At 68.3% G+C, this 109,909-nt stretch carries 102 protein-coding genes and 2 pseudogenes (2 of these 104 cut by a window edge); 47 read left to right on the forward strand and 57 right to left on the reverse strand.

The features are described from left to right. A protein-coding gene (locus tag AC3A6Y_RS13755; RefSeq protein WP_487868774.1) for a long-chain fatty acid--CoA ligase crosses the window boundary here: on the reverse strand, positions 1-1,461 show its 5' portion. It extends 231 nt beyond the left edge of the window; the window shows 1,461 of its 1,692 coding nt (coding positions 1-1,461); it begins with the start codon at positions 1,459-1,461; the stop codon falls past the left edge of the window. 188 nt (positions 1,462-1,649) lie between these two features. Here AC3A6Y_RS13755 and AC3A6Y_RS13760 point away from each other — a divergent pair, with 188 nt between their 5' ends. From AC3A6Y_RS13760 to AC3A6Y_RS13800, 9 genes and pseudogenes are all read left to right on the forward strand, one after another. Continuing rightward, positions 1,650-2,090 (forward strand): OsmC family protein, encoded by a 441-nt coding sequence (locus AC3A6Y_RS13760; protein ID WP_487868775.1) that lies wholly within the window; start codon positions 1,650-1,652, stop codon positions 2,088-2,090. 33 nt (positions 2,091-2,123) lie between these two features. Next, positions 2,124-2,246, forward strand: a pseudogene (locus AC3A6Y_RS13765) (tripartite tricarboxylate transporter substrate binding protein); the annotation flags it as partial. A 78-nt stretch (positions 2,247-2,324) separates the two neighbouring features. Continuing rightward, on the forward strand, positions 2,325-3,113 hold the full coding sequence (locus AC3A6Y_RS13770; RefSeq protein WP_487868776.1) for a GntR family transcriptional regulator: 789 nt from the start codon (positions 2,325-2,327) through the stop codon (positions 3,111-3,113). Then, positions 3,110-3,901 carry a transporter substrate-binding domain-containing protein gene (locus AC3A6Y_RS13775; protein ID WP_487868777.1) on the forward strand — a complete coding sequence of 264 codons (792 nt, stop codon included), beginning with the start codon at positions 3,110-3,112 and terminating at the stop codon, positions 3,899-3,901. The genes AC3A6Y_RS13770 and AC3A6Y_RS13775 overlap by 4 nt, the downstream gene beginning before the upstream one ends. 12 nt (positions 3,902-3,913) lie before the next feature. Continuing rightward, entirely contained in the window at positions 3,914-4,576 is a 663-nt protein-coding gene (locus AC3A6Y_RS13780; RefSeq protein ID WP_487868778.1) for an amino acid ABC transporter permease, read from the forward strand. Between the two features lie 90 nt (positions 4,577-4,666). Next, complete coding sequence (locus tag AC3A6Y_RS13785) at positions 4,667-5,320, forward strand: amino acid ABC transporter permease (RefSeq protein ID WP_487868779.1); 654 nt, start codon at positions 4,667-4,669, stop codon at positions 5,318-5,320. Then, positions 5,304-6,089, forward strand: a complete 786-nt coding sequence (locus tag AC3A6Y_RS13790) for an amino acid ABC transporter ATP-binding protein (RefSeq protein ID WP_487868780.1) — start codon at positions 5,304-5,306, stop codon at positions 6,087-6,089. The genes AC3A6Y_RS13785 and AC3A6Y_RS13790 overlap by 17 nt, the downstream gene beginning before the upstream one ends. Before the next feature lie 30 nt (positions 6,090-6,119). Continuing rightward, positions 6,120-6,698 carry a YceB family lipoprotein gene (locus AC3A6Y_RS13795; RefSeq protein ID WP_487868781.1) on the forward strand — a complete coding sequence of 193 codons (579 nt, stop codon included), beginning with the start codon at positions 6,120-6,122 and terminating at the stop codon, positions 6,696-6,698. Next, positions 6,695-7,684 carry a glycerophosphodiester phosphodiesterase gene (locus AC3A6Y_RS13800; RefSeq protein WP_487868782.1) on the forward strand — a complete coding sequence of 330 codons (990 nt, stop codon included), beginning with the start codon at positions 6,695-6,697 and terminating at the stop codon, positions 7,682-7,684. Before AC3A6Y_RS13795 ends, AC3A6Y_RS13800 begins: the two co-directional genes overlap by 4 nt. A gap of 20 nt (positions 7,685-7,704) precedes the next feature. Here AC3A6Y_RS13800 and AC3A6Y_RS13805 read toward each other — a convergent pair whose 3' ends face one another. After that, on the reverse strand, positions 7,705-8,178 hold the full coding sequence (locus tag AC3A6Y_RS13805; RefSeq protein ID WP_487868783.1) for a Cd(II)/Pb(II)-responsive transcriptional regulator: 474 nt from the start codon (positions 8,176-8,178) through the stop codon (positions 7,705-7,707). 55 nt (positions 8,179-8,233) lie between these two features. Here AC3A6Y_RS13805 and AC3A6Y_RS13810 point away from each other — a divergent pair, with 55 nt between their 5' ends. Both AC3A6Y_RS13810 and AC3A6Y_RS13815 read left to right on the forward strand, forming a co-directional pair. Beyond that, positions 8,234-8,884, forward strand: coding sequence for a cation efflux transmembrane domain-containing protein (locus tag AC3A6Y_RS13810; RefSeq protein ID WP_487868784.1), 651 nt, complete (start codon positions 8,234-8,236; stop codon positions 8,882-8,884). 34 nt (positions 8,885-8,918) lie between these two features. After that, entirely contained in the window at positions 8,919-9,947 is a 1,029-nt protein-coding gene (locus tag AC3A6Y_RS13815) for a P1 family peptidase (RefSeq protein ID WP_487868785.1), read from the forward strand. Here the strand turns inward: AC3A6Y_RS13815 and AC3A6Y_RS13820 are convergent. The 9 genes from AC3A6Y_RS13820 to AC3A6Y_RS13860 all read right to left on the reverse strand — a co-directional run bounded on the left by AC3A6Y_RS13820 (position 9,944) and on the right by AC3A6Y_RS13860 (position 17,783). Continuing rightward, positions 9,944-10,465 (reverse strand): N-acetyltransferase family protein, encoded by a 522-nt coding sequence (locus AC3A6Y_RS13820; protein WP_487868786.1) that lies wholly within the window; start codon positions 10,463-10,465, stop codon positions 9,944-9,946. The two genes, AC3A6Y_RS13815 and AC3A6Y_RS13820, sit on opposite strands and share 4 nt — an antisense overlap. 1 nt (position 10,466) lies before the next feature. Beyond that, positions 10,467-11,339, reverse strand: a complete 873-nt coding sequence (locus AC3A6Y_RS13825; protein ID WP_487868787.1) for an alpha/beta hydrolase family protein — start codon at positions 11,337-11,339, stop codon at positions 10,467-10,469. A gap of 44 nt (positions 11,340-11,383) precedes the next feature. Further along, the gene (locus tag AC3A6Y_RS13830; RefSeq protein ID WP_487868788.1) at positions 11,384-11,641 is read right to left on the reverse strand and encodes a hypothetical protein; all 258 of its coding nucleotides are present in this window, start codon (positions 11,639-11,641) and stop codon (positions 11,384-11,386) included. Between the two features lie 39 nt (positions 11,642-11,680). Next, the gene (locus tag AC3A6Y_RS13835; RefSeq protein WP_487868789.1) at positions 11,681-12,451 is read right to left on the reverse strand and encodes a LuxR C-terminal-related transcriptional regulator; all 771 of its coding nucleotides are present in this window, start codon (positions 12,449-12,451) and stop codon (positions 11,681-11,683) included. 21 nt (positions 12,452-12,472) lie between these two features. Further along, a complete protein-coding gene (locus AC3A6Y_RS13840) occupies positions 12,473-14,572 on the reverse strand; it encodes a peptidase domain-containing ABC transporter (protein WP_487868790.1) in 2,100 nt (699 codons plus the stop codon). A gap of 7 nt (positions 14,573-14,579) precedes the next feature. Next, positions 14,580-15,857, reverse strand: a complete 1,278-nt coding sequence (locus AC3A6Y_RS13845) for an HlyD family secretion protein (protein ID WP_487868791.1) — start codon at positions 15,855-15,857, stop codon at positions 14,580-14,582. 280 nt (positions 15,858-16,137) lie between these two features. Then, positions 16,138-16,563, reverse strand: a complete 426-nt coding sequence (locus AC3A6Y_RS13850; RefSeq protein ID WP_487868792.1) for a hypothetical protein — start codon at positions 16,561-16,563, stop codon at positions 16,138-16,140. A 120-nt stretch (positions 16,564-16,683) separates the two neighbouring features. Beyond that, the gene (locus tag AC3A6Y_RS13855) at positions 16,684-16,908 is read right to left on the reverse strand and encodes a hypothetical protein (RefSeq protein WP_487868793.1); all 225 of its coding nucleotides are present in this window, start codon (positions 16,906-16,908) and stop codon (positions 16,684-16,686) included. A gap of 74 nt (positions 16,909-16,982) precedes the next feature. Next, positions 16,983-17,783, reverse strand: a complete 801-nt coding sequence (locus tag AC3A6Y_RS13860; protein WP_487868794.1) for a helix-turn-helix domain-containing protein — start codon at positions 17,781-17,783, stop codon at positions 16,983-16,985. A 136-nt stretch (positions 17,784-17,919) separates the two neighbouring features. Here AC3A6Y_RS13860 and AC3A6Y_RS13865 point away from each other — a divergent pair, with 136 nt between their 5' ends. Next, entirely contained in the window at positions 17,920-19,263 is a 1,344-nt protein-coding gene (locus AC3A6Y_RS13865) for a TAXI family TRAP transporter solute-binding subunit (protein WP_487868795.1), read from the forward strand. Between the two features lie 93 nt (positions 19,264-19,356). Here the strand turns inward: AC3A6Y_RS13865 and AC3A6Y_RS13870 are convergent, their stop codons facing one another. Continuing rightward, complete coding sequence (locus AC3A6Y_RS13870) at positions 19,357-20,460, reverse strand: PQQ-dependent sugar dehydrogenase (RefSeq protein WP_487868796.1); 1,104 nt, start codon at positions 20,458-20,460, stop codon at positions 19,357-19,359. 295 nt (positions 20,461-20,755) lie between these two features. Continuing rightward, positions 20,756-22,417 (reverse strand): energy-dependent translational throttle protein EttA, encoded by a 1,662-nt coding sequence (ettA, locus tag AC3A6Y_RS13875; RefSeq protein ID WP_487868797.1) that lies wholly within the window; start codon positions 22,415-22,417, stop codon positions 20,756-20,758. A 243-nt stretch (positions 22,418-22,660) separates the two neighbouring features. On the opposite strand from ettA, the gene AC3A6Y_RS13880 reads away from it, so the two are divergent. From AC3A6Y_RS13880 to AC3A6Y_RS13890, 3 genes are all read left to right on the forward strand, one after another. Further along, a complete protein-coding gene (locus tag AC3A6Y_RS13880) occupies positions 22,661-23,881 on the forward strand; it encodes a methyltransferase domain-containing protein (RefSeq protein WP_487868798.1) in 1,221 nt (406 codons plus the stop codon). 225 nt (positions 23,882-24,106) lie between these two features. Then, complete coding sequence (locus AC3A6Y_RS13885) at positions 24,107-25,885, forward strand: DEAD/DEAH box helicase (protein WP_487868799.1); 1,779 nt, start codon at positions 24,107-24,109, stop codon at positions 25,883-25,885. A 127-nt stretch (positions 25,886-26,012) separates the two neighbouring features. After that, positions 26,013-27,812, forward strand: coding sequence for a bifunctional metallophosphatase/5'-nucleotidase (locus AC3A6Y_RS13890; RefSeq protein WP_487868800.1), 1,800 nt, complete (start codon positions 26,013-26,015; stop codon positions 27,810-27,812). 34 nt (positions 27,813-27,846) lie between these two features. Here AC3A6Y_RS13890 and AC3A6Y_RS13895 read toward each other — a convergent pair whose 3' ends face one another. The 6 genes from AC3A6Y_RS13895 to AC3A6Y_RS13920 form a co-directional block, all read right to left on the reverse strand. Beyond that, the gene (locus tag AC3A6Y_RS13895) at positions 27,847-28,917 is read right to left on the reverse strand and encodes an ABC transporter ATP-binding protein (RefSeq protein ID WP_487868801.1); all 1,071 of its coding nucleotides are present in this window, start codon (positions 28,915-28,917) and stop codon (positions 27,847-27,849) included. 25 nt (positions 28,918-28,942) lie between these two features. Then, the gene (locus AC3A6Y_RS13900; RefSeq protein ID WP_487868802.1) at positions 28,943-29,794 is read right to left on the reverse strand and encodes a carbohydrate ABC transporter permease; all 852 of its coding nucleotides are present in this window, start codon (positions 29,792-29,794) and stop codon (positions 28,943-28,945) included. 82 nt (positions 29,795-29,876) lie between these two features. Beyond that, positions 29,877-30,755: a carbohydrate ABC transporter permease gene (locus tag AC3A6Y_RS13905; protein ID WP_487868803.1), complete on the reverse strand. Its 879-nt coding sequence runs from the start codon at positions 30,753-30,755 to the stop codon at positions 29,877-29,879. A 16-nt stretch (positions 30,756-30,771) separates the two neighbouring features. After that, complete coding sequence (locus AC3A6Y_RS13910; protein WP_487868804.1) at positions 30,772-32,148, reverse strand: ABC transporter substrate-binding protein; 1,377 nt, start codon at positions 32,146-32,148, stop codon at positions 30,772-30,774. A 62-nt stretch (positions 32,149-32,210) separates the two neighbouring features. Continuing rightward, complete coding sequence (locus AC3A6Y_RS13915; protein ID WP_487868805.1) at positions 32,211-32,957, reverse strand: FadR/GntR family transcriptional regulator; 747 nt, start codon at positions 32,955-32,957, stop codon at positions 32,211-32,213. A gap of 4 nt (positions 32,958-32,961) precedes the next feature. Then, positions 32,962-33,921: a 2-hydroxyacid dehydrogenase gene (locus tag AC3A6Y_RS13920; protein ID WP_487868806.1), complete on the reverse strand. Its 960-nt coding sequence runs from the start codon at positions 33,919-33,921 to the stop codon at positions 32,962-32,964. 165 nt (positions 33,922-34,086) lie between these two features. Between AC3A6Y_RS13920 and AC3A6Y_RS13925 the strand changes: the two genes are divergently transcribed. The 5 genes from AC3A6Y_RS13925 to AC3A6Y_RS13945 all read left to right on the forward strand — a co-directional run bounded on the left by AC3A6Y_RS13925 (position 34,087) and on the right by AC3A6Y_RS13945 (position 39,940). Next, a complete protein-coding gene (locus AC3A6Y_RS13925) occupies positions 34,087-35,826 on the forward strand; it encodes an IlvD/Edd family dehydratase (RefSeq protein ID WP_487868807.1) in 1,740 nt (579 codons plus the stop codon). Positions 35,827-35,854: 28 nt separating this feature from the next. Beyond that, positions 35,855-36,748, forward strand: a complete 894-nt coding sequence (locus AC3A6Y_RS13930) for a 2-dehydro-3-deoxygalactonokinase (RefSeq protein ID WP_487868808.1) — start codon at positions 35,855-35,857, stop codon at positions 36,746-36,748. Further along, entirely contained in the window at positions 36,745-37,386 is a 642-nt protein-coding gene (locus AC3A6Y_RS13935; RefSeq protein ID WP_487868809.1) for a 2-dehydro-3-deoxy-6-phosphogalactonate aldolase, read from the forward strand. Before AC3A6Y_RS13930 ends, AC3A6Y_RS13935 begins: the two co-directional genes overlap by 4 nt. Positions 37,387-37,417: 31 nt before the next feature. Then, entirely contained in the window at positions 37,418-38,185 is a 768-nt protein-coding gene (locus tag AC3A6Y_RS13940; RefSeq protein ID WP_487868810.1) for an aldolase, read from the forward strand. Between the two features lie 324 nt (positions 38,186-38,509). Further along, positions 38,510-39,940 carry an NEL-type E3 ubiquitin ligase domain-containing protein gene (locus AC3A6Y_RS13945; protein ID WP_487868811.1) on the forward strand — a complete coding sequence of 477 codons (1,431 nt, stop codon included), beginning with the start codon at positions 38,510-38,512 and terminating at the stop codon, positions 39,938-39,940. A gap of 263 nt (positions 39,941-40,203) precedes the next feature. Here AC3A6Y_RS13945 and AC3A6Y_RS13950 read toward each other — a convergent pair whose 3' ends face one another. From AC3A6Y_RS13950 to AC3A6Y_RS13960, 3 genes are read right to left on the reverse strand one after another with little or no spacing between them, the layout of a single operon-like run. Then, the gene (locus tag AC3A6Y_RS13950; protein WP_487868812.1) at positions 40,204-41,607 is read right to left on the reverse strand and encodes an MATE family efflux transporter; all 1,404 of its coding nucleotides are present in this window, start codon (positions 41,605-41,607) and stop codon (positions 40,204-40,206) included. A 13-nt stretch (positions 41,608-41,620) separates the two neighbouring features. Beyond that, positions 41,621-42,880, reverse strand: a complete 1,260-nt coding sequence (locus AC3A6Y_RS13955; RefSeq protein WP_487868813.1) for an MFS transporter — start codon at positions 42,878-42,880, stop codon at positions 41,621-41,623. Then, positions 42,873-43,337 carry a MarR family winged helix-turn-helix transcriptional regulator gene (locus AC3A6Y_RS13960; RefSeq protein WP_487868814.1) on the reverse strand — a complete coding sequence of 155 codons (465 nt, stop codon included), beginning with the start codon at positions 43,335-43,337 and terminating at the stop codon, positions 42,873-42,875. The genes AC3A6Y_RS13955 and AC3A6Y_RS13960 overlap by 8 nt, the downstream gene beginning before the upstream one ends. Positions 43,338-43,395: 58 nt before the next feature. On the opposite strand from AC3A6Y_RS13960, the gene AC3A6Y_RS13965 reads away from it, so the two are divergent. Further along, complete coding sequence (locus AC3A6Y_RS13965; RefSeq protein ID WP_487868815.1) at positions 43,396-43,935, forward strand: PaaI family thioesterase; 540 nt, start codon at positions 43,396-43,398, stop codon at positions 43,933-43,935. Positions 43,936-43,941: 6 nt separating this feature from the next. On the opposite strand, the gene AC3A6Y_RS13970 is transcribed toward AC3A6Y_RS13965, so the two are convergent. Then, entirely contained in the window at positions 43,942-45,144 is a 1,203-nt protein-coding gene (locus AC3A6Y_RS13970) for an iron-containing alcohol dehydrogenase (protein ID WP_487868816.1), read from the reverse strand. A 145-nt stretch (positions 45,145-45,289) separates the two neighbouring features. On the opposite strand from AC3A6Y_RS13970, the gene AC3A6Y_RS13975 reads away from it, so the two are divergent. Continuing rightward, complete coding sequence (locus AC3A6Y_RS13975; RefSeq protein ID WP_487868817.1) at positions 45,290-46,105, forward strand: IclR family transcriptional regulator; 816 nt, start codon at positions 45,290-45,292, stop codon at positions 46,103-46,105. A 7-nt stretch (positions 46,106-46,112) separates the two neighbouring features. Here AC3A6Y_RS13975 and AC3A6Y_RS13980 read toward each other — a convergent pair whose 3' ends face one another. The 5 genes from AC3A6Y_RS13980 to AC3A6Y_RS14000 all read right to left on the reverse strand — a co-directional run bounded on the left by AC3A6Y_RS13980 (position 46,113) and on the right by AC3A6Y_RS14000 (position 51,112). Beyond that, positions 46,113-47,102: a Bug family tripartite tricarboxylate transporter substrate binding protein gene (locus AC3A6Y_RS13980; RefSeq protein ID WP_487868818.1), complete on the reverse strand. Its 990-nt coding sequence runs from the start codon at positions 47,100-47,102 to the stop codon at positions 46,113-46,115. Between the two features lie 81 nt (positions 47,103-47,183). Continuing rightward, entirely contained in the window at positions 47,184-47,798 is a 615-nt protein-coding gene (locus tag AC3A6Y_RS13985; RefSeq protein WP_487868819.1) for a DsbA family protein, read from the reverse strand. A 23-nt stretch (positions 47,799-47,821) separates the two neighbouring features. Continuing rightward, positions 47,822-48,550: an SDR family oxidoreductase gene (locus AC3A6Y_RS13990; RefSeq protein ID WP_487868820.1), complete on the reverse strand. Its 729-nt coding sequence runs from the start codon at positions 48,548-48,550 to the stop codon at positions 47,822-47,824. A 37-nt stretch (positions 48,551-48,587) separates the two neighbouring features. Continuing rightward, positions 48,588-49,541, reverse strand: a complete 954-nt coding sequence (locus AC3A6Y_RS13995) for an NAD(P)H-dependent flavin oxidoreductase (protein WP_487868821.1) — start codon at positions 49,539-49,541, stop codon at positions 48,588-48,590. A gap of 14 nt (positions 49,542-49,555) precedes the next feature. Further along, positions 49,556-51,112, reverse strand: a complete 1,557-nt coding sequence (locus AC3A6Y_RS14000) for a class I adenylate-forming enzyme family protein (protein WP_487868822.1) — start codon at positions 51,110-51,112, stop codon at positions 49,556-49,558. A gap of 294 nt (positions 51,113-51,406) precedes the next feature. On the opposite strand from AC3A6Y_RS14000, the gene AC3A6Y_RS14005 reads away from it, so the two are divergent. From AC3A6Y_RS14005 to gloA, 5 genes are all read left to right on the forward strand, one after another. Continuing rightward, the gene (locus tag AC3A6Y_RS14005) at positions 51,407-52,459 is read left to right on the forward strand and encodes a Fe(3+) ABC transporter substrate-binding protein (protein ID WP_487868823.1); all 1,053 of its coding nucleotides are present in this window, start codon (positions 51,407-51,409) and stop codon (positions 52,457-52,459) included. A 74-nt stretch (positions 52,460-52,533) separates the two neighbouring features. Then, positions 52,534-54,189: an ABC transporter permease gene (locus AC3A6Y_RS14010; protein WP_487868824.1), complete on the forward strand. Its 1,656-nt coding sequence runs from the start codon at positions 52,534-52,536 to the stop codon at positions 54,187-54,189. Beyond that, positions 54,186-54,860, forward strand: a complete 675-nt coding sequence (locus AC3A6Y_RS14015; protein ID WP_487868825.1) for an ABC transporter ATP-binding protein — start codon at positions 54,186-54,188, stop codon at positions 54,858-54,860. The genes AC3A6Y_RS14010 and AC3A6Y_RS14015 overlap by 4 nt, the downstream gene beginning before the upstream one ends. A gap of 197 nt (positions 54,861-55,057) precedes the next feature. Continuing rightward, positions 55,058-55,747, forward strand: a complete 690-nt coding sequence (locus AC3A6Y_RS14020; protein ID WP_487868826.1) for a glutathione S-transferase family protein — start codon at positions 55,058-55,060, stop codon at positions 55,745-55,747. Positions 55,748-55,789: 42 nt separating this feature from the next. Next, positions 55,790-56,200: a lactoylglutathione lyase gene (gene gloA, locus AC3A6Y_RS14025; protein WP_487868827.1), complete on the forward strand. Its 411-nt coding sequence runs from the start codon at positions 55,790-55,792 to the stop codon at positions 56,198-56,200. Positions 56,201-56,215: 15 nt separating this feature from the next. On the opposite strand, the gene AC3A6Y_RS14030 is transcribed toward gloA, so the two are convergent. From AC3A6Y_RS14030 to AC3A6Y_RS14045, 4 genes are all read right to left on the reverse strand, one after another. Further along, the gene (locus AC3A6Y_RS14030) at positions 56,216-56,941 is read right to left on the reverse strand and encodes a haloacid dehalogenase type II (protein ID WP_487868828.1); all 726 of its coding nucleotides are present in this window, start codon (positions 56,939-56,941) and stop codon (positions 56,216-56,218) included. After that, the gene (gene eda / locus AC3A6Y_RS14035) at positions 56,938-57,582 is read right to left on the reverse strand and encodes a bifunctional 4-hydroxy-2-oxoglutarate aldolase/2-dehydro-3-deoxy-phosphogluconate aldolase (protein ID WP_487868829.1); all 645 of its coding nucleotides are present in this window, start codon (positions 57,580-57,582) and stop codon (positions 56,938-56,940) included. The genes AC3A6Y_RS14030 and eda overlap by 4 nt, the downstream gene beginning before the upstream one ends. Beyond that, on the reverse strand, positions 57,573-59,411 hold the full coding sequence (gene edd, locus AC3A6Y_RS14040) for a phosphogluconate dehydratase (protein ID WP_487868830.1): 1,839 nt from the start codon (positions 59,409-59,411) through the stop codon (positions 57,573-57,575). The genes eda and edd overlap by 10 nt, the downstream gene beginning before the upstream one ends. A 115-nt stretch (positions 59,412-59,526) precedes the next feature. Beyond that, on the reverse strand, positions 59,527-60,060 hold the full coding sequence (locus AC3A6Y_RS14045) for an OmpA family protein (protein WP_487868831.1): 534 nt from the start codon (positions 60,058-60,060) through the stop codon (positions 59,527-59,529). Between the two features lie 123 nt (positions 60,061-60,183). Between AC3A6Y_RS14045 and AC3A6Y_RS14050 the strand changes: the two genes are divergently transcribed. Both AC3A6Y_RS14050 and AC3A6Y_RS14055 read left to right on the forward strand, forming a co-directional pair. Further along, positions 60,184-60,846 (forward strand): gamma-glutamylcyclotransferase, encoded by a 663-nt coding sequence (locus tag AC3A6Y_RS14050; RefSeq protein ID WP_487868832.1) that lies wholly within the window; start codon positions 60,184-60,186, stop codon positions 60,844-60,846. A 2-nt stretch (positions 60,847-60,848) separates the two neighbouring features. Continuing rightward, on the forward strand, positions 60,849-61,388 hold the full coding sequence (locus AC3A6Y_RS14055; protein WP_487868833.1) for a superoxide dismutase family protein: 540 nt from the start codon (positions 60,849-60,851) through the stop codon (positions 61,386-61,388). Between the two features lie 40 nt (positions 61,389-61,428). Here the strand turns inward: AC3A6Y_RS14055 and AC3A6Y_RS14060 are convergent, their stop codons facing one another. After that, positions 61,429-61,980, reverse strand: coding sequence for a nucleotidyltransferase family protein (locus AC3A6Y_RS14060; protein ID WP_487868834.1), 552 nt, complete (start codon positions 61,978-61,980; stop codon positions 61,429-61,431). Positions 61,981-62,013: 33 nt separating this feature from the next. Between AC3A6Y_RS14060 and pdxH the strand changes: the two genes are divergently transcribed. Then, positions 62,014-62,670 (forward strand): pyridoxamine 5'-phosphate oxidase, encoded by a 657-nt coding sequence (pdxH, locus tag AC3A6Y_RS14065; RefSeq protein WP_487868835.1) that lies wholly within the window; start codon positions 62,014-62,016, stop codon positions 62,668-62,670. A gap of 10 nt (positions 62,671-62,680) precedes the next feature. Here pdxH and AC3A6Y_RS14070 read toward each other — a convergent pair whose 3' ends face one another. Next, positions 62,681-63,628, reverse strand: coding sequence for an AEC family transporter (locus tag AC3A6Y_RS14070; protein ID WP_487868836.1), 948 nt, complete (start codon positions 63,626-63,628; stop codon positions 62,681-62,683). A gap of 119 nt (positions 63,629-63,747) precedes the next feature. Here AC3A6Y_RS14070 and AC3A6Y_RS14075 point away from each other — a divergent pair, with 119 nt between their 5' ends. Next, complete coding sequence (locus AC3A6Y_RS14075) at positions 63,748-64,758, forward strand: aldo/keto reductase (RefSeq protein ID WP_487868837.1); 1,011 nt, start codon at positions 63,748-63,750, stop codon at positions 64,756-64,758. Between the two features lie 30 nt (positions 64,759-64,788). Here AC3A6Y_RS14075 and AC3A6Y_RS14080 read toward each other — a convergent pair whose 3' ends face one another. The 3 genes from AC3A6Y_RS14080 to msrA form a co-directional block, all read right to left on the reverse strand. Further along, positions 64,789-66,894 carry a TonB-dependent receptor gene (locus AC3A6Y_RS14080; protein WP_487868838.1) on the reverse strand — a complete coding sequence of 702 codons (2,106 nt, stop codon included), beginning with the start codon at positions 66,892-66,894 and terminating at the stop codon, positions 64,789-64,791. A 78-nt stretch (positions 66,895-66,972) separates the two neighbouring features. Beyond that, positions 66,973-67,356: a hypothetical protein gene (locus AC3A6Y_RS14085; protein WP_487868839.1), complete on the reverse strand. Its 384-nt coding sequence runs from the start codon at positions 67,354-67,356 to the stop codon at positions 66,973-66,975. Positions 67,357-67,376: 20 nt separating this feature from the next. After that, positions 67,377-67,931 (reverse strand): peptide-methionine (S)-S-oxide reductase MsrA, encoded by a 555-nt coding sequence (msrA, locus tag AC3A6Y_RS14090; RefSeq protein WP_487868840.1) that lies wholly within the window; start codon positions 67,929-67,931, stop codon positions 67,377-67,379. Positions 67,932-68,037: 106 nt separating this feature from the next. Here msrA and AC3A6Y_RS14095 point away from each other — a divergent pair, with 106 nt between their 5' ends. From AC3A6Y_RS14095 to AC3A6Y_RS14120, 6 genes are read left to right on the forward strand one after another with little or no spacing between them, the layout of a single operon-like run. Next, positions 68,038-68,715, forward strand: coding sequence for a TetR/AcrR family transcriptional regulator (locus tag AC3A6Y_RS14095; protein ID WP_487868841.1), 678 nt, complete (start codon positions 68,038-68,040; stop codon positions 68,713-68,715). Beyond that, positions 68,712-69,863, forward strand: coding sequence for an efflux RND transporter periplasmic adaptor subunit (locus AC3A6Y_RS14100; protein ID WP_487868842.1), 1,152 nt, complete (start codon positions 68,712-68,714; stop codon positions 69,861-69,863). Before AC3A6Y_RS14095 ends, AC3A6Y_RS14100 begins: the two co-directional genes overlap by 4 nt. Before the next feature lie 12 nt (positions 69,864-69,875). Continuing rightward, complete coding sequence (locus AC3A6Y_RS14105) at positions 69,876-73,121, forward strand: efflux RND transporter permease subunit (protein WP_487868843.1); 3,246 nt, start codon at positions 69,876-69,878, stop codon at positions 73,119-73,121. Between the two features lie 52 nt (positions 73,122-73,173). Beyond that, positions 73,174-73,857, forward strand: a complete 684-nt coding sequence (locus tag AC3A6Y_RS14110; RefSeq protein ID WP_487868844.1) for a protein-L-isoaspartate O-methyltransferase family protein — start codon at positions 73,174-73,176, stop codon at positions 73,855-73,857. A gap of 11 nt (positions 73,858-73,868) precedes the next feature. Then, a complete protein-coding gene (locus AC3A6Y_RS14115) occupies positions 73,869-74,207 on the forward strand; it encodes a rhodanese-like domain-containing protein (RefSeq protein WP_487868845.1) in 339 nt (112 codons plus the stop codon). 22 nt (positions 74,208-74,229) lie between these two features. Continuing rightward, positions 74,230-75,753 carry a TolC family outer membrane protein gene (locus AC3A6Y_RS14120; RefSeq protein ID WP_487868846.1) on the forward strand — a complete coding sequence of 508 codons (1,524 nt, stop codon included), beginning with the start codon at positions 74,230-74,232 and terminating at the stop codon, positions 75,751-75,753. Between the two features lie 330 nt (positions 75,754-76,083). Here the strand turns inward: AC3A6Y_RS14120 and AC3A6Y_RS14125 are convergent, their stop codons facing one another. After that, entirely contained in the window at positions 76,084-77,202 is a 1,119-nt protein-coding gene (locus AC3A6Y_RS14125; RefSeq protein WP_487868847.1) for a protein kinase domain-containing protein, read from the reverse strand. 321 nt (positions 77,203-77,523) lie between these two features. On the opposite strand from AC3A6Y_RS14125, the gene AC3A6Y_RS14130 reads away from it, so the two are divergent. Continuing rightward, on the forward strand, positions 77,524-78,255 hold the full coding sequence (locus AC3A6Y_RS14130) for an oxygen-binding di-iron domain-containing protein (protein ID WP_487868848.1): 732 nt from the start codon (positions 77,524-77,526) through the stop codon (positions 78,253-78,255). Between the two features lie 23 nt (positions 78,256-78,278). Here AC3A6Y_RS14130 and AC3A6Y_RS14135 read toward each other — a convergent pair whose 3' ends face one another. Next, positions 78,279-78,920 (reverse strand): hypothetical protein, encoded by a 642-nt coding sequence (locus tag AC3A6Y_RS14135; RefSeq protein WP_487868849.1) that lies wholly within the window; start codon positions 78,918-78,920, stop codon positions 78,279-78,281. Between the two features lie 181 nt (positions 78,921-79,101). On the opposite strand from AC3A6Y_RS14135, the gene AC3A6Y_RS14140 reads away from it, so the two are divergent. Genes AC3A6Y_RS14140 through AC3A6Y_RS14155 form a run of 4 tightly spaced genes read left to right on the forward strand, consistent with a single transcriptional unit; the run spans position 79,102 to position 82,947 of the window. Continuing rightward, positions 79,102-79,593: a thermonuclease family protein gene (locus AC3A6Y_RS14140; protein ID WP_487868850.1), complete on the forward strand. Its 492-nt coding sequence runs from the start codon at positions 79,102-79,104 to the stop codon at positions 79,591-79,593. A gap of 31 nt (positions 79,594-79,624) precedes the next feature. Continuing rightward, positions 79,625-80,590, forward strand: coding sequence for a protein kinase family protein (locus tag AC3A6Y_RS14145; protein ID WP_487868851.1), 966 nt, complete (start codon positions 79,625-79,627; stop codon positions 80,588-80,590). Between the two features lie 28 nt (positions 80,591-80,618). Beyond that, positions 80,619-81,596, forward strand: coding sequence for a VWA domain-containing protein (locus tag AC3A6Y_RS14150; RefSeq protein WP_487868852.1), 978 nt, complete (start codon positions 80,619-80,621; stop codon positions 81,594-81,596). Positions 81,597-81,606: 10 nt separating this feature from the next. Then, positions 81,607-82,947: an adenylosuccinate synthetase gene (locus tag AC3A6Y_RS14155; protein WP_487868853.1), complete on the forward strand. Its 1,341-nt coding sequence runs from the start codon at positions 81,607-81,609 to the stop codon at positions 82,945-82,947. Positions 82,948-82,949: 2 nt separating this feature from the next. Here the strand turns inward: AC3A6Y_RS14155 and AC3A6Y_RS14160 are convergent, their stop codons facing one another. Continuing rightward, the gene (locus AC3A6Y_RS14160; RefSeq protein ID WP_487868854.1) at positions 82,950-84,266 is read right to left on the reverse strand and encodes a hemolysin family protein; all 1,317 of its coding nucleotides are present in this window, start codon (positions 84,264-84,266) and stop codon (positions 82,950-82,952) included. Between the two features lie 26 nt (positions 84,267-84,292). Between AC3A6Y_RS14160 and AC3A6Y_RS14165 the strand changes: the two genes are divergently transcribed. Beyond that, positions 84,293-85,135 carry a symmetrical bis(5'-nucleosyl)-tetraphosphatase gene (locus tag AC3A6Y_RS14165; RefSeq protein ID WP_487868855.1) on the forward strand — a complete coding sequence of 281 codons (843 nt, stop codon included), beginning with the start codon at positions 84,293-84,295 and terminating at the stop codon, positions 85,133-85,135. A 10-nt stretch (positions 85,136-85,145) separates the two neighbouring features. Here the strand turns inward: AC3A6Y_RS14165 and AC3A6Y_RS14170 are convergent, their stop codons facing one another. The 4 genes from AC3A6Y_RS14170 to guaD form a co-directional block, all read right to left on the reverse strand. Further along, positions 85,146-86,612 carry a DEAD/DEAH box helicase gene (locus tag AC3A6Y_RS14170; protein WP_487868856.1) on the reverse strand — a complete coding sequence of 489 codons (1,467 nt, stop codon included), beginning with the start codon at positions 86,610-86,612 and terminating at the stop codon, positions 85,146-85,148. 121 nt (positions 86,613-86,733) lie between these two features. Then, entirely contained in the window at positions 86,734-87,612 is an 879-nt protein-coding gene (gene ypfJ / locus AC3A6Y_RS14175) for a KPN_02809 family neutral zinc metallopeptidase (RefSeq protein WP_487868857.1), read from the reverse strand. 219 nt (positions 87,613-87,831) lie between these two features. Next, a complete protein-coding gene (gene dcd / locus AC3A6Y_RS14180; protein ID WP_106555705.1) occupies positions 87,832-88,398 on the reverse strand; it encodes a dCTP deaminase in 567 nt (188 codons plus the stop codon). A 57-nt stretch (positions 88,399-88,455) separates the two neighbouring features. Next, positions 88,456-89,745, reverse strand: a complete 1,290-nt coding sequence (gene guaD, locus AC3A6Y_RS14185) for a guanine deaminase (protein ID WP_487868858.1) — start codon at positions 89,743-89,745, stop codon at positions 88,456-88,458. Positions 89,746-89,931: 186 nt separating this feature from the next. Here guaD and AC3A6Y_RS14190 point away from each other — a divergent pair, with 186 nt between their 5' ends. After that, complete coding sequence (locus tag AC3A6Y_RS14190; RefSeq protein WP_487868859.1) at positions 89,932-91,077, forward strand: glycosyltransferase family 4 protein; 1,146 nt, start codon at positions 89,932-89,934, stop codon at positions 91,075-91,077. Beyond that, a complete protein-coding gene (locus tag AC3A6Y_RS14195) occupies positions 91,074-91,736 on the forward strand; it encodes an acyltransferase (RefSeq protein ID WP_487868860.1) in 663 nt (220 codons plus the stop codon). Before AC3A6Y_RS14190 ends, AC3A6Y_RS14195 begins: the two co-directional genes overlap by 4 nt. Positions 91,737-91,746: 10 nt before the next feature. On the opposite strand, the gene AC3A6Y_RS14200 is transcribed toward AC3A6Y_RS14195, so the two are convergent. The 3 genes from AC3A6Y_RS14200 to AC3A6Y_RS14210 form a co-directional block, all read right to left on the reverse strand. After that, on the reverse strand, positions 91,747-92,835 hold the full coding sequence (locus AC3A6Y_RS14200; protein ID WP_487868861.1) for a BMP family ABC transporter substrate-binding protein: 1,089 nt from the start codon (positions 92,833-92,835) through the stop codon (positions 91,747-91,749). Between the two features lie 126 nt (positions 92,836-92,961). Continuing rightward, a complete protein-coding gene (locus tag AC3A6Y_RS14205; RefSeq protein WP_487868862.1) occupies positions 92,962-94,842 on the reverse strand; it encodes a GspE/PulE family protein in 1,881 nt (626 codons plus the stop codon). Positions 94,843-94,956: 114 nt separating this feature from the next. Next, a complete protein-coding gene (locus tag AC3A6Y_RS14210; protein ID WP_487868863.1) occupies positions 94,957-98,064 on the reverse strand; it encodes a sensor domain-containing diguanylate cyclase in 3,108 nt (1,035 codons plus the stop codon). Between the two features lie 428 nt (positions 98,065-98,492). Here AC3A6Y_RS14210 and AC3A6Y_RS14215 point away from each other — a divergent pair, with 428 nt between their 5' ends. Together AC3A6Y_RS14215 and AC3A6Y_RS14220 are read left to right on the forward strand one after the other, a co-directional pair. Next, complete coding sequence (locus AC3A6Y_RS14215) at positions 98,493-98,879, forward strand: hypothetical protein (protein WP_487868864.1); 387 nt, start codon at positions 98,493-98,495, stop codon at positions 98,877-98,879. Positions 98,880-98,966: 87 nt separating this feature from the next. Further along, a pseudogene (locus tag AC3A6Y_RS14220) lies at positions 98,967-99,419 on the forward strand (MFS transporter); the annotation flags it as partial. Here the strand turns inward: AC3A6Y_RS14220 and AC3A6Y_RS14225 are convergent. The 10 genes from AC3A6Y_RS14225 to AC3A6Y_RS14270 all read right to left on the reverse strand — a co-directional run. After that, complete coding sequence (locus tag AC3A6Y_RS14225; protein WP_487868865.1) at positions 99,420-100,430, reverse strand: GSU2403 family nucleotidyltransferase fold protein; 1,011 nt, start codon at positions 100,428-100,430, stop codon at positions 99,420-99,422. It abuts the pseudogene before it with no gap. A gap of 92 nt (positions 100,431-100,522) precedes the next feature. Further along, a complete protein-coding gene (locus AC3A6Y_RS14230; RefSeq protein WP_487868866.1) occupies positions 100,523-101,581 on the reverse strand; it encodes an adenosine deaminase in 1,059 nt (352 codons plus the stop codon). A gap of 99 nt (positions 101,582-101,680) precedes the next feature. After that, positions 101,681-102,160: a hypothetical protein gene (locus AC3A6Y_RS14235; protein ID WP_487868867.1), complete on the reverse strand. Its 480-nt coding sequence runs from the start codon at positions 102,158-102,160 to the stop codon at positions 101,681-101,683. Between the two features lie 9 nt (positions 102,161-102,169). Further along, positions 102,170-102,655 carry a hypothetical protein gene (locus AC3A6Y_RS14240; protein ID WP_487868868.1) on the reverse strand — a complete coding sequence of 162 codons (486 nt, stop codon included), beginning with the start codon at positions 102,653-102,655 and terminating at the stop codon, positions 102,170-102,172. Between the two features lie 226 nt (positions 102,656-102,881). Then, on the reverse strand, positions 102,882-103,871 hold the full coding sequence (locus AC3A6Y_RS14245) for a Rieske 2Fe-2S domain-containing protein (protein ID WP_487868869.1): 990 nt from the start codon (positions 103,869-103,871) through the stop codon (positions 102,882-102,884). Positions 103,872-103,933: 62 nt separating this feature from the next. Beyond that, the gene (locus AC3A6Y_RS14250) at positions 103,934-105,103 is read right to left on the reverse strand and encodes a BMP family ABC transporter substrate-binding protein (RefSeq protein ID WP_487868870.1); all 1,170 of its coding nucleotides are present in this window, start codon (positions 105,101-105,103) and stop codon (positions 103,934-103,936) included. A 49-nt stretch (positions 105,104-105,152) separates the two neighbouring features. Next, the gene (locus AC3A6Y_RS14255) at positions 105,153-106,073 is read right to left on the reverse strand and encodes an ABC transporter permease (RefSeq protein ID WP_487868871.1); all 921 of its coding nucleotides are present in this window, start codon (positions 106,071-106,073) and stop codon (positions 105,153-105,155) included. Then, entirely contained in the window at positions 106,073-107,227 is a 1,155-nt protein-coding gene (locus AC3A6Y_RS14260) for an ABC transporter permease (RefSeq protein ID WP_487868872.1), read from the reverse strand. Before AC3A6Y_RS14260 ends, AC3A6Y_RS14255 begins: the two co-directional genes overlap by 1 nt. Next, complete coding sequence (locus AC3A6Y_RS14265) at positions 107,220-108,758, reverse strand: ABC transporter ATP-binding protein (RefSeq protein ID WP_487868873.1); 1,539 nt, start codon at positions 108,756-108,758, stop codon at positions 107,220-107,222. The genes AC3A6Y_RS14260 and AC3A6Y_RS14265 overlap by 8 nt, the downstream gene beginning before the upstream one ends. An 83-nt stretch (positions 108,759-108,841) precedes the next feature. Beyond that, positions 108,842-109,909: the 3' portion of an NCS2 family permease gene (locus AC3A6Y_RS14270; protein ID WP_487869055.1), read on the reverse strand. It continues 279 nt past the right edge of the window; only the last 1,068 of its 1,347 coding nucleotides appear in the window; its start codon lies off the right edge, out of view; its stop codon occupies positions 108,842-108,844.

Below are 109,909 nucleotides of genomic sequence, written 5' to 3' on the forward strand. Positions count from 1 at the left end.
CTCCTGGATCGCGGGGTGGCGGAACATCAGCAGCTCGACCTCGGCCGGCCAGACCTTGAAGCCGCTGGCGTTGATCATGCGCTTCAGGCGGTCGGTCATGAAGAAGTAGCCGTCTTCGTCCATGCGGCCCATGTCGCCGGATCGAAAGAAGCGCTTGCCCTCGAACTCGACGAAGGCCGCCGCGGTCGCATCGGGACGCTTCCAGTAGCCCTGGAACACCTCGGGCCCATGGATGATGATCTCGCCCGATTCGCCGATGGGCATCTCCTTCAGGGTGTCGGGATCGACCACGCGCGCGTCGGTGCTCATGAAAGGAATGCCCAGGCATTGCTGCTTGGGATTCTCGAACGGGTTGGTGTGCGAAGGCGCCGCGGTCTCGGTGAGCCCGTAGCCCTCCTGGTACTTGAGCCCGTACTGCTCGTACAGGCGCTGCGCCACCGCCTGCGGCATGGCGGCGCCGCCGCCGCCGATGTGGACCAGGCTCGTGAGGTCGAAGCTCGCGAAGTTGGGGCTGCCCAGCAGGTCGATCACCATGGTGGGGATGTTGGTCCAGCTCGTGACCTTGCGGCGCGAGATCAGCCGGCCCGCCACCTCGCGGTCCCAGCGCGGCATGATGACCAGTGTGCCCGCGCTGATGATCATGGTGTGCAGCACGCTCACCGTGCCCGTGATGTGGAACATCGGCACCACCGCCAGCACCACGGTCTCGGACGAAGCCATGCCCCAGAGTTGGCAGGCATACGCGTTGTGCATCAGGCTGCTGTGATGGTGGACGCAGCCCTTGGGCAGGCCGGTGGTGCCGCTGGTATAGGGCAGCAGCGCCATGTCGTTCGCGCCCACGACGTGGGCGGGCGGCGCGTGGCCGGCGGCCAGCGCATCGGTCCAGGCCATGACCTCGCCGCCCGCGAGCGCAGGCAGCGGATGGCGCCCGAGCAGCCAGTCGCGCCACGCCGGCGGCGGCGACTCGTCGCCCTGCGCCTCGGGGTCGAAGGCATCGGTGAACTGCGTGACGATCAGGTGCGCCAGGCGCTCGTCGGGGGCCAGTGCGTCGCTGGCCCTGGCGAGCTCGGGCGCCAGGTCGCCTGTGGTGATCGCGACCTTGGCATCCGGATCGGTGATGTAGTGCTTGAGCTCCTCGGCCCGGTTCATCGGATTGACCGGCACCACCACCGCGTTGGCGCGCAGGATCGCGAAATGCGCGATCACCAGTTGCGGGCAGTTCTGCATGTCCAGCACCACGCGGTCGCCGCGCTTCACGCCCAGCGCATGCAGCGTGCCCGCCAGCCGCTCGGCCTGCGCCGCCAGCTCGCGGTAAGTGGTCTCGCGGCCGAAGAAGACCAGCGCCGTCTTGTCGGGAAAGCGCTCGGCGGCGGTGGCGAGGTTGTGCCACAGCGAGGTGGCGGGAATGGTGAGCGAGCGAGGCAGGCGCTGCGGCCAGAACTTGAAGTGCGGACGATCCATACGGGCTCCAATGGGACGGGCAAGCCTACGATGCCGCATGCTCGGGCCGCATCGGGGAAGCCCCGACGGCGTCACATCCGCGACTCCCGCCGAAAGATGCCTTTCCGGGCCTGCCGACAGACAGCCGGCCCGTTCTGCCGTACAACGGCGGATCGTTTTCTTCATCCCCCCACCACCGAGGAGCTCACATGGCAGCAGACAAGCGCGCAAGTGTTCACTGGGAAGGCGCCGGCAAGACCGGCAAGGGCCAGATCAGCACCGAGACCGGTGCGCTCAAGAACTACCCCTACGGCTTCAAGAGCCGCTTCGAGGACGACCGCACCGGCACCAACCCCGAGGAGATCCTCGGCGCTGCGCATGCGGGCTGCCTCACGATGGCGCTGGCCTTCGCACTCGAGGGCGCGGGCTTCACCGCCACGCGCATCGACACCCAGGCCGCGGTGCGCCTGGCCAAGGATGGCCCGGGCTTCAAGATCGACCGCATCCAGCTCGAACTCGAAGCGGAGATTCCCGGCATCGACGAGGCCAAGTTCCAGGAACTGGCGGCCGGCGCCAAGGCCGGCTGCCCGCTGTCGAAGGCGCTGGCCAGCGTTCCCGAGATCACGTTGAAGGCCACGCTGAAAACCTGAGCAGGCGCTGTTCATGATCGTCCGCCCCAACGACGCATGACCAGCCAGGGCGCCGATCCGGCCTACCTCGGCAGCGAGGATTTCGCCCGCTTCCTCGCCGCGGAGACCCCGCGCTGGGAAAAGCCCGTCAAGGCCTCGGGCGCCAGGATGGACTGATGTGGGGCATTCGGTGCGCCTGATTGGTGCACAGATCTTGCATACAAGCAGGCACGAAACCTGCTGGTATGCAGGAACATGTCCATCACCGCTCCCGAAATCAGTGCACGCATCGTCGAGGCGGTGATGGCGCAGAAGCTCGCCCCGGGCGCGCGCCTGGGCGAGCAGCAGCTCGCGATGCTGTTTGACTGCAGCCGCACCATCGTGCGGGAGGCGCTCACGCGCCTGGCGGCGCGCGGCATCGTCACGGTGAGCGCGCGGCGCGGCTGGTACGTGATCGAGCCCTCGCAGGACGAGGCGCGCGAGGCCTTCGAGGCGCGCCGCGTGATCGAGGCCGGCCTGATCCGCAGCGCCGGCCGCATCGGCAAGGACGCGCTGCGCTCGCTCAAGGCGCACCTGCAGCGCGAGAAGGCCGCGCTCAAGGGCAGCGACGTCGGCACGCGCAGCTACCTGCTGGGCGACTTCCACGTGTGCCTGGCCGAGTGCCTGGGCAACTCGCTGCTGGCCGACACGCTGCGCGACTTCACCGCGCGCACCACGCTGATCGCGATGCTCTACCAGTCATCCCACGACGCCGCGCAGTCCTGCGAGGACCATGTGCGCATCGTCGCGGCGCTGGAGCGCGGCGACACCGCCGGCGCCGAGGCGCTGATGGTCGAGCACATCGGCACCGTTCAATCGGCCCTGCGTGTGCAGGCCCAGGCCGACCCATTGGCCCAGCTGCGCGATGCGCTCGCACCGCTTCAGGGCACGCCGCCCGGCGCCAAGGCCAAGGCACAGCTCTTGCGTGGCCGGGGCAAGACCCAGGCCTCCGGCGCCATCCCCTCACCCGACGATTCTTCGACTTACCTAGGAGCCCTGCTATGAAGATCTCGAAGCGCCAGTTCGCGCTGACCCTCGCCTCGGCCGCCCTGCTCGCCACCGGCGCCGCCCACGCCCAGAGCGCGCTCGACAACGTGCTGAAGTCCAAGACCCTCAAGGTCGCCATTCCCACCGACTACCCGCCCTACGGCTTCGTCGGCCCCGACATGGCGCCCCAGGGCCTCGACGTCGAGATGGCCAGGCTGATAGCGGCCAAGCTGGGCGTGAAGGCCGAGCTGGTGCCCGTCACCAGCGCCAACCGCATCCCCTACCTGCAGACCAGGAAGGCCGACCTCGTGATCTCCACGCTGGGCAAGAACGCCGAGCGCGAGAAGGTGATCGACTTCAGCGCCGCCTACGCGCCCTTCTTCCAGGCCGTGTATGCGTCCAAGAGCGTCAGCATCAAGAGCTTTGCCGACATGGCCGGCAAGAGCGTCGCCGTGACCCGCGGCGCGATGGAAGACCAGGAACTCGCCAAGGTGGCGCCGGCCAACGTCGACTACAAGCGCTTCGAGGACAACAACGCCACCATCGCCGCCTTCGTCGCCGGCCAGACGCAGACCATCGCCACCAGCGCCGCGGTCGCCGGCAACATGATGCAGAAGAACCCGCAGCTGGGCGCCGAGTACAAGCTGCTGCTGAAGGACAGCCCCTGCTTCGTCGGCATCGCCAAGGGCGAGGACGCGCTGAAGGCCAAGGTCAACGAGATCATCGCGGCCGCCAAGAAAGACGGCACGCTCGATGCCATGTCGAAGAAGTTCCTCGGCAAGGAAGCCGGCGACCTGCCCCTCTGACGCCGCACCGCCATGGGCATCGAGTTCGACTTCGGGGCCGTGCTCGGCCAATGGCCGCTGCTGGTCAGGGGCATCCTGTGGACGCTCGGCCTCACGCTCGTCGCCACGCTGATCGGCATGGCGGTGGGCATCGCCTGCGCCTGGGCGCGGGCGAGCGGACCGGCCTGGCTGCGCTGGATCGTCGGCAGCTACGTGGAGCTGATCCGCAACACGCCCTTCATCGTGCAACTGTTCTTCATCTTCTTCGGACTGCCGGCGGCGGGCTTCAAGCTCTCGCCCGAGGTGGCCTCGGTGATCGCCATGGTGATGAACCTCGGCGCCTACGCCACCGAGATCATCCGCGCCGGCATCGAGGCCACGCCGCGCGGGCAGATCGAGGCCGCCGTGAGCCTGGCGCTGAACAAGGTGCAGGTCTTCACGCGCGTGGTGTTGCCGCCGGCGCTGAAGAAGGTCTGGCCCGCGATGGTGAGCCAGATCATCATCGTGATGCTCGGCTCGGCCGTGTGCAGCCAGATCTCGACCGAGGAGCTGAGCTACGCGGCCAACCTGATCCAGAGCCGCAACTTCCGCGCCTTCGAGGCTTTCATCGTCGCGACCGTCATCTACCTGGCGCTGTCGGTGGCCGCACGGCGACTGCTCAACTGGGCGGGGCCGAAGTTCTTCTTCGGCAAATGATATGAGCCCCCACGCTCGTCACTTCGTGTACTCGCTGCCCCCCGAGGGGGCGCAGGCCTCCCTTGGGGCGGCCCGGCGGGAGGCCTGACCATGATCGAGTTCTCCCTCTGGGACATCCTGCGCAACCTGCTGCTGGCCTTGCGCTGGACCGTGGCGCTGTCGCTCATCGCCTTCGTCGGCGGCGGCGTGGTGGGCGGCCTGCTGCTGTTCCTGCGCCTGTCGGGCGGCCGCATCGCCGAACGGCTCATCGGCCTCTATGTACAGCTGTTCCAGGGCACCCCGCTGCTGATGCAACTGTTCCTGGCCTACTTCGGCATCGCGCTCTTCGGCATCGAGGTCTCGGCCTGGACCGCGGCCTCGGTGGCGCTCACGCTCTACACCAGCGCGTTCCTCACCGAGATCTGGCGCGGCTGCGTGGCCGCCATCCCCAGGGGCCAGTGGGAGGCCTCGGGCAGCCTGGCCATGAGCTTCGGCGAGCAGATGCGCCACGTGATCCTGCCGCAGGCCACGCGCATCGCCATCGCGCCCACCGTGGGCTTCCTGGTGCAGGTGATCAAGGGCACGGCGCTGGCCTCGGTGATCGGCTTCGTCGAGCTGACCAAGGCCGGCAGCATGATCTCCAACGCCACCTTCAAGCCTTTCGTGGTCTTCAGCTGCGTGGCCCTGCTCTATTTCGCGCTGTGCTTCCCCGTGAGCCTGTACGCTAAGAACCTCGAAAGGAAGATCCATGGCGCTCGTCGCTGAAGCTCCCGCCGCTGCTGCAGACACCGCGGGTGGCCCGCCCATCGTCCGCATCACCGCGCTGCGCAAGGCCTACGGCAGCAACGAGGTGCTCAAGGGCATCGACCTCGAGGTCCAGCGCGGCGAGGTGATCGCCATCATCGGCAAGAGCGGCTCGGGCAAGAGCACGCTGCTTCGCTGCATCAACGGCCTCGAGGCGTTCCACGAAGGCTCGCTCACGGTCGATGGCAAGCCGCTGCTGCACGAGAGCGCGATGGCGATGCGCGAACTGCGGCAGCACGTGGGCATGATCTTCCAGAGCTTCAACCTGTTCCCGCATCTCTCGGTGGGCCGCAACGTGATGCTGGCGCCGACGCTGGTGAAGAAGCGCAGCCACGCGGAAGCCGCGCAGCAGGCGCGCAAGCTGCTCACCCGCGTGGGCCTGGAGCAGAAGTTCGACGCCATGCCCGACCAGCTCTCGGGCGGCCAGCAGCAGCGCGTGGCCATCGCACGCGCCCTGGCGATGGAGCCGGCCGTGCTGCTGTGCGACGAGATCACCTCGGCGCTCGACCCGGAGCTCGTGGGCGAGGTGCTGCGCGTGGTCGAGTCGCTGGCCGACGAGGGCATGACGCTGCTGATGGTGACGCACGAGATGAGCTTCGCGCGCAAGGTCAGCGACCGCGTGATCTTCATGCACCAGGGGCGCGTGCACGAGATGGGGCCGCCGGCCGAGCTGTTCGGCAATCCGCAGACCGCCGAGCTGAAACAGTTCCTTTCGTCGCTTCACGATTGAACCATCGGGCTGTGGCAAGCTCGCAGCGGTATGCAGTACCGCTCCTTCTTGCCGCCGTCCCGCCGCCTCGTTCTGCGCGCCTTGCTCGGTGCTGGCGCGTGCGCCCCCATCGCAGCGCTGGCGGGCTTCAACTTCTTCACCAGCGAATACACCGCGAGCCGCGAAGAGCTGCAGGCGCAGATCGCCAAGCGCTTCCCGGTGCAGCAGCGCTATGCCGAGATCTTCACCGTCGCACTGCGCGATCCGCAGCTGGGGCTGGACGCCCGCGCCAATCGGGCCGCGATCACGGCCCTGCTGAGCATCGCGAGCCCGCTGCTGCGGCCCTCGACGGTCGAGGGCGTGGTCTCGGTCAGCAGTGCGCTCAGGTACGACGCACCGGCCCGCGCGCTGCGGCTCGACCAGCCCAAGGCCGAGCGGCTCGAGCTGCAGGGCGTGACCGGGCGCGATGCCGAGCGCCTGCAGCAGATCGGCGCCGTGGTCGCGCAGGAGCTGCTGCGCGACCAGCCGCTGCGCACCTTCACCGCCGAGGAGCTGACCGTGGGGCGCAAGACCTACGAGATCGGTGACATCACGGTGCAACAGGACGGCATCAAGGTCCAGCTGAAATGAAGCTCACCCGCTGCACACCCTGGCTGCTCGCTGCATGGCTGCTCGCTGCCTGCTCGGCGACCGCGCCCACGCCGAAGCGCGACTTCGACCTCCAGGCCCACCGCGGCGGGCGCGCGCTCGCGCCGGAGAACACGCTGGCCGCCTTCGACAACGCCATGGAGATGGGCGTGACCACGCTCGAGCTCGACATCGGACTCACCGCCGACGGCGTGGTGGTGATCTCGCACGACACCGTGCTCAACCCCGAGCACACACGCGATGCGAACGGCGCCTTTCTCACTGCCAAGGGCCCGGCGATCCGCGCGCTGACGCTGGCGCAGCTGCAGGCCTACGACGTCGGCCGCATCGATCCGGCGAGCAACTACGGCAAGCAGTTCGCCCTGCAGGTGCCGCGCGACGGCGAGCGCATCCCGACGCTGGCCGCGCTCTTCGAGCGGGTACGCGCACGCGGCGCGGCGCAGCTGCGCTTCAACATCGAAACCAAGCTGGACCCCAGCCGGCCCGAGGAGACCGCGGCACCGGAACAGATGGTGCGCGCGCTCCTGGCCGAGATCGACAAGGCCGGCATGGGCTCGCGCGTGACCGTGCAGAGCTTCGACTGGCGCACGCTGGCCCTCGTCGGCCAGTGGGCGCCGCAGCTGCAGCGCGCCTATCTCACGAGCGCCCGCACGCTCAGGGACCCGCGCTGGACCTCCGGCCTGCGGCTCGAGGACTTCGGCTCGGCACCGCGCCTGGTGAAGGCCGCCGTCGGCAACAGCCCGGGCCCGGTGATCTGGTCGCCGGCCTTTGCCGAGCTCACGGCCGCGCAGGTCCGGGAGGCGCAGGCGCTGGGCTTCCAGGTCGTGCCCTGGACGGTGAACCAGCGCGCCGACATGGCGAGGCTGATGGACTGGAAGGTCGACGGCCTCATCACCGACGACCCGGCGCTGCTGCGCGACCTGATGCGCGAGCGCCGCATGCCGCTGCCGGCGCCTGCGAAGCCCTGAGCGTCCTTGCGGCAGCGACGCTAGACGTGGCGCGTGGCGCGCGTTCCGCGCGACTCGCCCGAGGGCTGCGCATCGGCGCGCGCATGCAGCGTCTCGATGATGTGGCATTGCGCATCGCTGCCGTCGCAGCAGTCGCGCAACGCGATCAGCTCCTTCTCGAGCGAGCGCAACTCACGCAGGCGCTCGCGCACATGGCCCAGGTGCGTGTCGAGCGCCACGTTGGCGGCGGCGCAGTCGTCCTTGCTGCGCAGGTCCAGCCCGAGCAGCGCGCGCACCTCGTCCAGCGACATGTCCATGGCCCGGCACAGGCGGATGAAGCGCAGCCGGTGCACGTCGGCATCGGTGTAATGCCGGTAGCTGTTGTCGCCGCGGGCCTGTGGTGCGACCAGGCCCTCTTTCTCGTAATAGCGGATGTTGGTGGCGCTCAGGCCGCTTCGGGCCGCGGCATCTCCGATGCGGTAACCCTGTTCGACGGGCGGGTTTGCGACAGGCATGGCTTGACCTTCCAGTGACTTCAACCTTTCCAATGCTGCCATCACTGGAGAAACCATGTCTGCAAGCTGCTGCGAACACGATCACGACCACGAACACCTCACGGCCTCCGACACCCCGCGCTACCGGCGCGTGCTGTGGGTGGCGCTGGCCCTCAATGCGGCGATGTTCGCGGTCGAGATCGGCGCCGGCTTCCGATCGGGCTCGGTCTCGCTGCTGGCCGATGCGATCGACTTCTTCGGCGATGCGGCGAATTACGGCGTGACCCTCGCCGTGCTCTCGATGGGCCTGGCGTGGCGCGCCCGCGCGGCCGTGCTCAAGGGCTTCAGCATGCTGGGCTTCGGCCTCTTCGTGGCCGGCAGGACGCTGTGGTCGGCCACCCAAGGCCTGCCGCCCGAGGCGCTGACGATGGGGCTGGTGGGCGCGCTGGCCCTCGGGGTGAACGTGGCGGTCGCTCTCATGCTCTACGCCTTTCGCGAGGGCGATGCCAACATGCGCAGCGTCTGGCTGTGCTCGCGCAACGATGCCATCGGCAACGTGGCGGTGATGCTCGCGGCCCTCGGCGTCTTCGGCACCGGCACGGCCTGGCCCGACCTGGCGGTGGCCGCGGTGATGGCGGCGCTGGCGCTCAGCGGCGGCTGGGCGGTGCTGCGGCAGGCGCGCGGCGAGCTCGGCCGTGCCGGCGCGCGCCGGGCGAAGCGCGCCTGAGCCGCCGGGGCGCGCGGTTCCATAATCGTCGGCGATGTCCCATCAGCCCTCTTCTCCACCTTCTTCCCCGACGCAGCACCCGGGCGCCATCACCGACGTCGCCGGCATCGAGGTCGGCCATTTCAGCGACCCGCGCCGGCCCACCGGCTGCACCGTGATCCTGGCGCGCGAAGGCGCCGTGGCCGGCGTCGACGTGCGCGGCGCCGCACCCGGCACGCGCGAGACCGACCTGCTCGCGCCCGGCAACTTCGTCCAGCAGGTGCATGCCGTGATGCTCGCGGGCGGCAGCGCCTGGGGCCTTGCGGCGGCCGAGGGCGCGATGCGCTGGCTGGAGGAGCGCGGCATCGGCCTCGACGTGCGCTTCGGCACGCTGCCGATCGTGCCGGCGGCCGTGCTCTTCGACCTGCCGCTCGGCGACGCGCGCGTCCGGCCCGATGCCGCGGCCGGCTATGCCGCCTGCGAGGCCGCATCGACGGCTGCGCCGGCCGAGGGCAACGTCGGCGCAGGCAGCGGCGCCCTGGTGGGCAAGCTCTTCGGCGTGCACCGCGCGATGAAGGGCGGCATCGGCACCGCCTCGGTCACCGTCAATGGCGTGACGGTCGGCGCCCTGATCGCCTGCAACGCGCTGGGCGATGTGCTCGACCCCGACACTGCGCAGGTGGTCGCCGGCGCCCGCACCGAGGACGGCAGCGCGCTGCTGGACACCCGCCGTGCCTTGCTGCGCGGCGAGCTGCCGCAGCTGCTGCTGGCGGGCACCAACACCACGCTGGGCGTGGTCGCCACCGACGCCCGGCTCACCAAGGTGCAGGCCAATCGCCTGGCGGCCGTGGCCCACGACGGCCTGGCGCGCGCGATCAATCCGGTGCATACCATGAGCGACGGGGACACCCTCTTCGCGCTCGCCACCGGGCGCGTGCCGCTCGAGGGCGACGCGCCGGGGATGACGGTGCTGGGCACGATGGCGGCGGAGGTCGTGGCACGGGCGACGCTGCGGGCGGTGAGAGCCGCGCGCACGGTGCGCGTCGATGGGGGCTTCTTTCCGAGTGCGTCGGAGTTCGGTTAAACGCGCTCGATGGCCGACATCAGGTACTCATCCACATAGCATCCCTCGAGGGCCAGCGAGGCGCGGCGCAGCCCTTCGACCTGGAAGCCGGCGCGAAGGCACAGCGCGATGGCGCGCAGGTTGATCGTCGGCACCGTCAGTTCCAGCCGTCGGATGCCCTGCTCGCGGCTCCACGCCACGGCGGTTTCGATCAGGCGCGAACCGATGCCGCAGCCCCAGTGCGTTTGCGCCACACCGAGCGCGAGCGCAGCGGCATGACGAAGCCGCTGCAGATCGTCGCCGATGGCTGCCAGGGTGCCGACCAGCACCCGCCCTTGCTCGGCCACCAGGATCAGCGAATGCGGCCGGGCGTCGAAGAGCCGAATGCGCTGCGCCTCGTCTCTCGCGGAGTGACGACATTCCGAAGGCTCCAGGAGCATGAAGGGCGTCTCGGCTGCGAGCTTGCGACGCAAGCGCAGCAGGCGAGCCGCATCGCCAGGCACCGCAGGACGAATGACAACGTCGGGCGCGGCTTCCATGTCAGCCGACCTTCCGAGCCCTGATCGATCGATCGCCGAGAAACGACCGGATCTTCGCGGCCCAGATCGGCATCGCATCGAAATTCGAGAAGATGTCGTGCGGATCGCCGCGATAGATCGGCACTTCGGAGAACTCGGCCGTACCGCCCGATGCTTTGAAGAGCCGCAGGCACTCGGCAACGAGGGGTGCGGGAAACACCTCGTCATTCGGAGAATAGAGCCACAGCGTGGGCACGGAGACTTCCGAACCGAATCGGGAGAAGGCAGAGAGCAATTCCTGCGGATAGCAATCCCTGGCCATCGGCCCTCTCAGGCGCCTGCCCCCGGAAAAATTGATCACGCCTAGTACCGCGGGACCGATTCTTGCCGCCGCCGCGAAGGACGCCAGCGCCCCCGCGGAGACCCCAAGCAGGACGATCGCGTCCGGTCTCGTGTATGGAAGCGACTGCAGATGTCGTACTGCGGCGTCGATGTCCTTGGCCTCCTCCCACGCCGTGCGATGGATGTCACAGGAAAAGGAAGGCATGCCGCCTTCGGACTGGCCGTAGCCGCGTCGCATCGGAATCGCAACGACAAAGCCGGCCGAGACGAAGAACCGCGCTTGCGAGACAGGTCTCGCGCGCCGGAGCAGCGCTGCCTGGCTCTTGCTGGCAGGGACGCCATGGTTCATCACGAGGACCGGGAGCCTGATGTCGATCGTCGGCGGACGCATCAGCGTCATTTCCAATTGGTAGTCGACATCACCATCCAGCAGCGGAAAGCGGATTACCTCCTCGATGAGTTCATCCGACTGCGCCGGGGACTGTGCTGCGGCCGTCAGGGCAGTCAGCGACGCCGCGGCCAGGAGGATTTTTCGGCAGAGTTCGCTCGCCATCGACATTGCAGACCCTTAAACACCGCATCCGAGACGAAGTGGCGTCAATACCCGAACAGTTTGGCAAACAGGCTAGGGTAGTTCGGGATACCCCCCGAAACGAATTGCAGCTCACTGGGAGCAAGTTCACGATAAGACCAAGCATTCAGCTTGGGCTGGCTTACCGTGTCGATGAAGGACATCTTCAATTCCCCTGTCGAGTTCATGTCATATGCCTCTGCGGGCACCGGGAACGGCAGAAGCTCAATTTGCTGGCGTCTGCCGAGTGACGAACTGTATTCAGGCCCAGCGAGTCCATCCATACCCCCGATCGGGTGTATTGACGACTTCGTGGGCCGCTGCTATTGGCGTTGCGCGTCCGGAGAAGAAGCCATTTCATTCGTCGAGACGAGACGCGCCAGTTCTGTGCGATTTCTCACCTCGAGTCTGCGCATCAGCAATGAGAGCCGATGCTTGACGGTCTCAGCACTCTTTCCGAGTTGCCTTGCGATCTCCTTGTTGGTCTTGCCACGCAGCAAGAGGTGGACAATTGCCTGCTCGGTAGGCGCAAGCGTCAACGTGCGCGTCGCCATCGACGAGAGGGAGTCGGGGCGCGCTTGAACTTGATAGACACGCCTCAATGCATCATGCAGGTGCGGCATCACCACCTGCTGGAGCGCACGGCCTTGCGTGTCCATGCCCGAGTTCACGTTGTAGAAAGCCGCCGAGGTCAACAGCAATTGATCCCCTTCGCCCTCGCAATATGCAAGAGCCAGCACATTGCGCCAGCCGGCGAATCTGAAGTTGCCTCGCCATGCGGGATCGAAGTCTGTGCGCTCATCATCGACGTCGAAGAACTCCGGGCCGCCCGTACGCATCAGGCGCGTGAGGATGGGGCTCCGCGCATTGCCACCCACGCATGCGATCTTCGCCCTGTACGCTGGAGGCACACCGAAACTCCATGCCTGGATCGCGGTGTAGCCGCCAGAGTGAGCGACCGACTGCCCGCAGAGCATCGCCGCATGGGGCAGAACGGCCCGAACGGGCCCCTGCACCCACGCCGTCAGCGTTTCTGCATCGACCACGCGGCGCGCTGTGCTCTGCAGAAGGTCTTTCGCCATTTCGGTTTTCATCTTTCGAGCCGCACGACGACTTCACCCATGGAGACGATCGCAGTGGAGCAGATGAATCACACGCCCCATCGCTTCCAGGGTCTGCGGACGATGGGCGATCACGATGCGCGTGATATCCAGCTGCTGCACCGCGCTGTTGACCAGGCTTTCGGTCGTGGTGTCCAGATGGCTCGTCGCTTCGTCCAGGAGCAGAATTCGCGGTCGCTTGTAAAGCGCCCGTGCCAGCACGACCCGTTGGCGCTGACCACCCGACAAGGCGCTTCCCATGTCTCCGACGAGCGTGCTGTAGCCCATCGGCATGCGGGCGATCTCGTCATGCACGGAAGCCAGCCGCGCGACCTGCTCGATGCGAGCGTGATCGGGCTGGACATCGAACAGGCTGATGTTCTCGGCGATCGAGCCGGCGAACAGGCGGTCGTCCTGCATGACCACGCCGATCTGCTCGCGGTAATGCCACAAGCCGAGCTGTCGAAGCGGGACGCCTCCCACGCTGACGCTGCCCTCCTGCGGTTCCAGCTGTCCCAGCATGACCTTGAGCAAGGTCGTCTTCCCGCAGCCCGAAGGTCCGGCGATCGCCACAGATTCGCCGGGCTCGATCTTCAGGCTCACATCCTTCAGGACCCAGGGATCGTCCGGGGCGTACCGAAAGCTGACATTGCACAGCTCGATGGAAGCGGCAACGCCTTCCTGTGAACGGTGAAGGGCGGCATTGCGAAGCGATTCAGGCTCGGCCAGCACGATGTCGGCGAGCCGCTCGGTTTGCAAGCCCAGCATCTTGAACGACAGGAGCTGGTCAACCAAGGCCGATGCCCGGCTGACGAACTGTGTCCTGTAGCCCAGGAACGCGATCAGCATGCCGACCGAGAGCTGGCCACCCAGGACGAGCCGCGCCCCCAGATACAGCACCGCGGCGTTCTCCAGCACCATCAGCATGGCGTTGAGCGAACTGAAGAACATCATCTGCCGCTGCACCGCCAAGCCGGCATTGGTGCTCGCGACCGCGAGGTTCATGTAGCGGCGCTGCCGGTCTTCCTCGCGGTTGAAAAGCTTGAGCACCTGAATGCCGCGCACGCTTTCCATGAAGTGACTCTGCTGCTTGGCCGAGCGCACGATCTGCTCTCCACTGGCACTGCGCAGCGTGCCGTAGCGCAGGACGCGAGTCAGGCTGTAGAGCAGAACCACGCTGCTGGCGACTGCCGCCAGCAGCGGGCTGTAGAACAGCATGACGATCAAGGTGATCGTCGCCATGATGCCGTCGACGACGACCCCCACCATGCCGCCGGTCAGCGCTTGCTGCAGTGCGCCGATGCTCCCGAAGCGCGAGACGATATCGCCCAGGTGCCGCTTCTCGTACCAGGCCATGGGCAGGCGCAGCAGATGCGCGAAGCTGCTGCCCGTCCACTGCAGATTCAGTATGGTCGTCAGGTGCAAGAGAACCCTCGCGCGCACCCAGCCGGCCGCGACCTGGAAACTGCCCACGAGCACCAGGCCCACGATCAGCACCGCGAGCAGATCCGAATCGCCGGAGACCAGGACGTCGTCGATCACCCATTGCGAGAAAAAGGGCAGCACCAGGCCGAACGCTTCCAGTGCGGCCGCGAGAGCGAACACCTGCACCAGCGAGCGGCGCAGACCCCGCGCCTTGGCGAGAAGCGCACCGAGCCGCAGTTGCTGCCGCTCTTTCCGTGGCTTGAACGAGAGGCCCGGAGCCATCTCCAACGCGATGCCGGTGAAAGAGCGCCCTGCCTCATCGTGATTCAGCGTTCGCGAGCCGTGTGCGGGATCCAGTATGTCGATGGACCCACGGCGCACACGCTGGAGCACGACGAAATGCTGGAGGTCCCAGTGCAGGATGCAGGGTGTTTCCAGCTTGTCAATGTCTTCCAGGCCGAGCCGCAGGGGTCGGGTTTGAAAGCCCAATGCCTCGGCAATCTTCATCAACTGCGCCAGCGTGGCGCCCTTGAGAGAAACGGCGTACCTCGCACGCAGGCTCGGCAGATCCGTGATGTAGCCGTGGTAGCCCGCCACCATCGCCAGCGAGGCCAGGCCGCACTCGGCAGCCTCGGTCTGCAGGATGAGACGCAGCTTGCGGCCGAAGCCGAACTGAATACCTTCGAGCATCGATGGATCAGTGAATCCAGTTGCCCGAGATGGAAAACAGCGGCTCGAAGACCCATTCGAGCAAGGTGCGCGTGTCCAGAATCAGGTTGGCGTCGAAGCCCATGCCCGGCTGAAGAGGTTCTTCCTTGCCATAGGCCGACACCGATTTCTTCTTGAGAACGAGGCTCGCGATATAGAACAGCTCGCCCGGCGATGCAGCAGGTGGCGGGTAGGGCAACTCGCTCCCGCTCACGGCCACCCGGGACAACTTGATCACGCGCGCTTCGTGGCTTCCGAACTTTTGATAGGGGAAGGCCTGGAACTGCAAAAGGGCTCGGGTTCCAAGGCGAACGAAGCCAGCAGCCCTGGAAGGGAGGTACACGTCCGCCTGCAGTTCCGATCCTTCCGGGATGAGGTTGAGCAAGGGCTGGCCGGGCACTGCCAGCTTGCCCCGGTCCGTCAGGATTGCGGTCACCACTCCAGCCTGCGGTGACTTCAGCAACAACTCGCGCCGGGACTCGTTCTCGACGCGGTCCTGCTCGATCGAAGAAAGAGCGCGATCGTTCGCCGCCAGCGCGTTGAGATGCTTCGCAGGCAGCGCCGCGATGTCAGCCTCCACCTCTGCCGTATCGCGCAACAAGCTGGTCTCGTTGCGGCGAATCGATTCGAGCGCTGCCAGATCGGCCATGCGCTCCTGTTCCTTCTGCTGCAAGCCCAGGTCGGAAACAAACTTCGCAGCGTGCAGTTCGCGCTGTCTGGCGAGCATCTGGTCGGTGAGGCCGATCCGTTGCTGTTGCAGCGACAGGGCCCTTCCCACCTGCGCCAACTCGGTCCGCAGGTTGAGTAGCCGATCGCCGAGCGCCTTGCGTTGTCGGGCGTGAAGTTCATCGAGCTTGGCCCGCTCCTGCCTCAAGGAGGTGCTGCGAAGCTGGAGTTGCTTGTCTATTTCGATCGAGGCGTCGCCTGCGCCCGTGAAGCGTTCGGAGTTCAGAACGGCCAATGTTTCGCCGAGCGCGACACGCTGGCCTTCCACCACCGAGAGCCGCGTCACGATGCCGGCTTGCGGAGCCGTCACTTTGACGACTCCGGCATGGGGCACGAGATAACCGCTGGCGCGAATCTTTCGGGTGTACTGACCGAAAACCAGGTAGAGAAGCAAGCTCGCGGCAAGCACGGCGAAGCCAATGGAAAGTGTGGCGAAGGAAAGAGGTCTGCAAAGGACGATTTCGCCGAGCCATGCGTCTTGGCGTGCAACGAAGACCTCCTGACGAAAAAGTGCCTCCCCGTTAGACGAGGGTGACTCCATGATTTCTGGATTCTTTAAAACGTTTTGACATCATTCAAATCGATGAATTAATCTGTAGACAACATAAATTGCAGCCGCAGTAACTGGCATGAAAGGCAAGAATCGCCTTAACAAACACAAGGCAATTCTTATCAATCGACGAAATTGGAAAATATTCATTCACGCTATTTGATCGATATGGATTGGCATTGCATATCGCAGTGGCAGCGGCAGTTGCAGTGGTTTCATAACCGAAACCACCGCCCCTCGTCATATCATGCAGCAATGATTCCCGTCATGCTTAAGGCCCGCCGGGCGAAGGATCACCCATTGGATTGCCAAGATTGGGAATATTTGTGTTTGTCGGAATTGCAGCAATGGCAGCCGCAAGCGCTGCGGTGATGATTGCGCTTGCAATTCCAATGGCACCGCCAAGAACGCCTCCCAGGGCAATTGCATCTCCCACACCCATTGCACCTGCCGAGCCTGTAAGCACGGCAGCGAGCCCTCCCGCGCCACCAACGGCAGTACCGATCGCTGCGGAATCAGTGACAGTGATTGTGCCAAGGGTGCCTGCGCTGGCATCGCCATTTCCGCTGACGCCGCAATCGCCTGCGCTACAACTCCCGCCGTCGTCCCCGCCACTGACCAAAGCCAGTTCCGCTGCTGTCAACATTCTCATGGAGGAACGCGGTCCATTGCGCTTTATACCGGCAATAATTTTCATGAATTTTCATTTCAAAATTGAAAATGATGAGATAACACTCACCTCCTGCACCTCAGAAAGAAAAACTCCCCGAAGACTCCTACATGCTCAATCAAGGTCAAACAGATCTACGACCAAGGTTCAATCTTCCTTGCCGGACAGCCTTGTCATCAGAAAATTGAAAAATAAAGCCAACAAAACAGACATGACAACCCCAATTGCACCCAAACCGTAATAAACAGCAAACTCCCACGGCAAGATCAACGGAAATATCCATTGACTCACCGCCACCATCGAACAGCCAAGCAACAGCAGCACTGCGATCGCCTTGAACAACAAGACAACTTTCATGGCGAGACTGGTCATGGGCCCCCTTCAGGTCGGTCGTCGGCGATGCATCGCCTCAAGACCCGGGATTTGGCGCGAAACGCGCCGGCGCCTCAATCCCCCGATCGGGTTATTCGAAATGACCCGATCGGGTCAAAGCCGTTCACGCGCGAGGGCACCGACGGCTGCAGCGTGCCCGATGCCCCGGCGGACAGCACCCGGTGCGTCAGCTCCACGCGGTTCCTCGCACCGGTGCGTTTCATCAACACGGCGAGCTGCCGCTTGATGGTCTCGCCGCTCTTGCCGAGCTGCCGGCCGATCTCCTTGTTGGTCATGCCTTGCAGCAGCAGGTCGAGGACGGCGCGCTCGGCGAGCGTGAACGCCAGCAAGGGGGCATTAGAGGTGGAGAGGGCGTTGGCCTGCTCGCAGCGATAGAGGCTGCTGAGCGCGGCGTGCATCGCCGGCATGACGCGCTTCTGCAGCCCATGACGATCGGCGACTGCCTCCGGCCCCACGTCGTAGAAAGCGGCCGCAGTCAGCACCCGCTCGTTTCCCTCGCCCTCCAGGTGCGAGAACGCCAGCAGATTTCGCCAACCGGCACACCGGAAGGTCGTGCGCCACAGAGGGTCGATGTCGGAACCTCGGTCCTGCTCGACATCGAAGAACTCGGGCCCGCCGGACTGGATCAGCCGCGTGAGGATCGGGCTTCGCACATTGCCGCCCACGCAAGCAATCGCGGCCTCGTAGGCGGGCGGCAAGCCGAAGCTCCAGGTCTGGATGGCCGAATAGCCGCCGGAATGCGGGACCGATTGCCCGCACAACAACGCAGCGCTCGGCAAGACGGTGCTCAGCAGTTCCTCGACCCACCACCTCAAGCTGTCGGCATCGCTGATGAGCCGCGCGGCACTGGCCAAGACATCCCTGGACGTTCGTGTTCTCATTTTTCGTATCCCTGAAATCGTCGCGCTTTGTAACCGAGCCGGCGCAAAAAGCCAATCAAAATGCGCTGCCGTGCGCCAAGCGTGCCCGAGCCCCCTACCCTCCCACCGCATGCCCCGCACTCTTCGCCTCATCCTCCTGTCCATCCGCGACCTGATCGTCTCCGCCGGCCCGGTGGTGTTCATCGTGATCGGCCTCCTGATCGCCGCCTACTGGTGGCTGGACCCGCAGCCGCCCAAGCACGTGACGCTCGCCACCGGTCCCGCGGGCAGCGCGTATGCAGAGTTCGGCAAGCGCTACGCGGCGGCCCTCAAGGCCAATGGCATCGAGGTCGTGCTCAAGCCCACCGACGGCTCGCAGGACAACCTGCAGTTGCTGCGCAGCGGCGGCGCCGACGTGGGCTTCGTGCGCGGCGGCAGCGCCGAGCCGGTGGCCGACGAGGAAGCGGGGCTCACTTCGCTGGGCAGCCTGTTCTACGAGCCGCTGTGGTTCTTCTACCGCGCCGATGCGGCCCACGCGATCGACCGCAAGACGGGGCGGCTGAGTTCGATCGCCCAGTTCAAGGACCTGCGCGTCAACGTCGACAAGCCCGGCAGCGGCGTGCCCGAGATCATGGAACGAATGTTCCGTGCCAACCACATGGAGCCGCAGGCGCTGCAGTTGTCGAACTTGGAGCAGTCGCCGGCCACGGAGGCGCTGCAGGCCGGGCTGCTCGACGTGATCGTGCTGGCCTCGGCACCGCAGTCGCCGCTGGTGCAGCGGCTGCTGCGCGCGCCGGACATCCGGCTCATGGCGTTCGACCAGAGCGACGCCTACTCGCGACGCTTTGCATTCCTGCAGCCCGTCACGCTGCCGCGCGGCGTGGTCGACCTGGCAACCGACCTGCCGCCGCAGGACAAGCCGCTGCTCGCGGCCACCACCTCGCTGCTCGCCAGCGAAAAGACGCACCCCGCCCTGCGCCAGCTCTTCGCGCAGAGCGCCCAGACCCTGCACAGCGGCGCCGGCTGGTTCAACGGTGCGCGCGACTTCCCGAACACGCGCACCAGCGAGCTGCCCGTGAGCCCCGAGGGCGACCGCGCCATCAACGGCACGCCGCCCTTCTGGCAGCGTTACCTGCCGTTCTGGGCGAGCAACCTGGTGGAGCGCATGTGGCTGGTGCTGGGCGGCCTGCTGGTGCTGATGCTGCCGCTCAGCCGCGTGGTGCCGCCGCTCTACCAGTTTCGCGTGCGCCGCCGCGTGTTCCGCTGGTACGCGCGGCTGCGCGAAGTGGAGAACAAGCTGGAAGCCGGCAAGGGCGAGCGCGAGGTGCTCATCGAGGAGCTGGACAACCTCGACCGCGTGGTCAACAAGGTGGCGGTGCCGCTGTCGTATGCCGAAGAGCTCTACGCGCTGCGCAACAACATCTATGCGGTGCGCAAGCGGGTGCTGGCGCGGATGCCGCAGCCGGCCGGCTAGCGGCAGGCGTGGCAACGAGGAAGGCATGCGCGCACATCCTGCCGCAACGGCGGGCGCGACGGCGCAGCGCCGCGCTGTCGAGCTCGCCGGGGCTCAGCGCTCCAGGCGCAGCAGCTTGCCGTTGCTGCTGTCCGTCAGCAGGTAGAGCCATCCGTCGGGGCCCTGCCGCACGTCGCGGATGCGCTCGCCGCGACCGGCCAAGAGGCGCTCGCGCGCGGTCACCGTGTTGCCGCTGAGCGTGAGCCGCCACAGCGCCGTGCCCGCCAGCGCGCCGACGAAGAGGCTGCCCTTCCAGTCGGGCAGCGCATCGCCGGTGTAGAAGGCCATGCCGCTGGGCGCGATGGAGGACTTCTGCGTGCCGGGCGTCCAGGCCGAGCCGTCGCTCTTCTCCCAGTAGCTCAGCGGCTGCTCCATGCCGGCCTTGGCAGTGCCTTCGCCGACCTGCGTGAGGGTGCCGTATTCCTGGCCGTAGCTGATGATCGGCCAGCCGTAGTTCCGGCCCGGCAGCGCGAGGTTGACCTCGTCGCCGCCCTGCGGGCCATGCTCGTTCACCCACAGCTCGCCGGTGGCCGGATGCAGCGCCGCGCCCTGGACGTTGCGATGGCCGTAGCTCCAGATCTGCGGCTGCGCACCGCTGACTCCGAAGTCGGGATTGCCCGGCGCCGGCACGCCGTCGGTGGTGATGCGCATCACCTTCCCGTGGCCGCGCGTCGGGTCTTGCGAAAAGCCGCGCTGGTCGTTGTTCAAACGGTCGCCGAGCGTGATGAACAGATGACCGCTGCGGTCGAAGACGAGGCGCGATCCGAAGTGCGCGCTGCTCTGCGCCTTGGGCAGCTGGCGGAAGATCACGACCAGGTTGCTCAGGCTGCGGTTGGCCGTGTCGAGCTCGGCGCGCGCGACCGCCGTGCCGTTGAAGCTGGCGTTGGTGCCATCGCGTTCGGCATAGCTGAAGTAGATGCGGCGATTGCTCGCGAAGGCCGGGTCCACCGCGACGTCGAGCAGGCCGCCCTGCCCCACCACCTCGATCGCCGGCAGACCGCTGACCTGGTCGGCGCCGCCATTGACCGGCGTGCCGTCGGCATTGCGCAGGCGCAGCTGGCCGCTGCGCTGCGTCACCAGGAGCTTGCCGTCGGGCAGGAAGGCGAGGCTCCAGGGATTGGCGAATCCGCTCGCCAGCTCGACCACCTTGACGTTCATCGGGCCGGGTACCGGGGCAGGTGCCGGGGGCGGTGCCGGCGCCGGTGGGGCTCCAGGAGCTGGAGCTGGAGCTGGAGCCGGCGCCGGTGCAGGCGTGGCCGACCCGCTGACACCGAAGGCGTCGATCGCCACGCTGCCCCCGCCGCCGCCCCCGCCGCAAGCCGCGAGAAGAAGGGTCGACCCCGCCATCCACCGCCATGCTGCTGAAGCCATCTCCACTCCTTCAGGCGCCCGGCGCGCCGGATTGGAAGTGGACGCCGGATTTGGTGGCGGCGCTGTCAGCGCACGCCGTTTCTTACTTCAGCGCCTTGAAGCGCATCCGATGCGGCTTGGCGCCTTCCTCGCCCAGGCGCTTCTTCTTGTCGGCCTCGTACTCCTGGTAGTTGCCGTTGAAGAAGGTCCATTGGCTGTCGCCCTCGGCCGCGAGGATGTGCGTCGCGATGCGGTCCAGGAACCAGCGGTCATGGCTGATCACGAGCACCGAGCCCGCGAATTCGAGCAGGGCATCTTCCAGCGCGCGCAGGGTCTCGACGTCCAGGTCGTTCGAGGGTTCGTCCAGCATCAGGACGTTGCCGCCGGCGATCAGGGTCTTGGCCAGGTGGAGCCGGCCGCGCTCGCCGCCGGAGAGCGTGCCCACCTTCTTCTGCTGGTCGGCGCCGTTGAAGTTGAAGCGGCCGGCATACGCGCGGCTCGCCATCTGGAACTTGCCGACGTTGATGATGTCGAGGCCGTTCGAAATGTCTTCCCACACCGTCTTCTCGTTGGCGAGCGCGTCGCGGGTCTGGTCGACGAAAGCCATCTTGACCGTCTGGCCGACCACCACCTCGCCGCTGTCCGGCTTTTCCTTGCCCGCGATCAGCTTGAAGAGCGTGGACTTGCCGGCGCCGTTCGGGCCGATGATGCCGACGATGGCGCCGGCCGGGACCTCGAAGCTCAGGTTGTCGATCAGCAGGCGGTCGCCGAAGGACTTGCTGACGTTCTTGAACTCGAACACCTGGTTGCCCAGGCGTTCCGCCACGGGGATGAAGATCTCCTGCGTCTCGTTGCGCCGCTGGTATTCGTAGTCGGACAGTTCCTCGAAGCGGGCCAGGCGCGACTTGCTCTTGGCCTGGCGCGCCTTCGGGTTCTGGCGCGACCATTCGAGTTCCTTCTTCAGCGCCTTGGCGTGGGCTTCCTCGCTCTTCTGCTCTTGCGCCAGGCGTTCGCCCTTCTGCTCGAGCCAGGTGCTGTAGTTGCCCTTCCACGGGATGCCGCGGCCGCGGTCGAGTTCGAGAATCCACTCGGCCGCGTTGTCGAGGAAGTAGCGGTCGTGGGTAATGGCCACCACCGTGCCCGGAAAGCGCTGCAGGAACACTTCGAGCCACTCGACCGATTCGGCGTCCAGGTGGTTGGTGGGTTCGTCGAGCAGGAGCATGTCGGGCTTCGACAGCAGCAGCCGGCACAGCGCCACGCGGCGCTTCTCGCCGCCCGAGAGCACGCCGATGTTGGCATCCCAGGGCGGCAGGCGCAGGGCGTCGGCGGCGATCTCGAGCTGGTGCTCGGAGTCGGTGCCGGCGGTCGCGATGATGGCTTCGAGCTGGGCCTGCTCGGCCGCCAGTGCGTCGAAGTCGGCGTCTTCCGCGCCGTAGGCCACGTAGACCTCCTCGAGGCGGGCCTTGGCCGCGTAGACCGCGCCCATCGCTTCCTCGACCGACTCGCGCACGGTATGCGCGGGATTGAGCTTGGGCTCCTGCTCGAGGTAACCGATCGTGAGGCCGGGCATCGGCAAGGCCTCGCCTTCGATTTCCTTGTCGAGGCCGGCCATGATCCTGAGCAGCGAAGACTTGCCCGAGCCGTTCAGGCCCAGCACGCCGATCTTGGCGCCGGGGAAAAAGGAAAGCGAAATGTCCTTCAAGATCTGCCGCTTGGGCGGCACGGTCTTGCTGACCTTGTTCATGGTGTAGACGTACTGGGCCATGGCTATGTCCGTTCGATGATGGGAGCTGCTCGGGGTGGCCGGGAAACCTGGCAACGATCTTGCGCGAGGATCGATTGCGAGTCAGCCTTGCATGGCAGGCGCTTGCTGCTGCAGCGCGATTTCCGACCGGGTCTGCCGCCAAGTCTAACGCAGGCCCCTCGAACGGGTGCTCGCCGCTGCTATTCTTCGGGCCGTCCGAAACTGCGATACCGCCGCGCCGGGCCATACCCTCTTCTCCATCCCATGAGCGCCACGTCCACCCCCGACGCCTTCGAGCAGGCCAGGCAGCTGTTCCTCCAAGGCCTGAAGGACTTCGAGGAAGCCCGCTTCGAGGCCGCCGAGCAGCGCTTCCGGTCTTCGCTGGCCCTGCTGCCGGGCCGCGTCTCCACCCTGGTGAACCTCGCCGCGACGCAGCTGAAGCTGGACCGCCCCCAGGACGCGCTGGCCACGGCGGAGCAGGTGCTGGCGCTCGAGGCCGGCAACGCCGATGCCTGGTTCCACAAGGCAGGCGCCCTGGGGCAGCTGAATCGCCACCAGGAGGCCCTGGTCGGCTACGAGAAGGCGATCGCGCTGACACCGCCGGGCGCAGCTGAACTCTGGTTCCGCCATGGCCAGACCCTGCAGGCACTGGACCAGCCCGTGCGCGCCCTCGCCTCTTACGAACGCGCGCTGGCCGCCGACCCCGGCATGGCGCAGGCGTGGAGCAACCGCGGCGGCATCCTGCGCGAGATGAAGCGCAACGAGGAAGCGGCCCACGCCTTCCGGCAAGCCCTGGCGCACGGCGCCGATCCGGAATTGCACCGGTACTACCTGGCCTCCGTCTCGGCCCAATCCGTTCCGCCCGTGGCGCCGGGCCATTACGTCGAGACGCTCTTCGACGACTACGCCGATCAATTCGATGCGCACCTGGTGGGCACGCTCGGCTATCGGGCGCATGAGACGCTCGTCGAACATCTGGCCGCGCTGGGCCGCGGGCCTTTCCGCTGCGCCCTCGACCTCGGCTGCGGGACGGGCCTGTGCGCCCCCTTGCTCAAGCCGATGACGAAGAGGCTCGCAGGCGTCGACCTTTCTTCCCTGATGCTGGACAAGGCACAGGCCCTCGGGCTCTACGACCGCCTCGTGCATGCAGACATCGTGGACCACCTGCAGAGCACCGAAGAACGCTACGACCTGGTCACCGCGGCCGATGTCTTCATCTACGTCGGCGACCTCGAGCCGGTCTTCGCGGCGCTCGACCCTGCGCTCGAAACCAAGGGCATCTTCTGCTTCTCGGCCGAATGCGCCGCCGCCGAATCCGTCGACTTCGAACTGCTGCCGAGCCTGCGCTATGCCCATTCCGAACGCTACCTTCGCGCGCTGGCTGCACGGCACGGATTCGATCTCCTGCAACTGATCCGCGCCCCGATCCGCGAAGACCAGCGCGAGCCCATCCACGGCATGTACGTCTATCTGGCACGCCGATGACCCCCGGTTTTCGCTGGGCAAGGCCGAGTCGTGCGACAATCCGGGACGTTGCCGGGTCCAGTTGCCCGCAACACCGGCTCCCTGCCGGGGACGAAGAAAGCCCAACCCAGGCTCTCGCGCTCCACCCCTGACCCTTATCTGCCCCTACTGGCCCGCGCGTCAAAAAGACAATTCGCGTGGGTGGGCTGGTACCACCGCGCCGTGGAAGGCGCTTGTCTGAACTCAATGAACTTTGACGATCTGAAGCTGGCTCCGGCCATCTTGAAAGCCGTGCACGAGCAGGGCTACGAAACCCCCACCCCCATCCAGGCCCAGGCCATTCCCGCGGTGCTCGAAGGCCATGATCTTCTCGGCGGCGCCCAGACCGGCACCGGCAAGACCGCCGCCTTCACCCTCCCCCTGCTGCACAAGCTCACGATGAGCCGCAGCGCCACCAACAAGTTCGGCGGCACCGGCGTGCGCGCCCTGGTCCTCACCCCCACCCGCGAGCTCGCGGCCCAGGTCGAGGAATCGGTGCGCACCTACGGCAAGTACCTGCAGCTGAGCTCCACCGTGATCTTCGGCGGCGTCGGCATGAACCCGCAGATCAGCCGGCTCAAGAGCGGCGTCGACATCCTGGTGGCCACGCCCGGCCGCCTGCTCGACCTGCAGCAGCAGGGCATGCTCGACCTCTCCACCGTGCAGATCCTGGTGCTCGACGAGGCCGACCGCATGCTCGACATGGGCTTCATCCACGACGTGAAGAAGATCCTCGCGCTGGTCCCCGCGCAGAAGCAGAGCCTGCTGTTCTCCGCCACCTTCAGCGACGAGATCCGCGACCTGGCCGCCACGCTCCTGAAGAACCCGCAGAGCATCCAGGTCACGCCGCGCAACACCACCGTCCAGCGCATCACGCAGGTGATCCACCCGGTGGGCCGCGGCAAGAAGAAGGCCCTGCTCGCCCACATCATCAACGAGCACGACTGGAGCCAGGTGCTGGTGTTCACCCGCACCAAGTTCGGCGCCAACAGCGTGGCCGAGTTCCTCTGCAAGAACGGCGTCGAGGCGATGGCGCTGCACGGCAACAAGAGCCAGAGCGCGCGCACGCAGGCACTGGCCGGCTTCAAGAGCGGCGAGATCCGCGCCCTGGTGGCCACCGACATCGCGGCCCGCGGCATCGACATCGACGAGCTGCCGCACGTGGTGAACTACGAGATCCCCAACATCAGCGAGGACTACGTGCACCGCATCGGCCGCACCGGCCGCGCGGGCGCCAGCGGCGAGGCGGTGAGCCTGGTCTGCCTGGACGAAGAAGGCTTCATGCAGGAGATCGAGCGCTTCACCAAGCAGCAGATCCCGGTCAAGGTCATCGAGGGCTTCGGCCCCGAGGAAGGCGAGCGCGCCGAGCCCATCGCGATGGGTCGCCAGACCCTGTGGGGCGGCGCCGGCCGTCCGCCGAGCCGCGACGTGATGCAGGCGGCTGCCAAGGCGGCACGCCAGGAAATGATGCAGCGCATCCGCGACAACAAGGCGGGGCAAGGCGAGCGCGGCGGCAATGCCGGCAACGGCGGAAACGGTGGCAACGGCGGTCAGCGCCGCGGCGGCCAGGGTGCGCCGGCGGGCCGCAACGGCGGCGGACAAGGCCAGGGCCAGCGCACGCAGGCCAGCCGTGGCCAGGGTCCGGCGCGGGCCCCGCATCACGCGCCCCACCATGCCCCTCATCACGCGCAGAACCACCTGCCCCACGAAGAGCGCCAGCCGCGCCACCACGGCAACACCCACAGCCCCACCCAAGCCGACGCACTGGCGCACCAGCGTGCCGAGGCGATCGCCGGCGCAGCTGGCCAGCCTGATCCCTTGCGCACCAGCGTCGACAGCTTCGGCGGTCGTGGGCGTCGGGGTGGCGGCGGCGGCGGTGGTGGTGGCCGCGGCGGCCGCTCCGGTGGCGGTGGCGGTGGACGCTCCGGCGGCGGCTATGGCGGTGGTGGCGGCTACGGTGGCGGCGGCCGCTCCTTCGGCCGCTGAGCCGGCTAAAGCCGCGGGGCTCCGGACTCCAAACCCCAGGGCGCTTCGGCGCCCTTTTTCATGCGCGCGTGATCGTCCGCACGCAGTGGACTAGCATGCCCGCACCCATAAGGAGCGGAGCCGTCCCATGTCCAACTCGCCGAAGCGCGCCGCACTCGCCGGCGCCGTCACCCTGGCCCTGCTCGCCGCCGCCGGCTGCGGCAGCCCCGGCGGCATCTCGATGCCGATATCCAGCCCGGCAGCACCGGGACAGGTGCAGGTCAAGCTGATCGGCTTCAACGACCTGCACGGCAACCTCGAGCCGCCCAGGCTCGCCATCAGCGCGCCCGCGGCCGGCGGCGGCACGATTGCGGTGCCGGCCGGCGGGGCGGCCTACATGGCCTCGGCGATCGCCTCGCTGAAGGCGAAGAACCCGAACCATGCCGTGGTGTCGGCCGGCGACATGATCGGCGCCTCGCCGCTGGTCTCCGCCCTCTTCCTCGACGAGTCGACCATCGAGGCGGTGAACGAGATGAAGATCGACTTCAACGCCGTCGGCAACCACGAGTTCGACAAGGGCCAGGCCGAGCTGCTGCGCATGAAGAACGGCGGCTGCGCGAGGAACACGCCGCTTGCACCCTGCCGCGTGAACAAGTCCTTCCCGGGCGCCAACTTCGGTTTCCTCGCGGCCAACACGATGAAGCGCGACGGCAGCACGCTGTTTCCGGCCACCGGCATCAAGAGCTTCACGCAGGGCGGCGCGACCGTGAAGGTGGGTTTTATCGGCATGACGCTCAAGGGCACGCCGACCATCGTCTCGCCCGCAGGTGTGGCCGGCCTGAGCTTCAAGGACGAAGCCGACACTGCCAACGCGCTGATCCCGCAGCTCAGGTCGCAAGGCGCCAACGCCATCGTGGTGGTGATCCACGAAGGCGGCATGACCTCCGTGGGCTACAACGACAAGCGCTGCACGGGCCTCTCGGGCGACATCGTGCCGATCCTCGAGCGCCTCGACGCCCAGGTGGACGTGGTGATCTCCGGCCACACCCATCGCGCCTACATCTGCGACTACGGCAGGGTCGACCCTGCCAAGCCCTTCCTGCTGACCAGCGCGGGCCAGTACGGCACGCTCCTGACCGACATCGACCTCACGATCGACACGCGCACGCGCAAGGTCACGGCCAAGTCGGCCAACAACGTGATCGTGCAGGGCGAGCCCTTCACCAGCGGCGCCAACACGGTCGCGACCACCGACCAGTACCCGAGCTTCGCCAAGAACCAGACGATCGCCGCGCTGATCGCCAGCTATGCCGGCGTCGCCGCGCCGCTGGTGCAGCGCGTGGTGGGCCGGCTCACGGCCACGGCCACGCGCGCGCAGGTGGCCTCGCGCGAGAACGTGCTGGGCAACCTGATCGCCGATGCCCAGTTGGCTGCCACTGCCGCGCCGGCCAAGGGCGGCGCCCAGATCGCCTTCATGAATCCGGGCGGCGTGCGCGCCGACCTGGCGCCGGCCGCCAATGGCGACGTGAGCTACGGCCAGATCTTCACCGTGCAGCCCTTCGGCAACAGCCTGGTGGTGAAGACGATGACGGGCGCGCAGATCAAGGCCGTGCTCGAGCAGCAGTTCGACAGCGGCACCAACACCGTGACCCGTCCGCGTGTGCTGCTGCCCTCGAAGTCCTTCAGCTACAGCTACGACCTGTCGAAGCCGGCCGGCTCGCGCATCACGGCGATGGCGCTGAACGGCACCGCGATGAGCGATGCCAATCGCTACCGCGTGGCGATGAACAGCTTTCTGGCGAGCGGCGGCGACAACTTCACCGTGTTTACCGAGGGCACGGAGCCGCTGGGCGGGGACCAGGACATCGATGCGCTGGAGGCGTACATCGCGGCCAACAGCCCGCTGGTGCCGCCGGCGGCTGATCGGATCAGGAACCTGGCGCCTTGACGGCAGCCCTGCCCCATCGACGACCGAGGGTGGCTCAGTTCAACCGCCGCCCACTCTGCCGATCGAACAGATGCGCGCTGTCGGGACGGATGACCAGACCGATCGTGTCATCCGGCTCCGCCTGCACGCGCCCATGCACCACCAGGCTCAGCTTGGCCTCGCCCACCTGGACCAGCAGCTCGGTCTCGTTGCCGGTGGGCTCCACCACGATCACGCGGGCGGGCACGCCGCTGCCGGCATCGCCCAGCACGATGTCGCCGGGACGAATGCCGTAATGCACCGGCTGGCCCTCCGCCGCCTGGCTCGCGGGCGGCGCGGGCCAGTGCGCGCCGTGGGCCTCGACGGTGACGCCCGCGCCATTGCGCCGCAGCACGCCCTCGACCACGTTCATCGCCGGCGAGCCGATGAACTGCGCGACGAACAGGTTGTCGGGGCGGTCGTAGAGCTCCAGCGGCGTGCCGATCTGCTCGACGATGCCGTCGTGCATCACCACGATGCGGTCGGCCATGGTCATGGCCTCGATCTGGTCGTGCGTGACGTACACCGTGGTGGTCTTCAGCCGCTGGTGCAGCGCCTTGATCTCGGCGCGCATGGCCACGCGTAGCTTGGCGTCGAGGTTGGACAGCGGCTCGTCGAACAGGAACACCTTGGGATCGCGCACGATCGCGCGCCCCATGGCCACGCGCTGGCGCTGCCCGCCCGAGAGCTCGCGCGGGTAGCGGCCGAGCAGCGTGTCGAGGTTCAGGATCTTCGCGGCATTGGCCACGCGCTGCTCGGTGACGGACTTCTCGGCATTGCGCAGGCGCAGGCTGAAGCCCATGTTCTCGCCCACCGTCATGTGCGGATAGAGCGCGTAGCTCTGGAACACCATCGCGATGTCGCGGTCCTTGGACTCGAGCTCGTTCACCACCCGGTTGTCGATCAGGATCTCGCCGCCGGTGATGTCCTCCAGGCCGGCCAGCATGCGCAGCAAGGTGGACTTGCCGCAGCCCGAGGGCCCGACCAGCACCACGAACTCGCCGTCGGCGATGTCGAAGCCCAGGCCCTGGATGATCTGGGTCTTGCCGAAGGATTTCTTGACGTTGCGGAAGGTTACGGATGCCATGGGTCGTTCGTCCCTTTGCTGTTCTTCAGCTCTTCACGGCGCCGGCGGTGAGGCCGCCGACCATGTAGCGCTTGAATGCGTAATAGATTGCCGCCGGCGGCAGCGCGTAGATCAGGCCGGTGGCCATCAGCAGTTCCCAGGGCGAATCGTCGGCCGCGAGGAAGTTGCCGAGCGCCACCGCCAGCGTGACGCTGCGGTCGTTCGACAGCAGCAGGAAGGCATAGAGATACTCGTTCCACGCCAGCAGCAGCGAGTACGTGCCGACCGCCACCAGCGAGGGCACCATCAGCGGCAGGTAGACCAGGCGGAACAGCTGCAGCGGCGAAGCGCCGTCCATGCGCGCGGCCTCGTCGAGCTCGTAGGGCAGCTTGTCCGAGGCCTGCTTGAGCACCCAGATGCAGTAGGGCGAGGCGATGGTGACCATCGCCAGAATCAGCGACCACTGGCTGTTGAGCAGGCCGTAGTTGCCCATGGTCTTGTACATGGGCACGGCCAGGAAGGCCGCGGGGATGAAGTAGGTGAACAGCGCCATGTTCATCACCGTGCGCCCGCCGCGCACCTTGAGCCGGCTGATCGCGAAGGCCGCTGTGGTCGCCACGAAGAGCGTGAGCACGCCCACCGAGACCGCGATCAGCAGCGAGTTGCCCAGCTGAACCCAGAAATGGTCGAGGTAGAAGTGCTTCTGCTGGAAGACGATGCGGAAGTTGTCCAGCGTCGGTGCCGTGGGCCACAGGCGCCCCGAAGTCGCCGAGTCGCGCGGCGAGATCGCGAACAAGACCATGTGGTAGACCGGGATCAGCGTCCACAGCAGCACGGGAATGCCGATCAGCAGCAGCTTGGCCTCGGCGGTGACGGTCTTGAAGGTCAGGCGCTTCATCTCGCCCTCCGACGAGCCGCCGCTGGGAGGGCCAGCGCCCCCCCGGCGGGCAGCGAATACACGAAGTGACAAGCGAGGGGGGTCATTTCGAGAGCCTCTTCATCATGAAATACACAAGAGGCAGAACCAAGGGCATCGCCACCACGATGGACGCCATCGACAGGTCCACCTGGTCCAGCCTCAGATAACGGATGCCCAGCGTCGCCAGCACATGCGTGAGGTCGGCCGGCCCGCCGCCGGTCAACAGGTAGACGCTGTTGAAATCGCCCAGCGTCCAGATCATCGAGAGGATGGTCGAGGTCAGGTAGAGGGTACGCAGCGAAGGCCAGCTGATGAAGCGGAACTTCTGCCACGAGGTCGCGCCGTCGACCGATGCCGCTTCGTACTGCTCGCTCGGGATCGCGAGCCGGCCCGCCACCAGGATCAGCGTCCAGAAGGGCAGCGACTTCCAGATGTGCATCAGCATCGCGAAGCCCAGCGCCAGCGTGGGATCGTTGAGCCAGTTGGGCCCGTCGGCGCCGGTCAACCGGAAGATGGTGGTGTTGATCACCCCCCATTCCGGGTTGAGCATGAAGCGCACCGAGAGGATGGTCGGGATCGAGGGCATGGCCCAGGGCAGGATGAAGATGCCCGCCAGGATCTTGATCCACCAGCGCGACTGCACGAAGAAGCCGGAGAGCACCAGCGCCACCAGCATCTTCACGTTGATCGCCACCACCAGGAAGACGAAGGTGTTGACCACCGAGCGGAAGAAGATCGGGTCTTCCACCAGGTGCACGTAGCTCTGCGGATGGCGCGCCAGCCAGAGCCCGTAGCACACCGGGTAGAGCACGAAGACCGCGAACACCAGCAGGTAGGGCACGACCATCAGCCGCCCCCAGAACTGCCAGCGGCCCGGCCGCGCGGCACCAGGAGCGGCGCCGGCCCCGGCGCCGGCCACGGCAGTTGCGGTGGAGCTCATGGAAGGTCCTCGCTGCTCAGCGTGCCACGGTCTTGATGCGCTCGATCATCTCGTCGACCGCCTTGTCCACCGGCACCTTGTCGTTGATGACACGGCTCATCGTCTTGGCCCACACGTTCTCGTTGTTGAGAACGGTGAATTTGTAGTTCTTGGTGAACTCGAAGGGCACAGTGCCCGCCGCGTACTGGTTGGCGACCGACTGGCGGTGCGGATCGGCCTTCCAGAAGTCACGCGCCTGGCCCGCCTTGGTCACCGGGAACCAGCGGCCCAGCGATCCCTCGACGTAGGGCGTGAGGTTCTCCTCCTGCAGCAGGAAGGTCACGAACTCCTTGGCGCGCGCCTTGTTCCTGGCATCCTTGAAGACCACGCCGGTCTTCACGGCCGTGCGGTAGATCATCTTGCTGCCGTCCGGCTTGTTCGGGAAGCCGGCCGTGCGAATGCGCTCGGTGAAGTTCTTCTTGGCCTCCTCGCGCTGCTCGGGGGTGAGCGAGGCGTTGTTCATGTCGTCCAGCCACTTCGCCGCGATCGAGATGGTGGCGTTGTGCGTCATCACGGTGGTCTTGTTGTGGAAGGCGACGTTGTTGTCCGGGTCCTTCCAGCTGGTGGCCGAGGGCGGCGTGCAGCCCTTGGTGTAGGGCATCGTGTAGTCGGTGATGGCGCCGATCAGGCCCGTGCGCACGCTCGGGTCGTCCACCAGCAGCTTGCCGCTGTCGTTGACCAGCTTGACGTTGTAGGCGTCCATGAAGGTCAGGAAGGAATAGAAGGAGTCGCTCGAGTCCACGCCCATCGGCATGCCGATGCCGAAGGTGCGCTTGCCGGTCTTCTGCCGGCTGGCCGGCTGGACCTTTTCGCACCAGAAGGTCCAGTACTCCTTCCAGGTGGTCGGAATGTCCGACTCCTTGAAGCCCGCCTCCTCCAGCATGTCCTTCCAGTACTCGATGTGCATCGTCTGCTGCTTGATCGGGAAGGCGTAGTAGGCCTTCGACTTCGTCTGGTCGTTGTAGAGGAAGGTGGTCTCCACCGTGTTGGGCGCGAAGCGCGCCTGCATCGGCGAGATGACGCTGCTGATGTCCTCCAGCTTGCCATCGAAGGCCCACTTGCCGGTGACCTGGAAGTCGTAGACGTCGGCGTAGGCCACGTCGGGCGGGCTGCCGGAGTCGAGCGCGGACACGGTCTTGGGGATCATGTCCTGCACCGGGTACTGCGAGAGCTCGACCTTCACGTTCTTGTGCTTGTCCTCGAACTTCTTGATGGCCGCGAACAGTGCGTCGTCTTCCGCCTTGTAGAAGCCCTTGACCCACCAGACGGTGAGCTTCTCCTGGGCAGCCGCCTGGCCGGCAATGGCCAGGCCCAGCGCTGTCAGCGCGGGAATCACGAGTCGCTTGAATTTCATGCTGTGTCTCCTCTTCGGTGGGATGCTCGATCCACGAGCGGGGGCTAAAAAAACGGAAGGCCTCAGGCGGCCGCCTTGACCCGCGGCGGCGCGCGGCCGTGGCGCGGTGGGCGGCGGCGCAGCGAGAGCACCTCTTCGATGTCCTCGCGCGCGCCGTCGATCAGCTTGACGATGGCGCGCTCGGCGCGCGCCGGGTTGTGGGCGATGACGGCATCGAGCACCGCGCGATGCAGCGGCAGCGACAGGGCCGGCCCATCCTTCTTGGCGGTGGAGAGCTCGAAGCTGGTGCGCAGCAGCGCGTCCAGTGCCTTGCTCATCTGCGCCAGCATGCGGTTCTGCGCTGCCGCCAGCAGCCCGTGGTGGAAGCGCAGGTCGTTGGCGACGTAGTCGCCCTCCTGCTCGATCGCGTGCTTCATGCCGGCGTAGGCCTCTTCGATCCTCTGGATGTCGGCCGCGGTGGCGCGCTCGGCCGCGAGCCGCACCGCTGCCGGCTCGACCACCCGCCGCAGGTCCAGCAGATCGCGCAGGAATTCGGGGGTGAGGCCGGCGCGCGCCTGCCAGGTGATCACGTCGGGGTCGAACCAGTTCCAGCGCTCTTCGGGCAGCACGCGCGTGCCGACCTTGGGGCCGGTGATGATCAGCCCCTTGGCCACCAGCGACTTCACCGCCTCGCGCACCACGGTGCGGCTGACACCGAACTCCTCGCACAGCAGGGGCTCCGCAGGCATGGGCGCGCCGATTGCATAGCGGCGCGACACGATGGCCTCGCCGAGCAGGTCGAGGGTGCGGCCGTGGATGTTCTTGCTCATACCTTCAGGCATCCACGGGCGTGAGCAGCGGCGTGCCCGCGAAATGCGCGCGCAGGTTGTCGAACGTGAGCTGCGCCATGGCCTCGCGCGTCTGCTTCGTGCCGCTGGCCATGTGCGGCGTGAGCACCACGTTGGGCATGGCCCGCAGCTCGGCCGGCACCGTCGGCTCGTTCGCGAACACATCGAGCGCCGCGCCGGCGATGACGCCCTTCGACAACGCCGCGATCAGCGCCGGCTCGTCGACCACGCTGCCGCGCGCGACGTTGACCAGGTAGCCCTGCGGGCCGAGCGCCTCCAGCACGCGTGCATCGATCAGCCCGCGCGTGGCCGCGCCGCCGGGCGTGATGACCACCAGGAAATCGACCGCGCCGGCCAGCGCCACGGCGTCGGCGTGATACGCGTACTCGACGCCGGCGCGCGGCGAGCGCGCGGTGTAGGCGATCTGCATGCCGAAGGCGCGGGCCCGGTGCGCGATGGCCTGGCCGATGCGGCCCATGCCGACCACGCCCAGCCGGGCGCCCGAGACCTTGCGGCTCAGCGGGAACGGGCCCTGCGGCCACTGCCCGTCGCGCACGAAGCGGTCGGCCTGCGGGATGCGGCGCGCGATCGACAGCAGCAGGCCGATGGCGAGATCGGCCACGTCGTCGTTCAGCACCTCCGGCGTGTTGGTGACGGGCACGCCGCGCTCCTGCGCCGCGGGCACGTCGACGCCGTCGTAGCCGACGCCGAACACCGAGATCATCTCGAGCGCCGGCAAGCGCTCCATGAGCGTGCGCGGCACCTTGGCCTCGCCGTTCGCGACCACGGCGCGGATGCGCGGGGCGGCGGCGGCGAAGGCGTCCGGGTCGTTCATGTGGATGCGGTCGTGCACCACGTACTCGCGCTGCAGCGCCTCCATCAGGAAGGGCATGAGCGGTGCGACCACCAGCACCTCGGGACGTGCGTCGTTCAACGAATGGGGCACTGCCTTTGTCTCCTGCTGGGGGTGGGGCTTTGGGCGGCGAGTCCGCTCGAAAACCCTGCTTGTGTTTGCGTCTCGCGGCTTATCATATGATGATTGAAATAACGGCCCGGCAGGACAAACCCTGATTCGCCGAGGCCTCGATTGGCACACGCCGGAGACAACACGATGAGCAGCAGTCCACGCCGCAAGCCCACCCACGAACTGCGCAGCCAGCAATGGTTCGGCCGCAACGACCGCGATGGCTTCATCTACCGCAGCTGGGTCAAGGGCAAGGGCGTGCCGCACGACCAGTTCGACGGGCGTCCGGTCATCGGCATCTGCAACACCTTCAGCGAGCTCACGCCCTGCAACTCGCACTTCCGCACGCTGGCCGAGCAGGTGAAGATCGGCGTCTACGAGGCCGGTGGCTTTCCGCTCGAATTCCCGGTGATGTCGCTGGGCGAAACGCTGCTGCGCCCCACCGCCATGCTCTACCGCAACCTCGCGAGCATGGACGTGGAGGAGAGCATCCGCGCCAACCCGATCGACGGCGTGGTGCTGCTGATGGGCTGCGACAAGACCACGCCCGCGCTGATGATGGGCGCGGCCAGCGTGGACCTGCCCACCATCGGGGTCTCCGGCGGCCCGATGCTCTCGGGCAAGTGGCGCGGGCAGGAGCTCGGCTCGGGCACCGGCGTCTGGCAGATGAGCGAGCAGGTGCGCGCCGGCACGCTCAAGCTGCAGGAGTTCTTCGAGGCCGAGAGCTGCATGCACCGCAGCCACGGCCACTGCATGACCATGGGCACGGCCAGCACCATGGCCAGCATGGTCGAATCGCTGGGCATCGGCCTGCCGGGCAACGCGGCTTACCCCGCGGTGGACGGCCGGCGCAACGTGCTGGCGCGCATGGCCGGGCGGCGCATCGTCGACATGGTGCACGAGGACCTGCTGATGTCGAAGATCCTCACCCGCCAGGCGATCGAGAACGCGATCAAGGTCAACGCGGCGATCGGCGGCTCGACCAACCTGGTGATCCACCTGCTGGCGATCGCGGGGCGCATCGGCGTCGACCTCACGCTCGACGACTTCGATCGGCTGGCCTCCGACCTGCCCTGCCTGGTCAACCTCCAGCCCTCGGGGCAGTACCTGATGGAGGACTTCTGCTATGCGGGCGGGCTGCCGGTGGTGATGAAGGAGATCGCCCAGTACCTGCACAAGGACATCGTCACTTCCACCGGCCAGAGCGTCTGGGACAACGTCAAGGATGCCGAGAACTACAACCCGCAGGTGATCCAGCCGCTGGCGAGCCCCTTCAAGGACAAGGCCGGCATCTGCGTGCTGCGCGGCAACCTCGCGCCCAACGGCGCCATCATCAAGCCGAGCGCAGCGACGCCCGAGCTGCTGGTGCACAAGGGCCGCGCGGTGGTCTTCGAGAACGCGGACGACCTGCACAAGCGCATCGACGACGAGGCGCTGGACATCGACGAGCACTGCATCATGGTGCTCAAGAACTGCGGCCCCAAGGGCTACCCCGGCATGGCCGAGGCCGGCAACATGCCGCTGCCGCCCAAGGTGTTGCGCAAGGGCATCACCGACATGGTGCGCATCAGCGACGCCCGCATGAGCGGGACCGCCTACGGCACCGTGGTGCTGCACACCGCCCCCGAGGCGGCGGCCGGCGGCCCGCTGGCGCTGGTGCAGGATGGCGATATCGTCGAGCTCGACGTGCCGAAGCGCCTGCTGCACCTGCATGTGAGCGACGAGGAGCTGGCGCGCCGCCGTGCCCTGTGGACTGCGCCGAAGCCGGCGCTGGACTCGGGCTACTGGAAGCTCTACGTCGACAACGTGCTGCAGGCCGACCAGGGCGCCGACCTCGGATTCCTGCGCGGAAAGCGCGGTTCCTTCGTTCCCAGGGACAATCACTAGGCTCAACTTTCGCTTTTCACGGTCCGGTATGCATCTGATCGCCATCGACTGGGGCACCAGCTCCTTGCGCGGCGCATTGCTCGACGGCAAGGGGCATGTGCTCGAGGAGCGCAGCCACCCGCGCGGCATCCTCACGGTGCCGCCGGGCGGCTTTTTGGCGCTCTTCGAGGAACTGTTCGGCGACTGGATGCGCCCCACCGGCAGCTTCTGCCTGATCTCGGGCATGGCCGGCAGCAAGCAGGGCTGGGTCGAGGCGCCCTACTGCCCCTGCCCCTCGGGCCGGGTCGAAGTGGGCAATGCCATCGTCGAGATCGAGCCCGGCCGCATCGCGATCGTGCCCGGCATGAGCGACATGCACGACGGCGTGCCCGACGTGATGCGCGGCGAGGAGGTGCAGATCTTCGGCGCCATGGCGCTGACCGGCCTGTCCGACGGCCTCTTCGTGCTGCCCGGCACGCACAACAAGTGGGTCACGGTCAAGCGCGGCCGGGTGACCGGTTTCCGCACCTTCATGACGGGCGAGTTCTACGCACTGCTGAGCCAGCATTCGATCCTGGCGCGCACGCTCGATGCCCAGGCGCCGCTGGACGAAGTCGCCTTTCTCGAAGGCGTGACGCAGGCCGACAACGGCCAGGGCCTGCTGCACAACGCCTTCGGCGCACGCACGCTGGCGCTGTTCGACCGCATGCCGGCGGGCGAGCTGGCGAGCTATTTGTCCGGGCTGCTGATCGGCGAAGAGCTGCGCACCCAGTCCATCCACGCGGGCGACCTGGTGCTGATCGGCAGCCCTGCGCTGACCCAGCGCTACCTGCTGGCGCTGGAGATCTCCGGCAACACCGCGCGCACGCTGGGCACCGAGGCCACCTGGGCCGGCCTGCACGCGCTGGCGGCCATTCATCTCTCGAACAAGGCAAGGTCATGACGCCTCCCCACGAGCAGTTTTCCACCGCCCTGCAGCAACTGCCCCTGGTGGCCATCCTGCGCGGCCTGAACCCGGCCGAGGCGCCGAAGATCGGCGACGCCATCGTCGGTGCCGGCTTCCGGCTGCTCGAGGTGCCGCTCAATTCGCCCGAGCCGCTCAAGAGCATCGCGCTGCTGCGCGAGCGCTTCCCCGGTGCGCTGGTGGGCGCCGGAACCGTGCTCGAGGCGCAGCAGGTGCGCGAGGTGCATGCCGCCGGCGGGCAGTTGATCGTCGCGCCCAATTTCAACCCCGAGGTGCTGGCGGAAGCGACCCGCCTCGGCCTGGTGAGCCTGCCGGGCGTGATGACGCCGACCGAGGCCTTCGGCGCGCTCGCGGCGGGTGCCGCCGGGCTCAAGCTCTTCCCGGCCGAGCTGGCCTCGCCGGCGGTAGTCAAGGCCTTGCTCGCGGTGCTGCCGCAGGGCACGCCGCTGCTGCCCGTGGGCGGCATCACGCCGGCCGGCATGCAGGCCTGGCGCGAGGCCGGCGCGGCCGGCTTCGGCATCGGATCGGCGCTCTACAAGCCCGGCAAGAGCGCCGAGGCGGTGCGCGAGGCGGCCATGGAGTTCGTGGCGGCCTTCAATGGGAGCCTGCGGATATGAGTTTCGCCATGCCCGGAACGGAGATCGAACGATGAGCCCTGAAGCCGAGTACGCCAGCCCCGCCATCCGCGCCCTGCGCGAAGACCTCGCGCTGGCGCTGCGCGCCGCCGCGCACCACGGCCTCTCCGAAGGCGTGTGCAATCATTTCAGCGTCGCCCTGCCGGGCGCGCAAGACCGCTACCTGATCAATCCGCGCGGCCTGCACTGGAGCGAGATCGGCCCCGAGGACATCGTGCTGATCGACGTGCACGGCGAGGTGCTGGCCGGGCGCCACCGGGTCGAGCCCACGGCGCTCTTCATTCACGGCGCGGTGCATCGCGTCACCGGCCGCGCGGTGGTGCTCCACTGCCACATGCCCTACGCGACCGCGCTGACGCTCACCACCGACCGCGCGCTCGACCCGGCGCTGAGCCAGAACGCCATGCGCTTCATGGGCCGCATCGCCATCGACGCGACCTACAACGGCCTGGCGCTGGACGACCGCGAGGGCGAGCGCATCGCCCATGCCATGGGCGGCAAGGACATCGCCTTCCTGGCCAACCACGGCGTGATCGTGGCCGGGGCGAACATCGCGCATGCCTACGACGACCTCTACTACGTCGAGCGCGCGTGCCTGCACCAGGTGATCGCGCAATCCACCGGGCGGCCTCTGGCGCCGGTCGATGCGAAGCTGGCGGCGCACGTGGCGGCGCAGATCCAGGGGGAGCGGGAGCAGTCCGATCTGTTCTTCGAGGCGCTGCGGCGGCTGCTGCCAGCGCCGCACGCTGGGCGCCCTCTTCTTCAGCGCGCCGCGGCGTAGGCCGGCCGGTCGGCGACGAAACCCTTCTCGACCTCGCGCTTTACCGCGTCGGTCAGCGCGCTGGCGCTCGGCGACCATACGGCCTATTTCGAGGTGCTTTAGATGGCCGCGGCTGCCCGCAGCCGAGCCAACTCAGCGTTGGCAGCACGTGCCGGCGGCGGCATCCATTTTTTTGCTGGCGCGATTGCCTGTTGTGTTGAAGCGTGTTTTTTGCTGGTCCGGGAACGGCCGTCGCTGTGGCGTTACTCAGCTTGAGTCGTCATCGACAGGCAGGACGAAGCTCCGTTCCGACCCTAAAAACTAGTCAAACTTCAACAGCCGCCCATGAATCTTCGTTCCGCAAGCAACAACCCCTTTCGCCAGGGTGCAGGACAACCGCCACAACAACGAGCGCCTGCCTCGAATGAACAGCCGGAGGACTCGTATCCAAACTCAGAAGTCTCGACCGAAGAGGCCGCACCTCCTTCACTCGAAGAACGCGTTGCCGGCAGGGCCGGGCTCTTGCAAGTTCAGTCGCCATTCGAGGAGTTGGAGTCTGCGCTGGATGTGGCCTCCCGCTGGGAACCCTCTGCGCTGGATGTGGCCTCCCGCTGGGAACCCTCTGCGCTGGATGTGGCCTCCCGCTGGGAACCCTCTGCGCAATTCGAGTACGTGGCCGATCAGGGAGCGACGCCAACGTCGACACTTCTCAGCGTTTCGTCCCAAGATCTCAATGCCGCAATGCGACAAAATGGGACGGGTTCACCTTTGTTCAATGCCTTTAGCCCCGAAGAGGCCCGCGCCTTTTGGAACGCGCTGTTGGCACCTCCACTGCAGGGGAATCGTTCTGCTCAACCGCTCAACTTTCCAGAAAGGCCCTATACAACGGTTCGTGCGAGCCCAGTCAATCCCGTTCATGCCCTGTCCGAAGCACTGGAGCTGGGGGCGGATTTGTTCACGCAGTTCAATGAAACGCACGATCTCTCGCTACTGGCCACTTTGGTCAAGAGAGCACTCAAAGAAACGACGAGCTCGCATCTCAAACCGATGCTTCGGCGTCTCGTCGAAGAAATGGCCGCCAAGCCCCCTTTGGCCGAACGCGTCTTCGCTGCGCTCAAGGGCGGCGACGAGAGGTGCGACGATCGTGTCTCTTTCACATTGCATCAAGCGGAATTGGCATTGCTTGTCCAGCCTGCCATGGAGGGTGTGCTGACCAAGGAGCAGATGTTCCATCTCGCACGCAAGGTGTTTCGCCGCACTTGTATCGACCAACTGGCAAAGGACAAGGTGAAGGAAATCAACGCGGACCGGCGGGTCCGAGGCGTGGGCGAACATCTGGAGGAGATCGAAACACACCTCGCCTACTATTCCGAGCTCCATGAATCGCTTGAGCTGGGAGGCGAGAAGCCGTATGGGAGATTCATCAGCAGCCTCATCTCGGGCGTCGAGTCCAAGGACATCTCAGCTGCGATGCGAGCGGTTCTGGACAGAGAGGGGAAGGAGCTTTGGGGCTTTTTCGCCACCTGGGAACCTTGGCAAGCTGTCCTGCGCGACAAGTATCCGAACGAGGTCGACGAGATTGAAAATGCAATCGCCGACGGGAACTACTGGAAGAACATCGAACGGGAGGTGCAAAACGATCTCGAGAATCGTGCGGTGCCGTCAGCCCTTCGTCCTGCAGCCCTCACGCAAGAACTCAAGCAGCGTGGACAAGATAAGCAGCGGGAGCTTTGGTTGGCGTTGACCATGAAGGCTTGGAAGGACCAAGACGCTTGATCAGCACGCCGCCGCCGCCTCGTGATCAGTGGCCGGGTGGGCAGGAACTTCGGCGACGCCGAGCGCCCTGCCTTCAGCGCGCCGCAGCGTAGGCCCGGGCCGTCCCGACAAAGCCCTGCTTCGCCGCGCCGTCGCATCAGCCAACACCTCCGGCTCCCTACCGTGGCCGGCGCCTGACGCGCCACGTCGTTGGGCGAGATCTTCGTCCGACACACGGCACGCAATGTCGGTGTCCATACCCCCATGACGGATGACAGAGGAAATCAGGAAGCGCCAACCCGCCGCAGCAGCCCGCTCGTGCTGCGCGGCCAGCCCACCGGCCCGAACCAGGAGCCGCCCGCAATGGCTCCGGCAATGACGATTCCATAGACCACCAGCGCCACCGCCTGGGCCACGAACACATGCACGAGTTCGCCGCTCCAGCGCAGCGCCAGCCAACCGCCGAGCGCTGCAACCGCCAGCCGCGCCAGGTTGCCCAGCACCGGCCACAAGAGCCGCCCCGCGCCCTGCGAGGCGAAGTACAGCACCAGGCCGACGCCGAAGAAGCCGTAGAAGGGCCCCACGGCGCGCAAGTACTGCGTGCCGGCCTCGAGCATGGCGGGATCGTTGCCGAAGAGCATCAGCCAGGGACGCGGGAACAGCGCCGCCGCCAGGCCCACGGCCTCGGCCATCGCGAAGGCCATGGCCACGCCGATCCAGGTCGCCCGCAGCGCCCGCTCGCGCTGGCCGGCGCCGATGCAGGTGCCGACCATCGCCAGAAGCGGCGCGCCGAATCCGAAGACCAGCGGCACCAGCAGGTACTCGAGCCGCGAGCCGGTGCCGTAGCCGGCGATCGCGCCGGCGCCGAACTGGCCCGCGAGCGCGGTGGCGACGGCGATCGAGAGGTTGACGCAGGCGGTCGCGATGGAGGAGATCAGGCCCACCCGAAGGATGTCGCGGAACAACGGCCAGCGCAGGCGCACGCCCGTGAAGGAGAGCTTCAGATCGCTGCCGCTCGAGCGCAAATAGGCCAGCAGCGCCAGCGATCCGACGAGGTAATAAAGCAGCAGCGCCATTGCGCCGCCCGCGATGCCGAGCGCGGGAATCGGGCCCCAGCCGAAGATCAGGAGCGGCGACACCGGCACGAGAAAGAACACGCCTCCCACCGTCACCCTGGCCGGCACCGCCATGTTGCCGGTGCCGCGGATCACGGCCGCCAGCGAATTGAAGAGCCACACCAGCACGGCGCCGGCGAACACCCAGTGCGAATAGGTCACGGCCGCTTCCAGCGAAGCGCCCTCGCCGCCCATGCGCGCATAGAGCGCGCGGCCACCGACGAGCAGCACGGCGCTGAAGACCAGGCCGAAGCCCAGCGCCACCAGCATCGCGTGCAGCACCAGCGCGTTGGCATCCTCGCGCCGCTTCGCGCCGAGGGCGCGCGCAATCGAAGAAGCAATGCCGCCGCCCACGGCGCCGGCGGAGGTCATCTGCATCAGCATGACGATCGGGAACACCAGCGCCATGCCGGCCAGGGCATCGGTGCCCAGCTTGCCGACGAAGTAGGTCTCGATGAGGCCGACCGCGGCCTGCGCGATCATCACCAGCACGTTGGGCATGGCCAGTCGCCACAGGGTCGGCGCGATCGGCGCCTCCAGCAGCAGGCGCGTGCGCGCATCGACGGTCGTCATGGCCGTCGGGCGCTCAGGCCGCCGCCCTGGCGGCACGCGACGGCAGGTGCGCCTCGCGGATCGGCAGGTTGACCAGCGCCGCGCCCGCCGCCAGCACGATGTCGATGTACCAGACCCAGTCGTAGCTGCCCGTGGCCTCGAAGATGGTGCCGCCCAGGTAGGCGCCCAGGAAGCCGCCCACCTGGTGCGCCAGCATCACGATGCCGAACAGCATCGCCATGTTGGCCGGACCGAACATCTTGGCCACCAGGCCCACGGTCGGGGGCACGGTCGAGAGGAAGGTCACGCCCATGACGGCAGCGAAGAGCAGCATCACCAAGGTGGTCTTGGGCGCCAGCAGGAAGACGAGCACGGCCACGCCGCGCGTTGCATAGAGCAGCGCCAGCAGCGACTTCATGCGCCAGCGCCCCACCGCCCAGCCCATCGCGAGGCTGCCGACGATGTTGAACAGGCCGATCATCGCGAGCGACCAGCCGCCCACTTCCGGCGGCAGGCCGCAGGCCGCCACCACGCCCGGCAGGTGGGTCGCGAGGAACGCGACGTGGAAGCCGCAGACGAAGAAGCCCAGGCTCAGCAGGCGGAAGCCCGGCAGCGCCAGCGCCTGCCCGATGGCTTCGCGCGCGCTCAGGCGCTTGGCGCCCGAGGCCGCGGCGAGCGCGTTGGAATTGCCCTTGAGCACGAAGGCCGCCGGCAGCGCCACCAGGATCAGGAAGCCCAGGATTTGCATCGCATTGGCCCAGCCGTAGGCCGTGGTGAGCCCGATGGCGATCGGCGCCATCGCGAACTGGCCGAAGGAGCCGCCCGCGTTCACGATGCCGGTGGCCAGCCCGCGCTGCGCAGGCGACACCAGCCGCGCCGTGGCGCCCATCAGCACCGAAGGCCCGGCCATCCCGGCGCCGCCCGCCGCCAGCACGCCGATCGCGAAGATCAGGCCGGCGGTGCTGGTCATGAGCGGCGTGATGATGGTGCCCAGCGCCACCAGCAGCACGCCGATGAGGATGACGCGGCCGGTTCCGATGCGGTCGGCCACCGCGCCGGCGAAGGGCTGCGTGAGCCCCCACCAGAGCTGGCCGAAGGCGAAGGCCAGGCTGATGCTGGCGACGCCCAGGCCGGTCGAGGTGTTCACCGCCGACAGGAACAGGCCCATGGTCTGGCGCACGCCCATGGTGAGCGCGAAGGTGCCGGCCGTGGCCAGCAGCACCAGCCAAAGCGCGTAACGGCGCACGGCGGACGGCCCCGCGCTTGCGGCGGGCGTGGGATTGGAGTCACTCATCGCTGCTTTCCTCGTCTTTCAATCCGGCGCGCTGCAGGAGCGCAATGCTTTCGTCGATCAGCAGGTGCAGGGCCGCGACGCGCTCGACACCCAGCATCTCGTTGAGCCCCGCTTGCGCGGCGCGCCACAGGCGCTGGGCCTCGGCGCGCTTGGCGCGGCCGGCCTCGGTAATCGCGATCAGGCGGCTGCGTGCATCCGGCCCCTCGGTCTGGGTCAGCCAGCCGGCGGCCAGCATGGGCTTGAGGTTGCGCGTCAGCGTGGAGGCGTCGACGTTCATCGCCTGCGCCAGGTCGACCGGCCGCAGCGGGCCGAGGGTCAACACATGCGAGAGCAGCGAGTACTGTGTGGTCTTGAGGCCGGCTGCGGCAACATGCGCGTCGTAGTGCCGAGAGACCATGCGGGTCAGGCGGCGCAGCCTGAAATTGGTACAGCCCTGCGGCTTTGCGATAGCATCCATGGCCGAAGATTGTAGCTACAACCGTTGCATATGCAACCTTTATGTCGGAGAAAGACCCTTGACGCAGAACACCACACTCGAAGCCTGGCTTGCCGAAGAGCGAGAGGTCCTCGCCCGCCTGGAGGCCGGCCCGGGTCCAGGGCTGGCGAGCCCCGAGCAAATCGAAGGCAAGACCGGACTGGAGGTGATGCAGGCCATGCTGCGCGGCGACATCCGCTATGCCGCGATCGCCAAGACGCTCGACTTCACGATCCTCTCGGTCAGCCCCGGCGTCGCGGTGTTCCAGGGCACGCCACTGCCGCAGCACCTGAATCCGCTGGGCACCATCCACGGCGGCTGGGTCGCCACCCTGCTCGACTCGTCGCTCGGCTGCTCGGTGCACACGATGATGCCGCCGGGCCGCGCCTACACCACGGCCGAGCTGAACGTGAACTTCGTCAAGGGCGTCACGCCCAAGGTGCCGCGCGTGCGCGCCGAAGGCAAGGTGATCCATTGCGGCCGCCAGCTGGCCACCGCCGAGGCGCGCCTCTTCGGACCGGACGGCACGCTGTACGCGCATGCGACCACCACCTGCCTGGTGTTCGAGGCGAAGCGCTGAAGACGCTCAGGCCGCCAGACGCAGGATCTCCAGCACCTCGCCCGGCCCGGAGATCTTGCGCGCGTTGCCGTGGATGAAGAGCTCGCGCATGCTGGTGCGCGCGATCATGTCGAACTGGCTTTCGTCGACGCCGACATCGCGCAGCGTCGCGGGCAGGCCCAGCGTCTTCACGAGTTCCGCGAAGGCCTCGGCGGCCGGCAGCCCGGGCCGCCCCAGCGCCTGGGCCAGCTGGCGCTGGCGCGCCGCGGTCGCAGGCTCCGACCAGCGCAGGATGGCCGGCATCATCACCGGCGTGCAGTAGTAGTGCGGCACGCCGCAGCTGCCGCCCAGCACGTGGCCGATGGCATGGCTCGGCCCCATCATCACGCCGCCCCCCGGGCCGCGGCTGGACAGGCCGTAGGAACAGAGCCAGCTCGCCACCTGGCATTCGGCGCGCGCCGCGAGGCTCGCCGGCTCGGCGCGCCATGCCGGCAGCGCACGCGCCATGCGCGCGATGCCGTCGAGCACCACCGCGTCGGTGAGCGGCGTGGGCGTGGTCGACAGCAGCGCCTCGATCGCGTGGTCGAGCGCACGCGTGGCCGAGCCCAGCCACAGCGACTCGGGGGTGTGCAGGGTCAAGGCCGGATCGAGCACGACGGTGCGCGGCATCATGAGCGGGTGGAAGAAAGTCTGTTTGAGCTTGCGGCGCTCGTCGGTCACCAGGCAGCCGCCATTGAACTCGCCGCCGTTGAGCGTGCTGGGCACCGCGATCATGCGCAGCGCGGGGCCGTCGAAGACCGGCCGCACGGGCTTGCCATCGTCGCCCAGCTTCACCTCGAAGCGGTCGAGCGCCTCCAGGTGCTCGTCGGTCATGCCGTGGCGCATGCACAGCAGCAGCATCTTGGAGGCGTCGATGACGGAGCCGCCGCCCACCGCCACCACCAGGTCGGCCTGCGCCGCCAGCGCCGCGGCCGTGGCGCGCGCGACGCCGCTGCGGGTGGTGTGCTGCGGGATGCCGTCGAAGGTGGCCGCGTGCCGCTCGCCCAGCGCCTGCTCGATCGCGCGAATGACGCCGGTCTGCGTGCGCAGCGTGCGGCTCGCGACGATGAAGACCCGCCGGCTGCCGAGGCGCGTGGCCTCGGCCGCGATCACCCCGGCGGCCGGCTGGCCGAAGACGACGCGCTCGATCGAAGCGAAGTTGTGGGCGCCGGTGGCGACGGTCTGCTCCATGGTCTGTCTCCTGCAAGAGCACTGCACTTGTTTTGCAATGCGGTTCATAATTCTGCAATTGTGGGATTCGGCGACAGGGCTTCATAGGTCCGAACGCGCCCTGCCGCCAAGTTTGATACCGCTGTGCAGAACGCAGGAGACCGTCATGAAGAACTCCCCCGCCTCCTTCGATCCGGATGTGCTGGACGAAGGCCGCGAAGACCGCCATTTCGTCACCGCCCTGGCGCGCGGCCTCGACGTGCTGCGCTGCTTCAGGTCCGGCGAGGAGCGGCTCGGCAACCAGGAGCTCGCGGAGCGCTGCAGGCTGCCCAAGTCCACCGTCACGCGACTGACCTACACGCTCACCCGGCTGGGCTACCTGCACCACGTCGAGGAGTCGGGCCGCTACCGGCTCGGCATGGCCACGCTGATGCTCGGCGGCACCACGCTGGCGCGGCTGGACGTCAAGGAGATGAGCCGGCCCCTGATGCAGCAGCTGGCGATCGACACCGGCACCCAGGTCTCGCTCGGCCTGCGCGACGAGATGTCGATGCTCTACATCGAGAACTGCCGCGGCCATTCGATCGTGACGCTGCGGCTGGACATCGGCGCGCGCATCCCCCTGGCCACCACCGCGATGGGCCGCGCCTATCTGGCGGCTGCGCCGGAGAACGTGCGGCTGGCGCTGGAGGAACGCATCCAGGCGCTCGACCCGATCGCCTGGCCCCGCATCGAGAAGGGCCTGCGACAGGCCTGCGCCGACCTGGCCGAGAGCGGCTACGTCGGCTCCTTCGGCGAGTGGCAGAAAGAGATCAACGGCATCGCCGTGCCTTTCCAGCCGGGCGGCGGGCTGCCGCTGATGGTGATCAATGCAGCGGGGCCGGCCCAGTCGATCTCGCGCGACACGCTGCTCGGCGAGGTGCGCCCCAAGCTGATCGCGATGGTGCGCGAGATCGAGCAGGGCCTGGGCGCGCGGCGCTAGCGCTGCCCTACTTCTCCCGCACGAAGCCGATCGCGTCGAGCATCTGCTTCTCGCGCTGCGTCGACTCGGCCGCGAACTGCTGGTAGCGCGCCGGGCTCATGTACGCCGGCTCCATGTAGTACTGCGCCAGCGCGTTGCGAAAGCCCGGCTGTTCCATCGCCTGCTTGAAGGCGTCGTGCAGCTTGGCCACCACCGCCTGCGGCGTGTTCTTCGGCACCGCCAGCCCCCAGGCCGCGGAAGGCGGCGGAATGTCGATGCCGACCTCCTTCAAGGTCGGCACGTCGGGGAAGCGGCTCATGCGCTTCTCGCCGAAGGTGACGAGGAGGCGCAGCTTGCCGCTCTCCACATACGGCCCCCAGCCCGAGGTCTCGGCCGCCGACATCACGTGCGCGCCCACCACCGCCTGCAACGACTCGGCCGTGCCCTTGTAGGGCACGTGGCTCAGTCGGATGTTCTTGATGCGCGCGATCTGCTCCATCGCGAGGTGCTGCGCGAGATACGCGCCGGGCGTGGCATAGGTCAGCTCGCCGGGATGCGCCTTGGCGTAGGCCACGTAGTCGTCCATGCTCTTGATCGGCGAGGTCGCCGGCACCACGATGCCGTAGACGAAGGAGGTCAGGCCGATCACGTAGCGCAGATCGGTGGCAGGGTTCCAGTTCATGGTGCCGGTGTAGGGCAGGCGGAACAGGTTGGCCGGGATCACGCCGACCGTGTAGCCGTCGGGTTGCGCGCCCTGCAGCAGTTGAGCCGGCATCAGGCCCGCCGCGCCCGGCTTGTTCTCGATCACGACGGGCTGGTTGAGGATCTTCGAGGCGTCCTCCGCCAGCGCGCGCATCGGCGAATCGGTGGAACCGCCCGGCGGGAAGCCGAGCATGATCTTGATGGGCCGGGCGGGAAAGCCCGAGGCGTCCTGCGCCCACGCAAGGCTCGCGGGCGCGCCGATCGCGAACAGCGCCGCGAGGGTCGCAGCGCCCAGGAATCGCCGTGTGGTTTTCATGCTTGTCTCCTTTTTGATGGAGGGCTCGCCGCTACCGACGGCTCAGCCCAGGGGTGTCCGGGTGCCCGCCTCGGCGGCGTGCTAGGCGGCGCTCTGCCGCACGATTTCTTCCTCGACCTCGCGCAGCCGGTCCTTGCCGAAGAAGATCTCGCTGCCGACGAAGAAAGTCGGCGAGCCGAAGGCGCCGCGCTCGAAGGCGGCCTGCGTGTTGGCCATGAGGCGGTTCTTTACCTCCGGGTCCTGGGTGCCGGCGTAGAGGCGCTGGCCGTCCAGCCCTGCTTCGTCCAGCGTGCGCACGATGACCTCCGGGTCCTCCATGTTGCGCGCCTCCTCCCACATGGCCACGTAGACCGCCTCGACATAGCGCTCGAAGCAGCCCTGCTTCTGCGCCGCCACCGCGCCGCGCATGATCTGCAGGGTGTTGACCGGCCAGAAGGGGTTGTGCCGGTAGCGATCGAGCCGGTGCTTCGCGACGAAGCGCTTGATCTCCAGCTGGTCGTAGGCGCGCTTGTTCGGAATGCCCGCGAAGGCCTCGGCCGGCGAGCGGTTGCCGCTGAGCTTGAAGATCCCGCCGAGCAGGACGGGGACGTACTCGAAGGCCACGCCGGTGCGTGCCTCGATCGCGGGAATCACGCGGTGGCACATGTAGGCGTTGGGGCTTCCGAAGTCGAACAGGAATTGAACCGGGACTGCCATGGCGCTGCTCCTTTCCTTTGCTCTCACCAGCTTTCCAGCCAGGGGCGCAGCTCGGTCTCGTGCGTCCAGGCGTTGCGCGGCTGCATGTGGATCTGCCAGTAGGCGTCGGCGATGCTCTCGGGCTGCAGAATGCCGTCCTGCTCCTTCAGCGCGTAGCGCTCGGGGAAAGTCGTGCGGATGAACTCGGTGTCGATGGCGCCGTCGATCACCGGATGCGCCACGTGGATGCCCTTGGGCCACAGCTCGCGCGCCATGCTCTGGGCCAGCGCGCGCAGCGCATGCTTGGCGCCCGAGAAGGCCGCATAGCCGTCGCGGCCGCGCAGGCTGGCGGTGGCGCCGGTGAAGATGATGGTGCCGCGGCCGCGCGGCAGCATCGCCTTGGCGACCTCGCGCCCCATCAGGAAGCCGCCGAAGCAGGCCATCTCCCACACCTTGTGATACACGCGGGCGGTGGTCTCGGTGATGCCGAAGCGCACGTTGGCACCGATGTTGAAGACCGCCACCTCGATCGGCGCGATCTCGCGCTCGACCTGCTCGACGAGGGCGATCATCTCCTCCTCCTTGCGCGCATCGCTGCCGAAGCCGTGCGCCTGGCCGCCCTCGGCCTTGATCTGATCGACCAGCGGCTGCAGCTTGTCGGCCTGGCGCCGCGTGACGCAGGCAATGTAGCCCTCGCGCGCGAAGCGGCGCGCGATGGCGCCGCCCGTGGCATCGCCGGCGCCGATGACGAGGATGGCTTTCTTGTCGCTCATGTTTCAGTCTCCTTGGGTAATCGTGGGAATGGTGCGCTCAGGCTTCCAGTTGCGCCAGTGCGCCTCGGTACTCGCGCGTCATGCGCCGCACCAGCTCTGCGGTGGGCAGCACTTCGTCGATGTTGCCCACGCCCTGCCCCGCGCCCCAGACGTCCTTCCAGGGCTTGACGCGCGTGGCGCCGAAGTTCATCGATGACTTGTCGGCCGTCGGCAGCTGGGCCGGGTCGAGGCCGGCAGCCGCGATGCTGCGCGTCAGGTAGTTGCCGTGCACGCCGGTGAAGAGCGGCGTGTAGGTGACCTCGGACGCGGCGCTGTCGACGATCATCTGCTTGTAGGCTTCCTGTGCATTGGCTTCGGGCGTGGCGATGAAGCGCGTGCCGACGTAGGCCAGGTCGGCCCCCATCGCCAGTGCCGCGGCCACATGCGCGCCCGAGGTGATCGAGCCCGACAGCGCGATCGGCCCGTCGAAGAAGCGCCGCACCTCGGCCACCAACGCGAAAGGGCTCATCGTGCCGGCATGGCCGCCGGCGCCCGCGCACACCAGGATCAGCCCGTCGACGCCGGCCGCCAGCGCCTTCTGCGCGTGCTTGACATTGGTGACGTCGTGGAAGACGAGGCCGCCGTAGGCATGCACCGGGGCCACATAGTCCGTGGGCGCCGACAGGCTGGTGATGATGATCGGCACGCGGTGCTTCACGCACAGGTCCATGTCGTGGTCGAGCCGGTCGTTGGACGGATGGATGATCTGGTTGACCGCGAAGGGCGCGATGCGGCGCGCGGGCTCGGCCTCGCGGGCCGCATCGAGGGTCGCGGTGATGTGCGCCAGCCATTCGTCCAGCAGTTCCTTCGGCCGCGCGTTGAGGGCGGGGAAGGAACCCACCACGCCGGCCAGGCACTGGGCCAGCACGAGCTCGGGGTTGGAGATGATGAACAGGGGCGAGCCGATCAGCGGCAGCGAGAGCTTGTCTTTCAAGAGTGCGGGCAATGCCATGGGGAGTCCTCGGTTCAGCTTGCAACACGGCCTTGCAGGGCCAGGGTCTTCAGTTCGCTCTTCAGGATCTTTCCGGTGGGTGCGGCCGGAAGCTGGGCCAGGAAGCGGATCTCGCTCGGCACCTTGTAGGGCGACAGCCGCTCGCGCAAATACTGGCGCATCGCCTCCTCGCCCGGCTGCGCGTCCGACACCAGCTCGACGAAGGCGACCACCTCCTCGTTGTGCTCCACCGTGCGGCCCACCACCGCCGACTGCACCACCGCGGGATGGCTGTTGAGCACCTGCTCGACCTCCACCGGGTAGACGTTGAAGCCCGAGCGGATGATCAGCTCCTTGCTGCGGCCCACGATGTGCAGCGCGCCGTCGGCATCGCGGCGCGCCATGTCGCCGGTGTTGAACCAGCCTTCGGCGTCGACCGCCTCGCGCGTCAGCGCCTCGTTGCGGTAGTAGCCCTTCATGAGGTTGGGCCCGCGCACCCACAGCTCGCCGATCTCGCCGGCGGCCCGCTCGGCGCCCGAGGCTGCATCCACGATGCGCGTCTGCACGCCGGGCAGCGCGAAGCCGACGGTGCAGTCCTGCCGCGCCGCCTCGATGCGTGTCTGCGCCACGGTGGGTGCGGTTTCGGTCAGGCCATAGCCGTTGTGCAGCGGCAGCCCGAGCGCGGCCTCGACGCCGGCCTTCAGGCTGGGCGTGAGCGGCGAGCCGACCACGCAAACGAAGCGCAGGGCCGGCGCCTCGAGCGGTTGCCCCTTCTCGCGGGCCCAGTCCAGCAGCTTGGCGAACATCGCCGGCACGCCGGTGAAGGCGGTCACGCCCTGCTGCGCCAGCGCCTGCGCCAGGGCAGCGGGCGAGAAGCGCGCCTCCAGCAGCAGCGCCGCGCCGCTGGCGATGCAGCCGAGGAACTGGGTCGACAGGCCCACCACATGGGCCATCGGCAGCACGCCGTAGATCAGGTCGCCCGGGCCCAGGCGGCGGATGTCGCGTGCGCTGGCGGCAGCGAACATCAGGTTGGCGTGGGTGAGCATCACGCCCTTGGGCGCGCCCGAGGTGCCGGAGGTGTAGATCATTGCCGCCACCTGGTCCTTCGCTTCGGGCGCGCAGGGCTCCGGCTGCACCTCGCCGGCCAGCGGGCCGACCCAGAGAGTGCCGATCCCGTCCCAGGATCGGGCGACGGCGCCATGTCGCTGCGCGTGCTTCTGCGCATCGGCGGACACATGACAGGTGTAGACGACGCGGCGGGCGCCGGCGTGCGCGATGAAGGTGTCGATCTCGCGCTCCGACAGCCGCGCATTGACCACGATCGACCAGGCATCCAGCCGGCTCAGGGCCAGCACCAGCACGCCGATGGCCGCGCAGTTCTCGCCCACCACCAGCACGCGGTCGCCGGCGCGCACCTGCAGCCCGGACAGTTGGCGGGCCGCCGATTCCGAAGCCTCCTTCAGTGCGAGGTAGCTCAGCGAGAGCTCGGCGTCCTGCAGCGCCAGCGAGTCGGGCTGGCTGTTCACCCAGCCCTCCAGCAGGTGATGAATGCGCGTGGGCGCGTCGTCGGGGCCGGGAGAAAGGCTCGTCATGTCTCCATCCTGTGGTGGGCCTGCAGTGGCGATTTGCGGAATCTTATTCCGCTGCGCAGTTTTTTGAGGTCGAACTGGCGGTTTGCTCCGAGGCCAGTACTGCATTGCGGAACTGCGAGCGGTGGTGCCTGCGCGGGACAGTCCAGCGTGATTCACGGCGCGGGCAGCGAGACGCCACCGACCGCCTAAGGAAATTCGCCCGCGGACCCGAAGCAACATTGATAATGATTCGTATCAGCGCCCATAAGGGGCGCCGATCACCGTCACCACATCCAGACTCCGGAGGAACACCCCATGAGCACCGTTTCGCGCGCCCGCCGCGTCCGCACCCTGGCCTGCATCGCCCTTGCCGGCACCGGCTGGCTCTCCACGCCGGCCTTCGCTGCAGGCGAAGTCACGCTCTACACCACGCGCGAGCCCGGCCTGATCCAGCCGCTGCTCACGGCCTTCAGCTCTCAAAGCGGCGTCAAGGTCAACACGGTGTTCGTCAAGGACGGCCTGCTCGAACGCGTCAAGGCCGAGGGCGCCCGCTCCCCGGCCGACGTGCTGATGACCGTGGACATCGGCAACCTGATCGACCTGGTCGAGGGCGGGGTCACGCAGCCGGTGAAATCGGCGGCGCTCGAATCCGCCGTGCCCGCGAATCTGCGCGGCGCCGACGGCCAGTGGTTCTCTCTGTCGATGCGTGCGCGCGTGCTCTATGCCGACAAGAGCCTGCCCATCACCTCCTTCCGCTACGAAGACCTCGCCAATCCCAAGTACAAGGGCAAGGTCTGCATCCGCTCGGGCCAGCACCCCTACAACACGGCGCTGGTCGCCTCGCTGATCGCGCACGAGGGCGAGGCCAAGGCCGAGCAATGGCTGCGCGGCGTCAAGGCCAACCTGGCGCGCAAGGCCACGGGCGGCGACCGCGACGTGGCGCGCGACATCCTGGGCGGCATCTGCGACATCGGCCTGGCCAACTCCTACTACGTGGGCCAGATGAAGAGCGCCAAGGAAGGCAGCGACGCGCGCAAGTGGGGCGAGGCCATCAAGGTGATCCGCCCGACCTTCGCCAGCTCGAAGAGCGGCGGCACGCACGTCAACGTCAGCGGCGCCGCCGTCGCGAAGAATGCGCCGCAGCGCGCCAATGCGGTCAAGCTGATGGAGTTCCTGGTGTCCGAACCGGCCCAGGCCTTCTACGCCGAGACCAACTTCGAGTACCCGGTGCGCAAGGGCGTGGCGCTCGACTCGATCACCGCGTCCAGCATCGGCGAGCTGAAGGTCGACCCGCTGCCCATCACGGAGATCGCCAAGTACCGCAAGCAGGCCAGCGCGCTGGTGGACAAGGTCGGCTTCGACCAGTGACGGCAACGCGCCGACGGGCCGCCCTGAGGCGCGTTGGCCCCCTCGGGGGGCAGCGAGGACACGGAATGCCGGGCATGGGGGGCATCGATATGAAGCCGGTCGGGCCGGTCTGGCGCGCTGCATCGGTCGCCATCGCCCTCGGCGTGCTCGCGCCGGTGCTCAGCCTGGCCTGGCTGGCCTTCGGCGCGGACCTCTCGCACTGGACGCACCTGGCGCGGCACGTGCTGCCCCAGGCTGCGCTCAACACCGCCCTGCTGCTGGCCGGCGTGGGCGTGCTGGTGCTGCTGATCGGCACCGGCTGCGCCTGGCTGGTCACGGTCTGCGATTTCCCCGGCCGGCGAGTGCTGCACTGGGCGCTGCTGCTGCCGCTGGCCATGCCGACCTACATCGTGGCCTTCGCCTACCTCGACCTGCTGCATCCCATCGGCCCGGTGCAGGGCGCGATCCGCTGGGCGCTGGGCTTCGACAGCCCGCGCCAATTCCGCCTGCCCGACCTGCGCTCGATGCCCGGCGCCGTCCTGGTGCTCGGCTTCGTGCTCTACCCCTACGTCTACATGACCGCGCGCGCCATGTTCATGACCCAGCCCGCCCACCTGATGGAGGCGGCCCGCACGCTCGGCGAAACGGCAGCCGGCGCCTTCTTTCGCGTGGCGCTGCCGCTGGCGCGGCCGGCGCTCGCCGTGGGCCTGAGCCTTGCGCTGCTGGAAACGCTCAACGACATCGGCGCCTCCGAGTTCCTCGGCATCCAGACGCTGACGGTGGCGGTCTACACCACCTGGATCACGCGCTCCGACCTGGCAGGCGCGGCGCAGATCGCCTGCGCCATGCTGGTCGTGGTGGTGGCGCTGGTGCTGCTCGAGCGCCATGGCCGGCGCCACCAGCGCTTCGGCTCGGCGCAGCGCATGCGCGCCATCGAGCCCCGCCGCCTGCACGGCGCAGCGGCCTGGCTCGCCTGCATCGCGGCCGCGCTGCCGGTCGTGATCGGTTTCGTCACGCCGGCCCTCTACCTGCTCTGGGAAAGCGCCAAGCGGCTGCGCCTGGGCGGCGGCATCTCCGACGGCCTGCTCGCCAGCCTGGGCAACACCCTCGCCCTGGCCGCCGGCGTGACGGTCACCACGGTGGCAGCCGGGCTGGTGGTGGCCTGGGCGGTGCGCAGCCAGGGCTCGACCATCAACCCCGCGCGCTGGCAGGCGCGCGCCGCCACGCTCGGCTATGCGCTGCCGGGCACGGTGCTGGCCATCGGCCTCTTGACGCCGGCGCTGGGCTTCGACGCCCTGCTGGGCAGATTGCTGCGCCTGGAAGGCCTGCCCTTGATGAGCGCCGGCATCGTGCTCGTGGTCGCCTGCGCGATCCGCTTTCTGGCCATGCCGGTGGGCGGCATCGAGGCCGGGCTGGCGCGCATTCCCTCGGCCCTCGAACAGGCTTCGCGTCTCCTCGGCGAAAGCGCAGCCGGCACGCTGCGCCGCGTGCACCTGCCGCTGCTGAGGCCGGCGATCGCGGCCGGCGCGCTGCTGGTCTTCGTCGATGCGATGAAGGAGCTGCCCGCCACCCTGCTGCTGCGGCCGGCGAACTTCGACACGCTGGCGACCTGGCTGTACGCCGAGGCCGCGCGCGGCACCTACGAGGAAGGCGCCATCGCCGCCCTGGCCATCGTGGCCGCGGGGCTGCTGCCGGTGATGCTGCTGGCGCGCAACGGGTTGGGCGTGCGGGCGGAGGGCTTGCCGGAATGAGCGCCACCCTGCAGCTGGACGACGTGCGCCTGGCCTACGAGGGCGCGCATGGCCTGCACACGGTCGTCGACGGCTTCTCGCTCTCGCTCGGCGCCGGCCGCATCGGTTGCCTGCTCGGCCCTTCGGGCTGCGGCAAGACCACCGTGCTGCGCGCGATCGCCGGCTTCGAGCCCGTGCGCGCGGGCAGCATCCGGCTCGGCGATCGGCTGCTGTCTTCCGCCGGCGTCCACCTGCCGCCCGAGGAGCGGCGTGTCGGCATGATGTTCCAGGAATACGCGCTGTTCCCGCACCTCACGGCGGCGCAGAACGTGGGCTTCGGCCTGCGGCGGCTGCCGCAGCCGGACCAGCGCGCACGCGTGGCAGAGATGCTTGCGCTGGTGGGCCTGGCCGAATCCGGCGGACGCTATCCGCACGAGCTCTCCGGCGGCCAGCAGCAGCGCATCGCGCTGGCCCGCGCGCTGGCGCCCTCGCCCGCGCTGCTGCTGCTCGACGAGCCTTTTTCCAACCTCGATGCCGCGACGCGCGAACGCCTGACCGTCGAGGTGCGCGAGATCCTCAAGGCCGCCGGCCAGACGGCCGTGCTCGTCACGCACAACGAGGCCGAGGCGCAGGCGATGGCCGATCACATCGGCCTGATGCACAACGGCCGGCTCACACGCTGGACGGCCTGAGCCGGCGCAGCGCGCGAACCCGCGGTGCCCCCGTCTCTTCCCCTCCCCCCCGGCGAAGAGGGGTCAGGGTGAGGGCACCGGGCGTGTCTATCGCGAGCGGCGCCCTACCACAGCCCGCGTTTCCAGCGATGGGCCTTTTTAGAAAAGGTCTTCGACCCCCGGAAGAATCGCGCTTCCAACCCCCACGGAAGCCAACGATGCCCCAACCGACACTCACCCTCGTCAGCCACCTGCTGTGCCCCTACGTTCAGCGCGCTGCCATCGCCTTGCGCGAGAAGAATGTTCCCTTCGAACGCGTCGTGATCGACCTGGCCGACAAGCCCGACTGGTTCGTGAAGATCTCGCCGCTCGGCAAGGTGCCGCTGCTGCGCGTGCCGCAGCCCGGGGGCGGCGAGAGCATCCTGTTCGAGAGCAACGTGATCTGCGAGTACATCGAGGACACGCAGCCCGGCCCGCGGCTCCATCCCGAAGACCCGCTGCAGCGCGCGGAGCACCGCGCCTGGATGGAGTTCGGCTCCGCGATCCTCGCCGACCTGTGGGGCTACGAGACCACGCGCGACGCCGAAGTCTTCGAGCAGAAGCGCCAGGCGCTGGCCGCCAAGTTCGAGCGCGTGGAGGCCGCGCTGGGCACGGGCCCCTTCTTCGCGGGCGAGCGCTTCAGCCTGGTCGACGCGGTGTTCGCGCCCGTGTTCCGCTACTTCGAGCTCTTCGACACCTTGCACGACTCGCACGTGTTCGACAACACGCCCAAGGTGCGCGCCTGGCAGCAGGCACTGCGAGATCGCCCCAGCGTGCGGGATGCGGTGGCACCCGAGTACCGGCAGCAGCTGCGCGCCTTTCTCGAGAAGCACGAGGCGCATCTGCTGACGCTCGCCGGTCGCAACTGACACGACAATCCGGAGCCACGACAACTCTCCACACCCCACGACATGCGACTCCTCCACACCATGCTGCGCGTCGGCGACCTGCAGCGCTCGATCGACTTCTACACCCGGGTGCTGGGCATGCAGCTGCTGCGCACCTCCGAGAACCCCGAGTACAAGTACAGCCTGGCCTTCGTCGGCTACGAGGGCAATCCGGCGCAGGCCGAGATCGAGCTGACCTACAACTGGGGCACCGACACCTACGAGATGGGCACGGCCTTCGGCCACATCGCGCTGGGCGTGCCCGACGCCTACGCCGCGTGCGAGAAGATCAGGGCCGCCGGCGGCAAGGTCACGCGCGAGCCCGGGCCGGTGAAGGGGGGCACCACGGTGATCGCCTTCGTGACGGACCCGGATGGCTACAAGATCGAGCTGATCCAGCGTGCCGGCGAGGCCGCCGGCGCAGGCCTGCGCTGAGCGGCGCGCCCGGCTTCAGCAGCCCAGCAAATCCGCCAGCGCACCGATGTCGCGCGCATGCAGCGTGTTGTCGGCGCGCGGCGAGACGTCCTTGGGGCGCTGCGGCCCGAACTCCATCGGCCGCTCGATGTAGCCGGTGCGCAAGCCGCAGGTGCGCGCTGCCGCCAGGTCGTCGTGGTGCGCCGCCGCCAGCATGACCTGGCTGGGCGGCACGTCGAACACCGCGGCCACGCCGAGGTAGGTGCGCGGGTCGGGCTTGTAGGCCTTGAAGACCTCGGCCGACAGCACGCAGTCCCAGGGCAGGCCGGCGTTCTTGGCCATCTCGGTGAGCAGGCCGATGTTGCCGTTCGACAGCGTGCAGACGATGTACTTGCGCTTGAGCCGCGCCAGGCCCTCGACCGCATCGGGCCAGGCCGGCAGCCGGTGCCAGGCCCTGTTGAGCTCGCGCTTGCGCGCCGGGTCGAGCTCGCTCATGCCAAAGTCGCGCAGCACACCTTCGAGGATGCCCATGTGCAGCTCGTCCAGCAGCGTGAAGCCGCCCTCGCCCGCTGCGAGACGTTCCATCACGCTCTTCATCGCCGGCTGGTAGCCGGCGCGCCAGGCCAGTGCAAAAGCGCTGCCGTCGACGCCCGGCAGCAGGCGCTCGGCCTCGGCGGCAATGCCGCTGTACCAGTCGACGACGGTGCCGAAGACGTCGAAGGCGATGACCTTGAGCTCGCCCGGATCGAAGTCGCCGTTCATCGCGCCAGCTGGCTGGCCTCGCGCGCCAGCGCCTCGATGCGGCCCCAGTCGCCGGCAGCAATCGCATCGGTGGGCACGATCCACGACCCACCCACGCAGGCCACGTTGGCGAGCGACAGGAACTCGTGCGCATTGGCCGCGGTGACGCCGCCCGTGGGGCAGAACTTCACCTCGCCGAAGGGCCCCTGCCAGGCCTTGAGCATGGCGATGCCGCCGGCCTGCACGGCGGGGAAGAACTTGAGCTCGGTGAAGCCGTCCTCCTGCGCCAACATGATCTCGCTGCCGGTCGCCACGCCGGGCAGCAAGGGCAGGCCGAGGTCGTGGCAGGCCTTGCCCACGGCACGCGTGTAGCCCGGGCTCACGCCGAACCTGGCGCCGGCCAGCGCCGAGGCCTGGGCGTCGGCCGCGCTGCGGATGGTGCCGGCGCCGGGCACGGCATCGGGCACTTCCTTGGCGATGATCTCGATGCATTCGAGGGCCTCGCGCGTGCGCAAGGTCACTTCGAGCATGCGGATGCCGCCGGCGACGAGCGCGCGCGCCAGCGGCACCGCGTCCTTGACGTCGTGCAGCACGATCACGGGGATCACGGGCGCATCGCGCATCACCTCGATGGCGGTGATGGTCTTCGTTTCTACAGCCATGTGCAGGCTCCTTCTTCGGCAGTCAAGGCATTGCGGCGCATGCCGGCAAACAGGTCGCGGCCCAGGCCGTGGCCGTTGTCGCTGCGCTGCGCGTCGGGCAGGGTCGCGGTTTCTCTTTCGGCCCACTCGTCGGCGGGCAGCAGCACCGCCAGCGTGCCGGCCACGGCATCGAGGCGGATCAGGTCGCCGTCGCGCACCTTGGCGAGCGGTCCACCCGCTGCCGCCTCGGGCGAGACGTGGATCGCGGCCGGCACCTTGCCCGAGGCCCCGCTCATGCGGCCATCGGTCACCAGCGCCACGCGGAAGCCCTTGCCCTGCAGCACCGACAGCGGCGGCGTGAGCTTGTGCAGCTCGGGCATGCCGTTGGCCTGCGGGCCCTGCCAGCGCACCACGCAGACCACGTCGCGCTCCAGCTCGCCGGCATTGAAGGCCTGCTGCAGGGCACCCTGCGAATCGAAGACACGGGCCGGCGCCTCGATCACGTGGCGATCGTCGGGCACCGAGGACACCTTGATCACGCTGCGGCCCAGGTTGCCCACCAGCAGCTTCAGCCCGCCCGTGGGGCTGAAGGGCGCGGAGGCGGGGCGTGCCACGGCCTCGTTCTTCGAGGGCGCAGCGGGGTGCCACTCGAGCACGCGTTCCTCGGACGGCGCGGCGGCCAGGCTCGGGATGTTCGCGTACTCGCGCAGGCCGCCGGCACGCACGGTGAGCACGTCGCCATGCATCAGGCCGGCGTCGAGCAGTTCGCCGATCACCAAGCCCGGGCCGCCCGCGGCCTGGAATTCGTTGACGTCGGCGCTGCCGTTGGGATAGACGCGCGTGAGCAGCGGCACCACCTCGGAGAGCTCGGAGAAGTCGTTCCAGTCGATCAGGATGCCCGCCGAGCGCGCGACCGCGACCCAGTGGATCAGGTGGTTGGTCGAGCCGCCGGTGGCGAGCAGCGCGGCCATGGCGTTGACGATGCAGCGTTCGTCGACCATCTCGCCGATGGGCGGAACAGCGTAGGGCTTGTCTGCGGCACGGCCCAGCACCGTGCGCACCGCTTCGCGCGTGAGCGCCTCCCGCGTGGCATCGCCGGGCTGGATGAACGCGGCGCCCGGCACGTGCAGGCCCATGGCTTCCATGAGCATCTGATTGCTGTTGGCGGTGCCGTAGAAGGTGCAGGTGCCCTGGGAATGGTAGGCCTGCATCTCCGCTTCCAGCAGGCCCTGGCGGCCGACCAGACCCTGCGCTGCCTGCTCGCGCACCTTGGCCTTGGCGCTGTTCGACAAGCCCGAAGGCATGGGACCGCCGGGCACGAACACCATGGGCAGGTGCCCGAAGTGCAGCGCGCCGATCAGCAGCCCCGGCACGATCTTGTCGCAGATGCCGAGCAGCAGCGCCGCGTCGAACATGTCGTGCGTCAGCGCCACGGCCGTGCCCATCGCGATCGCGTCGCGGCTGAACAGGCTGAGCTCCATGCCCGGCGTGCCCTGCGTCACGCCGTCGCACATCGCAGGCACGCCGCCCGCCACCTGCGCGGTGGCGCCGAGGCGGCGCGCCTCGTGCTTGATGATGTCCGGATAGCCCTGGTACGGCGCATGGGCCGAGAGCATGTCGTTGTAGGCGGTGACGATGCCGATGTTGGGCGCACGCTCGCTCACCACCTTGATCTTGTCGTTGGCCGGGATGCCGGCCACCGCATGCGCCACGTTGGCGCAGCCCATGCGGTCGGAGCCGCGGTCGCGCTGGCGGATCTCGGTGAGGCGTTGGAGGTAGGCGCTTCGCAGGTCACGGCTGCGCGCACGAATGCGTTCGGTGACCTCGTGGACGGTGGGGTGTGGGGTCATGGGTATGTCGCTCTGCCGGAGGCCGCAGCGGACGCGCGGCCCGAAGGGCGATGGTAACAAGCTCGAATGAAAAGCCCGGACACGCCGGGCCGATATCTGCGTGGCGCTGTCGTCTTCAGTCGACCAGCTTGACTTCGACGCGCCGCGCCTGCGCATCGGTGCCCGAACCGGTGGTCACGGCCGGCTTCCGCACGTCGATCTTCGCGGCCGGCACGCCCAGGCCGATGAGCACGCCCCGCACCATCTCCGCGCGCTTCTTCGCCAGCTGCTCGTTGAGGGCCGGGTCGCCGGTGGTGTCGTGGAAGCCCGAGACCACCGCCTTGCGGCCGCCCTCCACGCCCTTGATGACCACGGCCAGTGCCTCGGCCGCGTGCGGCGCCAGATCGGCGCTGCCGGTGGCGAAATAGAAGTTCACCGTGTCGCCTTGCACGCGAACGCTCGCGCCGTCGGGGATCACCACCGCCACGGTTTCGGTGACCACCGCCACGACCGTCGCCGGCGCGGCGGCCGTGGCCGTCGCCGTGCGTGCCCTGTGGTTCTGGCTGTAGAGCGCGATGCCGATCACGAACAGGATCACCAGGGCGATCAACCCGAGGACGAACGCAAGAATGAAGTTCTGCTGGCTGTCGTCGTCGGCAGTAGCTGACATCGGTCGATCTCCGTAGCCGAGGGGCCGGTAAATAATGGTGCGGTGAACCATGACCGCGAAATTCTAGGCTGCTCGGCTGCGTCGCAGCCCCAAGGCAACCCCGGCCCACCCGGGCTGGACCCCATGCCGAAGCCGCTGCGCGACCCCAAGCCGATGCTCGATCGCGTGATCGAGGAATGGGGCGGCCACCAGGATCTCTGGGTGTTCGGCTACGGCTCTCTGATCTGGCGCCCCGAGTTCGGCTTCATCGAGCAGCACCCGGCGCGGGTCCATGGCTGGCACCGGGCGCTCAAGATGTGGAGCCGCGTCAACCGCGGCACGGTCGAGAACCCCGGCTTGGTGTTCGGCCTGCTCTCGGGCGGCAGCTGCCGCGGGATGGTGTTTCGCGTGCCGGCGGCGGACGGCCTGGAGACGCTGGGGCGCCTGTGGCTGCGCGAGATGCCCACCGGCGTCTACGACCCCAAGTGGCTCGACTGCACCACCCCGCACGGCTCGGTGCGCGCCCTGGCCTTCACGCTCTCGCGGCGCAGTCCGAACTTCACCGGCAACCTCGACGACGAGCGCTATCGCCATATCTTCGCCAGCGCGGTCGGCCGCTACGGCAGCTCGCTGGACTATGCGCAGCAGACGCTGCTCGAATTGCGGCGCCATTCGATCCATGACGCGGCGCTCGCGCGCCTGATCAAGCTGGCGGAAGCCAGGCTGTCGGAGTCGCCCGATTGCGGCGGCGCAGCGGCTCCGGTATACCCTGCCGCACCTGCACCCGATTCAACAACCAAGGAGTAGCCATGTCCCGTCGCCTCATCGTTCCCGCCTTCGCCATTGCGGCAGCCATCAGCCTGCTGGCGGGCTGCGGCACCCTGGGAGGCAAGGCGAGCGCCACCGCCAATCTGGCGCCCACCGGGGCGATCTCGCCGAACCCGACCATGGGCCGGGTGACCTTCACCGCGCTCGACCACGGCGTGCGCGTGGCCGGCGAGGTGCGCGGCTTCGCGCCGGGCACGGAACACGGCTTCCACATTCATGAAAAGGGCGACTGCGGCGACAACGGCAATGCGTCCGGCGGCCACTTCAATCCCGCCGGCGGCACCCATGGCAAGTTCGGCGCGCCCGGCAGCCACGCCGGCGAGCTGCCCAGCCTGGTGGCCGATGCGAGCGGCACGGCGCGCTTCAGCGTCGACGTGCACTCGATCTCGCTGACCGACGGCGCCGCCAACAACGTGGTCGGCCGCGCCCTCGTCGTGCACCGCGACCGCGACGATTTCACCTCGCAGCCGGCCGGCAATTCGGGGCCGCGCATCGCGTGTGCGCTGATCACGCGCAGTTGATTTTTTTGCTCCCTCTCCCGCAGGCGGGAGCGGGAGCAAGTCAGCGTCGCGACAAGAGCAACGCCTCCGCCCGCGCGAGGTCGTCGAGCGTATCGATGTCCGTCACCACGCCGGCGTCGTCGACCTCCACCTCGCCCACCGCATTCATCTCGCGCAAGCGGCGCAGCACGGACACCGCACCCGCGGGCCCCGAAAGCGCCATGAGCGCCGCACCGTTCGATGCCGCGAAGCCCACCGGATGGCCCCGCGCCCCCGCATGCACCGGCTGCACCGCCTGCCATTGCGACAAGGCCAGGGCGATGCGCCGCATCGTCGCCGCCTGCACCAGCGGAAGGTCCGCCGGCAGGATGAGCCAGCCGCCCGCATCCGCCGTCGCGCGAACGGCCGACGCGATGGAATCGCCCATGCCCGGATGGCCCGCGTCCTCCAGGTGCCATGGCAGCCCGCTCTCGCGCACGGCCGCCAGCGTGTGCTCGAGCACCGGCCGTCCGCCCAGCGGGGCCGACAGCTTGTGCGCCGTGCCGCCGGACGCGAGAAAGCGCTCTCCGCGGCCGGAGGCCAGGACGATCACGGTGGGTGGCGGCAATTTCATTCCCTCAGTATCCACGGCGGCGCCTGCGCAACAATGCGCCTCATGAGTTCCCCCAACGAAATCCTGGCCGCGCTGCGCAAGAGCTACGAGCGTGCCGAGCTGGACGAGACGAGCAGCGCGCCCGACCCGCTGATTCAGTTCGAGCGCTGGCTCGCCGAAGCCATCGACGCCCAGCTGCCCGAGCCCAACGCCATGACGCTGGCCACCGTCGGCGGCGACCTGCGGCCCTCGACCCGCATCGTGCTGATCAAGGGCTACGACGCGCGCGGCATCGTCTGGTACACCAACTACGACAGCCGCAAGGGGCAGGAGCTCGCGGGCAACCCCTGGGCCGCGCTGCAGTTCCACTGGGTCGAGCTCGAGCGCGTGGTGCGCATCGAGGGCCGCGTCGGCAAGGTCGACGAAGCGGAGAGCGATGCCTACTACGCCAGCCGCCCCCTCGATTCGCGCGTCGGCGCCTGGGCCAGCCCGCAAAGCGAGGTGATCAGCGGGCGCGACGTGCTGGTGAAGAACGCGGCTCTCCACGCCGCCAAGTACCTGCTCTCGCCGCCGCGGCCGCCGCACTGGGGCGGCTATCGGCTGGTGCCCGACCGCTGGGAGTTCTGGCAGGGGCGCAAGAGCCGGCTGCATGACCGGTTGCGCTACCGGCACGAGGATGGGGCGTGGGTGCGCGAGCGGTTGGCGCCTTGACTCGCTGGAGCTAAAGCGCCCCCACCAGCGCCATCACGACCGACGCCGTGACCAGCGCCAGTGCGGTCGACACCGCCACGCTCGCCGTCACCAGATCCTCGGCGGTCTTGTAGCGCTGCGAAAAGAGGAAGACGTTGGCGCCGATCGGCAGTGCCGCCGCCACCACCATCACCTGCAGCGGCAGACCGCGAAGGCCCAGCAGCCAGCCCAGCAGCGCGACCAGCGCCGGGTGCGCGAGGTTCTTGATCAGCGCCTGAGCCAGCGCCGGGCGCCAGTGATGGCCGATGGGGGTGGACGCCAGCGTGATGCCCACCATCACCAGCGCGATCGGGCCGAAGGCCTGGCCCAGCCAGGCGATGGGCTTGTCGACGGACTCGGGCAAGCCGAGGCCTGTCTGCGCGAACAGCAAGCCCGCGATGATCGGCAGCGGCACCGGATGGACGATCGCGTTGTAGAAGGCGCGCCCGAGCGTGCGCAGGATCGGCGTGCGCTCGCCGCCGGGCTGGCGCGCCTGCTCGCGCGCCACCGCCAGCTCCAGCACCAGCGTCGCGCTGGTCAGCAGCACCAGCGAATGCAGCGAGATCAGCGTCAGCAGCACCACCATGCCCTCGGGACCGAAAGCCAGGCCGATCAGCGGGATGCCGATCATCACGGTGTTGCTGAAGGTGTTGGCCAGCGCGATCACGGCCGAGCTGCGGTTGAAGCCGCGCACCACGAGCGTGGCCGCGAAGATGAGCCCGGCTGCGAGGAAGTAGGCGGCCACCGGCCCCAGCTTCAGCTGCTCCACGTGCACCGTGCTCATGGTGCGGAAGAGCAGCGCGGGCGCGAGCAGCAGGAAGATCAGGTTGGAAAGATCGCGCACGGCGCCGCCGGTGACCCAGCCCCGCCGCCCTGCCAGGAAGCCCGCGCCGATGAGCAGGACCACGGGCACCAGCGAGGAGAGGACCGATGAATTCACCGCGCGAGCATACAGGCGCCGGATTGCGCGACGCCCGGCCGGCAGCAGGCTCTGCACGTTCCCGCGCGCCTCACTATGATGGCCCGCTCCCCTCCCGTCCTTTCTCTCAGGACCGATCCATGAGCATTCCCACCACGCGTCTCGGCCGCACCGGCCTCACCGTCTCGCGCCTCGCCCTCGGCACCATGACCTTCGGCCTGCAGACCGACGAGGCGGTCTCGTTCCAGGTCCTCGACAAGGCGACCGAGGCCGGCATCAACTTCCTCGACACCGCCGACGTCTACCCGCTCGGCGGCACGGTCGAGACCACCGGCCGCACCGAGGAGATCATCGGCCGCTGGCTGCAATCGAAGGGCCCCGGCGCGCGCCGGCGTTTCGTCATCGCGACCAAGGCGGTCGGCAAGGTCGGCCCGAACCCCTGGGACCAGGGCGCGTCGCGCAAGCACCTGCTCGATGCCATCGATGCCTCGCTCGCGCGCCTGCAGACCGACCACGTCGACCTTTACCAGCTGCACAGCGACGACCGCACGACGCCGCTCGACGAGACCCTGGAAGCGCTCGACACCATCGTTCGCTCGGGCCGCGCGCGCTACATCGGTGTGTCGAACTTCCTCGCCTACCGCCTGGCGCGCGCCATCGGCATTGCGCAGCTGCACGAGCTCACGCGCCTGGTATGCGTGCAGCCGCGCTACAGCCTCCTGTTCCGCGAGATCGAGCGCGAGCTGTTGCCGCTGGCCGGCGAGGAAGGCCTGGGCGTGATCCCCTACAACCCGCTCGCGGGCGGGCTGCTCACGGGCAAGTACAAGGCCGGCGCCGGGCCGGAGGCCAACACGCGCTTCACGCTCGGCACGGCCGGCTCGATGTACCAGGACCGCTACTGGAACGAACGCAGCTTCGCGACCGTCGCGCAGCTGCACGCGCTGGCCGACGAGGCGGGCGTGCCGCTCGCGACGCTGGCTGTGGCGTGGGTGATGGCCAACCCGCTCATCACGGCGCCGCTGCTGGGCGCGAGCCGGCCGGAGCAGCTCGATGCGACGATCGCGGCGGCCGGCTACGCCCTGGACCCGGCCCTCAAGCAGCGGCTCGACGACGTGACCGCCGAGTACCGCAAGGGCGACGCGCCGCGCTGAAGAGAAGCGCGTTCCATCCGCGACGCTCGATCAGAAGGTCGCCCGCAGCCCCACCTTCAGGCTGCGCCCAGGCAAGGGCGCGTCCGGGAAGGCGGTGGTCGTGAGGATCGAGGTCGCGCTGTAGGCCAGCTTGTTCGTCAGGTTGTCGATGCGCGCATACCAGGTGAGGTTGGCGCGCTGCACCTTCATGCGATAGGTGATGGCTGCGTTCCACAAGGTGAAGGCATCGGTCGGGCGGGCCCCGATGCTCGGCACGCGGCGCTGCGCTGCGTAGGCATCGAACCCCAGCCGCGCCGTCCACGGGCCGTTCCCGTAGGCCAGCGTGGCCCCCACGCGCGCGGGCGAGATGCGCGGCAGCGGCTCGCCGGTGTCGGTGTTTTTCGCGCGCACCAGGTCGCCGCGCCATTGCAGGTCCAGCGTGGAGTCGTCGGCCGGCTTGGCGAAGCCGTCGGTGCCCAGCAAGCGCAGGTTGCCGCTGGCTTCGAGCCCGGTGAAGCGGGCGCGCACGCCGCGATAGACGTACTCGTCCACCACGTCGGGGAACACCAGGCCCTCCTCGGTTTCCACCGGGCCCGGGTTGATGTTGCCCTCGTCGTCGCGCACGTTGCCCGAGGCCTGGAGCCCGATGTAGTTGCGAAAGCGCGTGACGTACGCATTGACGCGCGCGTTGTTGGCGCCGGACTTCCATTGCGCCCCGAGGTCGAAGCCCACCGACTTCTCCTTCTGCAGATCGGGATTGCCCAGCTCCCACGCCGCCGTCGCCACGTGCGGCCCGTTGGCGAAGAGCTCGTAGTCCTTGGGCGCGCGCTCGGTGTAGGCCAGGTTCGAGGTGAGCTGCCACTGCGGCGTCAGGTCGACCAGCGCGCCCAGCGCCGCGCTGTGCGGATGGAAGTCGCGCTCGCCGACGGCGAAGCGCGTGATGTCCGGATCGGGCGAACCGAGGGACCTCACCTTGACCTGCTCGGTGCGCGCACCGAAGCTCAGGCGGCCCCACGAGGTGCCCAGCTCCTCGTGCAGGAACAGGGCCTTCGAGCGCGTGCGGCTGTGCGGCGCAAAGGCCTCCTCGCCGTCCGCCGAGAAGCGGTTGGTCTCGCTGGTGAAGCCGATCAGGCCCTCCACGCCGCCGATCTTGCGGTGCTTCGCCTCGATGCGCAGGTCGTTGCTCTTGTTGGCGAAGGTGGTCCCGGGCTCCCAGCCTTCGAACTCGGTGTGCCGGTAGTCGGTGTGGCTGGCCTTGGCGTGGATGCTGGTGAAGAAGCCGCCCGGCCGCCATTCGCCCTCGAGCGCATAGCGGTCGGACTTCATGTCGATGGTGACATCGTCTTCGGCCACCGTGCCGTAATTGCTGCGGTAGGTGCTGGCCGAGGCGCCGATCCAGCCCTGGTCGAAGAACAGCGTGCCGCCGATCGCGCCACCGTCGGCCCGGTTGGCCGAGTTGCAGATCTTGCGCGCCAGCCCGGGCCGGCGCGGGTTCTCGCAGTTGAGCTCGATGGGCACCCTGGTGTCGTCCGCGTCGCGGCTGAAGGCATCGACATGCAGCGCATAGCGATCGTTGCCGCCTTCGAGCACGACGCCGCCGCTCTTCTCGCGGTTGCCCGTGGCATAGCCGGCATCGACCCGGCCGCCGAAGCCGTCCAGCGGCTCGCTGGGAATGCGGTTGTCGATCACGTTGACCACGCCGCCGACGGCGCTGCCGCCGTACTGCAGGGCCGAGGGCCCGCGCAGCACCTCGATGCGCTCGGTCACCAGCGCATCGACCGGCACCGCGTGGTCGTAGCTCAACGCCGAGGCATCGGGCGCGGCCCCGCCGTTCTGAAGGATGCGGATGCGGTCGCCGTCCTGGCCACGGATCGTGGGCCGGCTCGCGTTGGGCCCGAAGTAGGTGCTGCTGACGCCCGGCAGGTTGTTCAGCGTCTCGCCGAGCGTGGGCTGGGCGCGCAGCAGGAGTTGCTCGCCCGACACCGAAGTGGTGGGCGCGATCAGATCGCCGGCGCCCAGCGGGTTGCCGGTGACCGTGACTTCGGGCAGCGCGGCGCCGCTCGTCGTGGCGGCGCCATCGGTTTGCGCCCAGGCAAGGCAGGACACGAGGGAAAGAACGGCAAGGCCGACGGCATTGCGCGCGAAATGGGATGACATGTTGAACACTCGTTGAATCGATGAAAGGCCGGCCGCGGCCCGCAAGGCGGGCGCAGCAGTTCGGTCGAAAAGCCGGATTCAGCGAGCGGGAGGCGGGCCGCGCGCGTCGAAGAGCGCGACCCAGCGGGCGAGTGCCTCGCCCTCGAGGTAGAGGAAGGTGGCGGCCGGCAGCAGGGCCGGCAGCACCAGGGCCGGCACGCAGAGCGCGGCCGGACCATGGGACAGTTGGTCGTAGAGCCGGCAGTCGGCGTCGCTGTGAGCGCCGAAGAGCGCCGAGAGGCCATGGCCGGCATGGTCCTCGTCGCCCTCGTCGACGACGGCGGCCGCGAGCGCCTGGGCCTGCGCCGCCCCGAGGCCATGGACCGTGCGGTGCATGAGCCCCAGCGTGGTTGCGAACCACAGCGCGAAGACCAGCACGCACAGCAGTGCGCGGGCCTGGGCGGGACGGGATGCGAGACGCATGGACGGGGATGTAAGCAGGCTCAGGCCTTCTTGAGCCTGGAGGCGAAGGTCTTCTGGAATTTCTCGACCTTGGGCCCGACCACGAAGGCGCAGTAGCCCTGGTTCGGGTTGTTCAAGAAATAGTCCTGGTGGTAGGCCTCGGCCGCCGAGTAGTTGGCCAGCGGCGCGACCTCGGTCACCACGGGCGAACGGTAGGTCTTGCTCGCCTCGATCTCGCGGATCACCTCCTCGGCCACCTGCTTCTGCGCTTCGTCGCCGTAGTAGATGCCGCTGCGGTACTGGGTGCCCACGTCGTTGCCCTGGCGGTTGGGCGTGGTCGGATCGTGCACCACGAAGAAGATCTCGAGGATCTCGCGAAGCGTGATCTGCGCCGGATCGAAGACCAGCTTCACCACCTCGGCATGGCCGGTGCGGCCGGTGCAGACCTGCTCGTAGGTGGGCTTGACGGTCTCGCCGTTGCTGTAGCCGGACTCGACATCCAGCACGCCCTGCACGCGGTCGAAGACCGCTTCCGTACACCAGAAGCAGCCGCCGCCCAGCACGATGGTCTCGGTATTCGGTGATGGCGTGGACATGGAAGCTCTCCGGATGCGCTCGAAATTGGCGAACCCCGCATTGTCGCGGCTTGACGCGCCCAGGCGCGCTCACTACATTACTAACCCGTCAGTCATTAAGAAATCGATGCCCGCCTCCCGCTTCATCAGCGACAAGTTTCTGCCCGAGCGCGCCAAGCGCGAGCGCCGCAAGGAGGCGCGCCCCGGAGAGCTGCTGGAAGCCGCGCTGGACCTCTTCGTCGACAAAGGCTTCGCCGCCACCCGGGCCGAGGAAGTGGCGGCGCGCGCCGGGGTCTCCAAGGGCACGCTGTTTCTTTATTTTCCGAGCAAGGAAGAGCTCTTCAAGGCGGTGGTGGTCGAGAACCTGTCCGGCCGCTTCACCGAGTGGAATGCCGAGTTCGAGGCCTTCGAGGGCAGCACCTGCGACATGCTGCGCTACTGCATGCGCATCTGGTGGGAGCGCGTGGGCTCGACCAAGGCCTCCGGCCTGACCAAGCTGATGCTGAGCGAGGGCCGCAACTTCCCCGAACTCGCCGAGTTCTATCGCCGGGAAGTGGTGCGGCCCGGGCATGCGCTCCTGCGGCGCATCATCCGCCGCGGCATCGACAGCGGCGAGTTCGCACCGGTCGACGTCGACCACGCGATCTACGCCGTGATCGCGCCGATGATCTTCTTGATGCTGTGGAAGCATTCGGCCATGATCTGCGTCGACGGCCAGTCCGAGATCGACCCCGAGAAATACCTCGCGATCCAGGCCGAGACCGTGCTGCACGGTCTCAGCATGCCGCCGAAGGCGGGCACATGAAACGCGCCTTGAAATGGGCCGCCGTGGCGCTGGCCCTGGTGCTTCTCGCCGCAGGCGTGCTGCGGGCGCTCGAGGCGCGCCGCGCGCAGCAGGCCGCGGCTTCCGCCGGCGCACCGGTCGAGACGGTGGTGCAACTGGCGCCCGCCGACGTGGTGCGCGCGGCGAGGCGCGAGCTCGCGCAGACGCTGGCGGTCTCGGGAACGCTGCGGGCCGTCGACTGGGCACTGGTCAAGGCGCGCGTACCCGGCGAGCTGGTGGGCCTCACGGTGCGCGAAGGCGATACGGTGAAGGCCGGCCAGGTGATCGCCCGCATCGAGCCCACCGAATACCACTCGCGCGTGCGCCAGGCCCAGGAACAGGCCGAGAGCGCCCGCGCCCAGGCCGAGGTCGCGCAGCGCACCTACGACAACAACAAGGCGCTGGTGGAGCAGGGCTTCATCTCGCGCACTGCCCTCGACACTTCGCAGTCGAACCTCAATGCCGCGCGCTCCACGCACCGCGCGGCGCTCGCGGCGGTGGAGATGGCGCACAAGTCGCTCAGCGACACGGTGCTGACCAGCCCCATCGACGGCCAGGTGGCGCAGCGCCTCGCGCAGAACGGCGAGCGCGTGTCGGTCGATGCGCGGGTGATCGAGGTGGTGGACCTGAGCCGCATCGAGGTCGAGGCCACGCTGTCCGCGGCCGACTCGGTCGCGGTGCGGGTGGGCCAGCGCGCGGCGCTGCAGATCGAAGGCAGCGGCGGGCTCGGCCCCTCGGGCGCCGAGCGCAGCGTGGGCGCCAGCGTGGTGCGCGTGAACCCGAGCGCGCAGGCCGGCAGCCGCAGCGTCCTGGTGTACCTGCGGCTGGACCGCAGCGAGGGCTTCCGCCAGGGCCTGTTCGCACAGGGCACGCTGGATGTCGGGCGCACCGAGGCGCTGGCGCTGCCGCTGTCGGCGGTGCGCATCGACAAACCCGCGCCCTATGTGCAGATGGTGATCGAGGGGCGCATCGCACACCGCCAGGTCAAGACCGGCGCGCGCGGCCAGGTCGGCGGCCAGACGCTGGTCGCGGTCCAGGGCATCGACGAGGGTGCGCTGGTGGTGGCCGGCAGCGTCGGCCCGCTGCGCGAAGGCACCGCCGTGCGCCTCGCGCCGGCCACGGCCCCCTGAGGCCGCACTGCCATGTGGTTCACGCGCGTCAGCCTGAAGAATCCGGTCTTCGCGACCATGCTGATGCTGGCGCTGGTGGTGCTGGGCATCTTCTCGTACCAGCGGCTGCAGGTCGACCAGTTCCCCAACATCGACTTCCCGGTGGTGGTGGTGATCACCGAATACCCCGGCGCCTCGCCCGAGATCGTCGAGAGCGAGGTGACCAAGAAGGTGGAGGAAGGCGTCAATTCCATCGCCGGCATCAACGCCCTCACCTCGCGCAGTTACGAGGGCCAGTCGGTGGTGATCATCGAGTTCCAGCTCTACGTGGACGGGCGCAAGGCGGCCGACGACGTGCGCGAGAAGGTGGCGGCGGTGCGGCCGTTGTTCCGCGACGAAGTGAAGGAGCCGCGCGTGCTGCGCTTCGATCCGGCGTCGCGGCCGGTGTGGTCGGTGGCGGTGCTGCCCGATGGCGGGAAGGGCGCGCAGCCCAGCGCGGTCGAACTCACCAACTGGGCCGACCAGGTCTTGAAGAAGCGCCTGGAGAACGTGCGCGGCGTCGGCTCGGTCACGCTGGTGGGCGGCACCAAGCGCGAGATCAACATCTACCTCAACCCGCAGGCCTTGGAAGCCTTCGGCGTCAGCGCGCAGCAGGTGGTGGAGGCGGTGCGCAGCGAGAACCAGGCGCTGCCGGTGGGCGCGGTGCGCTCGCTCGAGCAGGAGCGGGTGGTGCAGATCGACGCGCGCATGGAGCGCCCCGAAGACTTCGGCCGCATCATCCTCGCGCGCAAGGGCGGCGCGCCGATTCGCATCGACCAGGTGGCGCGGGTGAGCGACGGCGCGCAGGAGATCGACAGCCTCGCCCTGTACAACGGCCAGCGCACGCTGCTGCTGTCGGTGCAGAAGGCGCAGGACGAGAACACCATCCAGGTGGTGGACGGCCTGCGCAAGGCGCTGGCGGACATCGGCCCGCAGCTGCCGCCGGGCGTGAAGCTGGAGCCCATCGGCGACGCCTCGCGGCCGATCCGCGTCGCGGTCGACAACGTGCGCAAGACGCTGATCGAGGGAGCGCTGCTCACGGTGCTGATCGTGTTCCTTTTCCTCAACTCGTGGCGCTCGACGGTGATCACCGGGCTCACGCTGCCCATTGCGCTGATCGGCACCTTCTGGTTCATGGCCATGTTCGGCTTCACCATCAACATGGTGACGCTGATGGCGCTGTCGCTGTGCGTGGGTTTGCTGATCGACGACGCCATCGTGGTGCGCGAGAACATCGTGCGCCACGTGCAGATGGGCAAGGCGCCCTACCCCGCCGCGCTCGACGGCACGCAGGAAATCGGGCTGGCCGTGCTGGCGACAACGCTGTCGATCGTCGCGGTGTTCCTGCCCATCGGCTTCATGGAAGGCATCATCGGCAAGTTCTTTCACGAGTTCGGCATCACCATCGTGGCCGCGGTGCTGATCTCGATGTTCGTGAGCTTCACGCTGGACCCGATGCTGTCGAGCGTGTGGCACGACCCTTCGATCCACGCGCAGGGGCAGCACGGGCAACGCAAGGCGGGCCTCTACGACAAGAGCATCGGCCGCGTGACCGGCTGGTTCGACCGCGCGACCGATCGCCTCGGCGAGGGCTACCAGTCGATCCTGCGCTGGTCGCTCGCGCACCGGCTCGCGACCGTGCTCGCGGCCGTGGGCATCTTCGTTCTCAGCGTGACGATGGTCCCCCTGCTGGGCACCGAGTTCGTGCCCAAGGCCGACTACTCCGAAACCACCATCAGTTTCCACACCCCGGTCGGCTCCTCGCTGGAGGTGACCGAGGCCAAGGCGCGCCAGGTCGAAGGCATCCTGCGCGAGATGCCCGAGGTGCGCTACACCCTCGCCACCATCAACACCGGCGACGCGCAGGGCAAGATCTACGCGAGCATCTACGTGCGACTGGTCGACCGCAAGGATCGCAGCCGCAGCGTGGACCAGATGTCGACGGTGCTGCGCGAGCGGCTGCGCACCGTGCCCGGCATCACCGTCACCCACGTCGGCTTGCGCGACTCGGTGGGCGGCAACAAGCAGATCGAGTTCTCGCTGCAGGGCCCCGACCTTCAGGAGCTGGAGCGGCTCACGCAGCGGGTGATGGAGGCCATTCGTCCCATCCCCGGCCTGGTCGACCTCGACTCCAGCCAGAAGCCGAACAAGCCGACCGTGAACGTGGTGCTGCGGCGCGACGCCGCCTCCGACCTGGGCCTGGGCGTGGCTCCCATCGCCGCCGCCCTGCGCACGCTGGTGGCCGGCACCACGGTGGGCAACTGGCGCGCGCCGGACGACCAGACCTACGACGTCAACGTGCGCCTCGCGCCCGAGGTGCGCAACTCGCCGGCCGACCTGGCGCGCCTGCCCTTCGTCAGCACGGCCATGGGCGCCAACGCCGACGGCTCCAGCCGCATCGTGCGCCTGCAGCAGGTGGCCGAGGTGCGCGAGGCCACCGGGCCCAACCAGATCAACCGGCGCGCGCTGGCGCGGGAGGTCAGCATCAACGCCAACGTCGCCAACCGCTCCGCGGGCGAGGTCTCGGCCGACATCCGCAAGGCGCTGGCCGGCATCGCCTTCCCGCCGGGCTACGGCTGGCAGTTCAGCGGCTCGACCAAGAACATGCAGGAGTCCTTCGGCTATGCGGTGTCGGCGCTGGCGCTGGCGATCATCTTCATCTACATGATCCTGGCCAGCCAGTTCAAGAGCTTCCTGCAGCCGCTGGCGTTGATGACGGCGCTGCCGCTCACGCTGATCGGCGTGGTGCTGGCGCTGATGATGTTCGGCTCCACGCTGTCGATGTTCTCGATCATCGGCATCGTGATGCTGATGGGCCTGGTGACCAAGAACGCGATCCTGCTGGTGGACTTCGCGATCCGCGCCCGCGCGCCCGTGCTTGCCGCCGACGGCAGCACCGCGCCCGGCCTGCCGCGCGCCGAGGCCTTGCTGCTGGCCGCGCGCGTGCGGCTGCGTCCCATCCTCATGACCACGCTCGCCATGATCTTCGGCATGGTGCCGCTGGCCTTCGCGCTCAGCGAGGGCTCGGAGCAGCGCGCGCCCATGGGCCAGGCCGTGATCGGCGGGGTGATCACCTCCTCGCTGCTGACGCTGGTGGTGGTGCCGGTCGTCTATTGCTACATGGACGATCTCGCCCAATGGGCGAGGCGCATCTGGCGCGGCGAAAAGAAGCCGGCCCGGCGTGCGGACACGGACGCGGACATGAAAAGCCCGGCCCCTAGAATCGAAAGTTTGTCTTGAACCCGACCCCCACACCCCCCACACACAACCGACAGGCACGAGGAAAACGCCCATGAACGCCACCCATGACCTGGAGCGCCTGCGCTTCAACATGATCGAACAGCAGATCCGTCCCTGGGACGTGCTGGACCTCGATATCCTGGACCTGCTCGCGCAGATCCGGCGCGAGGACTACGTGCCCAAGGCGCACCGCAGCCTGGCCTTCTTCGACATGGAAATTCCGCTGGAAGGCGCCACCCGCAAGGAGCCCGGCCAGTGCATGCTCTCGCCCAAGGTCGAGGCCCGCATGCTGCAGGACCTGCACGTCCAGAAGCACGAGACGGTGCTCGAAATCGGCAGCGGCTCCGGCTTCATGGCCGCCCTGCTGGCGCACCGCGCCGCGCAGGTGCTGACGCTGGAGATCGACCCCGGCCTCGCGGCGGTGGCGGCCGAGAACCTGAGGCGCAACGGCGTGAACAACGTCGAGGTGCGCCAGGCCGACGGCGCGGTCCCGCTGCCCAGCGGCCCGACCTTCGACGTGATCGTGCTCAGCGGCTCCGTCGCACGTCTGCCGCAGGGCCTGATGGGCTCGCTCAAGATGGGCGGCCGCCTCGCCGCCATCGTGGGCGACGAGCCGATGATGCGCGCCCATTTCGTCACCCGCGTGGGCGAAGGCAAGTGGGACATCGTGCAACCCTGGGACACGGTCGCGCCGCGCCTGCTCAACTTTCCGGCGCCTTCGCGCTTCGCGTTTTAGGGCAGGCCCCCATGATCGACCAGGTTCCCCCGGGCCGGCTGGCCGACTGGTTCGCGCTCGACGCATCCGCACCGCCGGTGCTGCTCGACGTGCGCGAGCCCTGGGAACGGCAGACCGCGAGCGTCACGCCGCAAGGCTTCACGCTGGTCGCCATTCCGATGAACGAGATCCCCGCGCGCCTCGCGGAGCTCGATCCGGCGCAGCGCATCGCATGCCTGTGCCACCACGGCGCGCGCAGCCAGCGCGTGGCCGCCTTCCTCGCCCAGAACGGTTTTGCCGAAGTGGCGAACGTCGCCGGCGGCATCGACGCCTGGTCGACGCAGCACGACCCCTCCGTTCCACGCTACTGATCCCGCAGATCAAGGACCCTCAATGCCCGTACCCCGGCTTCTCCCCCTCACGGCGGCCATCGTCGCCGCGATCGCACTGCCGGCGCACGGCCAGAGCCTGATCGATCTCTACGACTCGGCTCGCGGTTACGACGCGACCTACCAGGCCGCCCGGGCACAGTACGACGCCAGCCTGGCGCGCGCCGCCCAGGCCAGGGCCGGCATCCTGCCCAGCGTCGGGCTGTCGGCCGGCGCGTCGCGCACCGAGCTGGACGTGAACACCCCGCTCGGCGACACCTCACGCGGCTTCAACACCCAGACCGCGGGCATCAATGCGACCCAGCCGCTCTACCGCCCTGCGAACTGGGCCACCTACGAGCAGGGCAAGCGGCAGGTCGACATCGCGCAGGCGGTGCTCACCATCGCCGACCAGGACCTGGTGGTGCGCGTGAGCCAAGCCTACTTCGACGTGCTGGCCGCGCAGGACACGCTGTCGCTGGTGCGCGCGCAGAAGGCGGCGGTGGCCGAGCAGCTGGCCGCGGCCAAGCGCAACTTCGAGGTCGGCACCTCGACCATCACCGACACGCGCGAGGCGCAGGCTCGCTTCGACCTGGTGGTGTCGCAGGAGATCGCGGCCGAGAACGACCTGCAGGTCAAGAAGATCGCGCTCGACCAGTTGGTCGGCCGTCCCGGCAGCGTGCCGGTGCCGCTGGCCGCGCCGGTGCAGCTGCCCGAGGTGGCGCCGGCCGACATGAACGCCTGGGTGGCGCAGGCCGAAAACGTGCATCCTTCGATCCGCCAGGCGCGGCTCGGGCTCGACGTGGCCTCGCTCGAAGTCGAGAAGGCGCAGGCCGGCCACAAGCCCACCCTCGACGCCAACCTGGGCTACAACGTCAGCAACAACCCGCATGGCACCAGCACCACCACGACCAAGTCGCGCATCAATGCCGCGACCATCGGCGTGACCTTCAGCATGCCGCTGTTCGCAGGCTACGCGATCGAGAACCGGGTGAAGGAAACGCTGGCGTTGGAGGAGCAGTCCCGCTCGGTGCTCGAATCGACGCGCCGCAGCGTCACCCAGGCCACGCGCGCCGCCTATCTGGGCCTGGTCTCCGGCGCCGGCCAGGTGAAGGCCCTCGAGGCAGCGGAGGCTTCCAGCCAAAGCGCGCTCGACGCCAACCGCCTGGGCTACCAGGTGGGTGTGCGCATCAACATCGACGTGCTCAACTCGCAGAGCCAGCTCTACCAGACCAAGCGAGACCTGGCGGTGGCGCGCTACAACGTGCTGCTGGGCAACCTGAAGCTGCGCCAGGCCAACGGCACGCTGACGCCGGACGACCTGCGCGCCATCAACGGCACGCTGGCCACCGACGGCCGGCCTGCGGTGGACATGACCGTGACGCCGCCGCAGCCGCCGGCCTCGCAGCCGGTACCGGGCACGCGCCCGCCCGGCGCGCCGACGACGATCCCGGTGGTGCCGCCGGTGCCGGTGCCGCCCTTCACGCCGCCACCCCCGGTGATGCCCTCGCCGCCTCCGCCGCCGGTGATCCTGCCGCCGACGCGGTAGGCCCCGTGAGGCCCCTCCGCTTATTGAGGCGGAATCCGCCACTGAGAGTCTGCGTTTAAGACGGTTTTCGACTCCCTCTCCCGCTCGCGGGAAAGGGTCTGGGGTGAGGGTGGTGCCCCGGACGGACCTGCAAGGCTCGACAAGGCTCCCGCAATGGTGAGGCGCAGGCAATGAGTAGGGGCAGGTAGCTCGGTAGCTCAGACACTCAACCGAGCTGCCGTCCCCTGCGTACAAGCACGGGCCCCAGGCCCTCGCATGCCGCGGCCGCTCACCCTAACCCACTCTCCGCAAGCGGGGAGAGGGAGTCAGACCCTTCTGCCGCGCAGCCTCCTAGGCGCCGGCCATCTGGCAGTCCTCTAAAGCAAGGGCCTTGAGAAGTAGCGCCGCTTCGGCGGCGCTTGGGCGCTGGTCAGGATGGAATTCGAGCATTGCGCTGATGGCCGCGAGAAATCCCTCCGGCACTTCAGCGCCGCGGGATTCCGCAATCACTCCGGTAACTTCGAGCGTCGACTCCAGCGCTGCCTGATACTCCTGCGGGGTCCTGCATTTCGCGTCGATCAGCGCGGAGAGGAAATCGGAGGATCCCGTGACAGCTCTGAGCATGACGAGGCCGACGCTCCAGACATCGCTCTTCGGTGAGATGGAATTCGCGAGCCCAGGGTTTTCATATTCCGGCGCGTGATAGGCCTGGTTGCCATCAGGGACCAATTGCTCCTTTTTGAAAATCGGACTGTAGGCAGCAATGCCTCGTTGCCCAGACGCTGTGCCAAAATCAATGACCACGGCCTCGCCGTCAGGCCTGACGAGGATGTTGTCCGGTTTGATGTCCTGATGAATAACGTTCAATTCGTTCAGTATCTCGAGGGCGGAGGTGATGCCGATGCCAATCCGAACGTAGTCCATTCTCGCGTCGTCGCTCAGAGCCGACTCGAGACTTCTTCCATCGATATGCTCCATGAGCATGTACGGTTCACCGGCATCGGTAAGCCCTGAACCACAATACTTCGGCAGATGATCTTTTGCTGATGAATCGGGACGTTGTGCGACGGCACTCAACACCCGAGTCTCTTTCCACAATCCCAAGGGATCCTGCAACTGGCCGTCCTCCAGCATGAATGTGCGCTTGACCACAACGCGGGTGTCCCCGTGCATAGTGTTGCTGGTGCAGTATCCGTTGGCGCCGGCAGCGATGCAGTCCATCATTGATTTGGCCGAATCCCTGTCTCCAATCGAAGGGCCAAGGGGATGATCTGCTTTCACTTGACTGTCAGTCTTCCAGCACGCCAGCCGGGACTCTTGAAAGTCGATCCAGAATCCTTCTCCCGCCAACGGCCTGGCCAGCGAGAGGTTGAACTGTTCATCGGATTGTGCAGTGGCTGACCCGTCCTGCTGCCCGCTACCGAAAACTTCCTTGAGCAGCTGACCGGCTTCGCGACCGAAAATACCCAAGCGCCCCAACGTGGCTCCAACCATCCTCACAATCACCCCCTCGTGATGTAGTACCTAGTAAGTAGCAGGCGCGGGGGCGCGGTTCCGCCACAGCGAGATGACAGACGAGAAATAGTCTGTCACAAAGAGCGGCGCATACGATGCCGTGGCCGGGTGATCCTGCCGCCCAGCCCATGGGCATCGGCACAGCCGCTCGTGATCCTGCCGCCGACACGACGAGCCGCTCTTCTGCATACGCCTGCGATTGCCGCCGAATGCCACATCGGAGTAAGGTAAGCGCCCCGGCGACTCCGTCGGTGCTCCACAGCGCAGGAGACACGCATGACCACCGACCCACAGGCGGGCACCAACGTGCAGGAAATCGCGGACGGCATCTTCCGCATCAACACGCCGGTGCCGCTGCCCGACGGCCAGCTCTTCAGCTTCAACCAGTACCTGGTGATCGATGAGGAGCCGCTCCTGTTCCATTCCGGGCCGCGGCAGCTTTTCCCGTTGGTGAGCCGGGCCATCGCGAGCGTGATGCCCCTCGAGCGCCTGCGCTACGTCGGACTGTCCCATGTGGAGGCGGACGAGTGCGGCGCCTTGAACCTGTTCCTTGCGGCTGCGCCGCAGGCCGTGCCGCTGTGCGGCAGCCTCGCCGGCATGCTCTCGATCGCCGACATGGCCGACCGCCCGCCCCGAACGCTCGCCGACCGCGAGGACCTCGTGCTCGGCAGCCACACGGTGCGCTGGTTCGACACGCCCCATCTTCCGCACGGCTGGGAGTGCGGATTGATGATGGAGACGCAGACGCGCACCTTCTTCTGCGGCGACCTTTTCACGCAGCCGGGCAACAGCGAGAAGGCGCTGGTCGATACCGACATCCTCGGGCCCAGCGAAGCATTCCGGCATCAGATGGACTACTACGCGCATGCGCCGCAGACCGCCGCCATGCTGGCCCGGCTTGCGCAGCAGGCACCGCGCACGCTCGCGTGCATGCACGGCAGTGCCTGGCAGGGGGACGGCGCATCGCTGCTCGGCGAGCTCTCGAACGCGCTGTCGGCTGCGCGCTGAGCCCTGCTTGAACCCAGGAAGACCTAACCCGCGCGGCAGTTCCCGAACTCGCAGCGCACGGCCAAGGTCTGGCCATTGCTGCATGGGATGCTGTGGCGCTCGTAGCCGGGCCCCTTGTCGACCAGGGTGGCCATGGGCAGCACGCTGCAGCGGCGGGCCTTGGCGAACTGCTCGGCGCTGTAGGTGTCGCGACCGGTGCTGCGCAGCGCGGGCTCGGCGGCGCGCTGGCCGGGGGGCACCCAGGTCACGCGCACGCTGGGGTCGGTGTTGACGTAGCCCTTCTGCGCCAGGCAGTTGAGCATGGAGGTTTCCTGCCTGGAATGCCAGACGCGGCGCTCGGGCGTGTAGACCGCCTTCTGAAAGGCATAGAGGCCACCGACCACGGCGACACCGCTCAGCGTCGGGATGCCGGCCATCCAGCCCACGCCGACCACGCCGGCGTCGAGCACGACGAGCGCATCGTCATGCTGGCTGGCGCGGAAGGGAATGCTGGCGGCGGAAGCGCGGCAGCGGGCCAAGTCATGCTCGTAGGCGGCCGCGTCGCCGGGTGCCTGCACGGCAGGAACGTAGTCGGCACCGGAACCGGAACCGGGGCCTTGGTTGGGGCGGGTTGCGCAGCCGGCCGCCAGGGCGGCGATGCAGAAGATGCTCAGCAGTCTTTTCATGGATGTCCTCGACGGGTCCTCAACTCCGCCGCCGATTGAAACACACAAATAGTTACTTTCCCAAGCGACTTTTCGCACGCCGGGGCGTCGGCGCCACAGGGGCCGGCCGTCGGCCGCGAGCCTTGCGCCAGGCGTTCTCGAACCGGGTGCATGGCACGCTAGCATCGAGCGCTTTGGCTTCATGCTTTCCGCCGCCCTCTTCTGCCTGGTCGTCGCCATCAGCGACGGCGACACCCTCAAGCTTCGCTGCGGCGAAGCCGGCGCCTTTCGCCAGCTCACCGTGCGGCTGCATGCCATCGACGCGCCCGAGCTGAACCAGCCCTTCGGCCGGCGCGCCAAACAGGCGCTGTCGCAGATCGCCTACCGCAAGACCGCGCGCCTGGACTGCGAGGACGGCGTGGACCGCTACCACCGCCGCGTCTGCCGGGTGAAGGTGGCCCCGAACTCCTGCACCGAGGCGCACTGCGCGAAGACGCTGGACGCCGGCCTCGCGATGCTCACCATGGGCATGGCCTGGTGGTCGCGCGCCCATGCCGACGAACAGAGCCCCACCGACCGCGGCCAGTACGCCTTCGCCGAATTGGAGGCCAGGGGCAAGCGCACCGGCCTGTGGGCCGATCGGCATCCCGTGCCGCCCTGGAACTGGCGCGCCGCGCATCCGCGTGCTCGCTGAATCGCACGGCATCGGATAGGCTTCGACCCCCATGCCCGCAGTGCTCGCCCTGACCTGCCCCCAATGCTCGGCACCGCTGCCGCGGGCAGCACGCTGGCGGACGGTGAACTGCGAATGGTGCGGCGCCACCGTCGTGCGCGGCGAGCAGACGGTGGCGCGCGAGCGCTTTCGCGCGGCGCTGCAGCGCGCGCAGGCGTACGACGGCGCCGGTCGCCTGCTGCAATGGCGAGGCGCGCGCCATCGCGTGCTGGCCACCCTGGGCGCCGGGGAGCATGCCGACGTGCTGCTGGCCGAGCGGCTCGGCGCCCTGCCGGAACGCGTCACGCTGAAGCTGGCGCGCACGACCCAAGGCGCCGATGCGCTGGCGTGCGAGGCCACGGCGCTCGCGGCCCTGCAATCGCTCGCGATCCCGGGTGCGGCCTACTTCACGCGGCGCCTGCCGCAGCCGCTCGGCATCGGCCTTGCCGAGGGATGGGGGGCGGAAGCCCGTCAGGCGCTGGCGCTGCGCCACCCCACCGGCTTCTGGGGAAGCCTCCAAGCCGTGCGGGAGGCCAACGCCCAAGGCATCGATCCGCGCCATGCGGTCTGGATCTGGCGCCGCATGCTGGACGTGCTGGCCTTCGTGCACGAGGCCGGCTGGACGCACGGCGCACTCGCGCCCGAGCATGCGCTGGTGCATCCGCGCGACCATGGCGTGCTGATCGTCGGCTGGTCGCGCGCGCGGCAGCATGCGGGCACGGCCGCGGCCGCGCGCGACCTGATGCAGTCGGCGTGGACGATCCGGGCCCTGCTGCACGGCCCCGCCGGCGATGCACCCGGATTCGGCACGCACACCCCGGCGCCGCTCGCCGCCGTGCTGCGCGAATGCAGCGAGGACGCACGCGCCTGCGAGCGCCTGGGCGCACGCGGGGTCGAGACCGCCCTGTCGGCGGCGGCGCGCGAATCCTTCGGCGCGCCGCAGTTCGTCCATTTCGACCCGGCGCCGCCGGTCGCCTGAACCGCTTCACCAGGAGAACGAGGACAGCATGGGTTACGGAAACTACTCGCATGCCGCGCACGCGGCGCTCGTGGCGGACCGCGCGACGCGCTCCGGCGCCGAGGTCTTCAGGCAGAGCGCGACGCATGCGCTGATGAACCCGCATGGCCTTCGGGTGCGAGAGTCGCGCGACAACGCCGACCATCCGAATTCGCTGGGCATCGCCTTCGCGCTCGACGTCACCGGCTCGATGGGCGACATCCCGCAGACGCTGGCGCGGCGCGAGCTGCCCACCTTCATGAAGCTGCTGACGGACTGTGGCGTGGCCGATCCGCAGCTGCTGTTCATGGCCATCGGCGACGCGACCTCCGACCAGGCGCCGCTGCAGGTGGGCCAGTACGAGAGCACCGCCGAGCTGATGGACCAGTGGCTCACCTGGAGCTTCCTGGAAGGCGGAGGCGGCGGCAGCGGCTCGGAAAGCTACGAGCTCGCCTTCTACGTGATCGCGCAGCACACCGACCTCGACTGCTGGGTCAAGCGCGGCAAGCGCGGCTACCTGTTCGTGACCGGCGACGAGCTGCCCTACCCGGCCGTCTCCCGCCACCAGGTCGAGGCGCTCATCGGCGAGAAGCTGGACGAGGACATCCCGATCGAGGAGGCGATCGCGGCGGCGGCCGAGACCTGCCACCTGTTCTTCCTGATTCCCGATGCCCAGCGCCGGCGCAACTGCGAGCCGCGCTGGCGCGAGCTGCTGGGCGACCACGTGATCTGCATGGATTCGCCCGACGATGCCTGCGCGGTCGCAGCCGGCATCGTGGAGCTGACCGAGAAGGCGGTGCCGGGCCTCGATGGCCTTGCCCGGGTGATGGGCGCGCACGGCATGCCGCAAGAGCGCGTCAACGCGGTCGCCCATGCGCTCGAAGGCTATGCCGCGCTGCTCGACCCGAACGCGCCGCGGCGCGTACACACCGGCGCCAACGGCCCGGGCACGGCGCGCAGCTCCTGGTGGAAGCGGCTGTTCGGTTGACCCGAGCCGGGTGAGCACGCGCTACGTCTCGCTGCTGGGCCTGGGCTTCGGCGACTGCGGCAAGGGCATCTACACCGATTTCCTGGCCCGTGCATGGGGCGCGCACACGGTGGTGCGCTTCAACGGGGGCGCCCAAGCCGGCCACAACGTGGTGCTGGCGGACGGGCGGCACCACACCTTCTCGCAATTCGGCGCCGGCAGCTTCAATGCCGGCACCTGCACGCTGCTGGCGAGCCCGGTCGTCGTGCATCCGACCGCGCTCCTGGTCGAGCACGAGGCGCTGCGGCACGGCGGCGTGCCCGACGCACTGGCGCGGCTGCGCATCGATGCGCGCTGCCGCGTCACCACGCCCTTCCACCAGGCCGCGGGGCGCTTGCGCGAATGGGCGCGCGGGGCCGCGGCGCACGGCAGCTGCGGCGTGGGGGTGGGCGAAACGGTGCGACAGGCGCTGGCCATGCCGGACACCGCCCTGCGCTACGGCGACCTGGCGCGGCCTTCGCACGCGCTGGAGAAGCTGGAGGCGGTTCGCGAGGCGCTGCGGCGCGAGCTCGACGCGCTGCCGCTGCCGCTGCCGCCCACCGGAGCCGCGGCGCAGGAACGCGCCATGCTGGAGGACCCCACCCTGGCGCGCCGTTGGCTGGCCGCGGTCGAGCCCTGTGTGCGACAAGCGCCGCCCGCGGGCCGCGACGCGATCGCCGCGCAGCTGGCGCGGCCGGGCACCGTGCTCTTCGAAGGGGCGCAGGGCGTGCTGCTCGACGAATGGCGGGGCTTCCATCCGCACACCAGCTGGAGCACGGTCTCCACCGCCGCCGTCGAGGCCGTGCTGGCCGATGCCGGCATCGCCGCGCGCGTGCGGCACCTGGGCGTGCTGCGCAGCTATCTCACGCGCCACGGCCCCGGGCCGCTGCCGACGCAGGATGCCGTGCTCGACCGTCTGGCCGAGCCGCACAACGCCGACGCCGGCTGGCAGGGCCGCTTCCGCCGCGGCCAGCCGGATGCCGTGCTGTGGCGCTACGCGCTCGCGGCCGTGGGCCGGCTCGATGGGCTGGCGGCCAGCCATCTCGATGCGATCGGGCGCACCGGCGGCCTGCGCTGGTGCAGCGCCTACCGGGTGGCCGGCGAGGCCCAGCCCCTGACGGCCTTGCGGCGCAGCGCGGCGCCCGATCTCGCGCACCAGGAAGGCCTGACCCGGCTGCTGACGTCCGCCGAGCCGCTGTACGAGACACCGGCCCTCACGGCGCCGGCGGCGTGGATCGATCGCATCGAGGCCTTGAGCGGCTGTCCGGTGCGCTATGGCGCTTTCGGTCCCGCGGCCGAAGCCGTCCAGGCCTTTCGTCCGCTCGACTTCTGAGGTCAGGCGTCCACGTCGTGCGGGGCCGCGGCGATCGATCGGGCCGTCACCCGGTCGATGCGCTTGCCGTCGAGCGCCACGATCCGGAAGCGCCAGCCCTCGCAATCGATCTCCTCGTCCACCTCGGGCAGGTGGCCGGACACGAAGATCAGCAACCCCGCCACCGTGTTGTAGCGGCCGCGCTCCTCGTCGGGCAGCTCGCGGATGCCCAGGCGCGCGCGCAGCTCGGCCACCGGCATCAGGCCGTCGAGCTCCCACTCGCCGTCGGGCCGCTTGTGGGCCCAGGCATCGGCCTGGGTTTCGGTCTGCAGTTCGCCGGTGATGGCCTCGAGCAGGTCGCCCGGCGTCATCAGGCCCTGCACCACGCCGTACTCGTCGACCACGAACACCATCCGCGCGGCGCGCGCGCGGAACTGCTCGAGCAGCTCCATGCCGGTCAGCGTCTCGGGCACGAAGATCGCCGGCTGCGCCGCTTCCTCGATGGTGCCGGGATGCGCCAGGCCCAGCGCCAGCAGCTTGCCCACGCTGATGGTGCCCACCACGTCGTCCAGCGAGCCCCGGCACACCGCATACCAGGAATGGACTTCGTCGCGCACGGCTTCGGCCGAGACCTTCTGCAGGGCCTGCGCCACCGTGCCGGAGGCCTCCAGCCACTCGATGTCGGCGCGCGGCACCATCAGCGAGCTCAGGCGCCGGTCATCGAGGTGGAACACGTTGCGCACCATCTGGTGCTCGTGCATCTCGATCACGCCGGCATCGACGCCTTCTTCCAGGCTGGCCGAGATCTCTTCCTCGGTCACCATGCGGCCTGCGTTCAGGTCGATGCGCAACAGCTTCAGTGTCGCGGCCGTGGCACCCGAGAGCAGCAGCACGAAGGGCTTGGCGGCGGCGGCCAGCATGTGCATCGGGCGTGCGACGTGGCGTGCCACCGGCTCGGGATAGAGCTGGCCGATGCGCTTGGGCACCAGCTCGCCGAAGATGATGGTGAAGAAGGTGATGCAGCTCACCACCACGGCAGTAGACACGAAGCTGGCCGCCGCCGGGCCCAGGCCCGCGCGCTCCATCCAGGCGGCCAGCGGTCCGGCGAAGGCCGCCTCGCCGACGATGCCGCTCAGCATGCCGATGGAGGTGATGCCGATCTGCACGGTGGAAAGGAATTGCGTGGGCGATTCCATCAGGTCCAGCGCAGCTGCGGCGCCGGCATCTCCCGTCTCGGCCAGGGCGGCCAGGCGCGCGCGGCGGCTGGTGGACAGGGCCATTTCGGACATTGCGAACGCCGCGTTGAGCGTGGTCAGCAAGGCCAGCAGAAATACATCCATGGAGGGGGAGGCGAGAATGGGAACCCATGGCACTCTACCTGATCGGCGATGTGCAGGGCTGCGACGAAGCCCTCGCGCGCCTGCTCGACGACATCGCTTTCTCCCCCAGCCGCGACCAGCTCGTGCTGCTGGGCGACCTGGTCAACCGCGGACCCGATTCATTGGCCGTGCTGCGGCGCTTGCAGCGCATGGGCGGCGCCGCGCAGAGCGTGCTGGGCAACCACGACCTGCACCTGCTGGGCGTGGCCCAGGGCGCGCGCAAGAACGGCCGCAAGGACACACTGGCCGGAGTCCTGGCCGCACCCGACCGCGAGGCCCTGCTGGACTGGCTGCGCCGGCAGCCGATGGCGCTGCACCGCGAGCTCGCCGACGGCGAACTGCTGATGCTGCATGCGGGCGTGCTGCCGCAGTGGAGCCTCGCGGACACGCTGGCGCTGGCGGCCGAGCTCGAATCGGTGCTGCGCGGGCCGGAGCTGACCGAATTCATGCAGAGCATGTACGGCAACGAGCCCGCGCAATGGAGCGATTCGCTCACGGGCAACGCGCGTCTGCGCGTCATCGTCAACGCGCTGACGCGGCTGCGCTTCTGCACTGCAGGGGGGCTGATGGAGTTCGAAGCCAAGGACGGCGCGGATGCCGCGCCCGAAGGCTTCATGCCTTGGTTCGAGGTGCCCGGACGGCGCACGGCGGGCGTCACCATCGCCTGTGGCCATTGGTCGACGCTGGGCTGGGTCTCGCGCCCCGACCTGATCTCCGCGGACACGGGCTGCGTCTGGGGCGGCTGCCTGAGCGCCGTGCGCATGGGCGCGACGAGCGCCGATCGCGAGCTGATCCAGGTGCGCTGCGCGCAGGCGCAGAAGCCGGGCTGAACAGCCTCGCTCAGTTCGGCTGCGGTGCCGCAGCCTTGAACAGCGCGGGCACTTTGCGCTTGCTCTTGATGTTGCTCGAGATGCCGCGCGAGGGTGTCGCCTTGGCGGCGGCCTCCCAGGAGGGCGCGGCCTCGCGCTCGGGGCTTTCGTAAGGCTTTTCGAAGAAGGGATCGCGCGGCGCCGAGGGCGTGCGGTGCGGCCGTGTGTTGCGCCCAAAGCGCGCCTCGCCGTTGCGCTCGCGCGGCTGGTCGAGCACGTCGCGCGCGTCGCCGGCCTCGCCCTCGTCGCGCCAGTGGCGGCGGCCGTCGTTGATGCGGCCGCGCGGGCGGTCCTCGTCGAACTCCACCGGCTCCAGCTCGATCTTCTTCTTGATCAGCTTCTCGATGTCGGCCACCAGCCGCACGTCGTTGCCGCCGCTGGCGAAGCTCACCGCCAGGCCCGAGGCGCCCGCGCGGCCGGTGCGGCCGATGCGGTGCACGTAGTCTTCGGCGTTGAAGGGGATGTCGAAGTTGAAGACCGCAGGCACGTCCTTGATGTCGAGGCCGCGGGCGGCCACGTCGGTGGCCACCAGCAGATCGACCTCCCCGGCCTTGAAGGCGGCCAGGGATTTCAGGCGCTCGTCCTGGCTCTTGTCGCCGTGCAGCGCGGTGGTGTTGAGGCCCTCGCGCTCGAGCGAGCGCGCAAGCCGCGCACAGCCCAGCTTGCTGTTGACGAAGACGAAGGCCTGCTTGAGGCCGCGCTGCCTCAGGATCTGCTTCAGCGCGCGGCGCTTGTCGTCGTCGCTCACGCTGTAGAAATGCTGCTCCACGGTGGAGGCCGTTTCGTTCGGCCGCGCCACCTCGATGGTGACCGGGTTCTGCAGGTAGCTGCCGGCCAGGCGCCGGATCTCGGGCGAGAAGGTGGCCGAGAACAGCAGCGTGATGCGCTGCTTGGGCAGGTACGAGAGGATGCGCTGCAAGTCGGGCAGGAAGCCGATGTCGAGCATGCGGTCGGCCTCGTCGAGCACCACGTACTCGACCTGGTTGAGCACCGCGTTCTTGGCCTCGATGTGATCCAGCAGCCGGCCCGGCGTGGCCACGAGGACCTCGACGCCTTTTTTCAGCTCCAGCGTCTGCGGCTTCATGTCGATGCCGCCGAACACCACCGTGCTGCGCAGGTTGGTGTACTTGGCATAGAGCTTGACCTGCTGCGCCACCTGGTCGGCCAGCTCGCGCGTGGGCAGCAGCACCAGCGCCCGCACCGGGTGGCGCGCCGGCGAGGTCGAGCTGTTCTCGTGCTTGAGCATGCGCTGCAGGAGTGGCAACGAGAAGGCCGCTGTCTTGCCGGTGCCGGTCTGTGCGGCGCCCATCACGTCCTGGCCTGCGAGCACCACCGGAATGGCCTGCTCTTGGATCGGCGTCATGGTCTCGTAGCCCATTTCGGCCACGGCCCGCGCCAAGGGCTCGGCCAGGGAAAGATTGGAGAAGGAACTGGTCATGAACCTTCTATTGTCGCACTGCGGCAAAAAACGGGGATGACAGTGCGGTGACTGGCGGTTTCGCTATGTTTTCAATAGCAACAGACGGCGGCTCGAACGGAGGCTCGAACGGGGGCTCGAACTACAGGCTGCGCGCGGCGAAGGTGTCGCAGTCCTGGACCTTGCCGCTCTTGTAGCCCGCGGCGAACCAGCGCTGGCGCTGCGCGCTGGTGCCGTGGGTGAAGCTGTCGGGCACCACGGCCCGGCCGGCCGAGCGCTGCAGGGCGTCGTCGCCGATCTTCTGCGCGGCATTCATCGCCGCCTCGATGTCGCCCGGGTCCAGCCACTTCTTCGATTCCTGGGAATGGTGCGCCCAGATGCCGGCGAAGCAGTCGGCCTGCAGTTCCACGCGAACGCTCAGCGCATTGTTCTGCGCCTGGCTGAGCCGGCCGCGCATCTGGTCGACCTTGCCGGTGACGCCCAGCTCGTCCTGCACATGGTGGCCCACTTCGTGCGCGATCACGTAGGCCCGGGCGAACTCGCCGGGTGCGCCAAGCTGGCGCGAGAGGGTGTCGTAGAAGGCAAGATCGATGTAGACCTTCTTGTCGCCAGGACAGTAGAAGGGCCCCATGGCCGACTGTCCGGTGCCGCAGGCAGTGGGCGTGGCGCCGCGGAACAGCACCAGGCGGGCGGGCGTGTAGCTGCCGCCGTTCTGGCGGAAGATGTCGCTCCACACCACCTCGGTGTTGCGCAGCACGGTCGAGACGAAGGCGGCCTCGCGGTCGTTGGCCGGCGGCTTCTGGGCCGGGCCCTGCTGCTGCACCTGGGCCGGCGGTTCGCCGCCGCTCATCAGCCCCAGCAAGGTGAGCGGGTTGATGCCGAAGATCCATCCCGCGATCACGGCCACCACGACCGTGCCCAGCCCGACGCTGCGCCCGCCGATCGGCAGGCCGCCGAAGCCCCCGCCCCCGCTGCGGCGGTCCTCGACGTTGTCCGATTGTTCGTTGCCTTCCCATCTCATGACGCTCTCCTTGCCGCCCACCGGCGGCTGCCGCTCCCGATGGTACGCGCGCGCTGTGCAGCATCGCGCCCCGAGGCGCTCATCCTTCCGCGTGGGCACCGCACCCGCATGGCCTGTGCGGCGCGAGCGCGTGCAGGACAGCGCCGCGAAGTCGTCATGTCCACAGAATCATCGAGATGCGGGTGAGGGACGCCCGCGGCGGGATGCGATGCCGGAGGACTATGCCTTGGGCAGGGTCACGCCGCGCTGGCCCTGGTACTTGCCGCCCCGGTCCTTGTAGCTGGTCTCGCAGACCTCGTCGCTCTCGAAGAACAGCACCTGGGCGCAGCCCTCGCCGGCGTAGATCTTGGCCGGCAGCGGGGTGGTGTTGCTGAACTCCAGCGTCACGTAGCCTTCCCACTCCGGCTCGAAGGGCGTGACGTTGACGATGATCCCGCAGCGCGCGTAGGTGCTCTTGCCCAGGCAGATGGTCAGCACGTTGCGAGGGATGCGGAAGTACTCGACCGTGCGCGCCAGCGCGAAGCTGTTGGGCGGGATGATGCAGGAGTCGCCATGGAAGTCGACGAAGCTCTTCTCGTCGAAGTTCTTCGGGTCGACCACCGTGCTGTGGATGTTGGTGAAGACCTTGAACTCGGGCGCGCAGCGAATGTCGTAGCCGTAGCTGGAGGTGCCGTAGCTGATGATGCGGTGGCCGTCCTGCTCGCGGATCTGGCCCGGCTCGAAAGGCTCGATCATGCCGTTCTTCTCGGCCATGCGCCGGATCCACTTGTCGCTCTTGATGCTCATGTCAGGTCCTTCCTAGGGGCCGCTATTCTAGGCAGCGGCTTCACCGACCCGCCGAGCTCAGGCCGGCAGCGCCTGGGAGATCACGGTGCGCTCGACCAGCCGGTCGTCGCCGAGCACGATCAGCGCGAAAAGGAGTTCCTCCAGGCTCTCCGCCCGCGCCGTCTTGCGCGCGAGCATCGGCGTCGCCTTGGGGTCGAGCACCAGGAAGTCGGCCTCGCAGCCCGGCTGCAGGTTGCCGATGGTTCCCTCCAGCCCCAGCGCGCGCGCCGCGCCGCCGGTGTGGCGCCACCACAGCTGCGACGGCGCGATGCTGAGGCCCGGCTTGGTCTGGCCCTCGCGGCCCACGTAGTAGGCGGCCAGCATGGTCGAGAAGGGGCTGAAGCTGGTGCCGCCGCCCACGTCGCTGGCCAGCCCGTAGGCGCAGCCGATGCGGTCGGCCCCCTCGAAGTCGAAGAAGCCGCTGCCCAGGAACAGGTTGCTGGTCGGGCTCACGGCGGCGGCGGTGCCGGTCTCGCGCATCAGGCGGCGGTCGTCGTCGTCGAAATGGATGCAGTGGGCATAGACGGCGCGCTCGCGCATCAGGCCGAAGCCGCGGTAGACATCGAGGTAGGAACGGGCGCCGGGAAAGAGCTCGCGCGCCCACTTCACCTCGTCCTTGTTCTCGGCCACATGCGAATGAATCCAGGTGTCCGGGTACTTCGCGGCCAGCTCGCCCGCGCCGCGCAGCTGCGCGTCGGTGCTGGTGGGGGCGAAGCGCGGCGTGATCGCGTAGCCCAGGCGCTCCACGTCGTGCCATTGGCGGATCAGCGACTCGGTATCGATCAGGCTCTGCTCGGTCTGGTCGCGCACGCCGTCGGGGGAATGGCGGTCCTGCAGCACCTTCCCCGTGATCATGCGCAGACAGCGGCGCTTCGCCGCCTCGAAGAAGGCCTGCACCGAAGCCGGATGCGAGGTCGCGAAGGTCAGGGAGGTCGTGACGCCGTTGCGCAGCAGCTCGTCGAAGAAGACCTCCGCCACCTCGGCCCCATGGGCCGGCTCGGCGAAGCGGCTCTCGGCCGGGAAAGTGTAGTTCTCGAGCCAGGGCAGCAACCCTTCGGAGGGGGCGCCGATGATGTCGGTCTGCGGAAAGTGGATGTGCATGTCCACGAAGCCCGGGGCGATGATGCGGCCCGGCCAGTGGGTGACCGCCACCTCCGGATGCCGCGCGGCGACGCTGCCGAAGGCCCCGGCGTCCACGACCCGCTGCCGCCCGGCGGCATCGGCACCGACGACCAGCAGGCCGTCCTCGTCGAAGACCGGCTGGCCGGCGGCGTCGAATCGCAGAAGGGAGGCACGGTAGGCTTGCATGGGCTGGGAGGGTAAGGCAGGGAGGCCGGTACAGAATGTGCGCGCGCATATGGAGGCTATATGACAGCCCCGCCGGCCATCCCGCCCCCTCCGGGTTGTCCCTGGCGCTAGAACATAATTCTTTTCTTCAACCCCAACAGGAACATCGATGACTTCACGCGACGCAGACCGCCGCGCACGTCCAGCATGAAAGTGCTCCTCATCGGGAACTACGTCCCCGACGGCCAGACCAGCATGCTGGCCTTCAAGCGCGTCCTGGAGCGCGAACTTCCCCAAGCCGGCTGCGAGCTGCGGGTGCTGACGCCCCCGCGTCGCGTGCTGCGGGTCCCCACTTCCTCGCGCCTGTGGAAGTGGCTGGGCTATGTGGACAAATTCATCCTTTTCATTCCCTCGATGGCCCGCCATGTGCGCTGGGCCGACGTGGTGCACGTGACGGACCACTCCAACGGCATGTACATCCCCTGGGTTCGGTCGAAGCCCAACGTGATCACCTGCCACGACGTGATCGCGGTGCAGGCTGCCAAGGGCATGGTGGACGGCTGGGACGTGAGCTGGACCGGCCGCCTGTTCCAGCGGCTGATCGTCAAGGGGCTGGCGGCGGCCGACCTGGTGGCCTGCGTTTCGCACCTGACCCGGCGCGAGCTGCTGGCGCTGGGACTGGCCGAGGAGCCGCGCGTCACCGTGGTGCTCAACGGGCTGAACGACGATTTCCGCCCGGTGCCGCCCGAGGAGGCACGGGGGCTGATCCGGCGCTTCGGCATCTCCACCGACGACAAGTTCCTGATCCACGTCGGCTGGGACCTGGCGCGCAAGAACCGCCGCAAGGTCCTGGAGGCCTTCATCGCGCTGCACGAGCGCGCGGCAGCGAGCGGACGGCCTGCGCCGGCCGAGCAGCTGGTGTTCGTCGGGCCCGAGCTGGTGCCCGAAATGGCCGAGCTGGCGCGCAAGCACGGCGTGGCCGACCGGATCAAGACGGTGCAGAAGGTGTCGCACGAAGAGCTGCGCGCGCTCTATTCCAGCGCGACCGCCCTGCTCTTCCCTTCGCTGCAGGAGGGCTTCGGCTGGCCGGTGATCGAGGCCCAGGCCTGCGGCTGCCCGGTCTTCACCTCCGATCTGGCGCCGATGAACGAGATCGGCGGCGAAGGCGCGGTCTACGTGGACCCCAACGATGCCGAGGCCATGGCCGTCGCCATCGAGGAAGCCGCGCCGCGCTTCGAGCAGATGCGGCGCATGGGCATCGAGAACGCCTCGCACTACTCGGCGCACCGCATGGCCTTGAACTACGTCGCGGCCTACCGGCGCGTGCTCGACGAGCGGAAAGTGCGCCTGTGAGGCGCCTGCTCGGGCTGCTGGTGGTGTTCCTGCCGTGGGCGCTGAAGCGGGCGCTGCTGCGCCGCTTCTGGGGCTACGAAATCGCCGACGGCGCGCGCATCGGGCTTTCCTATGTTTTCCCTGGGCACCTGGTGATGGGCGAAGGGGCCTACATCGGCCACTTCAACGTCGCCATCCATCTGGGCCGTCTCGAGTGCGGCGCGCATTCGGTGATCGACCGCTCGAACTGGATCACCGGCCATCCGCCGGCCGGCGCCCATTTCAAGCACCGCACCGGGCGCGATCCGACGCTCTCGCTGGGCGAGCATGCGGCCATCACCAAGCAGCACATCATCGACTGCACCGACCGCGTCGACATCGGCGCCTTCACCACCATCGCCGGCTACCACTCGCAGCTGATCACGCACGGCATCAATGCGGTGGAAAACCGGCAGGACTGCAAGCCGATCCGCATCGGCGCCTATTGCCTGGTGGGCACGCGGGTGACCGTGCTCGGCGGCGCCGCGCTGCCCGATCGCTCGATGCTGGGGGCCGGGTCCGTGCTGAACAAGGCGCACGGGGAGGAATTCGCGGTGTATGCGGGGTCGCCGGCGGTACAGGTGAAGAAGCTCGATCCCGAGGCGGCGTACTTTCATCGGGAGCGTGGGTTCGTGCATTGAGCGCCAGGCTTCACCGCGCGATCCGCCCCTGCACCCCCTCCACCAGCCAGTCCATCATGAGGATCTGGTCGTCGCGCAGCCCCGTGCCCTTGGCGATGACCATCTTGCCCTCGTTGTCGCGCACGTCCTGCGCCGCGCGGAAAACCTGCAGCTTGCCGCTGGCGATGTCTTGCTGGCGCGCCAGGACCTCGTCCTGCACGGCCTTGGGCACCTTGGGGCCGAAATCGCCGACGCGGATCATCCCTTCCCTCACGCCGCCCCAGACGCTGACCGGCTTCCAGGTGCCGTCGAGCACCGCTTGCGCGCGCTGCGTGTAGTAGCGGCCCCATTGGTGGGTGACGGCGACGATCTGCGCATCGGGCGCGACCTTGCGCATGTCGGAGTGGTAGGCGACGGCCATCTTGCCGCGCTCCTGCGCCGCGGCCATCACGGCGGTGGAACCGGTATGGAAGGCGATCACGTCCACGTCCTGGTTGAAGAGGGTCATCGCGGCGTCGCGCTCCCTCGGCGGATCGAACCAGGCGTCGAGCCACACCACCAAGACCCGCGCCTTCGGGTCGACCGAACGCATGCCCAGCGTGAAGGCGTTGATGCCCTGCAGCACCTCCGGGATCGGGAAGCCCGCCACGTAGCCGGCGACATGGGTCTTGCTCATGCGCCCGGCCGCGATCCCGGCCAGGTAGCGGCCCTGGTAGTAGCGGGCGTTGGCGGTCGCGACGTTGGGCGCCGGCTTGTAGCCGGTGATGGACTCGAACTTCACGTCGGGGAAGTCGCGCGCCACCTTGAGCGTGGGCTCCATGTAGCCGAAGCTGGGCGTGAAGATCAGCTTGTGGCCCTGCTGCGCCAGATCGCGGATCACGCGCTCCGCATCGGGTCCCTCGGGCACGTTCTCGACGAAAGTGGTCTTCACCTTGCCGGCCAGCGCCGACTCGACGGCCTTGCGGCCCTCCTCGTGCTGCCGCACCCAGCCGGCATCGGTGACGGGCGCGACGTACACGAAGCCGATCTTGAGCGGGTCCGCCCCGGCGACGGACTGCGAAAACGAAGGCGATATGAAAAAACAGGCGGCCGCGAACGCGGCAGCGAGGTTTTTGTACATGGTGTTCCTCTACATGGCCCCGGACAAAAAATGGGCGCTGCGGGGCAGCAGCGCCGGCGCCTATTTTACCGGCGGCTCTTCCGCGACCGGGGCACGCGGGGCTGGGGCGGGCTCCGCCCCGCGCATTCAGACGTTGCTGGTCGCGCGCACTTCGTCGATCGTCGTCTCCCCTGACAGGACCTTGGCGATGCCGTCCTGGCGCAGGGTGCGCATGCCCTCGCGCAACGCCGCCTGCTGAATCTCTTCGGCGCGGGCGCCGCCTTGCACCAGGCGGCGCAGCCCCTTGGACATCAGCATCAGCTCGTGGATGCCGACGCGCCCCCTGAAGCCGGTGTCCTTGCACTGCTTGCAGCCGGCGCTCGAGAAGCTCATGAGCCTCCCGTCGCGGGCATGGCGGCGCTCCCATGAAGCAACCACCCCCTCGCGATCGGACGGCGAGGCCTTCACCGCGTAGGCATTCAGGTAGTCGGACACCAGCTCGTCGATTTCCTCCGGCGTCAGCGGGCGGCTGCTGATGCAGTGGGTGCACAGGCGGCGCACCAGCCGCTGCGCCAGCACGCCGAGCAGCGAGTCCGCGAAATTGAAAGGGTCCATGCCCATGTCGAGCAGCCGCGTCACGGTCTCGGGCGCGCTGTTGGTGTGCAGCGTCGACAGCACGAGGTGGCCGGTCAGCGAGGCCTCGATCGCCATCTTCGCGGTCTCCTCGTCGCGGATCTCGCCGACCATGATCACGTCCGGATCGGCGCGAACGAAGGCGCGCAGCGCCTTGGCGAAGGTCCAGTCGATGCGGGGGTTGATCTGCACCTGCCGCAGGCCCGCCTGCGTGATCTCGATGGGGTCTTCGGCGGTCCAGATCTTGCGCTCGGGCGTATTGAGGTGCATGAGTGCCGAGTGCAGGGTCGTCGTCTTGCCCGAGCCGGTCGGCCCGACGCACAGCACCATGCCGTAGGGGCGCTCGATGGCCTCGGTGAGCCGCGCCAGGTTGCGCCCCGACAGCCCCAGCGCATCCAGCGCGATCGGCTTGGCCGATGCCAGGATGCGCATCACCACGTCTTCCAGCCCGCCGGTGGTCGGGATGGTCGCCACGCGCAGCTCGATGCGGTGCTGGGGCGAGAACTTGGCGAAGTTGATCTTGCCGTCCTGGGGCTTGCGCTTCTCGCTGATGTCGAGGTCGCACATGATCTTCACGCGCGCGACGATCGCGTTGCGGTAGCTGGGCGGCAGCTCCAGGTAGGTGTAGAGCCGCCCGTCGCGGCGAAACCGGATGCGGGTCTTCTCGCGCCCGGGGTAGCTCTCGATGTGGATGTCCGACACGCCCTCGCGGTGCGCTTCCTGGATCATGCTGTTGATCATCCGCACCAGCGAGTTGTCCGACTGCTCGATCGGCGCGTCCTCGTCGGCCGGGGGGCGAACCTCTTTTTCGAGGGTTTCCAGCAGCTCGCTGGTGCCCGCCAGGTCGAAATCGATGCTCATCGCGTCTGTCGCCGAGCGCCCCTCCGCCTGTGCACCGATCTTCTCGTACGCCTTCTGCAGCACCTGGTCCAGGTCGCGGCACTGGCCGATCACCGGCACCACCTTCATCTGGCCGATGAACTCCACCTCGTCGATGGCCGCGTGCCGGCTCGCCGGGTCATCGAGCGCGAGCACGAGGCGGCCCTCGTGGATCATCAGCGGCATCACCTGCAGGCGCCGCGCCACGCCATGGCCGATCTTGCGCAAAGCCTCGGCCGCGGGCGGGAACAGGTGCAGGTTGACCAGCGGGTAGCCCATCTTGCGCACCAGCGCGAGCTGCAGTTGCGAGCGGCTCACCACGCCCATGCGCACCAGCGTCTCGCCCAGCGGCACGCTGCGGTCGAGCTGCTGCTGCGCCAGCGCGGCCTCCAGCTGCTCTTGCGTGACCATGCCCAGCGAGACCAGCGCCTGGCCGATGCGCATGATCGGCATGCGGCCCTGGGCCTCCAGTTCCTTCAACAACTGATCCGGCGTGACGACTTCCGCAGACGACATGGCTTGGGCCTCTCTTGTCGGGTTTTTCTCGAGGAGCTCCAGGGCTCCCACCGGCGATTTCAGCACAGCTGCGCGCCCGCACGAGGAGGGCTTTCGCCTTCACTACGAAAGTACTCAGCCTGAAGCAAAGGCGAAGGTGTTGCGCCCCGCCGCCTTCGCAGCGTAGAGCCCGGCATCCGCGCGCGCCAGCAGCTCGGACGGCGTGACGGCCGCATCGGAGGGCGCATGGAAGGCGACGCCGATGCTGGTCGTGACCTCCAGTTCCCGGCCGTCGATCCGGAAGGCAGGCGTGTGGATGTGCGCGACGATTTTGCGGGCAACGGACGCGGCGGCCTCCTGCGCATCCAGGTTCTGCAGCACGATCACGAACTCGTCGCCGGCCAGCCGCGCCACGGTGTCGGTGCTGCGCACGCCGTCCTTCAGGCGCCGGGCGAACTCGGCCAGCACGCCGTCGCCCACGGCATGGCCCAGCGTGTCGTTGATGCTCTTGAAATGGTCGATGTCGAGGAACATCAGGGCGAGCGCGCATCCCGTGCCATCGGCCCGCGCGATGGCTGCCGGCAGCAGCTCGTTGAAGGCCAGCCGGTTCGGCAGGCCCGTCAGGGTGTCCACCCGCGCCAGCTCGATCAGCTTGCGCTCCACCGCCTTCAGCGCAGTGATGTCCAGGCTGAGCGAGAAGATGCCGTGCGTCTCGCCGTCGGGGCCGATGTCGGGCACGTAGATGATGTGGGTGACGCGATCGAAATCGCCCTTCCTGGTCGCGGCCTCGAACTCGACGCGCTCGCCCGCCAGCGCGCGCTCGATCATGGCCCTGCGGGACTGGTACAGCTCGGGCCCTGCGACGTCGCGGATATGGAGTCCCACCAGCTTGGCGGGATCGAGCCCCAGCCACTCGCGATAGGTGCCGTTCGCGAAGGTGATCTTCTGCTCGCGGTCGATGTAGGTGATCAGCGCCGGCATGTTGTCGGTGATGGTGCGCAGGCGCATCTCGCTCTCGGCCCGGCGCAGCTCCGCCTCCTTCAGCGCGGTGATGTTGAAGGTCATCACGTAGAAGCCGAGAACCCGTCCCTGCAGGTCCTTGTCGGGAATCAGGTTCACCTGGAAATGCCCGGGCTCGCCGTGCAGCGGCGCCTCGACCGGGAAGCGCGCCGCCTCTCCCGCCAGCACCTTCGGAATAAAGGGCAGGTGCTGCGCGTACACCGCCTCGCCCACTGCGGAGCGCAGGGTCACGCCGTCGAGCCGGCCATCGCCGATGCCGGCCATCTGCCGTGCCCGGCTGTTGCCGTAGAGGCAGTTCTGGTCGCGATCGAAATACCCCACCAGCGCCGGAATGCTGTCGGTGACGTCGCGCAGCCGCTTCTCCTGCTCGCCCAGGGCCTTGCGGATGTTGACCTCCTCGGTGATGTCGAAGGTCATGGTGAACACACCCTGAACCATGCCGACGTCGTCCAGGTCGGGGATGTAGTGGGCCTTGTAGGTCCGCTCGGCGATGCCGAGCATCGCATCGCCGGCCTCCTCGACGATCACGGTCTCTCCCGCGAGCGCACGCCGGTAGCAGGGCTCCACGCGCGCGAAGTCCGCGGCGCCGCGCTTCTGCGGCATCGACTTGCCGACCATCGCATCGTCCTGGTGCAGTGCCCTGACCTTGGCATTGACGAAGGTGTAGTGCAGCGAGGCGTCCACTCGCGAGACCAGCGCGGGGATGTTGTCGGCAATGGTGCGGATCTGCGCCTCGCTGTGCGCAAGGCTGAGCTCGGTGCGCTTGCGCTCCGTCACGTCGGAGGTCATCGCGTAGTAGCCGCGCACCGCGCCCGCCCGGTCCAGGTCGGGGATCAGCTCCGTCTGGAAGAAATGGGGTTCCTCGCCGCGCCGGATGGAACCCCGGCGCTCGAAGGTCACCGGCTCGCCGGCCAGCACCCGCCGAAGGTAGCGCTCGGGGATGGCGCTCTGCTCGGCGCCATGCGCATCCCGCGCGGGCTGGCCGATCAGTTCGGCCGCGCTGCGGCCCAGCTTCTCGCACAGGCGCGCGTTCACGAAGGTGTAGCGCCCCTGTGCGTCCGCGTGCGACACCATCGCCGGCAGGTTGTCCGTGATGTCGCGCAGGAACTTTTCGCTGGCTCGCCGCTGCTGCATCAGCTCGTCGAAGGTTCGCCACAGGTCGCCGATCTCGTCGCGGGCATAGGCGCCGGGCGTCGCCACCTCTTCCGGCGCGGCCTGGGCATCGCGCATGCGCCGATGCAGGTGCGACAACGGCTGCAGCTGCCCCCGCACCAGGGCCAGCGCGGCGGCCCCCGCCAGCACGGCCAGCACGAAGGCCCCGCCCCAGGCCACGCGCTCGATGGCATCGATTTGCGCGAAAGCCTCGTTGCGCGGATAGACCGAGCCCAAGATCCAGCCGGCCTGCCGAATGCGCTTGAATGCGTAGAGGGCCTGCGCCCCGTCGAGGTCCAGTCCTTCGCTGGTGCCTTCGAAGCCCGCGATCGCGCGCTGGATCTCGGTGTCAGCGGCACTGTCGGCGCCGGCGCGATTCAGCACGAGCGCCGCTCGCGGATGATCGATCACGACACCGTCCGCGGAAAGAATGAAGAGGTAGCCGGTCTTGCCGAACTTGACGTCGGCCAGATCTCCCAGGATGTTGCGATTCTGCAGGTTGATGGAGCCCCAGACCACGTAGCGCAGGCGCCCGGCCGCGTCCTGAACCGGCTGCGTGATGGCCACCTGGGCCAGGCCGCTGATCCGGTTGCGGTACGGCTGCGAGATGACGCCGGCGCCGGTGGAGACGGTGTCCGCGAAGTACGAACGGTCCCGAACGTTCAAGCGGCCGATCTGCTGCGCCCCGTTCAGGTTGGCGACGATCTCGCCGCCGAGATCGATGAGCGCGACGTTGTCGAAGGCCTCGCGCAGCGACTGGTGTTGTTCCAGCAGGCCCTGCAGCGGCGCGGCGTTCGGGAAGTCGTGCGACTTCACGCTGTCGGCAAAGGTCTTCAGCAAGGTCCGCCGCCCGATGAACTTCTGGTCGACCGCTTCGGCGATGGCGGAGACGCGCGCCAACTCCTCGCCGGCGATCGACGCCTCCATGCTGGCCTTGACGAGATGCAAGGCGACGGTGGCGATCGCGAAGGTCGCCGCCAGCACCACCGCGGCCACGGCGGCGCTCAAACGCGTGTTCAGGCTGATGCGGATGTTGCGGAGACCTGGCGACTTCATCAGGATGGGCAGCATAAGCCAGTCCGGCGGACCGCCCGCCGGCCGGCCCGGCGGGAAAGCCCGAGACCACGCGCACGCCGGACGTGGCCCCAGCGGTCCAGCACGCGGTAGAAGAATGTGGTGTCACAGGGCCCGCCCTGCGGCCACAGCGCGGCTGATCGAGCGCCAGCTGCAGCGTGCCCACGATGCCGGTGGCGTCTTCGGCCAACAGCAGCACGCGCTCGCCGCCGGCCGTGCTTTCGAAGAAAGCTCCACCCTATCGGATGGGAGGTCAAGCCTGGGCGCAGCCCGGCGTCGCGCGGCCGCCACCGCATTGGTGCGAATGCGCAACTCCGCGTGCGCTCCGGGCAATAGTTCACGCCCATGCCATGCGTGCGTCGCGATGCAGCAGTACGATGCAGACGACGAACCCCTCAGCGTTCGTGAAGCGGCAGGCAGGTCCTATGAAAGCGCGTGTTGAACTGGGAGCATTTCTAACGGCATCGGTCATCGGCATCTCCCTGCCGGTGCATGCGCAGACCACGCGACAGTTCGCTGCGCCGACCGCCGCCGAGCAGCAGGAGGCCGACTACCGCGTGATCGCGGCACGCTGCGGCACCCCGGCCTTCGAAAAAGGCTTCTTCAAGAGCTCCAGGGCGGCCGTCGCGGCCGGGCTGGTCAACAAGCACCGGATGCCGGCCGATGTCGAAAAGTCGGTCGAGGCGCTGCGGCGCAGTCCCTTCGTGCTGGTGGCCAGCAACGCGGACTGCCCGAACCAGCTGGCGCAGCTCAAGGAACTGCAAAAGACACGCCAGGCAGCAAGCCACGCCGGCCGCGGGCGCAGGCCGTAGAACTCTGGGCCCCGGTGCCGGTCCACGCGCCGCGCGGCGCCCACACCGGGCGCGATCTGGTGGCATTGCGCGCCGGATTCGCCGCGCTCTATGGCGATGCGCGTCTGGAGCGGGCGATGGACCGACCGCCGCCGGAACCGCCCAGCCTACCTGCGCGCCTGCAGCGCGATCGGCGTGCTGCTGTTCGCCGGGCTCGGCCTGGCTTCGCTCGCGAAGCTCGGCGCTGATTTGGCGACCGGACAGGTGCTGCTGATGCTGCTGATGGCCGCAAGCGGCATCTGCCTCTCGGCCTGGCACGGCGTGGCCTACACCGAGCTCGCGGTGCGCGCGGGCGCCGCCCGCGCCGGCACCGCGCTGGGCATGGCGAACACCAGCGTGTTCGGGGTGTGCTTGCTCACGCCGCTGGCGATCCCGCATTTGCAGGGCTTGCAAGGCTGGCCGCTGGTCTGGTTCGCGGCGAGTGGCTGCGCCCTGCTCGCGCTGCCGCTGCTCGCGCCGGCGCAGGAGGGCCGGCGTCAGCCGCGCGCGCAGGCCCTTTGACTACCCGAGGAGTGCTTCGAACTGTTCGAGCGCCTGGGGATGGGCCCGCAAGGCGCGGCGCAACGCAGGCAGCCGCTTCTTCACGGCCTGGCGCAGGACGGGGGGCGCATCGGCGAACGAATCGGACAGCACTTCGTCGTGCTGCTCGACCAGGACCGCCGCCAGAGTCGCTGCCTGCACCAGGTCCTTCTCTGCCTTCTCGGGAAAGCTCTGCCGCGATGTGCTCGAGAAGAGCTTGTGCCAGACGAATCGTTCGGGTTGCGGGAGCACGAGCGGAATGCAATGCCCTCCGGCAAGGAGCGCCGCCTGCCGAGGCTGCGCCAGAAGATAGGCGTACTGAGGCACGGTCTGGGCGTTCCACATCAGCTGGGGGATCGGAACGGTCTTTCCCAGGCTGTCGCCGTGCGTCAGCACATCGACCCTCAGGCCATCGCGCCCTTTTTGCTTGACCGAGGTGGATGGCGACTGGCTGGGCATGCCGGGTACAGGTGCGAAGTCGAGGCGGGTCGCGTCCATCGCCTCGAGAAAGGACGCCGGCAAGGCCAGGGTCAGCTTCTGCCGCGTCGCAAGATCGATGTCCTGCGTCCGTGCGGAAACCGCCTTGGCGCCGAGTTCGTTGAGCCAAGCCATGTAGCACAGCGTCCCCACCAGCGTCACGCCCGAGCGCAGGATGCCCCTGTTGTGAAGCTCGACCATGACACTGGCGACGCCCTTGTCGGCCACCTGGAACCGGAGCTTGCGAAGATCGCGGACCTGGGCTGCGGCCCATTGAGCGAACTCGATCTGGCGTTCGACGCTTTCCAGCGTCTCGATGTCTCCGTCCCTGCCAATCAGTTGCTCGGCCTGCCGGCCCGGGAAAGGGTAGTAGACCCTGTACCAATACCCATATCCTGTGCCTTCCCGCCTGACCAAGGTCCCGGGCGTTCCGTAGAGCAGGCTGCCGGCGGCGCCGGCACGCTCCTTCAGCTCGGCGTACTGCGTCCGGAAAGCCAGCTCTTGGGGGCGATACAAAGTATGCGGCGACATGAAAAAGTTACCCAACAAAAAGCAATTTTATTGGGTAAATCCCAACGCATCCCGACGCCCCCCGGGCGCACCGAAGCTCACGCCCTGCCGTACTGCGCAAAGCTCTCGTTCAGCCGATCCATCCAACCGGCCTTGGTCGCGGCATCGACGAAGCTGCCTTCGAAGCTGTTGGCCGCCAGTTGCCACGCATGCTTCGCCGTCAACCCGGTCGCCGCGAAGGTCTGGATGAAGTTCTCGTTCAAGTAGCCGCCGAAGTAGGCCGGGTCGTCCGAGTTCACCGTGGCCACCAGGCCGGCGTCGAGCAGCTGGCCGAGGTTGTGCTGCGTCAGGTCCGGGAACACGCACAGCTTCAGGTTGGACAGCGGACAGACGGTCAGCGGGATGCGGTCCTGCGCCAGCCGCTTCATGAGCGCCGGGTCCTTGGTGCTCTGCACGCCGTGGTCGACGCGCTCCACCTTCAGCACGTCGAGCGCGCTCCACACGTAGGCCGGCGGGCCCTCCTCGCCCGCATGCGCGACGAGGTGCAACCCCAGCTCGCGGCAGCGCGCGAACACACGCGCGAACTTCTCGGGCGGATGGCCGAGCTCGCTGGAATCGAGGCCCACGCCGATGAACTTGTCGCGCATTGGCAGCGCCTGCTCCAGCGTGGCGAATGCATCTTCTTCGCTCAGGTGGCGCAGGAAGCACAGGATCAGCGCGGCGCTGACGCCCAGCTTCGCCTGGGCGTCGACGCAGGCACGGTGCAGGCCGTCGATCACCGTCTGCATCGCGACGCCGCGCGCGGTGTGCGTCTGCGGGTCGAAGAACATCTCGGTGCGGACCACGTTGTCGGCGGCGGCGCGCTCCAGGTAGGCCCAGGCCATGTCGTAGAAGTCCTGCTCGTTCAGCAGCACGCTGGCGCCGGCGTAGTAGATGTCGAGAAAGCTCTGCAGGTTGGTGAAGGCATAGGCGCGGCGCAGGTCCTCCACGCTGGCGTAGGGAATGGCCACGCCGTTGCGCTGGGCCAGCGCGAAGATCAGCTCGGGCTCCAGCGAGCCCTCGATATGCATGTGCAGCTCGGCCTTCGGCATGGCGCGAAGCAGCGCGGGCAGGCGGTCGGGGGGGATGTCGTGGGTGTAGGGGCGCGGGTCGGTCATGGGGCGGTCACGGGTGGTGTTCGCGCACAGCATAAGCGCAGCCGGACAGGCTCCGCCAGCAGCGCGCCATCCGCGGGGGCGTCGCACCTGTCGGCATCGTTACTTGTCGACCGCCGCCAAGGCCGCGCGCACTCGCTCGCTCGCCGGCGCGGCGTCCCTGGCAGGCACCTGGTCGAAGTCGCCACGCAGCGCCTTGAGAGCGTAACGCTCGCGCTCGATTTCGCGCTGAGTGCGGACTCCGAGGCGGCGGAACACAGGGATGGGAGGGCACCAACCCTGCAGCGCGTGCTGGGCGAAGAACCCGAAAACCCCAGCAGGCAGCAACAGGAACTTTCCATTGACGAATGTGGCCAGGGCCAACCCCACAAGAACGATGACAGAAGCGTTGGTCTGAAGGAGCCTTTCGACATCCCACTCGGCGTCCAGAGCTTGCAGGCGCTGGTCAACTTCAGCAGCAGGCGCGCCTTCCAGACGCACGATTTCCGCGTCGGCCCGTTGCCGAATGGCGTCGTTGAGCTCGGGCGAGGTGTGCAACTCGACACGGTGCGTCGTTGCAGGCAGGCGGTCGGCGATGGCCATGAAGTGCTCCTAGTGCAGGGCCGGGCGGGGCTCGTCGTCGGACCTGCGCGGGTCCGCGGGCTGTTCGCCGGAGAGGGCAGCCTCTGCAGCGCGGGTCGTTCCCATGCCGGCAAAATCACCCCGCAATGCCTTCAAGGCATAGCGTTCGCGCGCAATCTCTTTCGAAGTGCGCAGCCCGAGGCGTCGGAAGAGCGGCATGAGGGGGTAGCGCCCCGTTGTGGCCTGCAGCAGGACAGCGGCCGCGACGATGGCGGGCAGGCCGAGAAACCGCTTGCGCACGAACGCACCCAACGCCAACCCGATGAGCCCCATCGTCGCCGCCTCGGTTTCCAAGGCGCGGTCCGTGTCCCACTCGCGGTCAAGTTCGGCCAGGCGCCGCTCGAATTGGGCAGGCGACGCGGCGCAGCGGGTCAAACTGACCACGGTCACATCGTCGATTCGCCGAAGTACCTCGGCCGCTGTGTGGCGTCTTACGCGATCGGTTTCTTCGTTCATGTCCGTCTCCGGCAAGTTGCTAGTACCGGCAATTCGCGTGCCCGCCGGGAGGCCTGTTCGAGCGGTGGCAGGTCGACCGTACATCTTCAGCCGCAGGCCAACCACGCGGTCGCCTGGCCGCGAACAATGCTCTGCATCTTTTGCAGCAAACTCTGCGACCGCCGCCGCAGTTCAACGAGCCGAATCGCCCGGACGAACCCCCGGCCGCCGCATGGAGAGCAGCACATCACCCTACCCCGACCGTAACCCCACGCTCACGCAGATAGCGGCGATAAAAAGACGAAGCCTTGTCCGCAGCCGTGTGCAGCTCCGAACGCAGGTCCAGCGGCAGGCTGCGCGGGCGCTGCGATTCGAGCACGGGCTTGTCCTGCAGGAAGATGGTGTCCTGGAAGGCGCGCAGCTGCGCATCGTCGCGCTCGAAGTCGGCCGTGGCCATGCGGAACCACACGCGGCTGCGCTCCGCCTCCAGCGGGCAGATGAAGAGCGCGATCGACTCCTGGTAGCCCTCGATGCCCACGCTCGCGGCATCGGGCACCTTGGTCAGCACCGCGGCAAAAGGGGCCGTGACCTCGTAGCGGTACTCGACCTGCGCCGGCGCGGTGGAGTGAACGGTGGACTGCGGCTGCCAGGCCTTGCAGCCGGTGGCGAGCAGCCCGTGCGGCGTGGCATCGACGCGGTAGTCGTCGATCGCCGTCATGTCGCGCGCGCCGAGCCAGCCTTCGTGCACGAAGCCGAAATGCGCCATGTCCAGAAAGTTCTCGACGAGGCGCGGGGCGCTGGTCTCTACGTCGTAAGGCCCGCAGCCGATCTTGCGCAGCCGCGCGTCGTGCTCGGCCGCGAAGGCCGGCAGCTCGCCGCCCTCGCCTTCCAGGCGCACCCACACCAGGCCGTGGGCCTCGCGCGCTGCATGGACGGTGGCGCGATGCGTCGGCGGCGGCACGAAATCCGGCAGCGCCGGCACATGCACGCTGCGGCCGCCGGCGGCGAAGCGCCAGCCGTGGTAGGGGCATTCGAGCGCCGAGCCGCCATCGCAGGGCACCACGCGCCCCAGCGAGAGCTGCGCGCCGCGATGCGGGCAGCGGTCGGTCCAGGCCTGCACGGCGCCCGCCGCGTCGCGCCACAGCACCAGGCCTTCGCCCAGCAGTTGCACCGCGCGCGGCGCCTGCGCGATCTCGTCGGCCAGCGCGACCGGATGCCAGAGTTCTTTTTCGATCATCGTGGAAGTGGAAAAAGAAAAGGGTTGCCCCGGGCAACCCTTCCAAGCGAATTCCGGACCGCCTACTTCTTGTCGCCGCCCGGCACCTTGCCCTCGACGCCCTTCACGTAGAAGTTCACGCCCGAGAGGAACTTGTCGTCGGCGGCAGCACCGGCAGCCACCAGTTCCTTGCCGTCCTGGCCGACGATGGGGCCCTTCCAGATCGTGAAGCTGCCGTCCTTCAGGCCCTTCTTGACTTCCTCGACCTTGGCCTTGGTTTCGGCCGGCACGTCTTCGGCGATCGAGACGATGTCGATCGCACCTTCCTTCACGCCCCACCAGGTCTGGCCCGTGGCCCACTTGCCGTCGAGCGCGTCCTGCACGGCCTTGGTGTAGTACGGCGTCCAGTTGATGACGGCCGAGGCCAGGTGTGCCTTGGGACCGTAGGCGGTCATGTCCGAGTCCCAGCCGAAGGCGCGCTTGCCTTTTTCCTGGGCGGTCTTGAGCACGGCCGGCGAATCGGTGTTCTGGAACAGCACGTCGGCGCCGCCGTTGATCAGCGCGGTGGCGGCTTCGGTTTCCTTCGGCGGGCTGAACCATTCGTTGACCCACACCACCTTGGTCGTGACCTTCGGATTGACCGACTGCGCGCCCATGGTGAAGGAATTGATGTTGCGCAGCACCTCCGGAATCGGCACCGAGCCGACCACGCCCAGCGTGTTGCTCTTGGTCATCGCGCCCGCGATGATGCCGGCCATGTACGCGCCCTCGTAGGTGCGGCTGTCGTAGGTGCGCATGTTCTCGGCCGTCTTGTAGCCGGTGGCATGCTCGAACTTCACGTCCTTGTTGTCGTTCGCCACCTTGAGCATCGGCTCCATGTAGCCGAAGGTGGTGCCGAAGATCAGCTTGTTGCCCTGGCCCACCATGTCGCGGAACACGCGCTCGGCGTCGGCGGACTCGGGCACGCTCTCGACGAAGGTGGTCTTGATCTTGGCGCCGAACTCCTTCTCGACCGCCTTGCGCGCGTTGTCGTGCGCGAAGGTCCAGCCGCCGTCTCCCACCGGGCCCACATAAGCCCACGCGACGTTCAGCGGAGCGGCCGGCGCGGGTGCCGCGGCTGTCGGGGCGGGCGCGGGTGCAGCAGGGGCCGGGGCCGGCGCTTCTTCCTTCTTGCCGCAGCCGATGAGGGCGGCCGAGGCGACCGCGGACAGGGCTGCCAGCTTGAGCAGGAAACGTTTGTTCAGATCATTCATTGGGGAAAATCCTCGAATGTTGTGTTGCCGGAAACAATTGTGAACGCGATTATGAGCCGGGGTAGAAGGGTTTCCCGATGGACGCCGGCATGTTGATGCGGATGAAAGCCGGGTTGCGCGAGATCAGCGCCAGCACCACGATCGGCGCGATGTACTGCAGCATGCTGAGGAACTGGCTGGGCACGTTCACGCCCGTGCTCTGCAGGTGGAAGCCCAGCATCGAGACCCCGCCGAACAGGTAGGCGCCGAGCAGCACCCGCACCGGCCGCCAGGTCGCGAAGGTGGTGAGCGCGAGCGCGATCCAGCCGCGGCCGGCCACCATGCCCTCGACCCACAGCGGCGTGTAGACGGTGGAGAGGTAGGCCCCCGCCAGCCCGCACAGCGCGCCGCCCGCGATCACCGCCATGAAGCGGATGCGCCGCACCGGGTAGCCCAGCGCATGCGAGGACTCGGGCGACTCGCCCACCGAGCGCAGCACCAGCCCGGCGCGCGTGCGGTAGAGGAACCAGACGAGGCCGATGGTCAGCAGCACCGCGAAATACACCATCGGGTGATGGCGGAAGAGGGCCGGCCCGACGAGCGGGATGTCGCCCAGGAGCGGCAGCGCGTAGCTGGTGCTCTCGGGCAGCTTGGCCTGCACGAAGTTGATGCCGGCGAAGGCCGAGAAGCCGACGCCGAAGAGGCTGAGCGCCAGCCCGGTCGCGTACTGGTTGGTGTTGAGCCAGATCACCAGCACGCCGAAGAAGGCCGCCAGCAGCGCGCCGGCCGCCATGCCGGCCGCGAAGCCGAGCCAGGTGTTGTGCGTGGTGACGACGGTGGCGAAGCCGGCGATGGCTGCGCACAGCATCATGCCCTCGGCGCCCAGGTTGACGATGCCGGCCTTCTCGTTGATCAGCAGGCCCAGCGCGGCGATTGCGAGCACCGTGCCGGCGCTGAGCGTGGAGCCCAGGAGGAGTGCGTACGATTCCATCAGATGGCTCCTTCCGGGGCTTGGGCCGTGACCGGCGCGTTCAGCGGCGTGCTGGCTTGCAGCGAAGAGGTGCCCGAGGGCGCGGCCGCCGGCTTGGGCGCCGACTTGCGGCGGATGCGGTAGGCGATGAGCGTGTCGCAGGCCAGCAGCGTGAACAGCAGCAAGCCCTGGAACACGCCCGTCAGCGACTTGGGCAGCCCCAGCCGCGACTGGGCCAGCTCGCCGCCGATGTAGAACATGCTCATCAGGATGGCCGAGAAGATCATGCCCACCGGATGCAGCCGCCCGACGAAGGCCACGATGATGGCCGCGAAGCCGTAGCCGGCCGGCACGTAGGGCGTGAGCTGGCCGATGGGGCCGGCCACTTCCAGCGCGCCTGCCAGGCCGGCCGCGCCGCCCGAGGTGAGCAGCGCGATCCAGATCGCGCGCCGTGCCGAGAAGCCCGCATAGCGCGCCGCCGCCGGCGCCAGGCCGCCCACCTGCTGCGCGAAGCCCGCCCGGGTGCGGAACAGGAACACCCAAAGCGCCGCCGCACCCGCCAGCGCGATGACCAGCCCGATGCTCACGCGCGAGCCCTTGATGAGGCGCGGGATCTGCGTCACCGCCTCGAAGGTCTTGGTCTGCGGGAAGTTGTAGCCCAGCGGGTCCTTCCAGGGCCCGTAGACCATGTAGCCCAAGAGCAGCGTCGCCACGTAGACCAGCATCAGGCTCACCAGGATCTCGCTGGCGTTGAAGCGGTCGCGCAGCAGGGCGACGATGCCGGCCCACACCATGCCGCCGAGGATGCCGGCCACGAGGATCGCGGCGACGATCCACCCGCCGGTGGTCTTGTCGGCCATCAGGGCCACGCCACCGGCCGCGATGGCGCCGAAGACGAACTGCCCCTCGGCGCCGATGTTCCAGACGTTGGAGCGGAAGCACACCGCCAGGCCCAGCGCGATGATGAGCAGCGGCGTGGCCTTGACCATCAGCTCGCCCAGGGCATAGCCGCTCTTGATGGGCTCCCAGAAGAAGACCAGCAGGCCCTTGACCGGGTCCTTGCCGAGCAGCGAGAACAGCACCATGCCGATCAGCACGGTGATGGCCAGCGCCAGGATCGGCGAGCCGTAGCTCCAGAAGCGCGAGAGCTGCGGGCGGGGTTCGAGCTTAAGCATGGGCCACCTCCTCTTTTCCGGTCGCGTGGGCGTGGGTGCCCCACAGGCCGCTCATCCACTCGCCGATCTGCGGCACCGTGGCCTCGGCACGCTGGATGGAGGGCGACATCCGCCCCTTGGCGATGACGTGCAGCCGGTCGCTGATCTCGAACAGCTCGTCCAGCTCCTCGCTCACCACCAGCACGGCGCAGCCGGCGTCGCGCAGGGCCAGGATCTCGCCGCGGATCAGCGCTGCGGCGCCCACGTCCACGCCCCAGGTGGGCTGCGAGACGACGAAGATCTTCGGGTTGGCGTCGATCTCGCGCCCGACGATGAACTTCTGCAGGTTGCCGCCCGAGAGCGAGCGCGCTGCCGCGCCCGGCCCCCCGGCCTTGACCTTGAAGCGCTCGATGATGCGGCCCGCATGCTGCTGCAGCGCGCCGGTGCGAATCCAGCCGCCACGGCCCACCGCGTTGCTGCGCGTCAGCAGCATGTTGTGCGCCAGGCTCAGCGTCGGCACCGCGCCGCGGCCCAGCCGCTCCTCGGGCACGAAGTGCAGGCCCAGCGCGCGCCGCCGGCGCGGCCGGAAATGCGCGGCGGGCTTGCCGAAGACCTCGATCATCCCGGCCTCGGCCCGCGTGTCCTCGCCGGAGAGCGCGTACAGCAGTTCCTTCTGGCCGTTGCCCGAGACGCCCGCGATGCCCACCACCTCGCCGGCGCGCACCTCGAGCGAGACGCCGTCGAGGTCGACGCCGAACTGGTCCTCGCGCGCCAGCGTCAGTCCCTTGACCCGCAGAGCCACGGCGCCTGCATGCACCGGCCGATGCTGCAAGGGCGGTGGTTCCGCGCCGATCATCAGGCGTGACAGCGATTCGTTGCTTTCGTTCTGCGGGTTGCACACCCCCGTCACCTTGCCGCCGCGCAGCACGGTGCAGGCGGTGCACAGCTCGCGGATCTCGTGCAGCTTGTGGCTGATGTACAGGATGCTGCAACCCTCGGCCGCCAGCTTCTTGAGCACCACGAAGAGCTTGGTCACGGCCTGGGGCGTCAGCACCGAGGTGGGCTCGTCGAGGATCAGCAGCTTGGGGTCGGTCAGCAGCGCGCGGATGATTTCCACGCGCTGCATCTCGCCGACCGAGAGCGTGTGGACCGGGCGCGAGGGGTCGATGTCCAGTCCGTACTCGCTGGCCTTGGCCGAGATGCGCTGCGTGACCTCGGCCAGCGTGAGCGTCTTCTCGAGCCCCAGCCAGACGTTCTCGGCGACGGTGAGGGTGTCGAACAGGCTGAAGTGCTGGAACACCATGCTGATGCCCAGCGCCCTCGCCTCCTGCGGGTTGCGCACGTTGACCGGCTGGCCGTTGAACGTCACGCTGCCCTCGTCCGGCTTGACCGAGCCGTAGATGATCTTCATCAGCGTGGACTTGCCGGCGCCGTTCTCGCCGAGCACGGCATGGGTTTCGCCGGGGGCCACCGTGAGCGAGACGTCGCTGTTGGCGACGACCGAGGGGTAGCGCTTGGTGATGTTCGAGAGCTGGAGTCGTTGGATTGTCATGCCTGTGCCTGGCTTGTGGGTTTGTCGAATCGCCCTGAACCGCCCCGGCATCCTGCCCGGGGCGATCGCATCATTTTCTGCCGTCAGTGTCCGCCTATGTAGATGAACTTGAAGAGGAAAACCCCGCCGATCAGCCACACCATCCAGTGCACCTGCCTGGCGCGTCCGGTGAACAGCTTCAGCACCGCATAGGTGATGAAGCCGAAGGCCAGGCCGTTGGCGATCGAGTAGGTGAAGGGCATGGCCAGGGCCGTGACCGCGGCCGGGATCACCTCGGTCGTGTCGTCCCAATCGAGCTCGGTGATGTCCCTAAGCATCAAGCAGGCCACGAAGAAGAGCGCCGGCGCGGTGGCATAAGCAGGCACGGCGCCCGCCAGCGGCGAGATCGCCAGCGCGGCCAGGAACAGCACCGCGACCGTGAGCGCGGTCAGGCCGGTGCGGCCGCCGGCCTGCACGCCTGCTGCGCTCTCCACGTAGGCCGTGGTGCTGGAGGTGCCCAGCAGCGAGCCCGCGAAGATCGCGCCGCTGTCGGCCAGGAGCGACTTGTTGAGCCGGTCCATCCTGCCCGGCACCAGCAGGCCGGCGCGGCGTGCCACGCCCATCAGGGTGCCGGTGGCGTCGAACAGCTCGACCAGGAAGAACACCAAAATCACGTTCAGGATGCCGCCCGACAGCGCCGACTTGATGTCCAGCTGCAGGAAGGTGGGCGCGATCGACGGCGGTGCCGAGAACACGCCGTGGAAGGTGTTGCCGCCGAAGAAGAAGGACAGCACCGTCACGCCGAGGATGCCGATGAGGATCGCGCCGGGCACCTTCAGCCGGTCGAGCACCACGATGGTGAAGAAGCCCAGCGTCGCCAGCACCACCTGCGGCGTATGCAGGTCGCCGAGCGTGATGTAGGTGGCCTTGGAGGGCGCCACGATGCCCGCGCTCTTGAGCGCGATGATCGCCAGGAACAGGCCGATGCCCACCGTGATCGCCAGCCGTATCGACTGCGGGATGCCGCGGATGATCAGCTCCCGCAGCCGGAACACCGTGACCAGCAGGAACAGGCAGCCCGAGACGAAGACCGCACCCAGCGCCGCCTGCCAGGTGAAGCCCATCTGCAGCACCACCACGTAGGCGAAGTAGGCGTTCAGGCCCATGCCCGG

It is taken from the genome of Variovorax sp. Soil_C_17, from assembly GCF_057657265.1.

Excerpts from the sequence above, each read along its gene's own strand:
- AC3A6Y_RS13760 (WP_487868775.1), top strand. The coding sequence starts at position 1,650 with ATGGCAGCAGACAAGCGCGCAAGTGTTCACTGGGAAGGCGCCGGCAAG.
- AC3A6Y_RS13770 (WP_487868776.1), top strand. The coding sequence starts at position 2,325 with ATGTCCATCACCGCTCCCGAAATCAGTGCACGCATCGTCGAGGCGGTG.
- AC3A6Y_RS13775 (WP_487868777.1), top strand. The coding sequence starts at position 3,110 with ATGAAGATCTCGAAGCGCCAGTTCGCGCTGACCCTCGCCTCGGCCGCC.
- AC3A6Y_RS13780 (WP_487868778.1), top strand. The coding sequence starts at position 3,914 with ATGGGCATCGAGTTCGACTTCGGGGCCGTGCTCGGCCAATGGCCGCTG.
- AC3A6Y_RS13785 (WP_487868779.1), top strand. The coding sequence starts at position 4,667 with ATGATCGAGTTCTCCCTCTGGGACATCCTGCGCAACCTGCTGCTGGCC.
- AC3A6Y_RS13790 (WP_487868780.1), top strand. The coding sequence starts at position 5,304 with ATGGCGCTCGTCGCTGAAGCTCCCGCCGCTGCTGCAGACACCGCGGGT.
- AC3A6Y_RS13795 (WP_487868781.1), top strand. The coding sequence starts at position 6,120 with ATGCAGTACCGCTCCTTCTTGCCGCCGTCCCGCCGCCTCGTTCTGCGC.
- AC3A6Y_RS13800 (WP_487868782.1), top strand. The coding sequence starts at position 6,695 with ATGAAGCTCACCCGCTGCACACCCTGGCTGCTCGCTGCATGGCTGCTC.
- AC3A6Y_RS13805 (WP_487868783.1), bottom strand. The coding sequence starts at position 8,178 with ATGCCTGTCGCAAACCCGCCCGTCGAACAGGGTTACCGCATCGGAGAT.
- AC3A6Y_RS13810 (WP_487868784.1), top strand. The coding sequence starts at position 8,234 with ATGTCTGCAAGCTGCTGCGAACACGATCACGACCACGAACACCTCACG.
- AC3A6Y_RS13815 (WP_487868785.1), top strand. The coding sequence starts at position 8,919 with ATGTCCCATCAGCCCTCTTCTCCACCTTCTTCCCCGACGCAGCACCCG.
- AC3A6Y_RS13820 (WP_487868786.1), bottom strand. The coding sequence starts at position 10,465 with ATGGAAGCCGCGCCCGACGTTGTCATTCGTCCTGCGGTGCCTGGCGAT.
- AC3A6Y_RS13825 (WP_487868787.1), bottom strand. The coding sequence starts at position 11,339 with ATGGCGAGCGAACTCTGCCGAAAAATCCTCCTGGCCGCGGCGTCGCTG.
- AC3A6Y_RS13830 (WP_487868788.1), bottom strand. The coding sequence starts at position 11,641 with ATGGATGGACTCGCTGGGCCTGAATACAGTTCGTCACTCGGCAGACGC.
- AC3A6Y_RS13835 (WP_487868789.1), bottom strand. The coding sequence starts at position 12,451 with ATGAAAACCGAAATGGCGAAAGACCTTCTGCAGAGCACAGCGCGCCGC.
- AC3A6Y_RS13840 (WP_487868790.1), bottom strand. The coding sequence starts at position 14,572 with ATGCTCGAAGGTATTCAGTTCGGCTTCGGCCGCAAGCTGCGTCTCATC.
- AC3A6Y_RS13845 (WP_487868791.1), bottom strand. The coding sequence starts at position 15,857 with ATGGAGTCACCCTCGTCTAACGGGGAGGCACTTTTTCGTCAGGAGGTC.
- AC3A6Y_RS13850 (WP_487868792.1), bottom strand. The coding sequence starts at position 16,563 with ATGAAAATTATTGCCGGTATAAAGCGCAATGGACCGCGTTCCTCCATG.
- AC3A6Y_RS13855 (WP_487868793.1), bottom strand. The coding sequence starts at position 16,908 with ATGACCAGTCTCGCCATGAAAGTTGTCTTGTTGTTCAAGGCGATCGCA.
- AC3A6Y_RS13865 (WP_487868795.1), top strand. The coding sequence starts at position 17,920 with ATGCCCCGCACTCTTCGCCTCATCCTCCTGTCCATCCGCGACCTGATC.
- AC3A6Y_RS13870 (WP_487868796.1), bottom strand. The coding sequence starts at position 20,460 with ATGAACGTCAAGGTGGTCGAGCTGGCGAGCGGATTCGCCAATCCCTGG.
- ettA (WP_487868797.1), bottom strand. The coding sequence starts at position 22,417 with ATGGCCCAGTACGTCTACACCATGAACAAGGTCAGCAAGACCGTGCCG.
- AC3A6Y_RS13880 (WP_487868798.1), top strand. The coding sequence starts at position 22,661 with ATGAGCGCCACGTCCACCCCCGACGCCTTCGAGCAGGCCAGGCAGCTG.
- AC3A6Y_RS13885 (WP_487868799.1), top strand. The coding sequence starts at position 24,107 with ATGAACTTTGACGATCTGAAGCTGGCTCCGGCCATCTTGAAAGCCGTG.
- AC3A6Y_RS13890 (WP_487868800.1), top strand. The coding sequence starts at position 26,013 with ATGTCCAACTCGCCGAAGCGCGCCGCACTCGCCGGCGCCGTCACCCTG.
- AC3A6Y_RS13895 (WP_487868801.1), bottom strand. The coding sequence starts at position 28,917 with ATGGCATCCGTAACCTTCCGCAACGTCAAGAAATCCTTCGGCAAGACC.
- AC3A6Y_RS13900 (WP_487868802.1), bottom strand. The coding sequence starts at position 29,794 with ATGAAGCGCCTGACCTTCAAGACCGTCACCGCCGAGGCCAAGCTGCTG.
- AC3A6Y_RS13905 (WP_487868803.1), bottom strand. The coding sequence starts at position 30,755 with ATGAGCTCCACCGCAACTGCCGTGGCCGGCGCCGGGGCCGGCGCCGCT.
- AC3A6Y_RS13910 (WP_487868804.1), bottom strand. The coding sequence starts at position 32,148 with ATGAAATTCAAGCGACTCGTGATTCCCGCGCTGACAGCGCTGGGCCTG.
- AC3A6Y_RS13915 (WP_487868805.1), bottom strand. The coding sequence starts at position 32,957 with ATGAGCAAGAACATCCACGGCCGCACCCTCGACCTGCTCGGCGAGGCC.
- AC3A6Y_RS13925 (WP_487868807.1), top strand. The coding sequence starts at position 34,087 with ATGAGCAGCAGTCCACGCCGCAAGCCCACCCACGAACTGCGCAGCCAG.
- AC3A6Y_RS13930 (WP_487868808.1), top strand. The coding sequence starts at position 35,855 with ATGCATCTGATCGCCATCGACTGGGGCACCAGCTCCTTGCGCGGCGCA.
- AC3A6Y_RS13935 (WP_487868809.1), top strand. The coding sequence starts at position 36,745 with ATGACGCCTCCCCACGAGCAGTTTTCCACCGCCCTGCAGCAACTGCCC.
- AC3A6Y_RS13940 (WP_487868810.1), top strand. The coding sequence starts at position 37,418 with ATGAGCCCTGAAGCCGAGTACGCCAGCCCCGCCATCCGCGCCCTGCGC.
- AC3A6Y_RS13945 (WP_487868811.1), top strand. The coding sequence starts at position 38,510 with ATGAATCTTCGTTCCGCAAGCAACAACCCCTTTCGCCAGGGTGCAGGA.
- AC3A6Y_RS13950 (WP_487868812.1), bottom strand. The coding sequence starts at position 41,607 with ATGACGACCGTCGATGCGCGCACGCGCCTGCTGCTGGAGGCGCCGATC.
- AC3A6Y_RS13955 (WP_487868813.1), bottom strand. The coding sequence starts at position 42,880 with ATGAGTGACTCCAATCCCACGCCCGCCGCAAGCGCGGGGCCGTCCGCC.
- AC3A6Y_RS13960 (WP_487868814.1), bottom strand. The coding sequence starts at position 43,337 with ATGGATGCTATCGCAAAGCCGCAGGGCTGTACCAATTTCAGGCTGCGC.
- AC3A6Y_RS13970 (WP_487868816.1), bottom strand. The coding sequence starts at position 45,144 with ATGGAGCAGACCGTCGCCACCGGCGCCCACAACTTCGCTTCGATCGAG.
- AC3A6Y_RS13975 (WP_487868817.1), top strand. The coding sequence starts at position 45,290 with ATGAAGAACTCCCCCGCCTCCTTCGATCCGGATGTGCTGGACGAAGGC.
- AC3A6Y_RS13980 (WP_487868818.1), bottom strand. The coding sequence starts at position 47,102 with ATGAAAACCACACGGCGATTCCTGGGCGCTGCGACCCTCGCGGCGCTG.
- AC3A6Y_RS13985 (WP_487868819.1), bottom strand. The coding sequence starts at position 47,798 with ATGGCAGTCCCGGTTCAATTCCTGTTCGACTTCGGAAGCCCCAACGCC.
- AC3A6Y_RS13990 (WP_487868820.1), bottom strand. The coding sequence starts at position 48,550 with ATGAGCGACAAGAAAGCCATCCTCGTCATCGGCGCCGGCGATGCCACG.
- AC3A6Y_RS13995 (WP_487868821.1), bottom strand. The coding sequence starts at position 49,541 with ATGGCATTGCCCGCACTCTTGAAAGACAAGCTCTCGCTGCCGCTGATC.
- AC3A6Y_RS14000 (WP_487868822.1), bottom strand. The coding sequence starts at position 51,112 with ATGACGAGCCTTTCTCCCGGCCCCGACGACGCGCCCACGCGCATTCAT.
- AC3A6Y_RS14005 (WP_487868823.1), top strand. The coding sequence starts at position 51,407 with ATGAGCACCGTTTCGCGCGCCCGCCGCGTCCGCACCCTGGCCTGCATC.
- AC3A6Y_RS14010 (WP_487868824.1), top strand. The coding sequence starts at position 52,534 with ATGGGGGGCATCGATATGAAGCCGGTCGGGCCGGTCTGGCGCGCTGCA.
- AC3A6Y_RS14015 (WP_487868825.1), top strand. The coding sequence starts at position 54,186 with ATGAGCGCCACCCTGCAGCTGGACGACGTGCGCCTGGCCTACGAGGGC.
- AC3A6Y_RS14020 (WP_487868826.1), top strand. The coding sequence starts at position 55,058 with ATGCCCCAACCGACACTCACCCTCGTCAGCCACCTGCTGTGCCCCTAC.
- gloA (WP_487868827.1), top strand. The coding sequence starts at position 55,790 with ATGCGACTCCTCCACACCATGCTGCGCGTCGGCGACCTGCAGCGCTCG.
- AC3A6Y_RS14030 (WP_487868828.1), bottom strand. The coding sequence starts at position 56,941 with ATGAACGGCGACTTCGATCCGGGCGAGCTCAAGGTCATCGCCTTCGAC.
- eda (WP_487868829.1), bottom strand. The coding sequence starts at position 57,582 with ATGGCTGTAGAAACGAAGACCATCACCGCCATCGAGGTGATGCGCGAT.
- edd (WP_487868830.1), bottom strand. The coding sequence starts at position 59,411 with ATGACCCCACACCCCACCGTCCACGAGGTCACCGAACGCATTCGTGCG.
- AC3A6Y_RS14045 (WP_487868831.1), bottom strand. The coding sequence starts at position 60,060 with ATGTCAGCTACTGCCGACGACGACAGCCAGCAGAACTTCATTCTTGCG.
- AC3A6Y_RS14050 (WP_487868832.1), top strand. The coding sequence starts at position 60,184 with ATGCCGAAGCCGCTGCGCGACCCCAAGCCGATGCTCGATCGCGTGATC.
- AC3A6Y_RS14055 (WP_487868833.1), top strand. The coding sequence starts at position 60,849 with ATGTCCCGTCGCCTCATCGTTCCCGCCTTCGCCATTGCGGCAGCCATC.
- AC3A6Y_RS14060 (WP_487868834.1), bottom strand. The coding sequence starts at position 61,980 with ATGAAATTGCCGCCACCCACCGTGATCGTCCTGGCCTCCGGCCGCGGA.
- pdxH (WP_487868835.1), top strand. The coding sequence starts at position 62,014 with ATGCGCCTCATGAGTTCCCCCAACGAAATCCTGGCCGCGCTGCGCAAG.
- AC3A6Y_RS14075 (WP_487868837.1), top strand. The coding sequence starts at position 63,748 with ATGAGCATTCCCACCACGCGTCTCGGCCGCACCGGCCTCACCGTCTCG.
- AC3A6Y_RS14080 (WP_487868838.1), bottom strand. The coding sequence starts at position 66,894 with ATGTCATCCCATTTCGCGCGCAATGCCGTCGGCCTTGCCGTTCTTTCC.
- AC3A6Y_RS14085 (WP_487868839.1), bottom strand. The coding sequence starts at position 67,356 with ATGCGTCTCGCATCCCGTCCCGCCCAGGCCCGCGCACTGCTGTGCGTG.
- msrA (WP_487868840.1), bottom strand. The coding sequence starts at position 67,931 with ATGTCCACGCCATCACCGAATACCGAGACCATCGTGCTGGGCGGCGGC.
- AC3A6Y_RS14095 (WP_487868841.1), top strand. The coding sequence starts at position 68,038 with ATGCCCGCCTCCCGCTTCATCAGCGACAAGTTTCTGCCCGAGCGCGCC.
- AC3A6Y_RS14100 (WP_487868842.1), top strand. The coding sequence starts at position 68,712 with ATGAAACGCGCCTTGAAATGGGCCGCCGTGGCGCTGGCCCTGGTGCTT.
- AC3A6Y_RS14105 (WP_487868843.1), top strand. The coding sequence starts at position 69,876 with ATGTGGTTCACGCGCGTCAGCCTGAAGAATCCGGTCTTCGCGACCATG.
- AC3A6Y_RS14110 (WP_487868844.1), top strand. The coding sequence starts at position 73,174 with ATGAACGCCACCCATGACCTGGAGCGCCTGCGCTTCAACATGATCGAA.
- AC3A6Y_RS14115 (WP_487868845.1), top strand. The coding sequence starts at position 73,869 with ATGATCGACCAGGTTCCCCCGGGCCGGCTGGCCGACTGGTTCGCGCTC.
- AC3A6Y_RS14120 (WP_487868846.1), top strand. The coding sequence starts at position 74,230 with ATGCCCGTACCCCGGCTTCTCCCCCTCACGGCGGCCATCGTCGCCGCG.
- AC3A6Y_RS14130 (WP_487868848.1), top strand. The coding sequence starts at position 77,524 with ATGACCACCGACCCACAGGCGGGCACCAACGTGCAGGAAATCGCGGAC.
- AC3A6Y_RS14135 (WP_487868849.1), bottom strand. The coding sequence starts at position 78,920 with ATGAAAAGACTGCTGAGCATCTTCTGCATCGCCGCCCTGGCGGCCGGC.
- AC3A6Y_RS14140 (WP_487868850.1), top strand. The coding sequence starts at position 79,102 with ATGCTTTCCGCCGCCCTCTTCTGCCTGGTCGTCGCCATCAGCGACGGC.
- AC3A6Y_RS14145 (WP_487868851.1), top strand. The coding sequence starts at position 79,625 with ATGCCCGCAGTGCTCGCCCTGACCTGCCCCCAATGCTCGGCACCGCTG.
- AC3A6Y_RS14150 (WP_487868852.1), top strand. The coding sequence starts at position 80,619 with ATGGGTTACGGAAACTACTCGCATGCCGCGCACGCGGCGCTCGTGGCG.
- AC3A6Y_RS14160 (WP_487868854.1), bottom strand. The coding sequence starts at position 84,266 with ATGGATGTATTTCTGCTGGCCTTGCTGACCACGCTCAACGCGGCGTTC.
- AC3A6Y_RS14165 (WP_487868855.1), top strand. The coding sequence starts at position 84,293 with ATGGCACTCTACCTGATCGGCGATGTGCAGGGCTGCGACGAAGCCCTC.
- AC3A6Y_RS14170 (WP_487868856.1), bottom strand. The coding sequence starts at position 86,612 with ATGACCAGTTCCTTCTCCAATCTTTCCCTGGCCGAGCCCTTGGCGCGG.
- ypfJ (WP_487868857.1), bottom strand. The coding sequence starts at position 87,612 with ATGAGATGGGAAGGCAACGAACAATCGGACAACGTCGAGGACCGCCGC.
- dcd (WP_106555705.1), bottom strand. The coding sequence starts at position 88,398 with ATGAGCATCAAGAGCGACAAGTGGATCCGGCGCATGGCCGAGAAGAAC.
- guaD (WP_487868858.1), bottom strand. The coding sequence starts at position 89,745 with ATGCAAGCCTACCGTGCCTCCCTTCTGCGATTCGACGCCGCCGGCCAG.
- AC3A6Y_RS14190 (WP_487868859.1), top strand. The coding sequence starts at position 89,932 with ATGAAAGTGCTCCTCATCGGGAACTACGTCCCCGACGGCCAGACCAGC.
- AC3A6Y_RS14200 (WP_487868861.1), bottom strand. The coding sequence starts at position 92,835 with ATGTACAAAAACCTCGCTGCCGCGTTCGCGGCCGCCTGTTTTTTCATA.
- AC3A6Y_RS14205 (WP_487868862.1), bottom strand. The coding sequence starts at position 94,842 with ATGTCGTCTGCGGAAGTCGTCACGCCGGATCAGTTGTTGAAGGAACTG.
- AC3A6Y_RS14210 (WP_487868863.1), bottom strand. The coding sequence starts at position 98,064 with ATGCTGCCCATCCTGATGAAGTCGCCAGGTCTCCGCAACATCCGCATC.
- AC3A6Y_RS14215 (WP_487868864.1), top strand. The coding sequence starts at position 98,493 with ATGAAAGCGCGTGTTGAACTGGGAGCATTTCTAACGGCATCGGTCATC.
- AC3A6Y_RS14230 (WP_487868866.1), bottom strand. The coding sequence starts at position 101,581 with ATGACCGACCCGCGCCCCTACACCCACGACATCCCCCCCGACCGCCTG.
- AC3A6Y_RS14235 (WP_487868867.1), bottom strand. The coding sequence starts at position 102,160 with ATGGCCATCGCCGACCGCCTGCCTGCAACGACGCACCGTGTCGAGTTG.
- AC3A6Y_RS14240 (WP_487868868.1), bottom strand. The coding sequence starts at position 102,655 with ATGAACGAAGAAACCGATCGCGTAAGACGCCACACAGCGGCCGAGGTA.
- AC3A6Y_RS14245 (WP_487868869.1), bottom strand. The coding sequence starts at position 103,871 with ATGATCGAAAAAGAACTCTGGCATCCGGTCGCGCTGGCCGACGAGATC.
- AC3A6Y_RS14250 (WP_487868870.1), bottom strand. The coding sequence starts at position 105,103 with ATGAATGATCTGAACAAACGTTTCCTGCTCAAGCTGGCAGCCCTGTCC.
- AC3A6Y_RS14255 (WP_487868871.1), bottom strand. The coding sequence starts at position 106,073 with ATGGAATCGTACGCACTCCTCCTGGGCTCCACGCTCAGCGCCGGCACG.
- AC3A6Y_RS14260 (WP_487868872.1), bottom strand. The coding sequence starts at position 107,227 with ATGCTTAAGCTCGAACCCCGCCCGCAGCTCTCGCGCTTCTGGAGCTAC.
- AC3A6Y_RS14265 (WP_487868873.1), bottom strand. The coding sequence starts at position 108,758 with ATGACAATCCAACGACTCCAGCTCTCGAACATCACCAAGCGCTACCCC.